This is a genomic window from Streptomyces sp. NPDC060184, assembly GCF_042728795.1.
Taxonomy (GTDB): domain Bacteria; phylum Actinomycetota; class Actinomycetes; order Streptomycetales; family Streptomycetaceae; genus Streptomyces.
Genome location: NZ_JBHWYX010000013.1, coordinates 1 through 112,628 on the forward strand (window position 1 = coordinate 1; position 112,628 = coordinate 112,628).

107 protein-coding genes and 2 pseudogenes (1 of these 109 running past the window's edge) are annotated in these 112,628 nt (G+C 72.1%); 69 read left to right on the plus strand and 40 right to left on the minus strand.

Going from position 1 to position 112,628, the window contains the following annotated elements:
- Positions 1-41: 41 nt before the first annotated feature.
- Entirely contained in the window at positions 42-260 is a 219-nt protein-coding gene (locus ACFWEE_RS11145; RefSeq protein WP_386888322.1) for a zinc ribbon domain-containing protein, read from the plus strand.
- A gap of 60 nt (positions 261-320) precedes the next feature.
- Here the strand turns inward: ACFWEE_RS11145 and ACFWEE_RS11150 are convergent, their stop codons facing one another.
- The 4 genes from ACFWEE_RS11150 to ACFWEE_RS11165 all read right to left on the minus strand — a co-directional run bounded on the left by ACFWEE_RS11150 (position 321) and on the right by ACFWEE_RS11165 (position 5,625).
- Positions 321-980 (minus strand): O-methyltransferase, encoded by a 660-nt coding sequence (locus tag ACFWEE_RS11150; protein WP_386888323.1) that lies wholly within the window; start codon positions 978-980, stop codon positions 321-323.
- Positions 981-1,068: 88 nt separating this feature from the next.
- Entirely contained in the window at positions 1,069-1,866 is a 798-nt protein-coding gene (locus ACFWEE_RS11155) for an HAD family hydrolase (protein ID WP_386888461.1), read from the minus strand.
- A gap of 26 nt (positions 1,867-1,892) precedes the next feature.
- Entirely contained in the window at positions 1,893-4,451 is a 2,559-nt protein-coding gene (locus ACFWEE_RS11160; protein WP_386888324.1) for a phosphoribosyltransferase, read from the minus strand.
- A gap of 10 nt (positions 4,452-4,461) precedes the next feature.
- Complete coding sequence (locus ACFWEE_RS11165; RefSeq protein WP_386888325.1) at positions 4,462-5,625, minus strand: HpcH/HpaI aldolase/citrate lyase family protein; 1,164 nt, start codon at positions 5,623-5,625, stop codon at positions 4,462-4,464.
- A 219-nt stretch (positions 5,626-5,844) separates the two neighbouring features.
- Here ACFWEE_RS11165 and ACFWEE_RS11170 point away from each other — a divergent pair, with 219 nt between their 5' ends.
- Positions 5,845-6,843: a TerD family protein gene (locus tag ACFWEE_RS11170; protein WP_386888326.1), complete on the plus strand. Its 999-nt coding sequence runs from the start codon at positions 5,845-5,847 to the stop codon at positions 6,841-6,843.
- 4 nt (positions 6,844-6,847) lie between these two features.
- Here ACFWEE_RS11170 and ACFWEE_RS11175 read toward each other — a convergent pair whose 3' ends face one another.
- The 6 genes from ACFWEE_RS11175 to ACFWEE_RS11200 form a co-directional block, all read right to left on the minus strand.
- Positions 6,848-7,582 (minus strand): Tellurium resistance, encoded by a 735-nt coding sequence (locus ACFWEE_RS11175; protein ID WP_386888327.1) that lies wholly within the window; start codon positions 7,580-7,582, stop codon positions 6,848-6,850.
- Between the two features lie 204 nt (positions 7,583-7,786).
- Positions 7,787-8,929 carry a DUF475 domain-containing protein gene (locus ACFWEE_RS11180; RefSeq protein WP_386888328.1) on the minus strand — a complete coding sequence of 381 codons (1,143 nt, stop codon included), beginning with the start codon at positions 8,927-8,929 and terminating at the stop codon, positions 7,787-7,789.
- A 68-nt stretch (positions 8,930-8,997) separates the two neighbouring features.
- Positions 8,998-9,573, minus strand: coding sequence for a TerD family protein (locus ACFWEE_RS11185; protein WP_327175561.1), 576 nt, complete (start codon positions 9,571-9,573; stop codon positions 8,998-9,000).
- A 235-nt stretch (positions 9,574-9,808) separates the two neighbouring features.
- Complete coding sequence (locus ACFWEE_RS11190; protein ID WP_386888329.1) at positions 9,809-10,384, minus strand: TerD family protein; 576 nt, start codon at positions 10,382-10,384, stop codon at positions 9,809-9,811.
- Positions 10,385-10,629: 245 nt separating this feature from the next.
- On the minus strand, positions 10,630-11,088 hold the full coding sequence (locus ACFWEE_RS11195) for a peroxiredoxin (protein ID WP_327175563.1): 459 nt from the start codon (positions 11,086-11,088) through the stop codon (positions 10,630-10,632).
- Positions 11,089-11,243: 155 nt separating this feature from the next.
- On the minus strand, positions 11,244-11,681 hold the full coding sequence (locus ACFWEE_RS11200; protein ID WP_386888330.1) for a DUF3052 domain-containing protein: 438 nt from the start codon (positions 11,679-11,681) through the stop codon (positions 11,244-11,246).
- A gap of 513 nt (positions 11,682-12,194) precedes the next feature.
- Between ACFWEE_RS11200 and aceE the strand changes: the two genes are divergently transcribed.
- On the plus strand, positions 12,195-14,927 hold the full coding sequence (gene aceE, locus ACFWEE_RS11205) for a pyruvate dehydrogenase (acetyl-transferring), homodimeric type (RefSeq protein WP_386888331.1): 2,733 nt from the start codon (positions 12,195-12,197) through the stop codon (positions 14,925-14,927).
- 167 nt (positions 14,928-15,094) lie between these two features.
- Here the strand turns inward: aceE and ACFWEE_RS11210 are convergent, their stop codons facing one another.
- The 4 genes from ACFWEE_RS11210 to ACFWEE_RS11225 form a co-directional block, all read right to left on the minus strand.
- Positions 15,095-16,450 (minus strand): ABC transporter substrate-binding protein, encoded by a 1,356-nt coding sequence (locus ACFWEE_RS11210; RefSeq protein ID WP_386888332.1) that lies wholly within the window; start codon positions 16,448-16,450, stop codon positions 15,095-15,097.
- Positions 16,451-16,584: 134 nt separating this feature from the next.
- Positions 16,585-17,265 carry a GntR family transcriptional regulator gene (locus ACFWEE_RS11215; protein WP_386888333.1) on the minus strand — a complete coding sequence of 227 codons (681 nt, stop codon included), beginning with the start codon at positions 17,263-17,265 and terminating at the stop codon, positions 16,585-16,587.
- 322 nt (positions 17,266-17,587) lie between these two features.
- Positions 17,588-18,088: a peptidase inhibitor family I36 protein gene (locus ACFWEE_RS11220; RefSeq protein ID WP_386888334.1), complete on the minus strand. Its 501-nt coding sequence runs from the start codon at positions 18,086-18,088 to the stop codon at positions 17,588-17,590.
- Between the two features lie 197 nt (positions 18,089-18,285).
- Positions 18,286-19,896: an MFS transporter gene (locus ACFWEE_RS11225; RefSeq protein WP_386888335.1), complete on the minus strand. Its 1,611-nt coding sequence runs from the start codon at positions 19,894-19,896 to the stop codon at positions 18,286-18,288.
- Positions 19,897-20,110: 214 nt separating this feature from the next.
- Here ACFWEE_RS11225 and ACFWEE_RS11230 point away from each other — a divergent pair, with 214 nt between their 5' ends.
- The 3 genes from ACFWEE_RS11230 (at position 20,111) to ACFWEE_RS11240 (ending at position 23,397) form a co-directional block, all read left to right on the plus strand.
- Positions 20,111-20,806 (plus strand): TetR family transcriptional regulator, encoded by a 696-nt coding sequence (locus ACFWEE_RS11230; protein WP_386888462.1) that lies wholly within the window; start codon positions 20,111-20,113, stop codon positions 20,804-20,806.
- A gap of 343 nt (positions 20,807-21,149) precedes the next feature.
- Positions 21,150-22,361 carry an alpha/beta hydrolase gene (locus ACFWEE_RS11235; RefSeq protein ID WP_386888336.1) on the plus strand — a complete coding sequence of 404 codons (1,212 nt, stop codon included), beginning with the start codon at positions 21,150-21,152 and terminating at the stop codon, positions 22,359-22,361.
- Between the two features lie 85 nt (positions 22,362-22,446).
- Positions 22,447-23,397, plus strand: a complete 951-nt coding sequence (locus ACFWEE_RS11240) for a DUF4429 domain-containing protein (protein ID WP_386888337.1) — start codon at positions 22,447-22,449, stop codon at positions 23,395-23,397.
- On the opposite strand, the gene ACFWEE_RS11245 is transcribed toward ACFWEE_RS11240, so the two are convergent.
- A complete protein-coding gene (locus ACFWEE_RS11245; protein ID WP_386888338.1) occupies positions 23,360-23,950 on the minus strand; it encodes a GNAT family N-acetyltransferase in 591 nt (196 codons plus the stop codon). The genes ACFWEE_RS11240 and ACFWEE_RS11245 overlap by 38 nt on opposite strands.
- A 72-nt stretch (positions 23,951-24,022) precedes the next feature.
- Here ACFWEE_RS11245 and ACFWEE_RS11250 point away from each other — a divergent pair, with 72 nt between their 5' ends.
- The 7 genes from ACFWEE_RS11250 (at position 24,023) to ACFWEE_RS11280 (ending at position 31,213) form a co-directional block, all read left to right on the plus strand.
- Positions 24,023-24,619, plus strand: coding sequence for a TetR/AcrR family transcriptional regulator (locus ACFWEE_RS11250; protein WP_386888339.1), 597 nt, complete (start codon positions 24,023-24,025; stop codon positions 24,617-24,619).
- 129 nt (positions 24,620-24,748) lie between these two features.
- Positions 24,749-26,170 (plus strand): histidine kinase, encoded by a 1,422-nt coding sequence (locus ACFWEE_RS11255; RefSeq protein WP_386888340.1) that lies wholly within the window; start codon positions 24,749-24,751, stop codon positions 26,168-26,170.
- The gene (locus tag ACFWEE_RS11260; protein WP_386888341.1) at positions 26,167-26,847 is read left to right on the plus strand and encodes a response regulator; all 681 of its coding nucleotides are present in this window, start codon (positions 26,167-26,169) and stop codon (positions 26,845-26,847) included. The genes ACFWEE_RS11255 and ACFWEE_RS11260 overlap by 4 nt, the downstream gene beginning before the upstream one ends.
- 74 nt (positions 26,848-26,921) lie before the next feature.
- Positions 26,922-28,235 (plus strand): MFS transporter, encoded by a 1,314-nt coding sequence (locus tag ACFWEE_RS11265; protein WP_386888342.1) that lies wholly within the window; start codon positions 26,922-26,924, stop codon positions 28,233-28,235.
- Positions 28,235-28,774, plus strand: coding sequence for a chloramphenicol phosphotransferase CPT (gene cpt / locus ACFWEE_RS11270; RefSeq protein ID WP_386888343.1), 540 nt, complete (start codon positions 28,235-28,237; stop codon positions 28,772-28,774). The genes ACFWEE_RS11265 and cpt overlap by 1 nt, the downstream gene beginning before the upstream one ends.
- 172 nt (positions 28,775-28,946) lie before the next feature.
- The gene (locus ACFWEE_RS11275; RefSeq protein ID WP_386888344.1) at positions 28,947-30,005 is read left to right on the plus strand and encodes an alpha/beta hydrolase; all 1,059 of its coding nucleotides are present in this window, start codon (positions 28,947-28,949) and stop codon (positions 30,003-30,005) included.
- Positions 30,002-31,213 carry an acyltransferase gene (locus ACFWEE_RS11280; RefSeq protein ID WP_386888345.1) on the plus strand — a complete coding sequence of 404 codons (1,212 nt, stop codon included), beginning with the start codon at positions 30,002-30,004 and terminating at the stop codon, positions 31,211-31,213. Before ACFWEE_RS11275 ends, ACFWEE_RS11280 begins: the two co-directional genes overlap by 4 nt.
- A 66-nt stretch (positions 31,214-31,279) precedes the next feature.
- Here the strand turns inward: ACFWEE_RS11280 and ACFWEE_RS11285 are convergent, their stop codons facing one another.
- On the minus strand, positions 31,280-32,296 hold the full coding sequence (locus ACFWEE_RS11285) for an aldo/keto reductase (RefSeq protein WP_386888346.1): 1,017 nt from the start codon (positions 32,294-32,296) through the stop codon (positions 31,280-31,282).
- Positions 32,296-32,742 carry a MerR family transcriptional regulator gene (locus ACFWEE_RS11290; RefSeq protein ID WP_386888347.1) on the minus strand — a complete coding sequence of 149 codons (447 nt, stop codon included), beginning with the start codon at positions 32,740-32,742 and terminating at the stop codon, positions 32,296-32,298. The genes ACFWEE_RS11285 and ACFWEE_RS11290 overlap by 1 nt, the downstream gene beginning before the upstream one ends.
- A 204-nt stretch (positions 32,743-32,946) precedes the next feature.
- On the opposite strand from ACFWEE_RS11290, the gene ACFWEE_RS11295 reads away from it, so the two are divergent.
- From ACFWEE_RS11295 to ACFWEE_RS11305, 3 genes are all read left to right on the plus strand, one after another.
- Positions 32,947-33,825: a DUF4118 domain-containing protein gene (locus tag ACFWEE_RS11295; RefSeq protein WP_386888348.1), complete on the plus strand. Its 879-nt coding sequence runs from the start codon at positions 32,947-32,949 to the stop codon at positions 33,823-33,825.
- A 51-nt stretch (positions 33,826-33,876) separates the two neighbouring features.
- Entirely contained in the window at positions 33,877-34,692 is an 816-nt protein-coding gene (locus ACFWEE_RS11300) for a serine hydrolase domain-containing protein (protein WP_386888349.1), read from the plus strand.
- 310 nt (positions 34,693-35,002) lie between these two features.
- Positions 35,003-35,839 carry a class I SAM-dependent methyltransferase gene (locus tag ACFWEE_RS11305; protein WP_386888350.1) on the plus strand — a complete coding sequence of 279 codons (837 nt, stop codon included), beginning with the start codon at positions 35,003-35,005 and terminating at the stop codon, positions 35,837-35,839.
- Between the two features lie 67 nt (positions 35,840-35,906).
- Here the strand turns inward: ACFWEE_RS11305 and ACFWEE_RS11310 are convergent, their stop codons facing one another.
- From ACFWEE_RS11310 to ACFWEE_RS11320, 3 genes are all read right to left on the minus strand, one after another.
- The gene (locus ACFWEE_RS11310) at positions 35,907-36,575 is read right to left on the minus strand and encodes a gamma carbonic anhydrase family protein (RefSeq protein ID WP_386888351.1); all 669 of its coding nucleotides are present in this window, start codon (positions 36,573-36,575) and stop codon (positions 35,907-35,909) included.
- Between the two features lie 162 nt (positions 36,576-36,737).
- A complete protein-coding gene (locus ACFWEE_RS11315; protein WP_386888352.1) occupies positions 36,738-37,184 on the minus strand; it encodes a peptidase inhibitor family I36 protein in 447 nt (148 codons plus the stop codon).
- A 123-nt stretch (positions 37,185-37,307) separates the two neighbouring features.
- Entirely contained in the window at positions 37,308-37,514 is a 207-nt protein-coding gene (locus ACFWEE_RS11320) for a hypothetical protein (RefSeq protein WP_386888353.1), read from the minus strand.
- 204 nt (positions 37,515-37,718) lie between these two features.
- Between ACFWEE_RS11320 and ACFWEE_RS11325 the strand changes: the two genes are divergently transcribed.
- Positions 37,719-39,278 (plus strand): ArnT family glycosyltransferase, encoded by a 1,560-nt coding sequence (locus ACFWEE_RS11325; protein WP_386888354.1) that lies wholly within the window; start codon positions 37,719-37,721, stop codon positions 39,276-39,278.
- A gap of 57 nt (positions 39,279-39,335) precedes the next feature.
- Here the strand turns inward: ACFWEE_RS11325 and ACFWEE_RS11330 are convergent, their stop codons facing one another.
- Together ACFWEE_RS11330 and ACFWEE_RS11335 are read right to left on the minus strand one after the other, a co-directional pair.
- Positions 39,336-39,773: a DUF6892 domain-containing protein gene (locus ACFWEE_RS11330; protein ID WP_386888355.1), complete on the minus strand. Its 438-nt coding sequence runs from the start codon at positions 39,771-39,773 to the stop codon at positions 39,336-39,338.
- A gap of 266 nt (positions 39,774-40,039) precedes the next feature.
- Positions 40,040-40,612 (minus strand): TetR/AcrR family transcriptional regulator, encoded by a 573-nt coding sequence (locus tag ACFWEE_RS11335; RefSeq protein ID WP_386888356.1) that lies wholly within the window; start codon positions 40,610-40,612, stop codon positions 40,040-40,042.
- 224 nt (positions 40,613-40,836) lie between these two features.
- On the opposite strand from ACFWEE_RS11335, the gene ACFWEE_RS11340 reads away from it, so the two are divergent.
- Positions 40,837-41,784, plus strand: a complete 948-nt coding sequence (locus ACFWEE_RS11340; protein WP_386888357.1) for an SDR family oxidoreductase — start codon at positions 40,837-40,839, stop codon at positions 41,782-41,784.
- Positions 41,785-41,932: 148 nt separating this feature from the next.
- Here ACFWEE_RS11340 and ACFWEE_RS11345 read toward each other — a convergent pair whose 3' ends face one another.
- Positions 41,933-42,592: a pirin family protein gene (locus ACFWEE_RS11345; RefSeq protein ID WP_386888358.1), complete on the minus strand. Its 660-nt coding sequence runs from the start codon at positions 42,590-42,592 to the stop codon at positions 41,933-41,935.
- 108 nt (positions 42,593-42,700) lie between these two features.
- On the opposite strand from ACFWEE_RS11345, the gene ACFWEE_RS11350 reads away from it, so the two are divergent.
- From ACFWEE_RS11350 to fabF, 5 genes are all read left to right on the plus strand, one after another.
- Positions 42,701-43,900 (plus strand): PucR family transcriptional regulator, encoded by a 1,200-nt coding sequence (locus ACFWEE_RS11350; RefSeq protein WP_386888359.1) that lies wholly within the window; start codon positions 42,701-42,703, stop codon positions 43,898-43,900.
- A gap of 89 nt (positions 43,901-43,989) precedes the next feature.
- Positions 43,990-44,904, plus strand: coding sequence for an ACP S-malonyltransferase (locus ACFWEE_RS11355; RefSeq protein ID WP_386888360.1), 915 nt, complete (start codon positions 43,990-43,992; stop codon positions 44,902-44,904).
- 11 nt (positions 44,905-44,915) lie between these two features.
- On the plus strand, positions 44,916-45,917 hold the full coding sequence (locus ACFWEE_RS11360; protein WP_386888361.1) for a ketoacyl-ACP synthase III: 1,002 nt from the start codon (positions 44,916-44,918) through the stop codon (positions 45,915-45,917).
- A gap of 98 nt (positions 45,918-46,015) precedes the next feature.
- Positions 46,016-46,264, plus strand: coding sequence for an acyl carrier protein (locus ACFWEE_RS11365; RefSeq protein ID WP_266703904.1), 249 nt, complete (start codon positions 46,016-46,018; stop codon positions 46,262-46,264).
- 79 nt (positions 46,265-46,343) lie between these two features.
- Positions 46,344-47,606, plus strand: coding sequence for a beta-ketoacyl-ACP synthase II (fabF, locus tag ACFWEE_RS11370; protein WP_386888362.1), 1,263 nt, complete (start codon positions 46,344-46,346; stop codon positions 47,604-47,606).
- Positions 47,607-47,725: 119 nt separating this feature from the next.
- Here the strand turns inward: fabF and ACFWEE_RS11375 are convergent, their stop codons facing one another.
- Both ACFWEE_RS11375 and ACFWEE_RS11380 read right to left on the minus strand, forming a co-directional pair.
- Positions 47,726-48,376, minus strand: coding sequence for a hypothetical protein (locus ACFWEE_RS11375; protein WP_386888363.1), 651 nt, complete (start codon positions 48,374-48,376; stop codon positions 47,726-47,728).
- Positions 48,373-49,188 carry an alpha/beta fold hydrolase gene (locus ACFWEE_RS11380; RefSeq protein WP_386888364.1) on the minus strand — a complete coding sequence of 272 codons (816 nt, stop codon included), beginning with the start codon at positions 49,186-49,188 and terminating at the stop codon, positions 48,373-48,375. The genes ACFWEE_RS11375 and ACFWEE_RS11380 overlap by 4 nt, the downstream gene beginning before the upstream one ends.
- A gap of 628 nt (positions 49,189-49,816) precedes the next feature.
- On the opposite strand from ACFWEE_RS11380, the gene ACFWEE_RS11385 reads away from it, so the two are divergent.
- From ACFWEE_RS11385 to ACFWEE_RS11400, 4 genes are all read left to right on the plus strand, one after another.
- Complete coding sequence (locus ACFWEE_RS11385; RefSeq protein WP_386888365.1) at positions 49,817-50,320, plus strand: hypothetical protein; 504 nt, start codon at positions 49,817-49,819, stop codon at positions 50,318-50,320.
- 35 nt (positions 50,321-50,355) lie between these two features.
- A complete protein-coding gene (locus ACFWEE_RS11390; protein WP_386888366.1) occupies positions 50,356-52,533 on the plus strand; it encodes a S1 family peptidase in 2,178 nt (725 codons plus the stop codon).
- Between the two features lie 92 nt (positions 52,534-52,625).
- The gene (locus ACFWEE_RS11395; protein ID WP_386888367.1) at positions 52,626-53,360 is read left to right on the plus strand and encodes a DUF6193 family natural product biosynthesis protein; all 735 of its coding nucleotides are present in this window, start codon (positions 52,626-52,628) and stop codon (positions 53,358-53,360) included.
- A 166-nt stretch (positions 53,361-53,526) separates the two neighbouring features.
- On the plus strand, positions 53,527-57,552 hold the full coding sequence (locus tag ACFWEE_RS11400) for a polymorphic toxin-type HINT domain-containing protein (protein WP_386888368.1): 4,026 nt from the start codon (positions 53,527-53,529) through the stop codon (positions 57,550-57,552).
- Between the two features lie 117 nt (positions 57,553-57,669).
- Here the strand turns inward: ACFWEE_RS11400 and ACFWEE_RS11405 are convergent, their stop codons facing one another.
- The gene (locus ACFWEE_RS11405; protein ID WP_386888369.1) at positions 57,670-58,164 is read right to left on the minus strand and encodes a DUF3145 domain-containing protein; all 495 of its coding nucleotides are present in this window, start codon (positions 58,162-58,164) and stop codon (positions 57,670-57,672) included.
- A 379-nt stretch (positions 58,165-58,543) separates the two neighbouring features.
- Between ACFWEE_RS11405 and ACFWEE_RS11410 the strand changes: the two genes are divergently transcribed.
- The 5 genes from ACFWEE_RS11410 (at position 58,544) to ACFWEE_RS11430 (ending at position 64,050) form a co-directional block, all read left to right on the plus strand.
- Entirely contained in the window at positions 58,544-59,458 is a 915-nt protein-coding gene (locus ACFWEE_RS11410) for an SGNH/GDSL hydrolase family protein (protein WP_386888463.1), read from the plus strand.
- A 9-nt stretch (positions 59,459-59,467) separates the two neighbouring features.
- On the plus strand, positions 59,468-60,466 hold the full coding sequence (locus tag ACFWEE_RS11415) for an aldose epimerase family protein (RefSeq protein WP_386888370.1): 999 nt from the start codon (positions 59,468-59,470) through the stop codon (positions 60,464-60,466).
- 245 nt (positions 60,467-60,711) lie between these two features.
- On the plus strand, positions 60,712-61,122 hold the full coding sequence (locus ACFWEE_RS11420; RefSeq protein ID WP_327175604.1) for a helix-turn-helix transcriptional regulator: 411 nt from the start codon (positions 60,712-60,714) through the stop codon (positions 61,120-61,122).
- Positions 61,123-61,144: 22 nt separating this feature from the next.
- Positions 61,145-61,558 (plus strand): VOC family protein, encoded by a 414-nt coding sequence (locus tag ACFWEE_RS11425; protein WP_327175605.1) that lies wholly within the window; start codon positions 61,145-61,147, stop codon positions 61,556-61,558.
- A 92-nt stretch (positions 61,559-61,650) separates the two neighbouring features.
- Positions 61,651-64,050 carry an ATP-binding cassette domain-containing protein gene (locus ACFWEE_RS11430; RefSeq protein ID WP_386888371.1) on the plus strand — a complete coding sequence of 800 codons (2,400 nt, stop codon included), beginning with the start codon at positions 61,651-61,653 and terminating at the stop codon, positions 64,048-64,050.
- Between the two features lie 59 nt (positions 64,051-64,109).
- On the opposite strand, the gene ACFWEE_RS11435 is transcribed toward ACFWEE_RS11430, so the two are convergent.
- From ACFWEE_RS11435 to ACFWEE_RS11445, 3 genes are all read right to left on the minus strand, one after another.
- Complete coding sequence (locus ACFWEE_RS11435) at positions 64,110-64,907, minus strand: EI24 domain-containing protein (protein ID WP_386888372.1); 798 nt, start codon at positions 64,905-64,907, stop codon at positions 64,110-64,112.
- A gap of 88 nt (positions 64,908-64,995) precedes the next feature.
- Positions 64,996-65,424: an organic hydroperoxide resistance protein gene (locus ACFWEE_RS11440; protein WP_386888373.1), complete on the minus strand. Its 429-nt coding sequence runs from the start codon at positions 65,422-65,424 to the stop codon at positions 64,996-64,998.
- Positions 65,425-65,497: 73 nt separating this feature from the next.
- Positions 65,498-66,517 (minus strand): NADP-dependent oxidoreductase, encoded by a 1,020-nt coding sequence (locus ACFWEE_RS11445; RefSeq protein ID WP_386888374.1) that lies wholly within the window; start codon positions 66,515-66,517, stop codon positions 65,498-65,500.
- Between the two features lie 134 nt (positions 66,518-66,651).
- Between ACFWEE_RS11445 and ACFWEE_RS11450 the strand changes: the two genes are divergently transcribed.
- The 4 genes from ACFWEE_RS11450 to ACFWEE_RS11465 all read left to right on the plus strand — a co-directional run bounded on the left by ACFWEE_RS11450 (position 66,652) and on the right by ACFWEE_RS11465 (position 70,635).
- Positions 66,652-67,110 (plus strand): MarR family winged helix-turn-helix transcriptional regulator, encoded by a 459-nt coding sequence (locus ACFWEE_RS11450; protein WP_386888375.1) that lies wholly within the window; start codon positions 66,652-66,654, stop codon positions 67,108-67,110.
- A 54-nt stretch (positions 67,111-67,164) separates the two neighbouring features.
- A complete protein-coding gene (locus tag ACFWEE_RS11455; protein WP_386888376.1) occupies positions 67,165-67,743 on the plus strand; it encodes a hypothetical protein in 579 nt (192 codons plus the stop codon).
- A gap of 156 nt (positions 67,744-67,899) precedes the next feature.
- Entirely contained in the window at positions 67,900-68,937 is a 1,038-nt protein-coding gene (locus ACFWEE_RS11460) for a rod shape-determining protein (RefSeq protein ID WP_386888377.1), read from the plus strand.
- Positions 68,938-68,964: 27 nt separating this feature from the next.
- Positions 68,965-70,635, plus strand: a complete 1,671-nt coding sequence (locus ACFWEE_RS11465; RefSeq protein WP_386888378.1) for a GAF domain-containing sensor histidine kinase — start codon at positions 68,965-68,967, stop codon at positions 70,633-70,635.
- A gap of 22 nt (positions 70,636-70,657) precedes the next feature.
- Here the strand turns inward: ACFWEE_RS11465 and ACFWEE_RS11470 are convergent, their stop codons facing one another.
- Positions 70,658-71,089, minus strand: a complete 432-nt coding sequence (locus ACFWEE_RS11470) for an Lrp/AsnC family transcriptional regulator (protein ID WP_386888379.1) — start codon at positions 71,087-71,089, stop codon at positions 70,658-70,660.
- A gap of 170 nt (positions 71,090-71,259) precedes the next feature.
- Between ACFWEE_RS11470 and ACFWEE_RS11475 the strand changes: the two genes are divergently transcribed.
- From ACFWEE_RS11475 to ACFWEE_RS11485, 3 genes are all read left to right on the plus strand, one after another.
- Positions 71,260-72,480 carry a nitrate/nitrite transporter gene (locus tag ACFWEE_RS11475; RefSeq protein ID WP_386888380.1) on the plus strand — a complete coding sequence of 407 codons (1,221 nt, stop codon included), beginning with the start codon at positions 71,260-71,262 and terminating at the stop codon, positions 72,478-72,480.
- 101 nt (positions 72,481-72,581) lie between these two features.
- Complete coding sequence (locus ACFWEE_RS11480) at positions 72,582-74,123, plus strand: acyl-CoA synthetase (protein WP_386888381.1); 1,542 nt, start codon at positions 72,582-72,584, stop codon at positions 74,121-74,123.
- On the plus strand, positions 74,116-75,510 hold the full coding sequence (locus ACFWEE_RS11485; protein WP_386888382.1) for a carboxyl transferase domain-containing protein: 1,395 nt from the start codon (positions 74,116-74,118) through the stop codon (positions 75,508-75,510). Before ACFWEE_RS11480 ends, ACFWEE_RS11485 begins: the two co-directional genes overlap by 8 nt.
- Positions 75,511-75,565: 55 nt before the next feature.
- On the opposite strand, the gene ACFWEE_RS11490 is transcribed toward ACFWEE_RS11485, so the two are convergent.
- From ACFWEE_RS11490 to ACFWEE_RS11500, 3 genes are all read right to left on the minus strand, one after another.
- The gene (locus tag ACFWEE_RS11490) at positions 75,566-76,660 is read right to left on the minus strand and encodes an LLM class flavin-dependent oxidoreductase (RefSeq protein WP_386888383.1); all 1,095 of its coding nucleotides are present in this window, start codon (positions 76,658-76,660) and stop codon (positions 75,566-75,568) included.
- Between the two features lie 345 nt (positions 76,661-77,005).
- Complete coding sequence (locus ACFWEE_RS11495) at positions 77,006-78,331, minus strand: MFS transporter (protein ID WP_386888384.1); 1,326 nt, start codon at positions 78,329-78,331, stop codon at positions 77,006-77,008.
- A 140-nt stretch (positions 78,332-78,471) separates the two neighbouring features.
- Positions 78,472-79,083, minus strand: coding sequence for an alpha/beta hydrolase (locus tag ACFWEE_RS11500; protein ID WP_386888385.1), 612 nt, complete (start codon positions 79,081-79,083; stop codon positions 78,472-78,474).
- A gap of 168 nt (positions 79,084-79,251) precedes the next feature.
- Between ACFWEE_RS11500 and ACFWEE_RS11505 the strand changes: the two genes are divergently transcribed.
- Positions 79,252-79,818: a MarR family winged helix-turn-helix transcriptional regulator gene (locus ACFWEE_RS11505; RefSeq protein ID WP_386888386.1), complete on the plus strand. Its 567-nt coding sequence runs from the start codon at positions 79,252-79,254 to the stop codon at positions 79,816-79,818.
- Between the two features lie 23 nt (positions 79,819-79,841).
- On the opposite strand, the gene ACFWEE_RS11510 is transcribed toward ACFWEE_RS11505, so the two are convergent.
- Entirely contained in the window at positions 79,842-80,663 is an 822-nt protein-coding gene (locus ACFWEE_RS11510) for a PaaX family transcriptional regulator C-terminal domain-containing protein (protein ID WP_386888387.1), read from the minus strand.
- Between the two features lie 239 nt (positions 80,664-80,902).
- Here ACFWEE_RS11510 and ACFWEE_RS11515 point away from each other — a divergent pair, with 239 nt between their 5' ends.
- Both ACFWEE_RS11515 and ACFWEE_RS11520 read left to right on the plus strand, forming a co-directional pair.
- A complete protein-coding gene (locus ACFWEE_RS11515; RefSeq protein WP_386888388.1) occupies positions 80,903-82,351 on the plus strand; it encodes a carboxypeptidase regulatory-like domain-containing protein in 1,449 nt (482 codons plus the stop codon).
- A gap of 187 nt (positions 82,352-82,538) precedes the next feature.
- Positions 82,539-83,267 (plus strand): SDR family oxidoreductase, encoded by a 729-nt coding sequence (locus tag ACFWEE_RS11520; protein WP_386888389.1) that lies wholly within the window; start codon positions 82,539-82,541, stop codon positions 83,265-83,267.
- 47 nt (positions 83,268-83,314) lie between these two features.
- On the opposite strand, the gene ACFWEE_RS11525 is transcribed toward ACFWEE_RS11520, so the two are convergent.
- Complete coding sequence (locus ACFWEE_RS11525; protein WP_386888390.1) at positions 83,315-84,571, minus strand: M20 family metallopeptidase; 1,257 nt, start codon at positions 84,569-84,571, stop codon at positions 83,315-83,317.
- A 335-nt stretch (positions 84,572-84,906) separates the two neighbouring features.
- On the opposite strand from ACFWEE_RS11525, the gene ACFWEE_RS11530 reads away from it, so the two are divergent.
- From ACFWEE_RS11530 to ACFWEE_RS11630, 21 genes and pseudogenes are all read left to right on the plus strand, one after another.
- On the plus strand, positions 84,907-85,935 hold the full coding sequence (locus ACFWEE_RS11530; protein ID WP_386888391.1) for an aldo/keto reductase: 1,029 nt from the start codon (positions 84,907-84,909) through the stop codon (positions 85,933-85,935).
- A gap of 203 nt (positions 85,936-86,138) precedes the next feature.
- Positions 86,139-86,540 (plus strand): nuclear transport factor 2 family protein, encoded by a 402-nt coding sequence (locus ACFWEE_RS11535; protein WP_386888392.1) that lies wholly within the window; start codon positions 86,139-86,141, stop codon positions 86,538-86,540.
- A 161-nt stretch (positions 86,541-86,701) separates the two neighbouring features.
- Positions 86,702-87,544, plus strand: coding sequence for an alpha/beta fold hydrolase (locus ACFWEE_RS11540; RefSeq protein WP_386888393.1), 843 nt, complete (start codon positions 86,702-86,704; stop codon positions 87,542-87,544).
- A gap of 174 nt (positions 87,545-87,718) precedes the next feature.
- Entirely contained in the window at positions 87,719-88,693 is a 975-nt protein-coding gene (locus ACFWEE_RS11545; RefSeq protein WP_386888394.1) for a LysR family transcriptional regulator, read from the plus strand.
- A gap of 252 nt (positions 88,694-88,945) precedes the next feature.
- The gene (gene dmpI / locus ACFWEE_RS11550) at positions 88,946-89,143 is read left to right on the plus strand and encodes a 4-oxalocrotonate tautomerase DmpI (protein ID WP_386888395.1); all 198 of its coding nucleotides are present in this window, start codon (positions 88,946-88,948) and stop codon (positions 89,141-89,143) included.
- Between the two features lie 189 nt (positions 89,144-89,332).
- Positions 89,333-90,049 carry a LuxR C-terminal-related transcriptional regulator gene (locus ACFWEE_RS11555; RefSeq protein WP_386888396.1) on the plus strand — a complete coding sequence of 239 codons (717 nt, stop codon included), beginning with the start codon at positions 89,333-89,335 and terminating at the stop codon, positions 90,047-90,049.
- A gap of 51 nt (positions 90,050-90,100) precedes the next feature.
- Positions 90,101-90,826, plus strand: coding sequence for an HAD family hydrolase (locus ACFWEE_RS11560; RefSeq protein ID WP_386888397.1), 726 nt, complete (start codon positions 90,101-90,103; stop codon positions 90,824-90,826).
- Complete coding sequence (locus ACFWEE_RS11565) at positions 90,823-91,788, plus strand: DMT family transporter (RefSeq protein WP_386888398.1); 966 nt, start codon at positions 90,823-90,825, stop codon at positions 91,786-91,788. Before ACFWEE_RS11560 ends, ACFWEE_RS11565 begins: the two co-directional genes overlap by 4 nt.
- Before the next feature lie 383 nt (positions 91,789-92,171).
- On the plus strand, positions 92,172-93,515 hold the full coding sequence (locus tag ACFWEE_RS11570) for a class I adenylate-forming enzyme family protein (RefSeq protein WP_386888399.1): 1,344 nt from the start codon (positions 92,172-92,174) through the stop codon (positions 93,513-93,515).
- On the plus strand, positions 93,512-94,240 hold the full coding sequence (locus tag ACFWEE_RS11575) for an SDR family NAD(P)-dependent oxidoreductase (protein WP_386888400.1): 729 nt from the start codon (positions 93,512-93,514) through the stop codon (positions 94,238-94,240). The genes ACFWEE_RS11570 and ACFWEE_RS11575 overlap by 4 nt, the downstream gene beginning before the upstream one ends.
- The gene (locus ACFWEE_RS11580; protein WP_386888401.1) at positions 94,234-94,503 is read left to right on the plus strand and encodes a phosphopantetheine-binding protein; all 270 of its coding nucleotides are present in this window, start codon (positions 94,234-94,236) and stop codon (positions 94,501-94,503) included. The genes ACFWEE_RS11575 and ACFWEE_RS11580 overlap by 7 nt, the downstream gene beginning before the upstream one ends.
- Before the next feature lie 18 nt (positions 94,504-94,521).
- A complete protein-coding gene (locus tag ACFWEE_RS11585; protein ID WP_386888402.1) occupies positions 94,522-95,241 on the plus strand; it encodes an AfsA-related hotdog domain-containing protein in 720 nt (239 codons plus the stop codon).
- Positions 95,238-95,543 (plus strand): YciI family protein, encoded by a 306-nt coding sequence (locus tag ACFWEE_RS11590; protein ID WP_386888403.1) that lies wholly within the window; start codon positions 95,238-95,240, stop codon positions 95,541-95,543. Before ACFWEE_RS11585 ends, ACFWEE_RS11590 begins: the two co-directional genes overlap by 4 nt.
- 151 nt (positions 95,544-95,694) lie before the next feature.
- On the plus strand, positions 95,695-96,315 hold the full coding sequence (locus ACFWEE_RS11595) for a hypothetical protein (RefSeq protein WP_386888404.1): 621 nt from the start codon (positions 95,695-95,697) through the stop codon (positions 96,313-96,315).
- Positions 96,315-97,178, plus strand: coding sequence for a hypothetical protein (locus tag ACFWEE_RS11600; protein WP_386888405.1), 864 nt, complete (start codon positions 96,315-96,317; stop codon positions 97,176-97,178). The genes ACFWEE_RS11595 and ACFWEE_RS11600 overlap by 1 nt, the downstream gene beginning before the upstream one ends.
- A complete protein-coding gene (locus tag ACFWEE_RS11605) occupies positions 97,175-97,387 on the plus strand; it encodes a hypothetical protein (RefSeq protein ID WP_386888406.1) in 213 nt (70 codons plus the stop codon). The genes ACFWEE_RS11600 and ACFWEE_RS11605 overlap by 4 nt, the downstream gene beginning before the upstream one ends.
- 61 nt (positions 97,388-97,448) lie before the next feature.
- Positions 97,449-98,354: a UbiA family prenyltransferase gene (locus tag ACFWEE_RS11610; protein ID WP_386888407.1), complete on the plus strand. Its 906-nt coding sequence runs from the start codon at positions 97,449-97,451 to the stop codon at positions 98,352-98,354.
- Positions 98,355-98,601: 247 nt separating this feature from the next.
- The gene (locus ACFWEE_RS11615; RefSeq protein WP_386888408.1) at positions 98,602-99,672 is read left to right on the plus strand and encodes a sensor histidine kinase; all 1,071 of its coding nucleotides are present in this window, start codon (positions 98,602-98,604) and stop codon (positions 99,670-99,672) included.
- Positions 99,669-100,289, plus strand: a complete 621-nt coding sequence (locus ACFWEE_RS11620; protein WP_386888409.1) for a response regulator — start codon at positions 99,669-99,671, stop codon at positions 100,287-100,289. The genes ACFWEE_RS11615 and ACFWEE_RS11620 overlap by 4 nt, the downstream gene beginning before the upstream one ends.
- Before the next feature lie 399 nt (positions 100,290-100,688).
- A pseudogene (locus ACFWEE_RS11625) lies at positions 100,689-100,799 on the plus strand (IS481 family transposase); the annotation flags it as partial.
- 48 nt (positions 100,800-100,847) lie between these two features.
- Positions 100,848-101,063 (plus strand): DUF6243 family protein, encoded by a 216-nt coding sequence (locus ACFWEE_RS11630; protein WP_386888410.1) that lies wholly within the window; start codon positions 100,848-100,850, stop codon positions 101,061-101,063.
- A 112-nt stretch (positions 101,064-101,175) separates the two neighbouring features.
- On the opposite strand, the pseudogene ACFWEE_RS11635 reads toward ACFWEE_RS11630, so the two are convergent.
- Positions 101,176-101,349: pseudogene (locus ACFWEE_RS11635) on the minus strand (transcriptional regulator); the annotation flags it as partial.
- 437 nt (positions 101,350-101,786) lie between these two features.
- On the opposite strand from ACFWEE_RS11635, the gene ACFWEE_RS11640 reads away from it, so the two are divergent.
- The 6 genes from ACFWEE_RS11640 (at position 101,787) to ACFWEE_RS11665 (ending at position 107,735) form a co-directional block, all read left to right on the plus strand.
- Entirely contained in the window at positions 101,787-102,440 is a 654-nt protein-coding gene (locus ACFWEE_RS11640) for a GntR family transcriptional regulator (RefSeq protein ID WP_386888411.1), read from the plus strand.
- A gap of 45 nt (positions 102,441-102,485) precedes the next feature.
- Positions 102,486-103,241: a PIG-L deacetylase family protein gene (locus tag ACFWEE_RS11645; RefSeq protein ID WP_386888412.1), complete on the plus strand. Its 756-nt coding sequence runs from the start codon at positions 102,486-102,488 to the stop codon at positions 103,239-103,241.
- Complete coding sequence (locus tag ACFWEE_RS11650) at positions 103,241-103,936, plus strand: 4-carboxy-4-hydroxy-2-oxoadipate aldolase/oxaloacetate decarboxylase (RefSeq protein WP_386888413.1); 696 nt, start codon at positions 103,241-103,243, stop codon at positions 103,934-103,936. Before ACFWEE_RS11645 ends, ACFWEE_RS11650 begins: the two co-directional genes overlap by 1 nt.
- Positions 103,937-103,959: 23 nt before the next feature.
- Positions 103,960-105,042: a 4-oxalomesaconate tautomerase gene (locus ACFWEE_RS11655; RefSeq protein WP_386888464.1), complete on the plus strand. Its 1,083-nt coding sequence runs from the start codon at positions 103,960-103,962 to the stop codon at positions 105,040-105,042.
- The gene (locus tag ACFWEE_RS11660; protein ID WP_386888414.1) at positions 105,039-105,992 is read left to right on the plus strand and encodes a VOC family protein; all 954 of its coding nucleotides are present in this window, start codon (positions 105,039-105,041) and stop codon (positions 105,990-105,992) included. Before ACFWEE_RS11655 ends, ACFWEE_RS11660 begins: the two co-directional genes overlap by 4 nt.
- A gap of 426 nt (positions 105,993-106,418) precedes the next feature.
- Positions 106,419-107,735, plus strand: a complete 1,317-nt coding sequence (locus ACFWEE_RS11665) for an MFS transporter (protein WP_386888415.1) — start codon at positions 106,419-106,421, stop codon at positions 107,733-107,735.
- Between the two features lie 241 nt (positions 107,736-107,976).
- Here the strand turns inward: ACFWEE_RS11665 and ACFWEE_RS11670 are convergent, their stop codons facing one another.
- The 4 genes from ACFWEE_RS11670 to ACFWEE_RS11685 all read right to left on the minus strand — a co-directional run.
- Entirely contained in the window at positions 107,977-109,107 is a 1,131-nt protein-coding gene (locus ACFWEE_RS11670; RefSeq protein WP_386888416.1) for a hypothetical protein, read from the minus strand.
- A gap of 236 nt (positions 109,108-109,343) precedes the next feature.
- Entirely contained in the window at positions 109,344-109,676 is a 333-nt protein-coding gene (locus ACFWEE_RS11675; RefSeq protein ID WP_386888417.1) for a hypothetical protein, read from the minus strand.
- Positions 109,667-110,716: a hypothetical protein gene (locus ACFWEE_RS11680; RefSeq protein WP_386888418.1), complete on the minus strand. Its 1,050-nt coding sequence runs from the start codon at positions 110,714-110,716 to the stop codon at positions 109,667-109,669. The genes ACFWEE_RS11675 and ACFWEE_RS11680 overlap by 10 nt, the downstream gene beginning before the upstream one ends.
- Positions 110,717-110,736: 20 nt before the next feature.
- Positions 110,737-112,628, minus strand: partial view of a glycoside hydrolase domain-containing protein gene (locus ACFWEE_RS11685; RefSeq protein ID WP_386888419.1) — the 3' portion only. The gene runs 385 nt beyond the window's last position; only the last 1,892 of its 2,277 coding nucleotides appear in the window; its start codon lies beyond the right edge, outside the window; the stop codon is at positions 110,737-110,739.

Below are 112,628 nucleotides of genomic sequence, written 5' to 3' on the forward strand. Positions count from 1 at the left end.
GTCCGGCCCCGTGCCGGACCGGCGGCCCCTACTCTTGGTCCATGCCTCGTTACGAGTACCGCTGCCGCACCTGCGGAGACACCTTCGAGCTCAGCCGTCCGATGGCCGAGTCCTCCGATCCCGCCACGTGCCCCGTCGGCCACGACGACACCGTCAAGCTGCTCTCCGCCGTCGCCGTGGGCGGCTCCTCCTCCGGATCCGCGCCCGCACCGGCGGGCGGCGGCGGGGGCGGCTGCTGCGGCGGGGGCTGCTGCGGCTGAGGCCGAATGGGCCCTGCGGGACCGGGGCGGCCGACAAGGCCGCTGCGGTCCCGCACCCGTTCACCGCTTGCGCGACAGCGTGAGGCCGTCCGCGACGGTGAGCAGCACGCTGTCCATCCGGTCGTCGGCGAGGACGTGGTCGTTGAACTCCCTGATGGCCGCCGCTGCCCCGGTGGCGTGCGGGTCCACGACCCCGCCGTGGAAGAGGGTGTTGTCGGTGGCGATCATGCCGCCGGGCCGCATCCGGGGCACCAGCTCCTCCCAGTACCCGAGGTAGCCGCCCTTGTCCGCGTCGAGGTAGGCGAAGTCGATGTGCGGCTCCCGCGGCAGGGCGCGCAGGGTGTTGAGCGCGGGCGCGATGCGCAGGTCGATGCGGTCCGCGACCCCCGCCTTCTCCCAGGCGGCCCGGCCGTACGCCGTCCACTCCTCCGAGACGTCGCAGGCGATCAGCCGCCCGTCCGGCGCCAGTGCCCGCGCCATCGACAGGGCCCCGAACCCGGTGAAGGTGCCGACCTCCACCACGAGCCGGGCGTCGGTCAGCCGGACCAGGAAGGCGAGCAGCGGGCCCTGTTCGCGGGCCGACTGCATGCCCGCGCGGTCCGGGAGTTCGGCGTACGTGGTCGCGACGAGCTCCTGCTGGACGGGGTCGAGCGGCGGGTTGTGCGCGAGCACGTACGCGTACAGCTCGTCCGTCATGCGGGTTTCGTTGCCCTTGGTCATCGTGCGCGCCTCCTGGGGGTGGGTGCGGCGTCGTGCCGGTCGGGCCCAGCCTGCCCAATGGGCTCCTGATTGCCCAAGACCCTTCTCGTCAGCCGCGCGTCGCCGCCAGGAACCTGCGCAGGATCTCCTCCCCGGCGAGGACGCCCTGCTCCTGGAGGGCGACGACGCCGCCGGTGTGCCAGCCGGTGTCGGCGAGTTCGCCGTGGCCGGGGCGCCAGGCGCGGTCGGTGCTGAGCAGCAGGTCGGCGTCGAGGAGGGAGTCGCCCGCGGAGAGGGTGAGTCCGGCCCCGGCGCGGCGGGCGACCTCGCGGACGGCCGCGCTCTTGGTGAGCGGCCGGGGTACGGCGTAGATCTTGCGGCCCTGGAGGGAGACGGTCCAGCCGCGCGGGTCGGCCCAGTCGACGAGCTCCTTCACCCAGCCGTCGGGGAGCCGGGAGCGTTCGACGACGAGGTAGGCGAAGAGGTCCTCGGCGACCCGGTCCTTCAGCAGCCAGGCCGGGTCGGAGACCTCGGCCAGATGGGCACGGACCTCGGCGAGCGGGGCGCACTCGGCGGCGATGCGGTCCAGGACTCCCGCGTGCCAGCCGGGGTCGGACTCGCCGTCCACGAGGATGTGCCCGCCGTTGGCGACGACGGCGTAGGCCGGTGCCGGGCCGGGGAGGCTGATGCGGTGGTACTGCTCGCGGGTGCGGGTCGTGGTCGGCACGAAGACCGTGGTGCGGCCCAGCTCCTCCAGCAGGGCGGCGGCCGTCTCGGTGACGTAGGAGAGCGGCTTGCTGTCGTACGTCTCCACGCAGAGCAGCCGGGGTGCGTCGGCGTCCGGCATGGCGAGCTGGAGGGCGTTGGTGGAGTAGATGAGAGTGCGGTCGAGGTCGCTGGCGACCAGCGCCACGGGGTTCGTCCCCGGTGCGGTCACTGTTCCGTCACCGCCTTGCCGTCGGCACCGGTCGCGCCCCGGGTGTACTTCGGGTGGATCAGTCCGACACAGCTGTACGGGAGTCCGTCGACCTCCTCGACGGGCACCCCGCGCTGCTCCGCGAGGAGCCGTACGTGGTCGAGGTCGGCGCCGGCACCGCGGTCGGCGAGGATCTTCCAGGGGACGCGGCGGAGCAGGACGCGGGTGGTCTCGCCGACGCCGGGCTTGACGAGGTTGACGTCGTGGATGCCGTACTCCTCGCTGATGCGCTCGACGGCGGCCCAGCCCTCCCAGGTGGGGGCGCGGTCGGCGGCGAGCAGGGCCTTGGCCTCCTCGTCCACCTCATCGGCGACCTCGTCGAAGCGGGCGGCGACGGTCTCCAGGAAGCCGAGCGAGACGTCCGAACCGGCCAGTTCCCGGTAGAACTTGGCGCCGTGGAAGTCGTCCGGGCCGACCAGGTCGGCGCGGAGCACGGTACGGGAGATCAGCCCGGACACGGTGGAGTTGAGGCAGGCGGAGGGGATGAGGAAGTCCTCGCGGGTGCCGTAGGTGCGGACGCAGCCGCCGGGGTCGGCGAGGACCGCGATCTCGGGGTTGAACCCTTCGAACTCCGCCAGCGCGGCGGTCAGTTCGCGGGTGATGGCGCCCTTGCCGGTCCAGCCGTCGACGAACACGACGTCGGCGGGGTCGTGGTGGGCGGCCAGCCAGCGCAGGGCGTTGGCGTCGATGCCCCGGCCGCGCACGATGGAGACCGCGTAGTGCGGCAGGTCGAGTCCGTGGCGGTGCTGGGCCCAGCGGCGCATCAGGACGCCGACGGGCGTTCCGGCGCGGGCGAGCGAGACCAGCACGGGCCGGGGGCCGCGTTCTTCGAGGACCGTCTCGGTGACGGTGCCGACGGCGCGGGCGATGCGGGCGGCAGAGGTCTCCAGGGCGGACTGGAAGAGTGCCTGGTAGGCGGGGCTGGGCTGGTACTCCACGGGGAGCGATTCGGCGTAGTGCGCGCCACCGCTCTGTATCGCCTCCTCGCGTTCCTCCGTGGGGGCCTCCAGCTCGGTGTCCGAGAGGTCCTGGAGCAGCCAGCCGACGTCCTCGGCTGCGTACGAGGAGAATGCGGGGCCTCTGAGGGGCTCGGGCAGCATCGTGAATTCCTGCCGTTCGGGGGTGTACGAGGGAATGACCGCGAGGAGGACCCGGCCGGTGTGGGCGGCGAGGCGGGCCAGCAGACCTTCGGGGGCATGGAGTTCGGGGGTGTCGGCGTGCGAGTCGACCACCACGACGACGGCGTCGAAGCCGGCTCCGGCGACGTTGTACGTGTAGCGGTCGCCGGGGCCGTCCGCCGGGGTGTCGTGGGCCGGGAAGACCAGCCGGCTGCGTATCGCGTAGCCGGGGTCGTCGACGGCGAGGACGGGTGAGCGGGTGGTGGTGGAGTAGCGGATCTCGGTGCCGGACAGGCGTTCGTCGGTGAGCCGTTCCAGGGCGGTGCCGAGGCGCAGCGGGGCGTACATGAGTTCTTCGAAGCCGAGCACGAGGACGCGGCGAGCGGGGCGGGGGCCGGGGGTGTTCTCCGGCGGCGTACCCGTACCGGGCAGGTCGTGGAGGGCCGCCGCGAGCCGGGCGGCCATGCCGGGGAGGGCGTGTTCCAGGGTGGCGCGGTGGGCGGGGGTGAAGCCGTGCCGGCCGCCGTCCGGCAGCCCCTCGGGCCAGCCGAGGTCGACCCGGACGGCCCGGACGGCGGCCCCGTCGGCCTCGTCGGCCCCAGCGGCCCCTGCTGCCGCCTCCGCCTCCTCCGCCTCCTCCGTCTCCTCGGCCTTCGCCGCCTGAGCCGCCTCCTGCTCGACGACGAGGGCCGCGCCCCGTTCCAGTACCCCTTCGGGCAGGACGACCGTGCCGGTGCCGCGGGCGATCAGGTCGACGCGGGCGCCGATCTCGGCGGCGAACCGGGTGAGGCGGCCCCGGTCCTCGGCCGACCGCATGTCGGCCAGGGCCACGATGACGTACCGCTCACGGGGGTAGAGGTCGTGCAGCGCGCGGATGGTGTTGAGGACGGTGTTGCCGGTGGAGAACTCGTCGTCCACGAGAACCAGTGTCCCGGGGCGGGCGAGCAGCGCCGGGTCCTCGGGGAGCAGCAGGTGGGAGGTGGCGTGCGAGTGGGATTCCTCGAAGCCGCCGGCGCGGACCACGCCGGGGACCGGGCGGCGGGTGGAGTGGAGGTAGGGCGCCGAGCCGATGCCGTCGGCGACGGAGTGGCCGAGTCCGGTGGCGGTCTCGGCGTATCCGAGGACGACCGCGCGGTCGGCCTCGGGCCCGAGCAGGTCGCGTACCCGGCGGCCGAGGTCGACTCCGGCGCCGTGGACGACGGAGGGGAGCTGGGGCACGTGCTTGCCGAGGACGTGGGAGACCAGCAGGTGGGCCCGCCGGGGGTTGCGCCGCAGGGCGAGCCCCAGCATGTCCCTGATCTCCTGGTCACCGGCGAGATCGACTCCCAGCCGCTCGGCCACCCAGCTGCCGGACCACACCACGTCCACCGTCTCTTTCTCCGTCGCGCGCCCGCTCATCGGTACGCGCTCATTTCGCTCCGGCCGCGGCCAGCAGGTCCACGAAGCCGATGTCCTCGCGCGCGACGCCGAAGACCTCGGCGCGCAGGAGGGTCCGTTCGGCCCACGCCCGGTGCGGTTTCACTTCGTTCATCTTGTTCGTATACGCGGAGCGCAGCACTCCGCCACCGCCGCGCTCGGGGCGCAGGATGTCCTGGGCGTCGCTGAATTCCTCGTGGCTGACGACGGACAGCGCGTGCACGGGGTCCACGTGCGAGGGGTGGATGCAGGTCTTGCCGAGGAGGCCGTTGGCCCGGTCGAGTTCGATCTCACGGAGCAGTCCGTCCAGGTCGTGCTCGATGAGCGCGGTGCGCAGTTTCTCCGCCCGGCCCTCCTGGAAGGGGCTGCGGCGCAGCTGCGGCTTGAACATGCGTTCCTGGTTGCGGAAGTACTCCCAGACGGGGCCGGTGATCGTGAATCCGGTGCCGTCGGCGCGGCCGAGGACGTTGACGACGTCGGCGATGACGGCGCTGACGATCTGCACGTCGTAGGCGGTCATGTCGGAGGATCTCCGCAGCCCGTAGGCGGAGCAGAAGTCGGTGACGCCGAGCCGCAGCGCGAGAATGTGCTCGCGGTGGGTCGCGACGACACGCGCGATTCCCTGGAGCGTTTCGGTACGGGTTTCCAGATGGAGGAGTTCCGGCGATTCGAGCACCGGCATGGCGAACAGCCGATGTCCGCAGGCGGATTCCGCCCGGTTCAGGGCCGCCAGGAAAAGCTCTCCGCGCTGTTCGGTGAATTTCGGCAGGACGAAGCCGGAGAGCAGCCGGACCGTGGGGCCGAGGCGGTCGACCAGGTCGGTGATCTGCTCGGGCTCACGCACCCGGATGAAGAGGAGCGGAATCTCCGCTTCCCGTTCGGCGAGGTCCGCGAACTGCTTGACCAGGTTCTTCTCGGCGCCTTCCACCTCGGCGTCGGCGATCGAGTCCTCCAGGCAGAGAACCATGGAGACGACGCCGCGCGCGGCCTGTTTGACGACGTCGTCCGCGAGCCGGGGGCGGGTGGCCGGGGCGTAGAGCGTGGCGCCCAGTGCAGCCGCGAGCACGCGGGCCGGAGCGTTCGCGTCGAATTCGCATGGTTCCTGGAAGAACAGTCCCTGCCGGGCAGCAGGCGAGATGTGCCCGAAATGACGCATGATTTTCCCCCGTACCGCCTGATCGATCGAACAACGCATGGCCGGTAATAGTACGTATGGACGGGTGTCCGCAGTTCCCCGCATATGTGAACTTCGGGTAACTCGCCCGTGTCGGAGGGCCCCGGCACGGTAAGGTGCTGCAGCTCAGCTCTACCGCCGGATACCGGTTCACGGCCCCCGCGTTGTCCGCGTGAGCCGCCAGCAGGCAGGATGACGGGCATGACGCAAGGGATGCTGAAGGGTTCGAACGTCCCCCTCGATGCCACGGCCGTAAGGGCCGTGCTGCGCTGGACTCCTGGGACGGGCGTCCCGGACGTGGACGCCTCCGCCCTGCTGCTCGGTTCCACGGGCCAGGTGCGTTCCGACGAGGACTTCGTCTTCTACAACCAGCCCCGGCATCCCTCCGGCCATGTGCGCCGACTGCCGAAGCGCAGCGTCGGGGACGGGCTGACGGACACCGTCGAGGCGGATCTGGGGGCGCTGGACTCCTCGGTGGACCAGGTGGTGATCGCCGCCTCCTCGGACGGGGCGAGCTTCGGGAGCGTCCACGACCTGCGGATATCGCTGTTCGACGCGGCGGACCCGGACGGCGGCCCGATGGCCGTGTTCGAGATCCGGCCGGAGACCGGCGAGGAGACCGCCATCATCTGCGGCGAGCTCTACCGGCGCGGCGACGGGTGGAAGTTCCGGGCGGTCGGGCAGGGCTATCCGACCGGGCTGATCGGGCTCGCGACGGCCTTCGGCATCTCGGTGGACGACGGGGAGCAGCCCGAGCAGGCGCTCCAGCCGTCCGCGGAAGGGCTGCCCGAGGGGCTGCCCGAGCAGTCCGGGCCCGGGGCCGACGCGGAGTGGGAGGGCGTCCGGGCGCCCGCACCCGAACGCCCCGAACCGGCTCACGCCTCGGACCTCACCGTCCCCCAGCCGCAGTCCGGGTACGGCTACCCGCAGCCGCCCACCGCGCCGCCGGTGCCGGGGGGCGGGTACGGCTACCCGCAGCCCGCCACCACCGCACCGGCCTACGGCTACCCCCAGCCCGCCACCGCCGCTCCCGCGTACGGCTACCCGCAGCCCGCCACCGCCCCGCCGGCCTACGGCTACCCGCAGCCCGAGACCAGCGCGCCCGCGTACGGGTATCCGCAGCCCGCCGCGTCCGCCGCGCCCGCACCGGACCCGCATTTCGTCCTGCCTCCGCAGGGTCCGCAGTTCGTCCGGTCCTGAGCGCTCAGGCACGCGACTTGTAGCCGCGGCCCCACTGCATGCCGAAGCCGTAGAGCCGGTCGAGCTCGGACTGGAACCCGTAGACGAACTTGACCTCTCGGCGCACGATCAGCTCCTCCTTGACGTTCTCCACGGTGAACACGGCGCAGGAGCGGGCCTCGGGCGCGCGCTCGTCCAGCTCGATCTCGATCCGCGGGCCGTTGCCCGGGTAGAGCGTCACCATGGCGTGCGTGCGGTCGAACGCCGGCGTCTGGTCGTAGATGTAGACGAAGAAGAGCAGTCGTTTGATCTTGTCGCGGTGGTCCATGTTGACGTAGACCGTCTCCCCCGAGGGGGCACCGAAGCGGTCGTCGCCGCTGAGCCGGATGTACGGCGGTTCGTTCAGGTCCCCGATGAGGTTGCCGAGGGGCTGCACCACGCCCTTGGTGCCGTCCGTGAGCTCGTACATGCATCCGAGGTCGAGGTCGACGTTGACCATGCCCTGGGTGTGGGCCTGCACGACCTCGGGCTGGAAGAGTTTCAGCGGGTTCCGGAACAGGCTGCCCTGCCCGGAGCGGCCCTCGATGTCGGAGCTCCGCATCCGCCAGGAGAGATTGACCCGGAGGTTCCCGGTGAGCGCTCCCTGTTTGGTCAGCGAGACCGTGGCGTTCCGCCGTGAGAGCTGAATCGAGTTCGACGCCGCGTTGCCCGACTCGAACTGTGCCGTACGTGCCGGCCACAGGCCGTCGAAGAAGCCCATCCCCCCACCCCACCCATCTGTCTGCGCGCCCTCGCGGGACCGGGGTTCCGGTCCGCTCTCGCGCGTCCCGCACGCCAGTGCGGGGCGGCCGGCGGACCGGCCCGGGTCTTTCCGGAGCCGTACCGCGCGGACCGCCCCGCAGAGAGCGTTCCCTCTTTGCTCACCGGGTCACACACCCGGCAGCGGAGACTTCTGGCCAGAACTTCAGCGGACTCCGCCGTCGCCCGCGTCGACCAGCGTGCCACCGTCGCCCGCCGCGGCGAGCGCCTTGTTCCGCCGGACCGAGGACCAGAACGACCAGGCGATCAGCACCACGCCGACCAGGCCGGTGATGATCTCGTTGATCTCGTACTGGATGGTCACGAGGAGGATGACGGAGAGGGCGCCGATGGCGTAGTGGGCGCCGTGCTCCAGGTAGACGTAGTCGTCCAGGGTGCCCTGGCGGACCAGGTAGACCGTGAGCGAACGGACGTACATGGCGCCGATGCCGAGGCCGAGGGCCATCAGCACGATCTCGTTGGTGATGGCGAAGGCGCCGATCACACCGTCGAACGAGAAGGACGCGTCCAGGACCTCGAGGTAGAGGAACATGAAGAAGGCGGCCTTGCCGGCCAGCACGACCGGCGCGACGGCCTTGCCGCTCTTCTTGGCCTCTTCCTCGGCCTCGTGCTCGCGCTCCTCCTCCTCTTCGAGCTTGTTCTCGAAGAAGCCCGAGAGCCCGCCGACGACGAGGTACGTGATCAGACCGGCCACGCCGGCGAGCAGCACCGTGGACGTCTTGTCCGCGTGCGCACCGCCGTGCTGGTGGGCGTGGGTCGCGAAGGTCAGGGCGGAGACGAGCAGGACGATCAGTGCGACGCAGACCGACAGCATGTCGACCTTGCCGAGCTTGGCGAGCGGGCGCTCGATCCACCGGAGCCACTGGATGTCCCGGTCCTCGAAGATGAAGTCGAGGAAGATCATGAGCAGGAACATGCCGCCGAACGCCGCGATCGACGGGTGCGCGTCGGTGACCAGCTGCTGGTAGCGGTCCGGGTCGTTGAACGAGAGGTCGATGGCCTCGATGGGACCGAGCTTGGCGCTGATCGCCACGATCACGACGGGGAAGACCAGCCGCATACCGAAGACCGCGATGAGCACGCCGATCGTGAGGAAGATCTTCTGCCAGAAGGCGTTCATCTTCTTCAGGATTCCGGCGTTGATCACCGCGTTGTCGAAGGACAGCGAAATCTCCAGGACCGTCAGGATCGCGACGACGCCGAGAGCCTGCCACCCCCCGTAGAACACCGCTGCGACCAGGCCGAGCGCGGTAATCGCGAACGACCAGCCGAAGGTTTTCAGAAGCACTGGCTACCCCATCGTGTAAGTAACGGGTCTCCCCCGTAGTACGGGGCTCCCCCGCGCCGAGCGCGGCTTTACGAAACGTTGACCCCGAAGTCTAGAGCGATGCCCCGCAGACCTGACGCGTACCCCTGTCCCACCGCTCGGAACTTCCATTCGCCGTTGTAGCGGTAGAGCTCACCGAAGATCATCGCCGTCTCGGACGAGGCGTCCTCGCTGAGGTCGTAACGGGCGAGCTCCTGGCCGTCGGCCTGGTTCACGACCCGGATGAAGGCATTGCTGACCTGGCCGAAAGCCTGCCCACGGTTGTCCGCCTCGTGAATCGAGACGGGAAAGACGATCTTGTCGCAGTGTGCGGGCACCTGGTCGAGGTGGACGATGACCGACTCGTCGTCACCGTCACCCGCGCCGGTGAGGTTGTCCCCGGTGTGTTCGACCGAGCCGTCGGGGCTGGTGAGGTTGTTGTAGAAGACGAACCAGTCGTCCCCGAGCACCCGGCCGGACTGGCACAGCAGCGCGCTGGCGTCCAGGTCGAAGTCGGCGCCGGTGGTGGACCGCGCGTCCCAGCCGAGGCCGACGAGCACCTGGGTGAGGTTGGGTGCGGCCTTGGAGAGGGAGACATTGCCTCCCTTGGCGAGTGTGACGCCCATGATGTGTCCTCCCCGATCGGTGATGCCTGTGCGGATTCTGTCCGGTTCGCGCGGTACGAACCGTCCGGTGCGGGCCGTGCCCGTGCCGCCCGTACGGTGGGCGAAGCACGCCCGGCGCCGCACGAGAGGTGCGGCGCCGGGCGCTCTGCTGCTGGTCCGGGCCCCCGGGGTGGTGTCCGCCGGACACCACCCCGGGTCTGACGTCGGCGTCGGACGTGGACGTCAGACGTTGACGTCAGACGTTGACGCCGAAGTCCTGCGCGATGCCCCGCAGGCCGGAGGCGTACCCCTGGCCGATGGCGCGGAACTTCCACTCGCCGGCGTTGCGGTAGAGCTCGCCGAAGACCATGGCGGTCTCGGTGGACGCGTCCTCGCTGAGGTCGTAGCGGGCCAGCTCGGAGTTGTCGGCCTGGTTGACCACGCGGATGTACGCGTTGCGGACCTGGCCGAAGCTCTGCTGGCGGGTCTCGGCCTCGTAGATCGAGACCGGGAAGACGATCTTGTCGACATCGGCCGGAACGGCGGCGAGGTTGACCTTGATGACCTCGTCGTCGCCCTCGCCCTCACCGGTGAGGTTGTCACCGGTGTGCTCGACGGAACCGTCGGGGCTCTTGAGGTTGTTGAAGAAGACGAAATTGCCGTCGCTTCCGACCTTGCCCTCGGCGTTCGCCAGCAGCGCGCTGGCGTCGAGGTCGAAGTCGCCGCCGGTGGTCGTCCGGGCGTCCCAGCCCAGGCCGACGATGACAGCGGTCAGGTTGGGCGCGGCCTTGGTCAGCGAGACGTTGCCGCCCTTGCTGAGGCTGACTCCCACGAGTCCTCCCATAGGTATGTAGGGGCCGGCAGACACCAGCGTCCCCGTCTTGCGTGTACCGGATCAACGAATGGATCCTAGTGACCGGTTCCCGGCCAAAGCAGGCTTTTGGGCGGGTGGGGCGGGAGTTCTCCGCGAGCGGAAGCCCGGCCGGACGACCGCCGGGCGGTGATCCGGCGGTGTCCCGGCGACGGCCGGCCGGCGGCGGGGCGCCCTGACGCCCGCGCCGCCGCCCGGAAGGGGGCTCAGAGGGCTTCGAGCGCCGTGACGTACTCCTTGAGGTCCCGCGCGTCGGGCAGACCGTTGACGACGCTCCAGCGCACCACGCCCTCCTTGTCGATGATGAAGGTGCCGCGCACCGCGCAGCCCTTGTCCTCGTCGAAGACGCCGTACGCGCGCGAGACCTCGCCGTGCGGCCAGAAGTCGGAGAGCAGCGGGTACTCCAGGCCCTCCTGCTCGGCGAAGACCCGCAGGGTGTGGATGGAGTCGTTGGAGACGGCGAGGAGCTGGGTGTCGGCGTTCTCGAAGCGGGGCAGCTCGTCGCGGAGCGCGCAGAGCTCGCCGGTGCAGACGCCGGTGAAGGCGAACGGGTAGAAGAGCAGCACGACGTTCTTCTCGCCGCGGAACTCGGACAGCGTGACCGTCCGGCCGTGGTTGTCCTTGAGCTCGAACGCGGGGGCCTGGGAGCCGACCTCGATCGCCATGGGGGTGTGTCCCTTCGCTTGCGTCGCCGCCCCCGGGCCGGTCCGCCGGGGGCCTTCGCCCAGCCTACGCAGCGCCCGGCGGGGGACGTGCGAAGGCCCCCGGCGGCGCGATGCCGTCGGGGGCCCTCGGTGCTACGGGGTGGTGCGGGAGGAGCTCAGCGCTTGGCCTTGGCGGCCTTGGGCGTGACCAGACGGCTGCCCGTCCAGTCCTTGCCCGCGCTGATGCTCTTGGTCTGGGAGAGACCGGCGGTCTGAGCGGCATCGCTGATGTCGCTGGGTTCGACGTATCCGTCACGGCCGGTCTTCGGCGTCATCAGCCAGACCGTACCGCCGTCCTCGATCAGGCCGATGGCATCCACCAGCGCGTCCGTAAGGTCGCCGTCCTCGTCACGGAACCACAGCACGACGACGTCTGCGACGTCGTCGTAGTCCTCGTCGACGAGTTCCCCACCGATGGTGGCCTCAATACCCTCACGGAGCTCCAGCTCGACGTCGTCGTCGTAGCCGATCTCCTGGACCACCTGACCGGGTTCGAACCCCAGCCGTTCAGCCAGGTTGGTCCGCTCCTCCGCGTGGTCCGCGGTCGCGCTCACGGGTTGCCTCCTGATCATGTTTCGGAAAATGCTTCAGCCACGCGCGTACGCGCGGCGCTGGCCGTAGTCCACACGGGCTCGGCGAATCGCGCAAGTACCCGGCGCCCCAGACCGCCTAAACGGTGACGTTCCCTGCCACGTCGCCGCAACTTCCGGCCGGTCCGCGCCGGGGTGCCGAAGGCACCGGTCCGTATACGTCCTTCCTCAGCTTATGCCGTTTCGCTCCGGCATTCGCCGCCGTACAGCGTTTGGGAACACTTGGACGGCTTGGGCGTATGGTTGCGATTTGGCCCGGCGCCCTTGTTCCGCCTTACGGCTACTGCCCCGGACGGGTGTCCGGTAACCCGCTGGTTACCGTGCGGTAGAGGTGACGTACGGGTCCCGGCGGTACACGATGGAAGGTGGCGATTCCGCGGACGTCGGAGCCGCCGCGAGGTTGCGCGCCCCGACGGATCGGCCTCGCAGCAGACCTGCAGCAGACCCCGTAGCAGCACCGAACAGCGAAGGAACAGTGTGGCTTCCGGATCCGATCGCAACCCGATCATCATTGGCGGCCTTCCCAGCCAGGTCCCGGATTTCGATCCCGAGGAGACCCAGGAATGGCTGGACTCGCTCGACGCGGCCGTGGACGAGCGCGGCCATGAGCGGGCCCGCTATCTGATGCTCCGCCTCATCGAACGGGCGCGCGAGAAGCGTGTGGCCGTCCCGGAGATGCGCAGTACCGACTACGTCAACACGATCGCCACGAAGGACGAACCCTTCTTCCCCGGCGACGAGGAGATCGAGCGCAAGGTCCTCAACGCGACCCGCTGGAACGCGGCCGTGATGGTCTCGCGGGCCCAGCGCCCCGGGATCGGTGTCGGTGGTCACATCGCCACGTTCGCCTCCTCCGCCTCGCTCTACGACGTGGGCTTCAACCACTTCTTCCGGGGCAAGGACGAGGGCGACGGCGGCGACCAGATCTTCTTCCAGGGGCACGCCTCGCCGGGCATCTACGCCCGCGCGTTCCTGCTGGACCGGCTGAGCGAGGCGCAGCTCGACGCGTTCCGCCAGGAGAAGTCGAAGGCGCCGAACGGGCTCTCCAGCTACCCGCACCCCCGGCTCATGCCGGACTTCTGGGAGTTCCCGACGGTGTCGATGGGGCTCGGCCCGCTCGGCGCGATCTACCAGGCGCGGATGAACCGCTACCTGGAGGCGCGCGGCATCGCCGACACCTCGAAGTCGCACGTCTGGGCGTATCTCGGCGACGGCGAGATGGACGAGCCGGAGTCGCTCGGCCAGCTCTCCATCGCCGCCCGCGAGGGCCTGGACAACCTCACCTTCGTCGTCAACTGCAACCTCCAGCGGCTCGACGGCCCGGTGCGCGGCAACGGCAAGATCATCCAGGAGCTGGAGTCGCAGTTCCGGGGCGCCGGCTGGAACGTGATCAAGCTGGTCTGGGACCGGACCTGGGACCCGCTGCTCGCGCAGGACCGCACGGGCATCCTGGTCAACAAGCTGAACACCACGCCGGACGGCCAGTTCCAGACGTACGCCACCGAGACGGGCGCGTACATCCGCGAGCACTTCTTCGGCGGCGACCAGCGGCTGCGGGACATGGTCAAGGACATGTCCGACGAGCAGATCCTGCACCTCGGGCGCGGCGGGCACGACCACCGGAAGGTCTACGCGGCGTACGCGGCGGCCAAGGCGCACCGGGGCCAGCCGACGGTGATCCTGGCGCAGACGGTCAAGGGATGGACGCTGGGGCCGAACTTCGAGGGCCGCAACGCGACCCACCAGATGAAGAAGCTCACCACCGAGGACCTGAAGCGGTTCCGCGACCGGCTGCACATCCCGATCACGGACAAGCAGCTGGACGAGGGGTACCCGCCCTACTACCACCCGGGCCGGGACTCCGAGGAGATCCAGTACATGCACGACCGGCGGGAGTCCCTGGGCGGTTACGTGCCGACCCGGGTGGTCCGCGCGAAGCCGCTGCCGCTGCCGGAGGAGAAGACCTACGCGGCTGCGAAGAAGGGTTCGGGTCAGCAGTCGATCGCCACCACGATGGCGTTCGTCCGCATCCTGAAGGACCTCATGCGGGACAAGGAGATCGGCAAGCGTTTCGTGCTGATCGCGCCCGACGAGTACCGCACCTTCGGCATGGACGCGTTCTTCCCGAGCGCGAAGATCTACAACCCGCTGGGGCAGCAGTACGAAGCGGTGGACCGTGAACTCCTGCTCGCCTACAAGGAGTCGCCGACCGGGCAGATGCTGCACGACGGCATCTCCGAGGCGGGCTGCACGGCCTCGCTGATCGCGGCGGGCTCGTCCTACGCCACGCACGGCGAACCGCTGATCCCGGTCTACGTCTTCTATTCGATGTTCGGGTTCCAGCGCACCGGCGACCAGTTCTGGCAGATGGCCGACCAGCTCGCGCGCGGTTTCGTGCTGGGCGCGACCGCCGGGCGTACGACCCTGACCGGCGAGGGGTTGCAGCACGCGGACGGCCACTCGCAGCTGCTCGCCTCGACCAACCCGGCGTGCGTGGCCTACGACCCGGCGTACGGGTTCGAGATCGCGCACATCGTCAAGGACGGGCTGCGCCGGATGTACGGCGAGAACAGTGAGGACGTCTTCTACTACCTCACCGTCTACAACGAGCCGATCCAGCACCCGGCCGAGCCCGCCGACGTGGACGTGGAGGGCATCCTGGCGGGTGTCCACCGCTTCCGGCGCGGTGAGCGGGGGCAGATCCCGGCGCAGATCCTGGCGTCCGGCGTGGCGGTCCCGTGGGCGCTGGAGGCGCAGCGCGTCCTCGCCGAGGAGTGGAACGTCCGGGCCGACGTCTGGTCGGCGACCAGCTGGAACGAGCTGCGCCGCGAGGCCGTGGAGACGGAGCGGTACAACCTGCTCCACCCGGAGGAGGAGCAGCGCGTCCCGTACGTGACGCGGAAGCTCTCCGGGTCCGAGGGACCGTTCGTGGCGGTTTCGGACTGGATGCGATCGGTTCCGGACCAGATCTCCCGCTGGGTGCCGGGCGCGTACCAGTCGCTGGGCGCGGACGGTTTCGGTTTCGCGGACACCCGCGGCGCGGCCCGCCGGTTCTTCCACATCGACGCGCAGTCGATCGTGCTGGCGGTCCTCACGGAGCTGGCCAAGGAGGGGCGGATCGACCGTTCGGCGCTGAAGACGGCGGTCGACCGGTACGAGCTGCTGGACGTGGCGGCGGCCGACCCGGGCGCGGCGGGCGGCGACGCCTGAGGCGGCTGCGGACACACCTGTGCCGGCCGGTCCCGGGGATGCCCGGGGCCGGCCGGCGGTGTTCGCGGGGTCAGGCCCGCGGGTCTCTGCCGTGGTGAGTGGACCGGACGGCGGGCCGCTCCGGCGGCGGACCGCTGATGCGGCAGGCTGCTCGGGCGGTGGGCCGCTCAGGCGGTGGGCTGCTGTTCCTTCCACTCCGCCTGGGCGTCGTTCAGCTCACCGGCCATCTTGTCGAGGAACGCCTTGGCGGAGGTCCGGCCGAGCAGGACCTTCTGCAGTTCGGGCTCGTTGTCGGCCTTGCTGATGCCGTTCCAGTCCGGCAGGTAGTACGGCAGCTGCACGGTGACGGTCGAGCCGTCGGTGAGGGCCTTGGCCGCGAGGGCGGTGGGCTCGGAGCGGTTGACCCAGGGGTCCTTGGCGGCCTCGGTGTTGGCCGGGATCAGGCCCGCCTGCTCGTTGAACTTCGAGTTGGCCGCGTGGGAGGCGGCGTACTCGATGAACTTCCACGCGGCGGCCTTGTGCTCGGAGCTCTTGAAGAGGCCGAGTCCGTCGACGGGGTTGGAGACCTGGACCCGCTTGCCGCCCGCGCCGATCGGCTGCGGGATGCCCCGGAACTTGTCCGTGCCGAGGGCCGTCACATGGTCCTGGTACGAGCCGAGGTTGTGGTTGACCATGCCGATGGTGCCGGAGTCGTACTGGGCGACCATCTTGATGAAGTCGTTGTTGAGGTCGGCGGAGGGCGTGACCTTCTTGTAGAGGGCCGCGTACTTCTCCAGGGCGGCGACGTTCCGGGGGTCGTTGAGGGTGGTCTTCTCGCCCTTGGCGTCCCAGAAGGACGTGATGCCGGACTGCCCGTACATGGCGTCCATGGCCTGGGCGATGGAGCCGGCGCCGCCGCGGATGGTGTAGCCGAAACGATTCTTCTTGGGGTCGCTCAGTTTGCCGGCCGCCTTGTAGAAGTCGTCCCAGGTGACCGGCGCGGCCAGGCCCGCCTTCTTGAAGAGGTCGGTGCGGTAGTAGAGCACCCCGTTGTTGGCGGAGATCGGCACGTTGTAGGTGTGCTTCTCGGAGCCGCCCGCCGCCTTCATCGCTTCGACCATGCCCGGGTTGAGCCGGCCGTCCAGCGAGGAGTCGGCGCTCCGGTCCTCCAGGGGCTCCAGCGAGCCCTGGGCGGCGAGCCCGGCGAGCATCGCCGCGCCGACCCCGCCGACGTCCGGCAGTCCGCCGCCCTGGATGGCGTTGTCGTACTTGGTCTGGATCTCGGTGGCCGCCACCCCGACGTACTGGACCTCGATGCCCGGGTTCTCCTTCTCGAAGTCGGCGATGATCGCCTTCCATATGTCGGTGCGCACACCGCCGTTGTTGTCCCAGAAGACGATCTTTCCCTTGCCGTCGCCCTCGGCACCTCCGCCCCCGGCGAACCCGCTGCCGTCGTCACCGCAGCCGGTGACGGTCAGGGCGAGGACCGCCGTGAGGGACATCGCCGCCGCCGCGCGCGCCCGGTGCGTCTTCGAGATCTTCATCGTCGGCTCCACTCTCTCGGTACTTCAGTAGCGGTGTGGCTGTGGCGCGTGTGTCGGAAGGAGCGCCGTCCGCCCGCAGGACAGGCCAGACTTCCGGCACGCGGTCCAGGCATGCGGGTAAGGCGGGAAGGGGGTCAGCCCGCGGTCAGCGGGCTCGGGACGGGGTGCGCCTCGGCGGGTTCGTCGCCCGGGAAGGCGCGGCGGACGAAGGACGCGATGTGGTCGTGGAGGGCGGCGGCGGCCCCGGCCGCGTCGGCCGCCAGCGCGAGCCGCAGGATCTCCCGGTGCTCGGCCGCCTCGCGCTCCCAGGACGGATCGGCCGCCCAGGCCACGGTGGAGACGAGCGCCGCCTGGTCGCGGACCTCGTCGAGCATCCGGCCCAGCAGCGGGTTGCCGCAGGAGAGGTAGAGGGCGCGGTGGAAGTCCCGGTTGGCCAGCGACCGTTCGGCCTTGTCGGGCGCCGAGTCGGCGCGTTCCAGAGCGTCTTGGGCCGCGTCGAGGGAGGCCCGGCAGGCGATCGTGCGGCGCAGCGCCTCCGGTTCGAGGAGCAGCCGTACGTCGTAGACCTCGCGTGCCATCCCGGCGTCCACGAGCCGGACGGTGGCACCCTTGTACTGGCTCATGACGACGAGCCCGGTGCCGGCGAGCGTCTTCAGGGCCTCGCGCACCGGCGTCTTCGACACCCCGAACTGCGCGGCGAGTTCGGTCTCGACAAGCGCCTGTCCCGGCCGCAGCTGGGCCGTCAGGATCGCGTGTTTGATCGCTTCCAGCACGAACTGCGTTCTGGACGGGATCGGGGTGGGCGCAAACGTCATGAAGGGCTCTCGCATCTCGCGTATCGCGTCTCATATATGACGTACGAAGTACGACGCGATGAAGCTAGATGTACCCCGAAGATTTCGTCAACGCATCTGACAGAACAACTTCGCAGAGCTACCGGGCACATGGGTGGATCTCCGGGACCTCGGGCGGAGTCCTCTCCCCCGGTGACCGTGCGTCACGCCGGGGCTCCGGAGGGCGGCAGCGTACGCCCCGCCCTCCGGCCGGTCCGCCCGGTCGGCCGCCCCGGTCGCTCCGGTCCGCCCGGTCAGCCGGACGGCCCGGCCCGCGGTCGGCCGGTCGCCCCGGTCCGCGCGGTCAGTTCTCCCAGATCTTGAACGCCCTTACCTGGTAGGGGGAGCGGGGGACCCAGGTGCCCGGTCCCGGGTAGGTCTCGAACTCCCCTGTCTCACCGCACTCGGCCGACTGGTACAGGGTGACGTTGCGGCCGGTGCGGTTGGCGAAGGACTGCGCGTCGCTTCCGGCCGACAGCGGGACGCAGCTCTCGATGTCGACGGCGGACAGGTCCCGGTTCGTCCGGCCACCGGTGAAGTCCGGCTTCTTCCAGAGACAGAGCTGGCCGGCCGCGCACTCACCGAGCCGGACCCCCGAGGCCCGGCCGGGCGCAGCCGCGGCGGCCCCGGGGGCTTCGGTGCCCGTGGTGGCCTCGGTCGCGGCGGCGGCCCCGGCGGCGCTGGTGGTCGTCACGGTGGTGTACGTGCCCCCGGACGCGGTGGGTGTGGCGGCCGGAGCGACGGCCGAGGCGGCGGGAACGAGAGCGGTGGCGGCCAGGACGGCCGCGATGACGGTCTTGCGCATGGTGGATCAACCCCGTGGTCGTGCGGTTCTCTTGGCCTGACCTTGACCTGCCGCAACCTGCCCGGGGAAGGGGTTCTGAGCGGGACCACCCGGATAGGTGGTGTCCGCCCCCGATGCGCCGGGCACTTCGCGCGAGAGCCCCGCCGGTGCGGACCGGCGGGGCTCTGCGGGCGCGGTCGCGCCGGGGGCGGGAGGGGTCAGATGTGGCCGACTCCGGCTCCGGCCTCGGCGTTCTCGCCGCGCTTGGTGAAGAGGGCGACCACCGCCGCGAGCACGGCGACGGTACCGGCCACCATGAACGCGGTGCTCATGCCTGACACGAAGGTGTCATGCGCGACCGAGGTGATCTTGGCCGCGATCTCCGCCGGGGTGTTCGGCGCGATGGGCGGCATGCCGACCTCGATGGCCGAGGAGGCCTGCGAAAGCTGCTCGCCGGAGGCCTTCGGGAGACCGGCGTCCGCCCAGTTGCCCGGCAGCAGGGAGTCGACCCGGGCCGCCATCACGGCGCCGAGCACGGCCGTGCCGAGGCTGCCGCCGACCTGCATGCCCGCCTGCTGGAGCCCACCGGCGACACCGGACAGCTCCATCGGGGCGTTGCCGACGATGACCTCGGTGGCGCCGACCATGACCGGGGCGAGCCCGAGGCCGAGCAGTCCGAACCAGATCGACATGGTCACGGTGCCCGTACCGATGGTCAGCTGCGACATGCCGAAGCAGGCGACGGCGGTGCACACCATGCCGCCGACCAGCGGGACGCGGGGACCGAACTTCGTGATCAGGACGCCGGCGAGCGGCGAGGCGACGATCATCATGCCGGTCAGCGGAAGCAGGTGGAGGCCGCTGTCGACCGGGCTCATCCCGTGCACGTTCTGGAGGTAGAACGTGACGAAGAACAGGCCGCCCATGAAGGCGAAGGCCATCAGCACCATCAGGATCGCGCCCGCCGACAGCGGGATCGACCTGAACATCGCGAGCGGGATCAGCGGCTCGCGGACGCGCGTCTGGACGAGCGCGAAGGCCACGAAGAGGACGACCGCCGCGACCAGGAAGCCGATCGTCTTGACGTCGCCCCAGCCCCATTCGGCGCCCTTGATGAGCGCCCAGATGAGACAGAACATCGCCAGCGAGAGCAGGACGATGCCGCCGATGTCGAAGGAGCGCGGCGCGTTCTCGGCTCGGTGGTCCTTGAGGATGACGAGGCCGAGCAGCAGCGCGATCACACCGACCGGGACGTTGATGAAGAACACGGACTGCCAGCTGACGTGCTCGACGAGCACGCCGCCGAGGATCGGGCCGCCCGCGGTGGAGGCGCCGATGACCATGCCCCAGATGCCGATGGCCATGTTGAGCTTCTCGGCGGGGAAGGTGGCGCGCAGCAGGCCGAGCGCGGCGGGCATCAGCAGGGCGCCGAACAGACCCTGGAGGACCCGGAAGACGATCACGAAGGTGACGCTGGAGGAGAGGCCGATGGCCCCGGAGGCGGCGGCGAAGCCGACGACGCCGATGAGGAAGGTCTGACGGTGGCCGAAGCGGTCACCGAGCTTGCCCGCGGTGATCAGCGAGACCGCGAGCGCCAGCATGTAGCCGTTCGTGATCCACTGGACGTCCGCGAGTGAGGCGTTGAGGTCCTTCTGGATGGCGGGGTTGGCGATGGCGACGATCGTGCCGTCGAGCGCGACCATCATCACGCCGATGGCCACGGCGAACAGCGTCAGCCAGGGATGGCCCCGAAGTCCCTTGGTGGGCACGGGAACTGATATGTCTGCGGGCTCCCGCGACGCCTTCTCGACGGAGGTCTGACTAGTCATGCCCGGCAGAATAGTGACAGCGACTGACAGTTGACCAACCAATTCACCGACCGGTAACTGTCAGGTGGCTCACAACGGAGCCGGTTCGGACGGAGCGACGGGAGAGGGACGGCACGTGACAGAAGGTCCGGCGAGGCGCCGACGGGTCGGGGCGGGACGCGAGAACGCGCAGCCCACGGCGGCGGCGCGCGAACAGCGCACCAGGGTGCCGGGGTTGCTCCGGCGCCCGGAGTGCGCGGTCGGGTTGCGCGAGCGCAAGAAGCAGCGCACCCGGGACGCGCTGCTCCACGCCGCGCTCGAACTCTTCACCACCCAGGGGTACGAACGGACCACCGTGGACGGGATCGTGGAGGCGGTCGACGTCTCCCAGCGCACGTTCTTCCGGTACTTCGCGAGCAAGGAAGACGTCGTCTTCGCCACCCAGGACCTGGTGGAGGCGCGTTTCCTCGCGGAGTTGCGGCAGCGCCCGGCCCAGGAGCCGCCGCTCGAAGCGATGCGGCAGGCCACGTTCCGCGCCTGGGACGCGCTGGAGCGCTCCGATCCGTCGTCGGCCACGGTGGAATTGCACGTCCGTACCTTCCGGATGATCGAGTCGCAGCCGACGTTGCTGGCCACGCACATGCGCCGGTGCATCGCCGCCGAGGAGGAGGTCGCCTCGGTGATCGCCGGACGGGAGGGCCTGGACCTGGACGCCGACCCGCGCCCCCGGATGGCGGTCGCCGCGTTCTCCGGGACGATGCGGGTCACCGGACAGCTGTGGGGCCGCTCCGGCGACGGCACGCTGGCCTCGCTGCGCGCCTTGGCCGAACGCCACCTGGACCTGCTCGGTCCGACGCTCGCCTCCGACTGGCGCCCGCCCGGACCGGGGGACGGCGGCGTGCCCGGCGCTCCCCGGCAGACGGCAGCGTGAGGACGCCTTCCGACGCGGATCTCCGCACCGGAGGGCCGGAAGGCCGGAGCCGGGACGCCGGAGCCGGGACGCCGGAGCCGGGACGCCGGAAGGCCGGAACGCCGGAACGCCGGAACGCCGGAACGCCGCCGGGCAGGACCTCATCCCGCGCACCTGATCCGGCTCACCACCCGCGCGCACGCCCCGGGCTCACCACCCGGGCGCACGCCCCCCGCGCCCGGTCCACGCTGCGCGCCCCCGGTGACTACAGAACGTAAGAAAATCGGTCTACAAACCCCTCCGCCGGGTGAGGTACGTCACCCGGGCTCCGCTGCCCGGCACCCGTCTCCTAGGGTGTCCCGCAGTGAATCCCTCCTTCGACACCTCCCCCACTCTGACCGCGTGGCGCGCACTGCTCGCCATAGCCGTCGTGTTCGTGATGCTGGCGACCACCGGGTGGACCGCCGTACGCCATCAGCCCTCCGACGAGCCACGCGAGCGGGCGTTGGCCGCCTGGGCGCACGCCCGGGCGAGAGGCCGGCCCGTCCCGGCGCTGGACGCGCCGGTCTCGGTGATCGCCCGGTTCTTCGCCTCGCTGTCCGCCGCGGACCGGCTCGCGCTCGCCGATCGCAACCCCTTGGTGGTCGGCAACCTCAACGGAGTCCCGGTCGCTCTGCGTTACCACGCGAACCGGCACGCGCTGCGGGACGCCGAGGCGGTGGAGCAGCGCCGGACACACGATCCGGGACTCTCCCCCGACGGGCGCACCGAGGCGCGGCTGCGGCTGGAACGGTTCCGCGCGATGCTCTCCGGCGACCGGCAGATCCTCTCCTTCGACCCCTCGGGGCGGGGCCGGGCGGCCGAGGTCTTCGGCGACCTCGACCGGGCCCGGCGGGTCTCCGTCGTGGTCCCGGGCGTCGACACCCAGCTGCTCACGCTGGAGCGGGAGAACCGCCCGAACAGCGCGCCGGTCGGCATGGCGAAATCCCTGTACGCCGCCGAGCGGGACGCCCGGCCGGACGTGCCCACCGCGGTCGTCGCCTGGGCCGACTACACCGCTCCGGCCGGGATCGGCATGGACGCCGTCCTCGGCGGGCTCGCGACCCAGGGGGCGCTGCGGCTGAACGCCCTGGTGGCCGCCCTGCCGGGGAAGGCCACCGTCTCGCTGGTCTGCCACAGTTACGGCTCCGTGGTGTGCGGGGTCGCGGCGCACCGCCTGCCGACCCGGGTCACCGACATCGCCGTCGCCGGAAGTCCCGGCATGCGGTCCGCGAGCGCGGCGGCGCTGGGCACGCGGGCCCGGGTGTGGGCGATGCGCGACGCGGACGACTGGATCGCGGACGTGCCGAACCTGGAGGTCGGCGGGATGGGGCACGGCGCCGATCCGGTGGACCCGGAGTTCGGGGCGCGGATCGTCTCGGCGGGCGACGCGGTGGGCCACAGCGGCTACTTCGAGCCGGGTACGGAGAGTCTGCGCAACTTCGCGGCGATCGGAGTCGGCTCATATACGACGGTCGGCTGCGCATCGGCGGATCGCGCGTGTCTCCGTGGTATTTCCGGTGGAACAGATGTCTGACGCGCGTAGATCATGCGGAAGCTCGGTGAATCGGGGCTGACGCGAAGGGGCGACGTACGAGCGAGGGCCGCATACGATGAGGCACATGGGTGATGTGCTGGCCGGAATTCATGCCACCTGGGAGTTCGACACCGACTCCGTGCTCATCCGCTTCGAACGGGGCATCCGTACGCCGAAGCTCTTCCAGAGCCTGCGGGAGCGACGCATTCCGTATGCGGCGCTGTCGGCGGTCGGTCTGTCTCCGGGCAAGCGGGGCACGGTGGTTCTGCACGCCTCGCCGAGACCGGGGGCCGACCCGCTGATGGAGGTGGCGGCCGGGCAGCTGAAGGACGGCTGCGATCCGTACCGCCTGGTCCTGCCCGCCGACCGGGAGACGCTCGCGGAGTACTACCGGGACGAGGTGCGCGCGCTGCTCGGTCCCGGGGCCGGGGAGCCGGCGGACCGCTTCCTGGTCGCGGCGCCCCAGGGCCCGATGCAGTTCAAGGCGTACGACGGGCGGGCCAGCTTCGACGGGGAGCGGGTCTCCTTCCGCTGGTCGTGGACGGGTGCGTCCAGCGCCAAGTGGCGGGCGGGCGACCAGACGTTCCCGGTGGAGCGGGTGACCGGGGTGGAGTGGCGTTCCCCGGAGGCCTTCGAGGGGTACCTGCGACTGCTGACGCGTCCGGCCGACGCGGCGGCGGCCGTCCCGGCGCAGCCGTGCGTCACCTCCCCCGGCAGCGCCGGGATCGGCGAGGTGCCCGGCGGCTCGGCCCCGGAGCGGCCCACGCAGGCGGACCAGGACCCGGCGGCCGTCCTCTTCGGCCTGGGGTACGGCCCGGTGCACGAGTCGCTGCCGTTCGCGGCGGCGGTCCTGGAGTCGGCGCGCCGCAGGCCGTCCGTGCCCGTACCGACCTCGCTGGTGCCGGTCGGCGCGGTGCGGAGCGATCCGGCGGACATCGCGGAGCGCATCCGGCACCTGGGCGAGCTGCATCAGGCGGGGCTGGTGACGGACGTGGAGTTCAGCGCCAAGAAGGCGGAGCTGCTGGCGGAGTTGTAGCCCGGACACTCCCTCGGCGGGCCGGCTCGGCTTCCGGGACGGCGTCGAGGGCGAGGGTCCAGGTCTGGCCGACGAGGTCGTGGCCGAAGCCGTGGTGGGGCGCCTCCTCGGCGAGGATGAACCCGAAGGACTGGTAGATCCTGCGGGCGGACGCGAGGTTGTCGGTGGTCCACAGCGACACGCTCCGGTAGCCGGCCGCGCGGGCGAATCTCAGGGTTTCCGCCACGAGACGGGTGCCCATGCCGAGACCCCGGGCCGCCGGGGTCACGAGCAGGGTGCGGAGTTTGGCCGCTGCCGGCCGGTCGTCGGCGACGAGCATCACGCAGCCCGCGCGTTCACCGTCGACCTCGGCGATCCAGGCCGCCTCCGAGTCGTCCTGGCCTACCCGTGCCGCGTACTCGGCGACGATCTTGGCCACCAGGCCCTCGAACTCCGCGTTCCAGCCGAACTGCCGGTGGTACAGCTCGCCGTGAGCCATCACCATCCAGCCCAGATCACCGGGCCGGTCGGCGCGGCGCATCACGTACTCCCGTGCGCGGACTCCCTCGTGCACGACACACTCTCCGATACGACTGACGACTTTCCGTTACTGACACGATCGTGTCAGTTTCTTTAAGGTAGACCCATGCCTCCCCGAGCCACAAACCCGTCCGCTCGCGAAACCCAGCTGCTCGAAGCCGCCTACGTGTACGCGCTCGACCACGGCCTGACCGATCTCTCACTGCGCCCCCTGGCCGAGGCCATCGGATCCAGCACGCGCGTGCTGATGTTCCTCTTCGGCAACAAGGACGGGCTCGTACGGGCTTTGCTGGACCGGGCGCGGGTGGACGAACTGACCCTCCTGGCCAACCTCCGCAGGCCTGAGCACCCCGTCGGTCTCGTCGCCGCCGCGGACGCGGTGTGGGCGTGGCTCGCCGCCTCCGAGCACCGGCCGCTGCTGCGCCTGTGGGCCGAGGCGTACGCCCGCTCCCTCGTCGAGCCGGAGGGACCCTGGGCCGGGTTCGCCCGGCGCACCGTGGACGACTGGCTCGCCGTCCTCGCCGACTGCCAGCCGCAGGCGGAACGCGACACCGAAGAGGGTGCCGCCGATCGCACCCTGGCACTGGCCGTACTGCGCGGTGCGCTGCTCGATCTGCTCGCCACCGAGGACGGGATCAGGGTGACCGCGGCCGTCCACCGCCAGCTGGCCCTGCTGCGAGCCGCGGACCGCGGCGGCGCGTGATCGCCCGGGATACCCGGGCGGTCGGCCCCGGAGCCCGGCACCCCCTACCCCGGTACGACACGGCCCGCCGCACTCCGGCACCCCGGTATGACGCCCGCGGGGCGGTCGGCTGCCTACGCTGGCCCGGCCATGTCCCAGACCCCTGAAACTCCCCGATTCCCGGGATCTCCCGATTCCCCCCGTCCGCCCGGCGGGAAGCCGCCGGCCGGGGGTGCGTGGAGCGCGGCCCGGAAGCGGCTGCGCGCGCTCGTCGACCGGCTGTCGGCGCCCTCGCACCCGGTCACCCCGCTGCTGGCTGACGCGCAAAGGCTCTGGCAGCGGATGCTCCCGTACGCGGTCGTGCTCGCCCTGACCGCGGCGCTCCTGCCGGTCACCGTCAACGTGCTGGCCAACGACCGGGGTGTGCCGGGCGCGCTGGCCGCCACCCTCGCGGTGGCCCAGACGCTGCCCCTGCTGCTCCTCGCCCACCGGCCCCTCCAGGTCTGGTGGGTCACCTTCCTCGCCTCGGTCGCCGGGGCGCTGGCGCTGCTGGCCGAGCCCCCGGGCCCGTACACCGTCTGGCCGTGGCCGCCGACCGTCATCGTCGGTCAGCTCTTCGTGCTGCTCGCGCTGGGGCTGCGGGAGACCCGCCGGACCCTGGTGGCGGTGTGGCTGGCGACGAGCGCGTCGGGTCTGGTGCTCTACTCGTTGGCGCCGGACCGGGGGAACGCGAGCGCGCTGCTGCTCTCCGTCCTCGGCGCGGTGGCGCTGATGGCCGGAGCGGCCGTACGGGAACGGGGCGACGCGCAGCGGCGGCTGGCCGAGCAGGAGACCATCAGCGCCGAGGAGCGGGCCCGGCGCACCCTGCTGGAGGAACGCGCCCGGATCGCCCGGGAGTTGCACGACGTGGTCGCGCACCACATGTCCGTGATCACCGTGCAGGCGGACTCCGCCCCGTACCGGGTGGCCGGGCTCTCGGAGGAGACCCGGGAGGAGTTCGCCTCGATCGCGGCGAGCGCCCGGGAGTCACTGGCCGAGATGCGGCGGCTGCTCACGGTGCTGCGCGGCGACGGGACATCGGGCGAGCGGGCCCCGCAGCCCGGCCTGGACCGGTTGCAGCAACTGGTGGAGGCGACCGTACGCACGGGTCTGCCGGTGGAGTTGGCGCTCGCGGCGGATCCGGGCGAGCTGCCGCCGGCCGTGGACCTGTCCGCGTACCGGATCGCTCAGGAGGCGCTGGCCAACGTGGTGCGGCACGCGCCGGGCGCCCCGACCCGGGTGTCCGTACGGGCCGATGACGGCCATCTGACCGTGCTGGTGGTCAACTCGCCTCCGCCGGAACCCGTTTCCCCGCTGGAGACGTCCGGGACCGGGCACGGTCTGGTCGGGATGCGGGAGCGGGTACGGCTGACCGGCGGCACGCTGGACACCGGTCCGCTGCCGGACGGCGGGTTCCGGGTCGCGGCCCGGCTCCCGCTGGGGCCGGCCGCCCCCGGAGGCGTACCGCCCTCCCCGCCCGCGTCCCCTGCCGTACCCGCCGACCCGCCCACCGCCCCGGAGGATTCCCCGTGACCATCCGCGTGATCATCGTCGACGACCAGGCCATGGTGCGGGCCGGGTTCGCGGCCCTGCTGTCGGCGCAGAGCGACATCGACGTGGTGGGCGAGGCGCCGGACGGCCGCCAGGGCATCGAGGTCAGCCGCAACCAGCGGCCCGACGTGGTCCTGATGGACGTCCGGATGCCGGAGATGGACGGACTCGCCGCCGCCCGCGCCCTGTTGGACCCGCCGGTCGGGGTGGCGCACCGCCCGAAGGTGCTGATGCTCACCACGTTCGACGTGGACGACTACGTGTACGAGGCGCTGCGCGCCGGGGCGTCCGGGTTCCTCCTGAAGGACGCGCCCCCGGCCGATCTGATCGCGGCGGTACGGGTGGTGGCGGCGGGCGACGCGCTGCTCGCACCGTCCGTGACCCGGCGGCTGATCGCGGACTTCGCCGCCCAGCGCCCGTCCGGCGCCGCCCGCAGCGGCCAGGCACTCCGGCTGAACGGGCTGACGCCCCGGGAGACCGAGGTCTTGGAGCTGATCGCGCGCGGGCTCTCCAACCAGGAGATCGCGGGACGCCTGGTACTCGCCGAGCAGACGGTGAAGACCCACATCGGGCGGGTCCTCGCCAAGCTGGACCTGCGGGACCGCGCCCAGGCCGTGATCTTCGCGTACGAGTCGGGACTGGTCACACCGGGCAGTTGAGGCGGTTGGCGCCCGGGCAGCGCGGCGAACCCCAGGAGAACTCCGTTGCGTTGAGAGGGTAAGAAGCGCGAAGCTTGAGCAGCTCTTACCATCGACAGCCTCTCACCATCGACGAAGAGGGCCTGCTCATGCCCGCACTGCTGCCGAACACAGCACCCCAACGCGTACTCGCCGCCTGCAACTTCGTCTACACCCTCGGCAGCGGCCTCTATCTGACCGCGGGCGTCCTCTACTTCACCCAGGCGGTCCACCTCCCGGCCGGCCGGGTGGGCCTCGGCCTCGGCGTCGCGGGGATCGTCGCGCTGGCGGTGGGCGTCGCCGCGGGCCATCTCGCGGACCGGCGCGGTGCGCGCGGCGTCTACGCGACGACCCTCGCCGTCCAGGCGCTGGCCACGGCGGGCTTCCTGTGGGCGGACAGTTTCTGGTTGTTCGTCCTCGCGGTGGGGGTGGTCGCCGGAGGAAAGGCGGCGGGCCAGGCCGCCCGCAGCCCGCTCATCCGGCACTACGGCGGCGACCGGCCGCAGGCTTTCCGCGCGTACCTCCGCGCGGTGACCAACGTGGGCATCTCACTCGGCGCCCTGGCCGCGGGCTGGGTCGTCCACGTGGGTACGGTCCCGGCGTACCGGCTGCTGGTCGTCGGCAACGCGGTCGCCTTCGCCGCCTCGGCGGCGGTCCTGCTCCGTCTGCCTCCGGTCAAGCCCGTGGCCACCACCGGCGGACCTCGCTGGACGGCCCTTCGGGACGGCCCCTACCTCCTGCTCGCCGCTCTCGACGGGGTGATGGGGATCCAGTTCAAGGTGCTGACGGTGGCCATCCCGCTCTGGCTGGTCGCCGCCACGGCCGCGCCGCACCTGCTCGTCTCCGGCATCATGCTCGTCAACACCGTCATCGTTGTGGTGTTCCAGGTGAGGGCGGGCCGCGGCGTGGACTCCCCGGCGGCGGGCGGATCCGCCTACCGCCGGGCGGGGGCGGCCTTCCTGGTGTCCTGCTCGCTGATCTCCCTCGCCGCGGGCGTACCCGCGTGGGCCGCGGCGACGCTCCTGATGACCGCGATGGTGATCCACACGATCGGTGAACTGTGGCACGCGGCGGCCGGCTTCGAGGTGTCCTACTCCCTCGCCCCGCCCCACGCCACCGGCCAGTACCTCGGCGTGTTCGGCCTGGGCGCCGGAGTCGCCGAAGCCCTCGGGCCGGGCCTGCTCATCGCGCTGTGCATCGGCTGGGGGCGCCCCGGCTGGTACGTGGTGGGGGCGCTGTTCGTCCTGACGGGCATGGCCGCTCCGCCCGCCGTCCGCTGGGCGCAGAGCCGGAGCCCCGGCCGGGCCCCGGCCCCGGCCCCGCCGGAAAACGCTTCGGACAACGCGCCGATCCCCTCTACCGTGGCCTGATGGCGACTCAGGTGATCGTGTTGAACGGCGGCTCCAGCTCCGGCAAGTCCGGGATCGTCCGGTGTCTGCAGGCGGTGCTGGCGGAGCCGTGGCTCTCGGCCGCCATCGACACCCTGGTGGACTCGATGCCCGCGTCGATGCGGGCGTCCGAAGGCGGGATCGAGTTCACCGCGGACGGCGGAGTGAACGTGGGCGGGGAGTTCCGGCGGCTGGAGGCGGCCTGGATGGAGGGGGTCGCCGCGACGGCGCGCGCGGGCGCCCGGATGATCGTGGACGACGTCTTCCTCGGCGGCGCGGAGTCGCAGGCGCACTGGCAGAAGGCCCTGGTGGGGCTGGACGTGCTCTGGGTCGGGGTCCGGTGCGCGAGCGAGGTCGCCTCGGGACGGGAGATCGCGCGCGGCGACCGCGTCCGGGGCATGGCGGCGGCGCAGGCGGAGTCGGTCCACGAGGGCGTGGTGTACGACCTGGAGGTGGACACCACGCGTACGGAGTCGCTGGAGTGCGCCCGGACCATCGCCGCCCGCGCCGAACGGGGCTGAGCAGCCCCGCGCCCGGCGCCGGACCGCCCCCGGCACCACACCGGACCCCGTACACCCCCTACCCCGGTAGCACCTCGCACTCGGCTCTCCGGTGTGACGCCCGCCGGGGTGTCCCCTTCCTACCTTCTGCTCCGTCGCACCGTCCGGGGCGACGGAACGGAAGGAGGAGCGGATGCGCCGGTACGCGAGGACTCTGGTGGCGGTCGCGCTGGCGGCCACCGTGGCGGCGGGGACCGCCGGCTGGGCGTCGGGAAGTGCGCAGACGGCCGTCAGCGGGCCGCCGCCGGGCAGCGCGTCCTGGCGCGCCGACGAGGCGGCGGGGCACGCGCTGCCCGATCCGGCGAGCGCCACGCCAGCCCAAGTGGCTTCGTTCTTCGCCGCGTTGAACCCCGCACAGCGCCAAGCCCTGGTGGTGCGGCACCCGTCCGTCGTCGGCAACCTCGACGGCGTACCGCTGGAACTGCGCTACCGAGCCAACTCCCTCGCCCTGCGGGCGAGTACCGGTCCCCGGTACCGGTCGCTCGCCGAACAGGGGCGCCAGATCCTCGCGTTCGACCCGCGCGGTCGCGGTCTGGTGGCCGAGGTGTTCGGAGATCTGCGGACGGCCCGGCACGTGGCGGTCGTGGTGCCCGGGTCGGACATCGACGCGGGGACGTACGACCGGGACAGCGACCCGTACGGCGCTCCGGCCGGGATGGCCCGGTCGCTCAGGGACGCGACGGGGCCGGACACCGCCGTGATCGCCTGGGCCGGGTACACCACCCCGGTCGGGGTCGGGTGGGACGCGGCCACCGGGGATCTGGCCGCGATCGGCGCGGACCGGCTGGCCCGGTTCACGGACGGGCTGGCGGCGGACGGCTTTCCGGCGCCCGCCGTGTTCTGCCACAGCTACGGCTCGGTGGTCTGCGGGCTCGCCGCGCACCGGCTGCGCGTCGGCGACCTGGTGGTGCTCGGCTCCCCCGGGATGCGCGCCGACAACGTGGCCGCGCTCAACACCTCCGCCCGGGTCTGGGCGGCGAAGGACCCCACCGACTGGATCGACGACGTGCCGAACGTCGAGTTCGCGGGGGTCGGCCACGGCACCGATCCGACCGACCCGGGGTTCGGCGCCCGCCGGGTACCGGCCCGCCTGGCCGTGGGCCACACCGGCTACTTCGCCCCCGGCACCGACTCGCTGAGGACCTTCGCCGCCATCGTCGAGGGAACCGCGGGAGAGGGGCCGGTCCGATGAGTCCCGCCACGCTCGCCGCCCGGATCGAGTCCCGTACCCCCGCCCACCGCGACCGCGCGATCGACGGGATGCGCGCCCTCGCGCTGCTCGCCGTGCCGACCGGGCACTGGCTGCTCGGCGGGTTCACCCGCGACGGCGACGGCGCCCTGCACAACGCGAGCCCGCTCTCCACGTTCGGGGCGCTGGCCCCGGTGAGCTGGGTGCTCCAGATGCTCGGGGTGTTCTTCCTGGTCGGCGGGTACGTCTCCGCCCTCTCCTACCGGCGCCGCACGTCCACCGCCCGCGCCTGGCTGGGTGGGCGGCTCGCCCGGCTGGGCCGTCCCGTCCTCGGGGTGACCGCCGTGTGGGCGGTGCTCGCTCCGGTGGCGCATCTGCTCGGGGTGGAGTGGACCACCCTGCGGACCGGCGCGACGCTGGTGATCCAGCCACTCTGGTTCGTCGGGGTCTACCTGGTGGTCACCGCGCTGACCCCGGTCTGCGTACGGCTCGCGGAACGCCTCGGCGGGTGGGCCGCCGCGCCGCTCCTGGGGGCGGTCGCCGTGGTGGACTTCCTGCGGTACGGGCCGTACGCGGACGCCGTGCCGTCCTGGCTGGGCCTGCTCAACATCCTGCCGGGGTGGCTCTTCGCGTACCAGCTCGGCGCGAGCTGGGGCGTGGGCCGGATCGGGCGGCGCGGTGCGTCGTTCCTGCTGGCGGGCGGCACGGTGCTGTTCGCCGCATTGCTGCTGGTCTGGCACTACCCGGCGTCGATGGTGGGCGTACCGGGCGTGGCGCGCACCAACTCGCATCCGCCGTCGCTGCTGGTACTGGCGCTGGCCGCCGCGCAGAGCGGTGCGGCGATCCTGCTGCGTGACCGGATCGGCCGGCTGCTGCGCCGCCCCGCGCTCTGGGCGCCGGTGGTGGTCGTCAACCTGTCGGCGATGACGATCCTGTGCTGGCACCAGACCGCGCTGCTGGCCGCCGCCGTCCCGGCGTCCCTGGTGGGAGGTGGCGTACCGGGCCTGACCACGGCTCCCGACAGCGTCGGCTGGATCGTGGCGCGGGTGCTCTGGCTGCCGGTGTGCGCGGCCCTGCTGGTGCTGATCGCCCGCTTCACCCGCCGCTTCGAGGCCCCGTGGCGCCGGGGCACCCGCACCACCCGGGCGCGCAACGCCGTGGTCGGGTTGCTCGCGGCGGGGTTCGCGGTGTTCGCGCTGGGGCTGGCGTGAGGCTCGCGGGGCGGGCGCCCGTACCCCGCCTCCGCGCGGGGGGTACGGGCGCCCGTGACACACGGCCTACTTCTCCCGGGCCGTCGCCGTGTTGCTCATGTCGGGGTAGCGGTCGCCCGCCACCTTGCCGGCGATCGGCTCCAGCTCGGCCAGTTCCCCGGGGGTGAGGACGATCCGGGCCGCGCCGACGTTCTCCAGCAGCCGGGCGGGCTTGCGGGTGCCGGGGATCGGCACGACGGTGAGCCCGTGCACCTGGGCGCGCTGGTGCACCCAGGCCAGCGCCACCTGCGCGGGGGTCGCCCCGTGCGCCTCGGCGATCCGGCGGACCGGCTCCAGCAGGGCCGCGTTGTTCTTCGCGTTGTCGCCGGTGAAGCGGGGCTGGTACTGCCGGAAGTCGTCCTTGCCGAGGTCCTTCCCGGCGTCCGCGAACGCCCCGGTCAGGAAGCCGCGGCCGAGCGGCGAGTACGGCACCAGCGTGACGCCCAGTTCGGCGGCGGCCGGTACGGCGCTGTGCTCCAGGTCCCGGCTGAAGAGCGACCACTCCGACTGGAGCGCGGCGATCGGGTGCACGGCGTGCGCCTCGCGCAGCTCCGGCCCCGTCACCTCGCTCAGTCCGAGCTGCTTGACCTTGCCCTCCTTGATCAGTTCCGCCATCGTGCCGACCGACTCGGCGAAGGGGACCCGCGGGTCGCGGCGGTGCATGTAGTAGAGGTCGATCACGTCGGTGCCGAGGCGGCGCAGGCTCGCCTCCACCGCCTGCCTGATGTAGGCGGCGTCGTTGCGGACGCCCCGGTAGGCCGGGTCGTCGGTCCGCTCGATGGCGAACTTGGTGGCCAGCGTGATCCGGTCCCGGTTGGTCCCGACGAAGGAGGCGAGGAACTCCTCGTTGGCGCCGCGTCCGTAGATGTCGGCGGTGTCGAAGAGGGTGACCCCCGCGTCCAGAGCGGTGTGCAGGGTGTCGTGGGCGGCCATCTCGTCGGTCTCGCCGTAGAACTCGCTCATGCCCATGCAGCCGAGTCCCTGCACGCCGACCTGCGGTCCGTCCGCCCCGAGCTGCACGGTGGGAAGGGTGTTCTCCGTCATCAGACACACGGCCTTTCCGGCGCCCGTCGGGCGCTCGCATAGAAGTCGATCTTGTAGTCGAGGACGGTGAGCGTCTCGTGGAGCTCCGCGATCCGCGCCCGTACGTCGCGGCGGGTCGCCTCCAGCAGCGCCTGCCTCTGGTCGAAGGTATGCTCGCCCTCGCGCAGCAGTTCCGCGTACCGGACCATGTCGGCCACCGGCATCCCGGTCAGCCGGAGCTTGCCGACGAAGTCCAGCCATTCGAGGTCCTTGTCGGTGAACCTGCGCTGACCGGTCTGCGAGCGGTCGACGTGCGGCATCAGGCCGATCCGCTCGTACCAGCGCAGGGTGTGCGCGGTGAGTCCGGTGCGGGCCGCGACCTCGCTGATCGTGTACCGGACCGTCCGGCCCGGCGGGGAGGCCTGCTGGGGCACCGGTCGTACGGACGTGCTCTGCGTCACCGTCATGACCTCCACGTTAGAACGTTGGAGTGCACTCCAAGCAAGTGGAACCCGCGGGTGACACCCGGCGGGCCCCGGCCGTGCCGCCGCATCAATGCCGCGTCAGCGCTGTATCAGTGATCCGTCAAGTTCCCCACCGGCGGGCGCCGTTCCCGCCGTGCGGGTCCGAAGCTGGGACCACAGGTTCCTTCGAGTTCTGCGAGGCATGTCATGAGGTCCGGCCTGCGGGACGTGGTCGCCGTGTTGTCCGGGGTACTGGCCCCGCTGCTGCTGGCGCTGGTCCTCATCCCCGTCCGTACCGATATCACGAACACCAACGCGGCGCTGCTCCTCGTCGTCGTGGTCGGGGCCGTGGCGGCGCTCGGGAACCGCCTCGCGGGCGCGGTCGCCGCGCTGTCGTCCGCCGCGTGGTTCGACTTCTTCCACGCCGAGCCGTTCGAGAGCTTCGACATCGACGACGGGGCCGACATCGAGACGGCCGTGCTGCTCCTGGCGGTCGGGCTGGTCGTGTCGCAGCTCGCCGCGCGGGCCCTGGTCCTGCGCCGGTTCGCCTTCACCGAGGCCTCCCACCTGGACCGGCTGCACCGTACGACGGGGCTGGTCAGGACCGGCGCGTCCGCCGACGCCGTGATGGACCGCGTCCGGCACGAGCTGGTGGACGTCCTGGAGCTGAGCGAGTGCCGCTTCGAGTACGGCGCCGAGCCCCCCGCCGAACGCGATGTCGCGCACGGCCTCGCGCACGGGCTCACGCACGACTTCGCGCACGATTTCACGCACACCGAGCCCGTCGGGCAGCCGTCGGTCCTCGCCCCGGACGGAAGTGTGCGGGTACCGGGCTGGATCTGGGACGTGGACCGGCAGGGCTGGCCGGACGGCGAGATCGAACTCCGGGTCACGGTGCTCGACCGCTGCCTGGGGCGGTTCGTGCTGACTCCCCCGCCGGGCGCCCTGCCGCCGCCCCTGGAGGCCCGCCTCGTCGCCGTCGACCTGGCCGCCCAGGCCGCCGTGGCGCTGCCGGCCGCCACCGGAGCCCCCGCGCCCCTGGTGGCGCACGGGGACCCCCGACCGGCGGCAGCGTCGGAGCGGTGAGCCCCGGCCCCTGCTCCGGGACGCGGGTCCGCTGCCTCTACCCTCGTAACCATGCAGAGCCTGGCGTTGATCGAGAACTGGCCCGTCCCCACCGCGGCAGCCGCCGTCGTACGCGCGGACGGCACCGTCCTCGGTACGCACGGCGACACCGCGCACCGCTTCCCCCTCGCCTCCGTGACGAAGCCGCTGGCGGCGTACGCGGCGCTCGTCGCGTACGAGGAAGGCGCCGTGGAACTGGACGAACCGGCCGGTCCCGAGGGCTCGACCGTCCGCCACCTGCTCGCCCACACCAGCGGTCTCGCCTTCGACGAGCACCGGGTGACGGCACCGCCCGGTACCCGGCGGCTCTACTCCAACGCGGGCTTCGAGGTCCTCGGCGAGCACATCGCGAAGGCCTCCGGCATCCCCTTCGCCGACTACGCCCGCGAGGCCGTCCTCGAACCGCTGGGGATGGCGTCGACCACGCTCGACGGCTCGCCCGCCAAGGACGGCGTCTCGACCGTCGCCGACCTGGTCCGCTTCGTCGCCGAGGTGCAGGCACCCCGGCTGCTGGACCCGCGCACGGTGCTGGAGGCGCAGACCGTCGTGCACCCCGGGCTCAAGGGCGTACTCCCCGGGTACGGCCACCAGAACCCCAACGACTGGGGCCTCGGCTTCGAGATCCGCGACTCCAAGTCCCCGCACTGGACCGGCACCACCTCCTCCCCCGCGACCTTCGGCCACTTCGGCCAGTCCGGCACCTTCCTCTGGATCGACCCGGGCGCGGGCGTCGCCTGCGTCGCCCTGACCGACCGCGCCTTCGGCCCCTGGGCCGCCGAGGTGTGGACCCCGTTCACGGACGCGGTGCTGGCCGAGGCCGGCCGGTAGGGAGCCGCAGGGGCGGGCACGGGCCCGGACCGGCGGGACGCGCCCGGCCGGGTCACCCGACAGGCCCTCGGGTCCGGCGCGCCTCGGCCGTGCGGGCGACCGCCTGTGGAGGATTCGGTGGGGCGCCGCCCGCCCGGCGGGAATGGTCAGACCCGGCCTGGTCCTGCGGACGGGCCGCCCGCACCCCCGCCGCGTGGAAAGGCCCGGTCATGCCACACCTTGCCGTCGACCCGTTGTTCCCTCCCCCAGCCACCCGCCCGTCCCCGGAAGCCGCCGGTCACCGGGCGCCCGGCTCGACGCGGGTGACGGCGTGAACCCCGCGTCGGAGGGCGGCCGTTACGGCGAGGCGTTCTTCCGGCCCGAGCAGGCGGGCGAGGGCGAGCGCATCGACTTCGGGGCCCTCGCCTACGACGACGTCACCCTGGCGCGGCTGCGGGCGCTCGGCGTCGGCCCGGGGTGGCGCTGCCTCGACGTGGGGGCGGGCACGGGCACGGTCGCCCGCCGGCTGCTGGGCGAGGCCGGGGTGGAGAGCGTGCTCGCCGTCGACCGCGACGTACGGTTCCTCGGCGAGCGGCCGGTCCCCGGCCTCGACCTCCTGGAAGCCGACATCACCGCCCCGGGATTCGTCTCCGGCGCGTACGACCTCGTCCACGCGCGCTTCGTCCTGATGCACCTCGCCGGGCACGAGAGCCTGATCACCACGCTGGCCGGACTCGTCGCCCCGGGAGGCGTGCTGGTGCTCAGCGACGCGGTGGACCTGACGAGCGACCGTACGCCCGACACCCCGTACACCGCGGCGATGCGGGCGATGTGGCAGGGGCTGGGGGCGACGATCGGCACCGATGTCTCCTGGGTGCCGTCGTACCCGCAGCTGCTGCGCGGAGCGGGACTCGCACCCGTCGCCGCCGAGATCCACGTGCCGCCGCTCCAGCCGGAGAGTCCCATCAGCCGCTTCTGGGCGGACACCTGGGAGCGCAGCCGGCCCGCGATGCTCGCCACCGGGCTGGTGGACGACGCCGCCGTCGACGCGGCGATCCGCTACCTGGTCTCCGACGAGTGCGCCGCGCTGTCGGCCGGGATGCTCACCGCCTGGGGGTGGAAACCCGGGGAGAGGCCCGGTGCGGGCGCGGCGGGGAAGGGGCGCTGACTGCGGGCGGTGTCGATGAGGACGCGGACCGGCCGGCCGTCCTCACGAAGGAATCGCGGGACAGCCCTCAGTGATCGCGACTCGGTACGCCCCGAGAGCCGGAATCGAGGACCTCGTCGTCCGCGTGCGCGCCGAACTCGGCGACGCGCACCTCCGCGATCTGCTCGTACCGGCTGACCCGGTCGGTCCACTCCGCGTCGACACCGAACGCCACCTGCGCGAAGCCCACCCGCCGGACGGCCTCGGCCAGGCCCGGATCGCCGGGGGCCAGCAGCCGCACCGGCGCGTCGAGCGCCACGGTGTGCGGCGGCACGAAGTACGCGTCCGGCACCGCGGTGCGCGCATGGACGAGCGCGCCGACCGCCACGACCGAACCGGCCCCCAACCGTGCGCGCTGCAGGACCGTCGCCGAAGTCGCCACGTAGACGCACCTGCCGACCTCGCAGCCCAGCAGCGTGGCCTGCGGCCCCACGAAGACGTGGTCACCGACGAGCACCGGCTGGTCACCGGCGACCGCGGACCCGCGCAACACCGCGTTCTCGCAGATCACCGTCGCCTCCCCGACCTCGATCCGGGACCCCTCGGCATCGAGCACCGCGCCGTACATCACCCGTGCCCTCGGCCCCACGCGGACATCGCCGACGAGCGTGGCCGTCGGGGCGACGTAGGCGGTGGGATGGACCTGCGGTTCATGCCCGCGGTGACGGACGCGTATTCCCTGCGCTTCAGCGGTCATGAGCGGATTCTCGTCCGACCGACGGCGAGCACGCTGGCGGATTTCCGACGTCACGTTCGCCGGGGCTTCCTTGGGCAGCCGAAGGTCGCCCGCGTGTACGGCAGTTACCAGTCCGAGTGACCACGTACCACGAACCGCAGGACCCTTTGCTCACGGACCAAGTCAGTAGAAGACGCGGTACGGCGCCTCGCACACACCGGGCCTGAACGACGACACCGAGTCGTTCGCCTCCGTCTCCACGCGGACGCCGCCCTCCGTCACGTACCCGATGTTGGCCGAGGAGGCTCCGGGGGCGATGGACCAGCAGTAGTTCTTCTCCGGGCTGGAACTGTTCCCGTAGTTGGAGTCGCCGTATACGGCGATCCACCCATCGGTCCGGTTCCAGAACGAACTGGCCCGGTCGTTGAAGTCGTGGACGTTGGGCTGCGGTTCGCTGGAGTAGACGAACAAGCCTTCGTACTCGACGTGTTGCCACATGCAGAACTCGTCGTCCGGACACTCGCTGTAGGAAGCCGTGGCACTGGACGCGCCGACGGTCTCCACCCCCAGGATGCCCACCACCGCGGCACAAGCCGCGAGCGCCCGAACACCACGTCGTCCGAGGTTCATCACTTCGGCCCCTCTTCCAGTCGCCGTCCGGCCCACGCACCTCGTGGGCCTCACCGACCGCTACGGCGAAAGCGCCGGAAGGGTTCACGCCGCGTCAACACCGCAAGGTGTCCTGTCGGCGCGTCAGGGAGCGGTACCGGCCCGCAGGAGGGCCGAGACGGCGCCCGCCTCGCCCTGGACCGAGGCCAAGTGGAGCGGGGTGGTGCCGTACCGGTCGGGCGCCTCCGGATCGGCGCCGGCGCGCAGGAGCGCCTGGAGGCGCGCGGTGTCGCCGGTCAGGGCCGCGCCGACGAAATCCCTCGACAGCTTCTTGGAGCGCCTTCGGTTCATGGGTGCGGAGCGTAGCCCCGCAGCCGGTCGGCAACAGCGTCGAGTGAACCAACTTCCTTATGACATAGGACACTTCACGACACACGATGCGGTACGTAGAGTGCGAGCGCGGCCCGGGCCCCGTAGGGGCGGTGCGAAGCGTGGCGCCGCAGGGCGAGCCCCGGGTCCAGAACCGGGACCGGGGCGGGAAAACCGGGGGCGGACATGACGGACGAGGCGGACTCGGAGCAGCAGCCGGAGACAGGGCGGGCAGGGAGGACCTCGCAACCCTGCCGGCCCGTCGGCCCGCTGGACCACCGGGTGTTCGTCGTCGCGGGCGTGGTCTTCGCCGTACTGATGGCGTTCTCCACCCGCTACGGCTTCCACACCGACGAGTTGTACTTCCTCGACAGCGCCCGGCACCTCCAGGCGAGTTACGTGGACCAGCCGGTGCTGGCTCCGCTGCTGGCCCGGGTCTCGCTGTCGCTCTTCGGTGTCTCGGAGGCCGGTCTCCGGCTGTGGCCGGCACTGGCCGCGGCGGGCACCGTGGTCGTGGGCGGGCTGACCGCACGGGAGTTCGGCGGGGCTCGGCGGAGCCAGCTGCTCGCGGCGGTCGCCACCGGCACCATGCCGGTGCTGCTCGGCGGTGCGCATCTCGCCAACACCACGTCGTACGAGGTGCTGGCGTGGGCGGCGATCGCGTGCGTGGTCGTACGGATCGGCCGCACCGGCGACACGCGGTGGTGGCTCGCCGCAGGGGTACTGGTGGGCGTCGGCGCGGAGTTCAACCATCTCGCGGCCCTCTTCGGGATCGTCCTGCTGGCCTCCGTACTGATCGGCCCGGCTCGGCGGACCGTGGCCGACCGCCGGCTGCTCGCGGGCGTGGGGGTGGCCGTGCTGCTCGTCCTGCCCGATCTGTGGTGGCAGGCGCACCACGACTGGGCGATGTTGCCGATGACGCGGGCGCTGAACGCCGAGAACGGCGGACCGGGCAACATCCTCACCTGGATCGTGGGGCAGGTCGTCATCGCGGGCCCGGTGATGCTGGCGGTGTGGGTGGCGGGGCTGCGGTTCCTGTGGGGGTCCGGCCGGCCGCTGTGGCGGTCCCTGGTGATCGCGTACGCCGTGCTGTTCGTCCTGTTCGCCGTGACCACCGGCGCGCAGATCTACTATCTGGGCGGGCTGTACGTGTGTCTGCTGGCGGCCGGAGCGGTCGGGCGCGACGGGTGGCTGCACGCGCGCCCGGACCGGCTGCGGAGCCTGCGGACGGGTACGGCCGTCTCCGCGGCGTTCCTCGCCGTGGTCGTGCTGCCGGTGCTGCCGCCCTCGCAGACGGGCTGGACGTACGCCATCAGCACCAACTCGGGTGAATCCGTGGGCTGGCCCCAACTCGTGTCCACCGTGCGGAAGGTGTGGACCGGCCTGCCTGCGGAGCAACGCGCGAACGCGGTGATCTACACGGCGGACTACGGCGAGGCCGGTGCCATCAACGAGCTCGGGCGCGGCACCGGGCTGCCCACCGCCGTGAGCGCCCACAACACCGACTGGTGGTGGGGTCCCGGCAACCCGCGCGCCACGACCGTGGTGGCCGTCGCGCCGGGCCCCGACGACGCCCCCGGATACACCGCGTATCTGCGCCGGTACTTCCGCGACGTCCAAGTGGCGGCCGGCCTCTCCAACCCCTACGGCGTGCACAACACCGAATGGGGCGGCCACGTCTACGTCTGCACCGGCCCCCGCCGCCCCTGGGGCGCGTTGTGGCCGGAACTGCGGCACTACGGCTGAGGCGGTCCGGGGGCCGTCCTGCGGCCGGTGACGCGATCCGAACGGGGCACTCCCGGCTCAGTGACGCGCGGCGATCCCCCGCGCGGCCAGGACGTCCAGCGATCCCGGGACCATGTGCTCCAGCGCACGGCCCCCGGTGACGAGCTTCAGGTTGGGCAGCAGGTCCAGATCGTCGAGGGAGTGCACGTCGAAGATGTCGTCCTCGCCGTCCCAGACCGGGGCGCACTCCATGTAGACCTGGTGGCCGCCGTCCAGGGTCAGCTCCTCCACGGTGGCGAGGAGGTGCGCCGGTATCTCCAACTCCTCGAAGAAGGCGCGGCCTTCGGCGAGGACGGTGAACTCCAGACCGTTCTCCTCGACGTAGTCGTGAAGGTCCTCGATGCCGCGCGCCCGCAGGTGCTCCGCCATGCTGAACGCCGGGAGGAGGGTCTCGTCCCAGTACATGAGCTTCTCGACGACGAGGAGCTTGAAGTTGAAGTCCTTGAAGGCAGTCATGATCCACGTATATCAACGGGCACTGACAGCCCCGGACATCGCGACTCGCTCCGGTACGGAGTACGTCGCCGCCCCGGCAGGCGGACGCAGGCGGACGGACTCCTGACCGGGCGACAGGCTCCCCGCACCGTCCGCGAGGCACGCGGACCCGCCGTCCGTGAGGCACGCGGACCCGCCGTCCGCGAGGCACGCGAATCCGCCACCCGTGAGGTACGCGCGCCTGCCGCCCGAGAAGCACCGGCCCCGCTGTCCGGGAAACACACGCCCTACTCCCCCGCCGCCACCGCCTTGAGCTCGGCCAGCGACTCCCGCAGGAAGTGCAGCAAGGGGCGTTCCTCGTCCTCGGCGCCGCCCACCCAGCGTTCGAAGCCGACCTTGAAGACGGCGATGCCCGCTTCCGCGGTGAGGCCGGCGGCGGGTTCCGGGACGCCGCGTTCGCGGAGCGTCCTGGTCAGCGCGGCGGCCAGCGTGGCGAGCTTGATGAGTTCGCGTTCGTGGAGATCGGCGCTGGCCATGATGACGGCCTGGCGCTGCCGGGCGAACGCCCGGCGGTCCTCGAAGTACCCGGCGACGGCCTCCAGCGCCGAGGCCATCGCGTCGATCGGCGCGGCCGTCCGCGGGGTGGCGGCGAGAGCTGCCACGAAGGTCTGCTCCAGCACCTGCGCGCCGCCGAAGAGGACCTCGCGCTTGTCCGCGTAATGGCGGAAGAAGGTCCGCTCGGTGAGCCCGGCGCGGGCGGCGATCTGCGCGGCGGTGGTCTGCTCGAAGCCGTACTCGCCGTACAGCTCCAGAGCCGCCTGCCCCAGACGTTCGCGCGCGTTCGGTTGCCATCGACCCATGGCGCGATCCTACGTGATGACAGTGCCTGACATCAGGTGTACGTTGGAGCACGTAACGACAGTGACTGACATCGCCCTCCTCGGGCGTCACGCGCCCCGCGACCGGTGCCCTCGACGCACCGGGCCCCGGTGGCCCCGGACTCCGGTGGCCCCGCGCCCCCGGTGGCCCCGGACTCCCGGCGCGTGCAACGACGAGGCGGCCGACCCCCTCTGGAGGTTCTTCCATGCGTGTATTCGTCACCGGCGCGTCCGGCTGGATCGGCTCGGCGGTCGTTCCGGAGCTCATCGCCGCAGGTCACCAGGTGGTCGGGCTCGCCCGTTCGGACGCCTCCGCCGCCGCGCTCACCAAGGCGGGCGCCGAGGTGCGGCACGGCTCGCTCGACGACCTGGAGGTGCTGCGCGAGGCGACGGCCGAGTCGGACGGGGTGATCCACCTCGCCTTCAAGCACGACCTCGCTTTCAGCGGGGGCTTCGACGCCGCCACCGAGGCGGACCGCCGCGCCATCGACACCCTCGGCGAAGCCCTCGCAGGTTCCGGCCGCCCGCTGGTGATCGCCGCCGGGATCCTCGGCCTCGCCCCGGGGCGGGTCGCCACCGAGGAGGACGGGCAGCCCACCGGCCGGGCGGGCGGGGCGGGCACGGAAGCCGCGGCAAGCGGTCCGGCCGGGCGGCTGGCCAACTCCCACGCGGCGCTCGCCTTCGCGGACCGGAACGTCCGGGCCTCGGTCGTACGGCTGCCCCCGACCGTGCACGGGGACGGGGACCACGGCTTCCTCGCGGCGGTGGTCGCCATCGCCCGCGAGAAGAGCGTCTCCGGCTACGTCGCCGACGGCGCCGCCCGCTGGCCCGCCGTCCACCGGGACGACGCCGCGCGCCTCTTCCGCCTCGCGCTGGAGAACGCCCCGGCCGGTTCGACCCTGCACGCCATCGGCGACCAGGGGGTGCCGATCCGGGCGGTCGCGGAGGTGATCGGGGAACACCTCGGAGTGCCGGTGGCCTCCGTCGCCCCGGCCGACGCAGCGGCCCACTTCACCTGGCTCGCCGACCTCCTCGCCCTCGACAGCCCCGCCTCCGCCGACCGCACCCGCGCCCTGCTGGGGTGGCGGCCGACCGGACCGGGCCTCCTCGACGACCTCGGCGAGGGGCACTACTTCGCGGCGCCGACCGCCTGAACAAAACGGCCCGCCGGCCTTCGGGCCACGCAAGGCCGGCGGGCCACCGCAGGCCGGCGGGCCACCGAAGACCGTGGACCGACAGGCCGCCAAGGGCCTGCGGGCCACCACAAGCCGGCGGGCTGCCGAAGCCGGTCGGGCCGCCCTCTCAGCCCGCCAGCTCCCACACCAGCACCTGCGCCCCCGCGCCCGCCGCCCGCAGCTCCATCCCCTCGGCGTCCGTGATCCGGGCCGAGTCGCCAGCCGCGAGGCGGTCGCCGCCGAGGGCGACCTCACCGCTCACCACGTGGACGTACGCGCGCACCGCGTCCGGGACCGCCGCGCGCTCGCCCGCCGCGAGCCGGCGGACGTGCAGCATCGCCCCGGCGGCGGGCAGGGCGTACGGGGTGGAGTCCGCGATGCCGGGGACCACGGTGTACGCGGGCTCGCCGCCGGCCTCCAGCGGGGCCAGCCACATCTGAAGGAAGGTCAGGGGCGCTTCGCCGTCGTTGCGTTCGACGTGCCGGACCCCGGCCGCCGCACTGAGGTGCTGTACGTCACCGGCGCGCACCACCCGGGTGTGACCGGCCGAGTCGCGGTGGGTGAGCTCGCCCTCCACCACCCACGTGACGATCTCGGTGTGGCTGTGCGGATGCTCGTCGAAGCCCGCGCCGGGGGCCAGCCGCTCCTCGTTGCAGGCGAGGATCGCGCCGAAGCGGAGGTTGTCGGGGTCGTAGAAGGAACCGAAGGAGAAGGCGTGCCGGGACTCGATCCCGGCCGCCCGGTCCCCGCCCTCGTACCTGCTCTGCGCACGGTGTACGGACATCACGCCCCCACCGTAAGGGGTGTCCCCGGAACGGCCGGAACCCGCGCTCGCACCTCTGACCGCCCGCCCCGCCCCTCCGCCCCTCTGCCCGGATAAGGCAGTCTTGTCTCCGTGCCCCGACCCGATCCCGCGCAGCGCGCCGCCCAAGACGCCCATCTGCATGCCGCGACCCTGAAACGGCTGGAGCAGTCCTCCGGCCGGCTGTCGGCGAACGCCATCGCCCGCATGGACGAGACGCTGCCCTGGTACCGGGCCATGCCCCCGGAGAACCGGTCGTGGATCGGCCTCGTCGCACAGGCGGGCATCGCCGCGTTCACCGAGTGGTTCCGGCATCCGGAGACCCCGCAGGCGATCTCCACCGACGTGTTCGGCACCGCCCCGCGCGAGCTGACCCGGGCGATCACGCTGCGGCAGACCGTCGAGATGGTCCGTACGACGATCGAGGTCATGGAAGCGGCGATCGAGGAGGTCGCCGCTCCGGGCGACGAGTCGGTCCTGCGGGAGGCCCTGCTCGTCTACGCCCGGGAGATCGCCTTCGCGACCGCCCAGGTCTACGCGCAGGCCGCCGAGGCACGGGGCGCGTGGGACGCCCGGCTGGAATCGCTCGTGGTCAACGCGGTGCTGTCCGGCGAGGCGGACGAGGGGGCGGTCTCCCGGGCCGCGGCGCTCGGCTGGAACTCCCCCGAGCACGTCTGCGTGATCCTCGGCACTGCCCCGGACGGGGACAGCGAGCTGACGGTCGAGGCGATCCGGCGGGCCGCGCGCGGCTCCAAGGTGCAGGTACTGACCGGTGTGCTGGGCCACCGCCTGGTGGTCATCGCGGGCGGCAGCGACAACCCGCTCCAGGTCGCGCGGGGTCTGATCGGCCCGTACGCGGCCGGGCCCGTCGTCGCCGGGCCGGTGGTCCCGGACCTGCTGGCGGCGACCCGGTCCGCGCAGGCGGCGGCGGCCGGACTCAAGGCGTGCGTCGCCTGGCAGGACGCGCCCCGCCCGGTGCTCGCCGACGATCTCCTGCCGGAGCGCGCGATGGCCGGAGACCCTGCCGCGCGGGACCAATTGGTGGAGGAGATCTACAGCCCTCTGGAGGAGGCCGGGTCGGCACTCCTGGAGACACTGAGTGTCTACCTGGAGCAGGCGAGCAGCCTGGAGGGGGCCGCCCGGATGCTGTTCGTGCACCCCAACACCGTGCGCTACCGGCTACGACGTGTGACGGACGTCACCGGCTGGTCGCCGTCCGATGTGCGCTCAGCCTTCACGCTCCGGATCGCGCTGATCCTGGGGCGCTTGGCCGCCAGGGATGGCCAGTCCTAGACTTTTGTCGGACTTCAACAATTCCCCTGACGGTTCTTCGTCCCTGTCCCCACGGGCGTACGGGACCGTCCGCAAGAGAGAGTGTGAGGGTGCTCGTACTCGTCGCTCCCGGCCAAGGCGCTCAGACGCCCGGCTTCCTGACTCCCTGGCTCGATCTGCCCGGTGCCACCGACCGCATCGCGGCCTGGTCCGACGCCATCGGGCTCGACCTTGCCCACTACGGCACGAAGGCCGACGCCGACGACATCCGTGACACGGCGGTGGCCCAGCCCCTGCTGGTGGCCGCGGGTCTCCTCTCCGCGTCCGCGCTGAACGCCTCGCCCGCCGTCGTGGCCGGGCACAGCGTCGGCGAGATCACCGCCGCCGCCTTCGCCGGTGTGCTCGGCGACGAGGCCGCGCTGCGCCTTGTCCGTGCCCGCGGGCTCGCGATGGCCGAGGCCGCCGCGGTCACCGAGACCGGCATGGCCGCGCTGCTCGGCGGCGACCCGGCGGTCACCGTCCCGCACCTGGAGAGCCTCGGGCTGACCCCGGCCAACGTGAACGGTGGCGGCCAGATCGTCGCCGCCGGTACGGCCGCGCAGATCGCCGAGCTGACCGGCAACAAGCCGGAGGGCGTGCGCCGCGTGGTGCCGCTCAAGGTCGCCGGGGCGTTCCACACGCACCACATGGCTCCGGCCGTGGAGCGGCTGCGCGAAGCGGCCCAGGGCCTGGAGGTCGCGGACCCCACCGTGACGTACGTGTCGAACAAGGACGGCAAGGCCGTCGCCACCGGCGCGGAGGTGGTCGAGCGCCTGGTCGGGCAGGTCGCGAACCCGGTCCGCTGGGACCTGTGCATGGAGACGTTCCAGGAGCTCGGTGTGACCGCGCTCATCGAGGTGTGCCCCGGCGGCACCCTCACCGGGCTCGCCAAGCGCGCGCTGCCCGGCGTGCAGACCCTCGCGCTCAAGACCCCCGACGACCTCGACGCGGCCCGCGCGCTCATCTCCGAGCACGCGTCCGCCTAAGGAGCACGAGCATGTCGAAGATCAAGCCCAGCCAGGGCGCCCCGTACGCACGCATCATGGGGGTCGGCGGCTACCGCCCCACCCGTGTGGTGCCGAACGAGGTGATCCTCGAAACGATCGACTCGTCCGACGAGTGGATCCGCTCCCGCTCCGGCATCGCCACCCGGCACTGGGCCTCCGACGAGGAGACCGTGTCCGCGATGTCCGTGGAGGCCGCCGGAAAGGCCATCGCCGACGCGGGGATCACCCCGGAGCAGATCGGCGGTGTGATCGTCTCCACCGTCTCGCACTTCAAGCAGACCCCGGCCGTCGCCACCGAGATCGCGCACAAGATCGGCGCGGGCAAGCCCGCCGCCTTCGACATCTCGGCCGGCTGCGCGGGCTTCGGTTACGGCCTGACGCTCGCCAAGGGCATGGTCGTCGACGGTTCCGCGGAGTACGTCCTCGTCATCGGCGTGGAGCGGCTCAGCGACCTCACCGACCTGTCGGACCGGGCCACCGCCTTCCTGTTCGGCGACGGTGCGGGCGCGGTGGTCGTCGGCCCGTCGAAGGTACCGGCCATGGGCCCGACCGTCTGGGGCTCCGAGGGCGACAAGTCGGACACGATCAAGCAGACCGTGCCGTGGGACCAGTTCCACGCCGAGCGCCCGGAGAAGTTCCCGGCCATCACGCAGGAGGGCCAGGCGGTCTTCCGCTGGGCCGTCTTCGAGATGGCGAAGGTGGCTCAGCAGGCGCTGGACGCCGCCGGGGTCTCCCCGGAAGACCTGGACGTCTTCATTCCGCACCAGGCCAACATGCGGATCATCGACTCGATGGTGAAGACCCTCAAACTGCCGGAGAACGTCACCGTCGCCCGTGACGTGGAGACGACCGGCAACACCTCCGCCGCCTCGATCCCGCTCGCGATGGAGCGGCTCCTGGCGACCGGGCAGGCGAAGAGCGGCGACACCGCGCTCGTCATCGGCTTCGGGGCGGGTCTCGTCTTCGCCGCGACGGTCGTTACTCTCCCCTAAGGCTTTTCGCCCGGTCCGAACGAGAACCTCCAGCACCACCGGAGTTCTCGGTCCGGAGTCAACAACCCCAGCAAGACAACCACTGAAGGAGCGCCGACATGGCCGCCACCCAGGAAGAGATCGTCACCGGTCTCGCCGAGATCGTCAACGAGATCGCCGGTATCCCGGTCGAGGACGTCCAGCTGGACAAGTCCTTCACCGACGACCTGGACGTCGACTCGCTGTCCATGGTCGAGGTCGTCGTCGCCGCCGAAGAGCGCTTCGACGTCAAGATCCCGGACGAGGACGTCAAGAACCTCAAGACGGTCGGCGACGCTGCCGACTACATCCTGAAGAACCAGGCCTGATCCCAGGCCGGTTCGTGTGTCGCCACCCGGCGGTGGCGCCGCTGATTCACGACCCTCTACACGTGGAGAAGATTTTCCAGTGAACTCGACCAATCGCACCGTGGTCGTCACCGGTATCGGCGCAACCACTCCGCTGGGTGGCGACTCCGCATCGACCTGGGAAGGGTTGATGGCCGGCCGCTCCGGCGTCAAGCCTCTCGAGGGCGAGCGCTTCGCCGAACTGCCCGTCCGGATCGCCGCGCTGGCCGCGGTGGACCCGGGCGAGGTACTGCCCCGCCCGCTCGCCCGCAAGCTGGACCGGTCGGCGCAGTTCGCGCTGATCGCGGCCCGCGAGGCGTGGGCGGACGCCGGCTTCACCGGCAAGGCCGGTGAGGACGACAAGATCCAGCCCGAGCGGCTGGGCACGGTCATCGCCTCCGGTATCGGTGGGGTGATCACGCTGCTCGACCAGTACGACGTGCTGAAGGAGAAGGGCGTACGCCGCGTCTCCCCGCACACCGTCCCCATGCTCATGCCGAACGGCCCGTCGGCCAACGTCGGCCTCGAAGTCAACGCCCAGGCCGGTGTCCACACCCCGGTCTCCGCGTGCGCTTCGGGTGCCGAGGCCATCGGGTACGCCGTCGAGATGATCCGTACCGGCCGTGCCGACGTGGTCGTCGCCGGTGGTACCGAGGCGGCCATCCACCCGCTGCCCATCGCGGCCTTCGCCAACATGATGGCGATGTCCAAGAACAACGACGAGCCCCAGAAGGCCTCGCGTCCGTACGACACCGGCCGGGACGGCTTCGTCCTCGGCGAGGGCGCGGGCGTCGTGATCCTGGAGTCCGCCGAGCACGCCGCCGCGCGCGGCGCCAAGGTCTACTGCGAGGTGCTGGGCCAGGGTCTGTCGGCCGACGCCCACCACATCGCGCAGCCCGAGCCGACCGGCCGGGGCATCGCCGCCGCGATGCGCAACCTGCTGGAGACCACGGACCTCAAGCCGTCCGAGGTCGTCCACCTCAACGCGCACGCCACGTCCACGCCGCAGGGCGACGTGGCCGAACTGAAGGCGCTGAGCGCGGTACTGGGCGACGACCTCGACCACGTCGCGATCTCCGCGACCAAGTCGATGACGGGTCACCTGCTCGGTGGCGCCGGCGGCATCGAGACCGTGGCCACGGTCCTCGCGCTGCACCACCGGATGGCCCCGCCGACCATCAACATCGAGAACCTCGACGACGACGTGACGGCGAACATCGTCCGCGACAAGCCGCAGCCGCTGCCGGAGGGTTCGATCGCCGCGATCAACAACTCCTTCGGCTTCGGGGGCCACAACGTGGTCCTGGCCTTCCGCAGCGTCTGATCGTTTCTGCCCGGTCCGTACGGCTCCGCCCGTACGACTCGGCCCGGTCCGTACGGTGATGCCCGCCCCCGGTTCTCCCGGGAGGCGGGCTTCGTCGTGTCCGGGGCCCGGCGGTGGGCTCACACCCGCCCGGGTTCGACGATCACCTCGCTGCCGACCGGCACGAACCCGGCGGCGAGGAAGCCGCGCAGGGAACGGGCGTTGCCGGGGGCGACGGCCGCGAAGACGGGGCTGCCGGGCGGTACGAGGGTGAGGGCGTCGGCCAGCAGGCTCCGGCCGCGTCCCCGGGCGGGCGCCGGAACGGACGTGTCCGGCGCGTGCAGCTCGATGCTGAGCTCCGTGCGGCCGGCGAGCCCCTCGGCGAGGGTGACCAGGCCGCGCCCGTCCCCGTACACCGTCACGTTCCGGCGGAGCCGGCGGGCGTGCCGCACGCGGGGGTGGGCGTCGTACCCGTCGAGGCGGGCGAGGCGGGGCGGGCCGCCGGTGCCGGGTGCGGTGAGGGTCGCGTCGGTGACGCCGACCGTGCCCCGGGGTCCCGCCAGCAGCCGCAGGAAGTCCGGCGCGAGCGAGGCGCCGAAGCCGTCCGGCCCGGCGGCCACTATCTCGTCGGCGGGCAGGGCGGTGGCGACGACCGCGTGGCCGGTGAACGCGACGGAGCACTCCAGCCCGCCCGGCAGCGGCGGAACCACGGTCACCGCGCCGTCGACCGGCGGGAAGTGCCCCTCGGCGGCGGCCAGGAAGAGGCCGAGCAGCGGGTGCGGACCGGTCATCGGGCGTCCACCACCTGCGTGGCGAGGAAGTCGAGCAGGACGGCGTTGAACCGCTCGGGCTGTTCGGCGCCCGGCAGATGGCCCGCGCCCTCGATCACTTCGAGCCGCGCGTGCGGGGCGTGGCGGCGAAGCTCCTCGGCGTCGGCGAGCGGGGTGTACACGTCGTCGGCGCCGACGACGACGAGTACGGGGACGTCGGCGGCGGCCAGCACGGGCCGCAGGTCGGGGCGTTCGGCACGGCCCCGGAGCGCGGCGGCGGCGCCGCGCCGGTCGGTGGACCGCATCATCGTCAGCACCCGGTCGGCGACCTCGGGCAGGGCGGTGACGTTGTACGCCGCGAGCATCTTGTCGATGACCTCGGCGGCGTACCCGTCCATGCCCTCGGCGAGCAGCCGGTCGGCGAGCCGGTTGCGGTACACCTTGCCGTCCTCGGTCTCCGGCGGCGCCGAGGTGTCGGAGAGAACCAGGGCGCGTACCCGCTCCGGGTGGAGCCGGCGGAACTCCAGGGCGATCTGGCCGCCCATCGAGACACCGCCGACGACCGCGTCCGCGAGGTCCAAGTGGTCGAGGAGGGCGGCGAGGTCGTCGGCGAAGTCGGAGAGGTACACCGTCCCCTCGGTCACCCCGCTCGCGCCGTAGCCGCGCAGGTCCGGGGTGATCACCCGGTGTCCGGCCGCCGCCAGCGCCCGGGTCTGCGGGGCCCAGAGGGTGCGGTCGAAGGGGTGTCCGTGGATCAGGACGACGGGTGTTCCGCCCCGGGGGCCGGTGTCGTCGTGGTGGAGGGTGGCGCCGCGCACGTCGAGGAAGGTCATGCGGGGTGAGCATAAGCGCTGTCCAAGACGGATCGGTGCGCGGTGCCGGATGCGCCGCATCGCGATGGCGGGTATCAGCAATTGAACGGGTACGTGTCCCCGTTGTCCGGCCGAATCCGTGGGCGAGGCGAAATCCACCGATCCATCGGGCGCCGGAGACACCCACCGCGACTTCTCGGCGAGCGGGTTCCCCTGCATTTCCTGTGGAATCCCGACCCGGGACACGGGCGCGTACGAGAAATTCCCGGGCGAGCAGCCCTCTGGGTAATGGATTTCAAGTACCCCCCGAATACCGCTCGGACGGTCTGCTCTGCGCCATCCGCCGGCCGCAAAAAAATCCCCTACCAGCAACTTTCTCTTGGCGCCGATCCGCCGGCACAGACGCTGCCGCATCGGATTCTTCTCCCATTTCACCCCGGGCAAAAGCCCCAGCACCGCACTGATTGATTATCTGACCACATACATGGACATTGAACTCTTGGTCAGAAAATCACGGGAAAAAGCCTGGAGGCAAACGGGTTTGACGGCGGATCTATTTGTGGTTACCTTGCGCAAGTTCTTTGGTGATTCAGTGCTTGAGAGGCGCGGCTTTCCGTTCGAGAATGCCGCACTTGAAAGGAGGGGTGCGGTGAAATTCCGTGCTCGCAAACTCTTCTTTACCGGACTCGCCGTCGCCTTGGGAGTGGCCGTAGGAATTCCGCTGGCCGCCGCCGACGGGTCGCCGGCCTCGGCTGCCGACGCGCCGCCCGTCGCGGTGGAGCGGTTCGACTACCCCGACGCGGCCGGCATCCTCACGTCCCAGGGCATCCAGCTGAAGAAGGGTGACGGACACGTCCTGCTCGAAACCTGCGACGGCTCGGCCGACCAGATCAGGGTCTACACGGTCGCGGACAGCACCGTGGGCCGCAAGGGCGACTACTGCTTCCGGGCCACGGCCACGTCCGGCTACCTGACGCTGGAGCTGCCCCGGGTCTTCGCCCTGGAGACCGGGGACCACCCGATCAGCGCCGATCTCACGGCGAGCGGCACCACGACCACCGTGGCGGTCGACGAGGGCGGCTTCGAGAGCGTCGGCGAAGGCACCCCGAGCGGCGCCCGCTCCGTGCTCGTCGAAATCCGCGTCACCGGCTGATCCGGCCCCCATCAAGCATCGAGGAATCGCTCATCATGACTTTCCTGCGCTCTACCGCCAGGGCGGCGTTGGTGGCGGCTGTCGCCGCCGGCGCCCTGTCCGCGGTCCCCGCCGAAGCGGCCGTGGGCTCGCCCGTGGCCGCCGGCTCCTACGCCTTCACCGCCAAGGTCTCCGTCGGCTCCGAGGACACGGCCCGCGGGTGCAGCGGCGCCCTCGTCGCCAGCGACTGGATCCTCACGGCCGCGAGCTGCTTCGCCGCCGATCCGGTGGTTCCCGTCGTCCCCGCGGGCAAGCCGGCCCTGCCGTCCACCGCGACCGTCGGCGGGCAGACCAGGGCCGTGGTGCAACTCGTCCCGCGCACCGGCCGGGACCTGGTGCTGGCCCGTATCGCGCGGCCCGTCACCGGGGTGACCCCCGTGACCGTCGCGTCCACCGCCGTCAGTGCCGGGCAGCAGCTGCGCGCGGTCGGCTACGGCCGGACCACCACCGAATGGGTGCCCGACGCCCCGCACACCACCTCCTTCAGCGTGGACGCCGTCGGCACCGACGACCTCACGATCACCGGCCTGGACGGCTCGCTGTGCCAGGGCGACACCGGCGGCCCCCTGCTGCGCGAGACGAGCGGCACCGCCGAACTGGTCGGCGTCGGCAGCCGGTCCTGGCAGGGCGGTTGTCTGGGAGAGCCGGCGACGGAGACCCGCACGGGCGCGATCGCCTCGCGCTCCGACGACTTGGCCGCCTGGGTGGCCGGCACCGTCGGACCGGCTCCGGTCACCGACTTCAACTGCGACGGCGCCGAGGACATCGCGGTGTCCGACCCGGCCGCAGCGGTGGGCGGCGACGCCGGCGCCGGTGTGGTGAGGGTCGTGTACGGCGGGGGCAAGGGCACCCTGGAGATCAACCAGGACCTCGACTGGGTGTCGGGCGGATCCGAGCCCGGTGACTGGTTCGGCGAGGCCATCGACACCGTCGACTACAACGAGGACGGCTGCACCGACCTGGTCGTCGGCACCCCCTCCGAGGACCTCGGGGACGCGCCCGACAGCGGCATGGTCGATGTCCTGCTCGGCGCGCCGGGCGGCATCGGCACGGGTGCGTCGAAGGACATCCACTTCGAGCAGGGTGCCGGCTCCGGCGCCTTCGCGACGACCAGCTCGGAGACCGGCGACCGCATGGGCCATGCCGTCGCGGCAGGCACCACCGCGGCCGGTGAGCCCTACCTGGTGATCGGTGTTCCCGGCGAGTCCATCGGCACCCTCACCAAGGCGGGCATGGCCTTCTACGTGCGCGGCACCACCAGTGTGGTCATCCACCAGGACAGGGAAGGCGTTCCCGGCGGCGCCGAGGTGAACGACGGCTTCGGCTCCACGGTCGCGGCGGACTCCAACCACATCGCGATCGGTGCCCCCGACGAGAACATCGGCGGCGACGACACCGCGGGCAACCTGGCGGTCTTCGACCACAAGCTGAGCGCCGAGGGCATCCCGACACCGTTGTTCGGCCTCGACCAGGACGCGGACACGGTCTCCGGCGGCGCCGAGGCCGGTGACCTGTTCGGCGCGGCCCTGGCCATCGTCGACTACCGGCCCTCGGGTTCCGCCACGGCCAACGAGTCGATCCTGGCGGTCGGTTCGCCCGGCGAGGCGCTGACCGTCGACGGCGTCTCCAAGGCCGGCGCGGGCCGGGTCGTCACCTTCCGCGTCACCGCCGCGGGTACGTACACCGAGCTCGCCGACATCCACCAGGGCACCGGTGACGACGACGTCGTCGGTACGTCCGAGGCCGGCGACCACATGGGCGCGGCCCTGGCCGCCGTCAACACCGCCCCGCGCGCGGTGAGCACCACCGCGACGATGAAGCTCGCGGTGGGTACGCCGGACGAGGCCATCGGTACGGCGGCCAAGGCGGGAGCGGTCCACACGTTCTCGCTGCTGGGCTCGGCCGGCGCCAACGACCGCTGGATCGAGGCCGGCGACGGAGACGGTGTCCCCGGGGCGGCAGGCGCCAACCAGCGCCTGGGCACCAGCATCCACTACACCGGCACCCGGCTCTACATCGGCCAGCCCTACGGTCCGTCCGCCTACGGCGCGCTCCACGCGCTGCCGCTGTCGAACGTGACGTCGGGCGGATCGGTCGCGGCGGTCACCACGTACCAGCCGGGCTCGGGCGGTCTTCCTGCCGCCGGTGTCCGCTTCGGATACGCGGCGCGCTGACCGGCGTCCGGTCGTACCGCCCCTTCCGGGCGGTACGACCGGGCCCGCGGGGGAAAGCGGGCACGTAAGGGTTGTCGTGCGAAACTGTCCGGATGAATTCCGATTTCTATCCGGATGTGATCGAGGCGGGCGGTCTGGCCACCGCGCTCGAACAATGTGCCGCGCAATTTCACATCCCACTCACCGTCATTTCGAATCCCGGGGGAAATTCCGGATCGATCGCCGTCGCCTCCACCGCGCCCGGCCGGCTCCCGCTGGAGGTATTCGCCAGGACCGAGAGCCGCGCGTTCCAGGTCATGGGCAGGTCCGGGGGTGTCGACATCGTCACGGGGGTGACCGCGGATCTCCGGGAGGTCGCGGAGGCCGGCGCCGCCTGGGGGGCGGGCACGGCCGTGCCGCGGATGCGGGAGGCGTTTCCCTTCCTCCAGTTCGACCCGGTCGCCGAGGCGCACGAAGCCGGACCCGCCGCGGCCGTCGCCGCACAGTGGGGGATCCTGCGCGAGAAGGCACGGGACACACCCGAATTCCCGCAGTTCGCAGCGGTGTTGGAGGCCGCGTACGCGGAGCCGCGGCTGCGGGCGCTCTTCCCCTACACCAGCCACTGGACGGTCGCCTTCAGCTCCAGCACCGGGCGCCCCCACCGGTGCGAGGTGGCGATCGCCCCCCAGTACGGCGGCGGGCCCTACCTCGTCCTGCGGTACCCGAACACCGGCGTGCACGGGCGGGCCGCCACCGCGGAGCAGGCGGTGGCGCTGGCCGTGGCGCACCTCCCGGACTCCGTCGGTCCTGCCACCACGCGATCCGCGCCCTCACCCGGACGCGAGTGACGGTCCCGAAAAAAAGGGGCAGTCCGGCGATTTTCCGCACGAAATTCTCCGTATTTTCTTCGCCTCCCATTCGTCCTATGATCTCCGGCATACATTCAGGAGTTCATGAGAGGGAGCGGCCCGGAACGGCCGATTTCCCGGAAGCGAAAGAGAAATCATGAAAAGAATGCGACCCGGAATTTCCGGGCTGCGCAGACGGATCGCGGGCTCGCTGGCCCTCGCCGTCCTGGCCGGGATGCTCTCCGCGTACCCGGCGGTCGCGGAGGACGCGACCGACGACACGGTCGTCCCGCTCTCCCGTTCCCTCCGTCAGCAGGCGGTCGATGTCTGGGCGTCCGGGGGCACCGAGGTGCGGTCGGCCGCCGAGCCGGCCCTGGTGGGCAGCGCCGACGACGTGCTCGCGTTCCTCGAGACCTACGACGACCGGCAGGTGCAGGACTACCGCGTCGAGGCCGCCCAACTCGCGAGCATGGGCGGGGAGAACCTCCTCGACGCGGTCCGCACCGCGCTGGCCGGCGACGAGCCGGGCCTCTCCCAGTTCCTGGAATCGGGCTGGCAGGAGCCGCTCGAACAGGACCAGCGCGTCATGGTCGCCCGTGCGATCGACGCCGGCGGACCCGAAGTGCAGGAGCGCGGCCGAGCCGCCCTCGCCGGGACGGCCGACGACCTGGAGACCTTCCTCACGACCGGCCTGACGGAGGCCCAGCAGCAGGACCAGCGGATCGAGCTGGCCCGGATCATCGCCACCGGCGCCACCAACGTGCGGGCCGCCGGGCGTCTCGCGCTGAGCGGCACCACCGACGACATCGCGGAGTTCCTGGACGTCGGCCAGTTCGTCGCCCGCAACCGGGACGAGGAGTACGCGAGCGTCGCGGAACTCGCCGACCAGGCCGAGAAGGCGGGCAAGCTCGCCGCCACGGAGACCGCGAAGGCCGAGGACGCCTCCGCGGAGGCCGTCGAAGCGGCGGCACAGGCCAAGAAGGCCGCCCAGGAGGCAGCCGCGGAGGCCCAGGCCACGCAGGAGGACTCCGCGTCCGCGGCACGCGCCGCCAACCGGGCGGCGAGCGCCGCGTCCGGAGCGGCGAAGGCCGCGCAGCGGGCCATCTCCGCGGCCAACGCGGCCGAGAACTCCGCCCGGACCGCCGCGTCGGCCGCGTCCCAGGCGGCGGCAGCGGCCGTCAACGCGGCCAACGCCGCTTCCGCGGCACGCAACGCCGCCGCAGCCGCCTCGACCGACGCGCAGCACGCGGACACGGCGAGGAAGGCGGCCGACAAGGCCGACGAAGCGGCCAAGGGCGCCGACCGGGCGGCGGACGCGGCGGACCACGCCGCGACGGCCGCCCTCGCCGCGGGCAGCGCCGCCAAGTCCGCCGTGAGCGCGGGGGCCAACGCCGCCGCCGCCGCGGACGCGGCGGTCCTGGCGAGCCAGTACGCCGGATCGGGCAGCGCGGCGGCGGCCAACGCCCGTGCCGCCGCCGCCTCGGCGCACCGCCAGGCAGCGGAGGCGTCGCGGGCGGCCGGACAGGCCGAGTCCCTCGCCGGCAAGGCCGCCAAGGCGGCCGGCCAGGCCCGGGACGCGGCGCGCTCCGCCGCCGAACACGCCAGGAACGCGGCCAAGGCCGCGAGGGAGGCGGCGGACAGCGCGGTCGACGCGGCCACCGCCGCCGCGAAGTCCACGGCCCACGCCCAGGCGGCGACGGATGCGGCGGAAACCGCGCAGCAGGCGTCCGACCAGGCGACGGCCGTCTACACGCTGGCCCGCGAGGTCGAGGCGGAGGAGCTTCTCGGCCGCACCAACGCCGGTATCGAAAGCGCCCGCGACCTCAAGGCCCAGGAGACGGCGGACCAGGAGCTGCGCGAGCAGGCCGCCGAGGAGGCGGCCGAGAACCGGGCCACCGCCGAGGAGCTGGCGCAGCAGGCCCAGAGCGGTGCCTCCGACGAGGAGATCGCCGCGCAGGGCCGCCGGCTCGCGCTGCTCGACACGAAGAACGGCATGCCCTGGTTGCGCCAGGCCGCGCAGGAGGCGCTGGGCAGCGACACCGCCGGAGTGGTCGCGTACGTGCGCACCGGCCGGGCCCAGGCCCAGGAGCAGGACGACCGCACGGAGGTGGAGCGCCTCGCGGAGGAGAGCTCCGTCGAGGAGGTCCGCGACGCCGCCGAGACGGCGCTGGACGGTGACGCTGCCGCGGTCCGCGCGTTCCTGGACGAGGGCCAGTACGAGGCGGGCCGCGAGGCCTTCCGCGTGGCGGTCGCGCAGGCCGCCGACGCGGGCGGTCCCAACGTCCAGGACAAGGCCCGCCAGGCCCTGAGCACCGGTACGACCGACGGCTACCGCACCTTCCTCACCAAGACCCTCGCCGAGGCCCAGGTCGAGGACGACCGCGTCACCGCGGCCCAGCTGGTGGAGAGCGGCGGCCCGGAGGTGAGCTCCGCGGCGCGCGTCGCCCTGGAGGGGCCCGCCGAGGTGCTGCACCAGTTCGTCGTGTCCGGGCAGTACACCGCCCAGCGCAAGGATCTGCTGGCGCTGACCCACCAGTTGCAGGTGCAGCAGCTCGTGTCCGAGGCCGCCCAGTCCGCGGCGGAGGCGCAGCACGACGCCTTGACCGCGCAGGCGACCGCCGCGGTGGCACGCAACGCCGCCCAGGAGGCCAAGGACTACGCGGACCAGGCGAAGCACTCGGCCGACCTGGCGTCGGACTATTCGACCGCCGCGAACGAATACGCCGAGGACGCCGAGGCGTCGGCGAAGCAGGCCGCGGAGTCGGCGCGAACGGCCCGTGCCGCGGCCGACCGGGCCGAGTCGGCCGCCCGCAACGCCGCCGCGTCGGCGAGCGACGCGACCGTTTCGGCCGAGCTCGCCCAGGCGTCCGCGGGGTCGGCGTGGGCCGCCCGCGCCCAGGCGCAGGCCTCGGCCGACCGGGCCGGCGAGAGCGCCGACCAGGCGCTCGCCGCGGCGAACGAGGCGTTCGTCGTCACCATCAAGAAGTACCGCGAGGAGGAGGAGACACGGCGCCGCGCGGCGGTCGCCGCCAAGAAGGCGGCGGAGGCCGGCGGGAAGACGCCCGAGGAGCTGTACCGCTGCGGGATCCTCGGCTGCCAGGCCGTCGAGAACCCCGGCCGCTGGTGCCAGCACCACGAGGTCTACTGCGACGTGCTCTCCAGGGCTCCGGCCCTGCTGGCCAGCATGAAGCAGATCAACGAGATCGTGCTCGCCATCACCGGCCTCACCCAGCTGCAGAACTGCGCCCAGAAGGGCGATCTCGAAGCGTGCTGGGAACTCGGCCGCGACGTGACGATGAACTCCAAGTTCCGTGCGCTGAGCCTCTCGTGGAAGGCGCTCAGGATGCTGCAACGCGGTTGCAGCATGTGCTTCCTGCCCGGCACCCGGGTGCTCATGGCGGACGGCGGGAGCCGTCCGATCGAGAAGGTCGAGGCCGGTGACCTGGTCCTGGCCACCGACCCGGCCACCGGTTCCACCGAGGCCCGTCGGGTCACCCGGCAGATCGTCACCCCGGACGACGACAAGTACCTGGCCGCGCTCTCCATCCGGGGGCCGACCGGCGAGCGCGCCGACCTCTCGGCCACCTACGAGCACCCCTTCTGGAGCCCCGGTCTGGGGTCCTGGGTGGCCGCGAGCGACCTGCGGGCCGGCGACACCCTCCGTACGGACACCGGCGCCACCGCCACGGTGCTCGCCAACCGGCCGTACGTCCGGAAGACCGTCACCTACAGCCTCACCGTCCAGGGGCTGCACTCCTTCTACGTCCTGGCCGGACGGACCCCCGTCCTCGTCCACAACTCCGAGTGCAAGGTCCTGGTCCTCGGTGTGACCGAGCACGTCAGCGACGAGACCACGCGTCTGGGCGGCTACAACTTCATGGACCCCGAGCTGAAGCGGGTCGAGGCGTACATGCCCGACGGCACGCCCTACGCCGCCTGGATGGGCGAGGTCGAGGGCGTGATGCGGAGCAACGGAAAGATCGCGGTGAGCCTCAAGGGCTTCGATCCGCCCGGCGGTACCTACCAGGAGAAGTTCGATCTGGCCGTGAAGAACGGTCAGGGGACGAACTGGAAGTCGACCGAGTGGGAGATGGCCACCCTCGTGAAGCACAACGCGCGGGGCAATCTCGACTGGGACAACGTGACCTTCTACGGCGACGCGGGCGAGGAGGTGAAGAACATCCATCCCTGAGTGACGCGCCGGGGGACGGCGCTCCCTTCTGACACGGTGCGACGCCCGGACCCGGTGAGGTCCGGGCGTCGCCCGCCTTCCGGGCCGGCGCAGGGGCGCCCCGGCGGCCCTCCGGTCTCAGACCACCTGGTGCAGCCAGCGGACCGGAGCGCCCTCGCCCGCGTGCCGGAAGGACTCCAGCTCGTCGTCCCAGGGTTTGCCGAGGAGCCCGGCGACCTCCGCCTCCAGGTCCGACTCCCCGCGCAGGGAGCGCGTCAGGGCGGCCCGCAGCCGGTCCTCGGGGACGAGGATGTCACCGTTCATCCCGGTGACGGCGTGGAAGATGCCGAGCGTGGGGGTGGAGCTGTAGCGCTCGCCCTCGGCCGCCGCGCACGGCTCGGCGGTCACCTCGAAGCGGAGGAGGTCCCAGCCGCGCAGGGCGGAGGCGAGTTCCGAGGCGGTGCCGGCGCGGCCCCGCCAGGAGAACTCGGACCGCCAGGTGCCGGGCGCGGCCGGCTGTCTGATCCAGTCCAACTGGACCCGCAACCCCAGCACGCCGGCGACCGCCCATTCGATGTGCGGACAGAGCGCGCGCGGTGCGGAGTGTACGTACAGGACTCCACGTGTCGTCACCGGAACCTCCCGTGTGGGACGAGGTACGCCTTCCCCAGCGGCCTCGCGCCCGTACCGCCTGTTCCCGGCCGGCTCCCGAGGTTGTCATCAGTAAACAGCATCGGGAGATAATCTCCAGAAAACGGACAGTATGTGACGTGAGGTAACTTACCGGACCTCCCGTGCGGGCGCGCGGGTGGGCGGGCGTCACTGTTCTCCGGGAAGAAGCTACCGTGCGCCGGGGCCGGACGTGTGACGTACGGTCGGTCCCGAGCCCCTCATTCGCCCGCTTTCACCCGGCGGAGCGCGCCCGGCGCACGCCTGCGCGTACCAGGTGTGCCAGGGGCCATGACCAGGGGCATAGGCCAGCGAAGACGGAGGGTTGAGGATGCCGGAGCGCATGCGGTCGGGGCACCGTTCACGTACCACCGTCACCGGTTTGGCGGCATGGGCGTGCGCCGGCGCACTCGCGCTGGCCGGCTGTTCCGGCGGCGCGGACGGGGGCGCGAAGAGCGCGCCGAAGGGTGCCGGTCACGCCTCCGCCGCCGCGCCCGCCGGTCCGGTGTGGAACCGCCACCCGGGCTCGGTCGCGGCGGTCGGCGACTCGATGACCCGGGGGTTCGACGCCTGTTCGGTGCTGGCCGACTGCCCCGAGGTCTCCTGGGCCACCGGGACGGACGGAGCGGTACGCAGCCTCGCCGCCCGGCTCCTCGGCCCCTCCGAGGTGGCGGCGCACAGCTGGAACCACGCCGTGTCGGGTGCCCGGATCGCCCAGTTGCCGGAGCAGATGGCCGAGGCGGCGCGGGAGCGGCCGGAGCTGGTGACGGTGATGATCGGCGCCAACGACGCCTGCCGGGGCTCGGTGGCGTCCATGACGCCCGTCGAGGACTTCCGGTTCTCCTTCGATCTGTCGCTGCGCCAACTGCGGGCGGCCGTCCCGAAGGCGCAGGTGTACGTGGCGAGCGTGCCGGACCTGTGGCGGCTCTGGTCGACCGGGCGCCGCAGCCCGCTGGGCAAGCAGGTCTGGAAGCTCGGGATCTGCAAGTCGATGCTGGCCGACGCCGACGACCTGGGCGCCGCCGCCACCGCCCGGCGGGCCGCCGTGCGCGCGCGGGTGGTGGAGTACAACCAGGTGCTGCGCGAGGTGTGCGCCGGGGACGACCTCTGCCGGTACGACGGCGACGCGGTCTACGACTTCCCGTTCACCGGCGCCCAGCTCAGCCCGTGGGACTGGTTCCACCCGGGGCGCGACGGTCAGGCCCGGCTGGCGGAGATCGCCTACCGCAATGTCACGGCACCCGCCCCACCAGCGTAAAGTCCGATCATGAGCACGGTGACGACGATCAGCAGCGCCCCCTTCGGCACCCTCCCGGACGGTACGTCCGTGGAGCGCTGGACCCTGGAGCGCGACGGGACCCGGGTGCGTCTGCTGACCTACGGGGCGATCGTCCAGTCCGTCGAGGTGCCGGACCGGAACGGGACGGCCGGGGAGGTCGTCCTCGGGCTGCCGGACCTCGCCGGGTACACGACGTACGCCTCGCCCTTCTTCGGCGCGGTCTGCGGGCGGTACGCGAACCGCATCGGCGGCGCCTCCTTCACGCTCGACGGCCGCACCCACCGCCTCGCCCCCAACGAGGGCCCCAACCAGCTGCACGGCGGGGCGCGCGGCTTCGACAAGCGGGTCTGGGACGCCCGCGAGGCGGACGGCGGCGTGGAGCTGAGCCTCGTCGCCGAGGACGGCGAGGAGGGCTTCCCCGGACGGCTCGCGGTCTCGGTGACGTACACGCTGGAGCCCGGCGGGACGCTGCGGATCGGTTACCGGGCGACGACCGACGCGCCGACCGTCGTGAACCTCACCAACCACACCTACTGGAACCTGGCGGGCGCGGGCACCGGGAGCGCGCTCGGGCACGAGCTGCGGATCGCGGCCGGCCGGATCACGCCGGTGGACGCCGCCTCGCTGCCGACCGGCGAGCTCGCCCCCGTGGACGGCACCCGGTTCGACTTCCGCCGGGCGAAGCCGGTGGGCCCGGGGTACGACCACAACTACGTGCTGGACGCCCCGGGCGAGCTGGCCGAGACCTCCGCCGAGCTGTACGACGCGGGCTCCGGGCGGGCGCTGACGGTACGTACGACGGAGCCGGGCATCCAGCTCTACACCGCCGACCACCTCGGCGACGGCCCGTTCGTGCCGTCCGCCGGGATCGCTCTGGAGACCCAGCACTTCCCGGACTCGCCGAACCGGCCGGACTTCCCGAGCACGGTGCTGCGGCCGGGCGAGCAGTACGTCTCGACGACGGAGTACGACTTCTCGGTGCGCTGATCCCGGCCGCGCTCCCGGTCCCGGCCGTGCGACGGTCCCCGGCCGGGAAGACCGGGAGCGCGGGGCGGCAAGGGAGGAGCCCCCCGGCGGTGTCAGGTCCGCCGGGGGGCTCCTCCGTGCGTGGACCGTCCCGAGCCCCGTTCCTACCCCGGATCTCCGCGATCATCCCCCGGGGATCCTTTCCGGCCACCCGGATCTCGCGAAGATCCCGGCGCGTCAGGTGGGCGCTGTGCGAAGGTGGCCGGATGACGTCGTTGGAAGACCTCCGCAGACTGCGCCGGGCCCGCGACCGGATGGACCGCGAGTACGCCGAGCCGCTGGACGTCCCCGCGCTGGCCCGTACCGCCCTGATGTCGGCGGGCCACTTCTCCCGCAGCTTCAAGGCGGCCTACGGGGAGACCCCGTACAACTACCTCATGACCCGCCGGATCGAGCGGGCGAAAGCGCTGCTGCGGCGGGGCGACCTGTCGGTCACGGAGGTCTGCTTCGAGGTCGGCTGTACCTCGCTGGGGTCGTTCAGCTCGCGCTTCACCGAGCTGGTCGGCGAGAGTCCGAGCGCCTACCGGGCCCGCTCCCACGAGGCGGGCGCGGCCGTCCCGGCCTGCGTCGCGAAGATCCACACGCGACCGGTCAGGAATGGAGAAGCGAAACGATGACGCCGCCCGTAGCGTGAAACGCATGGACATCAACCTTTCCCAGTGCTTCATCGCCGTCGACGACCACGACAAGGCGCTCCCCTTCTACCGCGACGTGCTCGGGCTCGAAGTCCGCAACGACGTCGGCTTCGAGGGGATGCGCTGGGTGACCGTCGGCTCCCCCGCGCAGCCCGACGTGAACATCGTGCTGGAGCCGCCGCTGGCGGACCCGGGCGCCTCGGCCGCCGACCGGCAGGCCGTGGCGGAGCTGCTCGCGAAGGGGCTGCTGCGCGGGGTCATCTTCTCGACCGACGACGTCGACGCCACCTTCGAGCGCATCCGCGAGGCGGGCGGCGAGGTCCTCCAGGAGCCGCTCGACCAGCCGTACGGCGTCCGCGACTGCGCCTTCCGCGACCCGTCCGGCAACATGCTGCGCTTCACCCAGAACAAGAAGTGAGCCACCGACCCGCCGCACGTCCGTACCCGTAGTCCGCCGTACCAGCAGTCCGCCGTACCAGCAGTCCGCCGTACCCGCAGGAGGAGACACGCATGAGCAGGGCCCAGAGCACGGATCGCCGGTCGGCCGAGGAGCGCGGCGCGGACAGCCACGATCTGATCCGGGTGCACGGCGCGCGGGTGAACAACCTCAAGGACGTGAGCGTCGAACTCCCGAAGCGCCGGCTGACCGTGTTCACCGGCGTGTCCGGCTCGGGCAAGAGCTCCCTGGTGTTCGGCACCGTCGCCGCCGAGTCGCAGCGGCTGATCAACGAGACGTACAGCGCCTTCGTGCAGGGCTTCATGCCCACGCAGGCACGGCCCGAGGTGGACGTGCTCGAAGGGCTGACCACCGCGATCCTCGTCGACCAGCAGCGCCTCGGCGGCGACCCCCGCTCCACGGTGGGCACGGTCACCGACACGCACGCGATGCTCCGCATCCTCTTCAGCCGCCTCGGCACGCCGCACATCGGCCCGCCCAGCGCGTACGCGTTCAACGTCCCCTCGGTCCGGGCGAGCGGGGCGATCACCGTCGAACGCGGCAACAAGAAGGCCGTGAAGGCCACCTTCAACCGGACCGGCGGGATGTGCCCGCGCTGCGAGGGCCGGGGCGCCGTCTCCGACATCGACCTCACTCAGCTCTACGACGACTCCAAGTCGCTGTCCGAGGGCGCGTTCACCATCCCCGGCTGGAAGTCCGACAGCTTCTGGACCGTGCGGGTCTACGCCGAGTCCGGTCTCCTCGACCCGGACAAGCCGATCCGCGACTTCACCGAGAAGGAGATGCAGGACTTCCTGTACCGGGAGCCCACCAAGGTGAAGGTCGAAGGCGTCAACCTCACCTACGAGGGGCTGATCCCCAAGATCCAGAAGTCCTTCCTCTCCAAGGACAAGGAGGCGCTCCAGCCGCACGTGCGGGCGTTCGTGGAGCGCGCGGTCACCTTCGCCACCTGCCCCGAGTGCGAGGGCACCCGGCTGAGCGAGGGGGCGCGGTCCTCGAAGATCGCGAAGGTCTCCATCGCCGACGCCTGCGCGATGCAGATCAGCGATCTCGCCGCGTGGGTGGGCGGTCTCGACGAGCCCTCGGTGGCACCGCTGCTCACCGCGCTGGGGCGGACCCTCGACTCGTTCGTGGAGATCGGCCTCGGCTACCTCTCGCTCGACCGCCCGTCCGGCACGCTCTCCGGCGGCGAGGCGCAGCGGGTGAAGATGATCCGCCATCTCGGCTCCTCGCTGACCGATGTCACGTACGTCTTCGACGAACCGACCGTCGGGCTGCACCCGCACGACATCCAGCGCATGAACGGCCTGCTGCTGCGGCTGCGCGACAAGGGCAACACGGTGCTGGTGGTGGAGCACAAGCCGGAGACGATCTCCGTCGCCGACCATGTGGTGGACCTGGGGCCGGGCGCCGGTTCGGCGGGCGGCACGGTCTGCTTCGAGGGGACGGTGGAGGGGCTGCGCAAGAGCGACACGGTCACCGGCCGCCACTTCGGCGACCGGGCGAAGCTGAAGGCCGAGGTGCGCGAGCCCAGCGGGGCCCTGGAGATCCGGGGTGCCTCCACGCACAACCTGCGGGACGTGGACGTGGACCTCCCGCTCGGGGTGCTGACGGTCGTGACCGGGGTCGCCGGTTCCGGCAAGAGCTCGCTGGTGCACGGGGCGCTGCCCCGCCAGGCGGGGGCACAGGGCGTGATCTCGGTGGACCAGAGCCCGATCCGGGGTTCGCGGCGGAGCAATCCGGCGACGTACACGGGGCTGCTGGACCCGGTCCGCAAGGCGTTCGCGAAGGCCAACGGGGTGAAGCCGGCGCTCTTCAGCGCCAACTCCGAGGGCGCGTGCCCCGGTTGCAACGGCATCGGGGTCGTCTACACCGATCTGGCGATGATGGCGGAGGTCGCCTCGGTCTGCGAGGTGTGCGAGGGCCGGCGCTACCAGGCGTCGGTGCTCGAATACCGGCTCGGCGGGCGGGACATCAGCGAGGTGCTGGCCATGTCGGCCGCCGAGGCACGGGAGTTCTTCGCCGAGGGCGAGGCGGCGACCCCGGCGGCGGAGCGGATTCTCGGCCGGCTGGTGGACGTCGGTCTCGGGTACCTCACGCTGGGGCAGCCGTTGACCACGCTCTCCGGCGGTGAGCGCCAACGCCTCAAGCTGGCCACGCACATGGGCGAGAAGGGCGGGATCTATCTGCTCGACGAGCCGACCAGCGGTCTGCACCTCGCCGACGTCGAGCAGTTGCTCGGCCTGCTCGACCGGCTGGTGGACTCCGGCAAGTCGGTGATCGTGGTCGAGCACCACCAGGCGGTGATGGCGCACGCCGACTGGATCGTCGACCTCGGCCCGGGGGCCGGTCACGACGGCGGGCAGGTCGTCTTCGAGGGCACCCCGGCCGATCTGGTGGCCGCCCGCTCCACCCTCACGGGCGAGCACCTCGCGGCGTACGTCGGGGGCTGAGGCGGCCCCCGCGCCCTGACGGCGCCCCCGGGCCCGGCGGCGCCCCCGGCCTCCTCGGGTCAGTCGTCCTCGGCCTTCACCAGCGAGGTGACCGGCGTGGGCGGGGCGTCGGGGGCGTCCTCCGCCCCGACGAGGTCGCGGACGAGCAGGGTCGCGCCGGCCACCGCGCCCGGCATCAGGAATATGGCGACGACCGGGACGAGGAAGGCGAGCGTCAGCGGCACGCCGAAGCCGAGGACCAGCATCCGCCGGCCGCGCAGCAGGGCGAGGCGGGAACGCAGGTCGCGGCCCCGGCGCTGGAGGGCCACGGAAGTGAGCTCCTCGGTGAGGAAGTAGCCGGAGACGCAGAACCCGAGGGCGGGGACGACGGTCTGTCCGGCCACCGGGATGAACCCGAGGGCGAAGAGGGCGATGCCGTAGAGGGAGACCCGCACCAGGATGCGGACGGAGTCGCGGGCGGAGATCCAGAGTTCGCGCCAGAGCGGGAGCCCGGACTCGGGGACCTCGCCGCCTTCGCTGCGGTCGACCTCCTCGGAGAGCGACTCGTAGAACGGCTGGCCGACCAGGAGGGTGACGGCGGTGAAGGTGATGACCGCCAGGAACAGGCCGAAGGCGAAGACCAGGACGGTCAGCGTGTTGCGCAGCAGTCCGAGCCAGGGCGAGGACCAGTCGTCGGCGAACGGGGTGGACCAGTCGACGAAGTCGTCGGCGCCGTAGGCGAGTCCGACGAGCGCGCCCGCGTACAGGACGAGGGTGATCAGCCCCGGCAGCAGCCCGAAGCCGAACCAGCGGCCGTGCCGGGCGACCCAGCGCTGACCCTTCAGCAAGTAGCCGAATCCGGCCGCGAGATCACTCATGGCGCCAGGGTACGTGCGCACCCCCCGGACGACGCCATGGGGTGTCCGGGGGGTGCGGGTGCGGTGCTTGCCGTGGCCGGCCGCGGTATCAGGCGACGATCAGGTCGACCTTGATGTTGCCGCGCGTGGCGTTGGAGTACGGGCAGACCTGGTGGGCCTGCTCGACGAGTTCGCGCGCGGTCTCCGTGTCGACGTCCGGGAGGGAGACGGTGAGCGCGACCTCCAGGCCGAAGCCGCCGGTGTCCGCCTGGCCGATGCCGACCGACGCGGTCACGGTGGACCCGGCGATGCTGATCTTCCTCTGCCGGGCGACGACGCCGAGGGCACTCTGGAAGCAGGCGCTGTAACCGGCGGCGAAGAGCTGCTCGGGGTTGGTGCCGTTGCCGCTGCCGCCCATCGCCTTCGGCGGGTTGACGACGACGTCGAGGTTGCCGTCGTCGGAGTACACCCGTCCGTCACGGCCGTTCTCGGCGGTGGCGACGGCGGTGTAGGCGACGGATATGTTCGGGATGCTCATGCGGTGTTCCTCCTGCTGCTGGTGACCGGAAGGCGGCCGGAAGCCGTGCGGTCGCGGTCGTCGGGGGAGACGGTCAGACGAGGGAGACGATCATCTTGCCGGTGTTCTCGCCGCGCATCAGGCCGTCGAAGGCGTCGAAGCCGTTCTCGATGCCCTCGACGGTGGTCTCGCGGTACTTCAGCTCGCCCGAGGCCAGCCAGCCGGCGGCCTCCTCGACGAACTTCGGCCGGAGCGCGGCGTGGTCGCCGACGAGCAGTCCCTGCAGGCGCAGCCGCTTGCCGATGACGAGCGCGAGGTTGCGCGGGGCCGGGGTCGGCTCGGTGCTGTTGTACTGGGCGATCATGCCGCAGATGGTGGCGCGGCCGTGCACGTTGAACGACGAGATGGCCGCTTCCAGGTGCTCGCCGCCGACGTTGTCGAAGTAGACGTCGATGCCGTCCGGGGCCGCCTCGCGGAGCTGGTCGCGGACCGGGCCGTTCTTGTAGTTGAACGCCGCGTCGAAGCCGTACTCCTCGACGAGGAGCTTGACCTTCTCGTCGGAGCCGGCCGAACCGATCACGCGGGAGGCCCCCTTGATCCGGGCCATCTGGCCGACCTGGCTGCCCACGGCTCCGGCGGCGCCGGAGACGAAGACCGCGTCGCCCTCCTTGAAGGAGGCGACCTCGAAGAGTCCGGCGTAGGCGGTGAGGCCGGGCATGCCGAGCACGCCGAGGTAGGCGGAGAGCGGGGCGACGTCGGGGTCGACCTTCGCCACGCGCTTCGCGGGGAGATCGGCGTACTCGCGCCAGCCGAGGCCGTGCAGGACGTGGTCGCCGACGGCGATGCCCTCGGCGTTCGAGGCGACGACCTCGCCCACCGCGCCGCCGTCCATCGGCTGGTCGAGCTCGAAGGGCGCGACGTACGACTTGACGTCGTTCATCCGGCCGCGCATGTACGGGTCGACCGAGAAGCAGAGGTTGCGGACGAGGACGTGACCCTCGGCCGGAGCGGCCACCGGCGCCTCACGCAGCGCGAAGTCCTCGGGCTTCGGCCAGCCGTTCGGGCGGGCGACGAGGTGCCATGCGCGGTTGGACGTGGGAAGGGCTGCAGACATGGGCTCGGGTTCTCCTCGGTGTCGGTGTGGGGTCCGTACCCGGTGGGGCGTACGGCGTGGAAAAGCTTCACCACATGAAACAACCATGCTCTTGAATATTTCACCTTGTCAAGTAACTGGGTATCCTGTGTGTCATGACCACCCCGCGCACAGATCCTCTGACCCTCGAAGTCGTCGAGCTGATCGGCACTGTCGTGGCGCGCTACTACGAGGAGTACGACCGGGCCGCCGCTTCCTTCTCGCTCACCGGCGCCCAGGCCCGGGTCCTGCGTCTGCTGTCCATCGAGCCGATGCCCATGCGCCGGATCGCCCAGAAGCTGAAGTGCGAGCCCTCGAACGTGACCGGCATCGTGGACCGGCTGGAGGCCCGTGACCTGGTCGAACGCCGCCCGGACCCGCACGACCGGCGGGTGAAGCTCGCCGCCCCGACGGAGCGGGGACGGCTGACCGCGCTCCGGCTCCGCGACACGCTGGACTTCGCCCGCGAGCCGCTGGCCGGACTGTCGGACGCGGAGCGCGCGGTGCTGCGGGACCTGCTGCGCCGGATGCTCGGGGCCGGACCGGACGGGGACCTCGGGGACCGAGGCGTCTGAAGCGGCACCGAGCGGGCCGAGCCCCCGGGACGGCGGGCGGGCAGGATGGGCTCCATGACCGCCGCCGCTCCCTTCGGGCCGCTCCAGTTCCAGCTCGTCCTGCTCCGCCGGATGGCCGACCACCAGCCGGACCTGGCCGAGGAGGCCCGGCACCGGCTGGGCGCGACCCTCGCCGAGGCGCGCGAGGCGAACCGGCACTGGCAGGCCATGGTGCGCGGGCCGGGCGGGCGCGGCGTCCTGCGGCGGTACCGCTCCGTGCTCGGCGCACCCGAACATTCCGTCCGGCGGACCGTCGGCGACCTGGAGTGCGACGCGCTGACGTGGACGCTGCCGCTCTGGCCCGACCTGCGCTTCGAGGTGATGGCCGCACCCGGCGGAGCGGTCTGGAACGCCTGGCTGGTCCGCGCTCCCGGCGCCCCCGGCCCCGAGCTCCGCAGCGCGGCCGACCTCACCCCCTGGTCCTCCACGGTGGACGAGGTGGCGCGGGCCTTCGCGCCGGTCCGCCCGATGGAGGGCAGTGCGCCGACCCGCTGGGCGCTGGCCTTCACGGACCCGGCGACCGGCGCCGGTCACGTCGCCGAGTTCACGTGGGGCCTCTTCCAGCGGCTGCTGCCCGGTCCGCGGACAGCCTGAGCCCTTCCGGTCCACCGCCCCACGGCCGCCCCGGGCCCGACCGTTCCCGCGGGCCCGTCCGGCGTACCTCAGCGCGCGCCCGGCCCCCGCTCCGCCCACGATGCGAAGGAGAGCCGGCTGCCGCCGGGACCCCACCAGCTCTCGGGAGAACCTGCCGTGACCGTCAGCCTTGACCAGTTGCGCCGTTGCCACATCGCCGTCGACCTGGGGGCCGCGAGCACCCGCGTGTACGTGAAGGGGCTCGGGCTCGTCGTCGACGAACCGAGCGTCGCGGCCGTCAACACCCGTACCGGATCGCTCATCGCGGTGGGCGCGCTCGCCGAGCAGATGACCGGCCGCACCCCCGGCTACATCCGGGTGGCCCGGCCCGTCTCGGGCGGCACCGTGGTGGACATCGAGATGGCCCAGCGCATGCTGCGCCACCTGATCGGCGAGAAGCTCCGCCGCCAGCTGCGCCGCAAGCCCCGCCTGCGGGCCGCCGCCTGCACCCCGCACGACAGCGACCCGCTGGCCCAGCGCGCCACCGTGGAGACCCTGGTCGGGCTCGGCGCCCGACGGGTGGAGCTGGTGGACACCCTGATCGCGGCGGCCGTCGGCTGCGGGCTCCCGGTCGAGCAGCCGACCGCGACCATGATCATGGTGTGCGGGGCGGCCACCACCCAGATCGCGGTGCTCTCGCTGGGCTCGATCGTCACCGCCGTACGCATCCCCATCGGCGGCAACACCATCGACAACGCGGTGATCCAGCACCTGCGCCAGCACCACGAGCTGATGCTGCCGAGCCAGTCCGTACGCCCCCTCCAACTGGCCCTCAGCGGCAACGGGCTGACCTCGCAGGGGCCCGACGTGACCGAGATCCACGGCCGCGACGTGGCGACCGGACTGGCCCGTTCCGTACAGGTGGACACGGCCGCCGTGCGGCAGGCGATCCACACCCCGCTCACCGCGGTGGTGGACGGGCTCGGCAGGGTCCTGCGGGACTGCCCGCCCGATCTGGTGGCCGACCTCGCCGACCGGGGCATCATGATGGTCGGCGGCAGCGCCCTGCTGCCCGGCTTCGACCAGTTGCTGCGGACCGCCACCGGGATGCCGGTGACCATCGCCGAGCGGCCCGAGGCCTGCTCGATCCTCGGCCTCGGCGCGATGCTGGACGGCACGATCGCCCCGATGGCCCTCAACCCGCTCGCCGGCTGACCTCCCCGCACGGCCGGGGCGAGGCGGATGGCGCGGGAGCACGGCGGCGGACCCGACGGGCCCGAGGACGCCCACGGCGCGGCGGACGGTTCCGGCACCTCCGAGGGCGACGCCTACGCCCCCCGGCTGCCGGAGCTGCTGGAGGCGGTGTTCAGCGTCGGCACCGATCTGGGGCTGGGCACCACGCTCCAGCAGATCGTGGACACCGCCTCGCTGCTGACCGACGCCCGCTACGGCGCCCTCGGGGTGCTGGACCCCGAGTCCGGCCGGATCACCGAGCTGTACACGGCGGGCCTCGGCGACGAGGAGCGCCGGCGCATCGGCGCACTGCCGGACGGCCGCAGGGGGGTGCTGGGCGCGCTGATCCACGAACCCCGGCCGCTGCGCTCCGACGACGTGACCCGCGACCCCCGCTCGGTGGGCGTACCGCCCGGACACCCGGCCATGCACACTTTTCTCGGCACGCCCGTCCGGGTCGACACCGAGGTGTTCGGCAACCTCTATCTCACGGAGAAGAGCGGCGGACGGCCGTTCACCGACGCCGACGACGCCCTGCTGCGGATCCTCGGTGCCCAGGCGGGCATCGCGATCAGCAACGCGCGGCTCTACGAGTCGGCCCTCCAGCGGGAACGCTGGCTCCAGGGGGCGGCGGCCGTCACCACCGCGCTGCTGACCGGGACGAGCCGGGCCGAGGCGCTCCAGACCGTCGCCGAGGGGGCCCGGGTGCTCGCGGAGGCGGCAGCCGGGGTGATCCTCCAGTCCCGCGAGGACGGCGGCATGGAGATCGTCACGGTGTCGACCCTGGAGGACCCGGAGGGCATCCTGGGCGCCTCGATCGCGCCCGGCTCCCCCGTACTCGTCCATCTGCTGGGCGGGGAGCCGGTGTTCATGGACGACGCGGCGACCGACCCGCTGATGACGACCTCGGTGCGCCACCGGTTCGGGCCCAGCATGATGCTGCCGCTGGAGAGCGACGGCCGGCTGATCGGGACCCTCGCGCTGCCCCGGCTGCGGGGCGGCCGGCCGTACACCTCGGCGGACCGGCAGCTGGCGACCCAGTTCGCCTCGCAGGCGGCAGTGGCCCTGGTGCTGGCCGACGCCCAGCACGACCGGGAGCAGCTGGCGGTCTACGAGGACCGCGACAGGATCGCCCGTGACCTGCACGATCTCGTGGTCCAGCGGCTCTTCGCGACGGAGATGACGCTGGAGTCGGCCCGCCGCAGGGCCGTCGCGGCGACGAAGGCCCCGGGGTGGTCGGGGGACCCGGACGACGCGGTGGAGGCGGACGGTCTGCTGGTGCGTGCGGTGGACGAGCTCGACTCCACGATCCAGGAGGTCCGGACCACGATCTTCGCCCTCCAGCAGCCGCCCGCCGACGCCCCGACGACGTTCCGGGGCCGGGTGCTGCGGGAGACGGCGGGTGCGTCGGCCCTGCTCGGTTTCCAGCCGTCGGTGCACTTCGCGGGGCCGGTGGACGCGCTGGTGGGCGAGCCGGCTGCCGGGAAGCTGCTGGGGGCCCTGCGGGGTGCGCTGGCCGCCGCCCACCGCCGGGCGGGCGTCTCGGCGATCGAGGTCGAGGTGGACGCGACGGTCCGGCTGCCGGACGGGCGGCGGGCGGTGCGGCTGCTGGTCGCGGACGACGGGCAGGGCGAGGACGGTGAGCGCCTGCCGCCGGTCACCTGGCAGGCGCCGATCTGAGTGCCCGTCCGCGCGGACCCGGTCAGTGGCTGGGGGCCGCCCGCAGGGCGATCCGGGTGGTGGAGTGGGCCACGCCCGCGTCCCGCTTGAGGCGACGCAGCAGGGTGTCGAGGGCGCCGGGGTCGGCGGCGGTGGCGCGTACGAGGTAGTCGTGGCCGCCGGTGAGGTGCACCACCTCGGTGATGCCCGGCAGCATCAGCACCGAGCGTTCGAACTCCTCGTTGGTGGTGTCCAGGCGCAGCGAGACGTCGATGAAGACGACGAGTCCGGAGCGGGTGTCGGCGGCGGGGTCCACGATCACCGTGAAGCCTCGGATGACGCCGTCGCGGCGCATCCTGCGTACCCGGTCGCCCGCCGCGTTGGCGCTGAGCCCGACGCGTACGCCCAGGTCCCGGTACGAGATCCGGGCGTCCTCCTGGAGGATGGCGAGTATTTCTCTGTCCAGCCGGTCCATACCGCGATTGTCGCAGCATTCGGGCGAAACCGACTGCGGAGACGACCGTGCGGGCACGGCCGCGCACCGCGGGTGAGCGTCGCCCGCCCCTTCGGCGGTGCGCCGCCGGGGTGCCCCCGGTTGGAGCAGTCCGACGGGCTCCCGGTCGAAGGTCGGTCTTGACTGGCCCCGTGGAGACAGCAGCCCCCGAACAGCCCGCCGCACCGGCGGCGGCCAAGCCTTCCGCCGCCGCGTACCGCAATCTCGTCGTGGCCACGATCGGCTTCGCGCTGACCTTCTGGGCGTGGAACCTGGTCTCGCCGCTCTCCGGCGAGTTCAAGGACCGGCTCGGGCTCAGCTCGTTCCAGCAGTCCTTCCTGGTCGCCGTGCCGGTCATCGTCGGTTCGCTCGGCCGCATCCCGGTGGGCGCGCTGACCGACAAGTACGGGGCGAGGCTGATGTTCCCCGCGGTGTCGGCGCTGACCGTCGTACCCGTCCTGCTGCTGATCCCGGCGAAGGACTCGTACGGGGCGATGCTCGCGGTGGGCTTCCTGCTGGGACTGGGCGGCACCACGTTCGCCATCGGCATCCCGCTGGTCAACTCGTGGTTCCCGCCCTCCGACCGGGGGCTCGCGCTCGGCGTCTTCGGCATGGGCATGGGCGGGGTGGCGCTCTCCGGGTACTTCACCCCGCGCATCGCCAAGCACAGCGACAACCTGCCGTTCCTGGTGGTCGCGGGCGCGCTCGTGGTGTACGCGCTGCTGGCCGCCGTACTGATCACCGACCGCCCCGACCGCCCCGTGCCCGCCGACACGCTGGTCCACCGGCTCACCGGGGCGGGAAAGCTACGGGTGACCTGGGAGCTGTCGGCGCTGTACGCGATCGGCTTCGGCGGCATCGTGGCGTTCGGGGTCTACCTGCCGACCTACCTCAAGACCTGGTACGACATGTCCCCGACCGACGCGGGCACCAAGGCGGCCGGCTTCGCGCTGGTGACCGTCGTCTTCCGGCCGGTCGGCGGCTACCTGTCGGACCACCTGCACCCGGCGCTGGTCACCGCGGCGGCGCTGCTGCTGGCCGCGCTGATGGCCATCGTCCAGGCCTTCGACCCGGCGCTGAACCCGGTCGGCACCATCGCGCTGCTCGCCATGGCCGCCGGGCTCGGCACCGCGAGCGGCAGCGTCTTCGCGCTGGTCTCGCAGGTGACCCCGCAGCCGAAGGTGGGCAGCGTGACCGGCATCGTCGGAGCGATGGGCGGCCTCGGCGGGTTCGTGCCGCCGCTGGTGATGGGCGCGATCTACAGCGCCAAGGGCTCGTACTCGATCGGCTTCATGCTGCTCTCCGACCTCGCGCTGGCGGGCTGCGTGTACGCCTACGGGCGGATGCGGAACATCCAGCGGGACGCGGGCTGAGCCGGCGGCCGGGCGCCGCGGGGCTTGCGGGCGGCGCCGGGCCTCCGGGTGTTGCGGGGAACCCGGGTGCCGCCTCCTCACGAGCCCTTACGCTGGCGGGCGTGACGCAACTCTCCCCCGCGCCCCTCCCGTCCGAGCCCCTTCTCCCCGCGCTCCAGCACCCGTCGGCCGGCACGGACGGCCGGGAGGCGGTCCGGTTCGGCGAACTCTCCCTCTCCTACGCCCGGTTGTCCGCGCTCGCGGGCGCGCTCGCCCCCCGGATCGCCGGGGCGGGCGGCCGGGTCGCCGTCTGGGCGACGCCGTCCGCGGAGACCGTCGTCGGTGTGGTGGCCGCGCTCCTCGCGGGCGTGCCCGCCGTTCCCCTCAACCCGAAGACCGGCGCACGCGAACTCGCGCACATCGTCGGCGACAGCGCGCCGGCCGCCGTGCTCGCCGGCCCCGGGGACGTGCTGCCGGCGGCGCTCGCCGCACTCCCCCGGATCGACGTCCTCGTGGACGGGGACGCGGGAGCCGCTCCGGCGCCCGCGGCCGAGCCCGGTCCGGAGAGCGCCGCGCTCATCGTCTACACCTCCGGCACCACCGGTCCGCCCAAGGGCGCGGTCCTGCCCCGCCGGGCGGTCGCCGCCTCGCTCGACGCGCTGGAGGACGCCTGGGGCTGGACCGGCGACGACGTCCTCGTCCACGCGCTGCCGCTCTTCCACGTGCACGGGCTGGTGCTGGGGGTGCTCGGGCCGCTGAGGCGCGGCGGTTCGGTCCGCCATCTGGGGAAGTTCTCCGCCGAGGGCGTTGCCCGTGAACTCGGCTCCGGGGGAACGATGTTGTTCGGCGTGCCGACCATGTACCACCGCCTGGCCGAAGTGCTCGGGACCGGTGGGGGCGCCGGGGCGACCGCCGGTGCCGGGCTGGCCGGCGCGCTGGCGGGTGCCCGGCTGCTGGTCTCGGGGTCGGCCGCGCTGCCGGTCCACGACCACGAGCGCATCCACGCGGCGACCGGGCGGCGGGTGATCGAGCGGTACGGCATGACGGAGACCCTGATGAACACCGGCATCCGCGCGGACGGCGTTCCCCGGCCCGGAACGGTCGGCCCGCCGCTCGCCGGGGTGGAGCTCCGCCTGGTGGAGGAGGACGGCTCCCCGGCGGACGGCCCGGAGGCGATCGGCGAGATCCAGGTGCGCGGCCCGAACCTCTTCAGCGGATACCTCGACCGGCCGGACGCCACGGCGGCGGCGTTCACCGAGGACGGCTGGTTCCGTACCGGCGACATGGCCACGGTGGACCCCGACGGGTACGTGCGGATCGTCGGACGCAGGGCCACCGACCTGATCAAGAGCGGCGGTTACAAGATCGGGGCGGGCGAGATCGAGAACGCGCTCCTCGACCACCCGGGGGTGCGGGAGGCCGCGGTCACCGGCGAGCCGGACCCCGACCTCGGCGAGCGGATCGTCGCCTGGGTGGTCCCGGCCGACCCCGGATCACCGCCCGGCGCGGCCGAGTTGGCGGACCACGTGGCCAAGCTCCTCGCCCCGCACAAGCGCCCGCGCACGGTCCGCCTTCTCGACGCCCTGCCGCGCAACGACCTGGGCAAGATCATGAAGCGGGCGCTGACGGCCGACCCGGCGAGCGGGCCGGGCCACGATGGCTGAGCGGCCTGCGCGCCGGACCGCGCGCGAGATGATCGCCGTCGTCGCCGACACCTTCGACGAACGCCCGGCCGCCGGCGACGAGCACCATCCGGGTGCCGCGGGGACACCGGACGGCCCGCTCGGCTGGAGCGGTTACGGGGCGGCGCGGGCCGAGGCCGCGGAGCGGACCGGCGAGACGGAGTCGGTCGTACACGGCACGGCCCTGGTCGGCGGGCAGCCCTGCGTGCTGCTCGCCTTCGAATTCGGCTTCCTGGGCGGCTCGTTGGGGCACCGCACCGGGGACCGGCTGACGGCCGCGTACACCCTCGCCCGGGAACTGCGGCTGCCGCTGGTCTCCTTGGTCGCCACGGGCGGCAGCCGGATGCAGGAGGGCATGGTCGCGCTCACCCAGCTCCAGCGGGTGGCCCGCGCCTCGGCGGAGCTGCGGGCGGCCGGGCTGCCGCAGCTCGCGGTCCTGCGGGACCCTGCGACCGGCGGCGGCTGGGCCACCGTGGGGGCGGGCGCCGACGTGGTGCTGGCACTGCCGGGGGCGCAGGTCGGGTTCGCCGGTTCGCGGGTTCGCCCGCCGGACGCGGACCCGTACGCGTACACGGCCGAGGGCCAGTTGGCGGCCGGGCAGGTCGACACGGTGGTGGATCAGGCGGAGTTGGCAGGCACGCTGGGGCGGTGGCTGGCGGTGCTGAAGGGAGGTGCGGAGGCGGGTGCGCGGGCGTCCGGCATCCAGCCCGCTCCGGTACCGCGGGCGCTCTCCCGCACCCGGCTCCCCGCGACCGGCCGGGAGGCGGTGGCCCTGGCCCGCGCTCCCGAACGGCCGCGCGCACAGGCGTACTTGGACGCGTACTTCGCGTACCGGCTCACCCTGCACGGCGACCGGGCGGGCGGCACGGACCCCGGGACGCTCTGCGGGTTCGGTCTGCACGGGGACCGGCCGGTGGCGTACGTCGCCCAGTGCGGCACCGCCACCCGGCCGGCCGGTTACCGGACGGCGGCCCGGACCGTGCGGCTCGCGGACCGGCTCGGCATCCCCGTACTCACCCTGATCGACACCCCGGGCGCCGCCAACGACGCGGCGGCCGAACGGGCCGGGGCGGGCGCAGCGATCGCCGACGCCTTCGCGGCGGTCGCGGAGGCGCGGGTGCCGGTGACCACGCTGGTGATCGGCGAGGGCGGTTCGGGCGGCGCGCTCGCGCTGGCCGCCCCCGGCCGCACCCATGTCACGGCCGACAGCTACTTCTCGGTCATCGCACCGGAGTTGGCCGCGGCGATCCTCAAACGCCCGCCGTCCGCGGCCGACGAGACGGCCGACCAGCTCGGCCTGCGGCCCCAGGACCTGGTGGCCCTGGGGATCGCCCGGGGCATCGTGGGCGAGGCGCCGGAGAGTCCTTGAGGACCTCCGGCGGCGGGCCGGTGCTCGCTCAGGCAGCGGCGGGCCGGTGCCCGGCTCAGACGGCCGCGAGCGCGCGGAGCCGGGGGGCGACCTCCTCGCCGACCCGGAACGCCTCTTCGAGGTGGGGGTAGCCGGAGAGGACGAACTCGTCCACGCCGAGCCGCCGGTACTCGTCCAGCCGGGCGGCCACCTCGTCGTGCGAGCCGACCAGCGCGGTGCCGGCCCCTTCGCGGACCAGGCCGATGCCGGCCCAGAGGTTCGGGGCGATCTCCAGTTGCGATGCGTCGGCGCTGCCGCCGTGCAGGGCCGTCATCCGCGCCTGGCCCACGGAGTCCATCCGCGCGAACCGCTCCTGGCTCGCCCGGACCGCCTCCGGGTCGATGCCCGCGAGAATCCGGTCGGCCTCGGACCAGGCCTCCGCGGAGGTGTCCCGGCTGATGACGTGCAGCCGGATTCCGTACCGCAGCGCGGGGGCTGCCGCACGCAGCCGCGCGATGCGCCCGGCGAGGGCGGCGGGCGGTTCGCCCCAGAGCAGCTGGACGTCGGCCCGGCGGGCGGCGACCGCCTCGGCGGCGGGGGACGCCCCGCCGAAGTACAGGGGCACCCGGTGCTGGACGGCCGGGTCGGTGAGCTTGGCGCCCTCGATCCGCAGGTGTTCGCCGTGGTGGTCGACCGCCTTGCCGTCGAGGAGGTCCCGCACCACCGACATCACCTCGTCGGTCCGGGCGTACCGCTGGTCGTGCGGCAACGCGTCGCCGTACGCGAGCTGTTCGGCGGGATCGCCACCGGTGACCACGTTGAGGGAGAGCCGCCCACCGGCGAACCGGCGGAAGGCGTCGGCCTGTTGGGCGAGGAGCGTCGGGCTGGTGAACCCGGCGCGGAAGGCGACGAGGAACCCGATCCGCTCGGTGTGCTGGGTGAGCGCGGCGCTGAGGATCCACGGGTCGACGCACCCGAGGCCGACCGGCGTCAGCAACGAGTGGAACCCGGCGGTCTCGGCGGCGCGGGCGACCTGCGCGAGGTAGCCGACGTCCGCGCGGCGGCGGGTGGCGGAGCCGGTGCGGCCCTGCACGGCGGTGACGCCGCCGGGGTCGCGGCCGTCACCACCGGTGGGCAGGAACCAGTGCAGCAGGAGAGAGCTCTCGGACATGGCGGACCCCGATCGGCGGTGGTGGGAACGGGAGCGACGGCTGGTCGCACGGCAGGTGCGCGGTGGGCGGTGCGGGGAGCGATGCGTCGCGCGCAGGTACGACGCGTCAGCCGTGGGCGCGACGCTTCAGCGGTACGTACGACAACAGCGCTCGGCCCGACAGCGCCCGGCCGGGACGCGCGGCGGAACCACGGGGCGTCGCGAAACCGGGCAAGGGGCCATGGAGGCATGGTGATCCGCCCGCCGCCCGCCCGACAAGCACGTCCCGCATCCCGGACAACCCGGGGGCCGCATCCCGGGCGGGCCGGGCCGGTGGGGCAGGCCGGTGGGGCCGGGCCGGTGGGGTCAGGGCTGCGGGTTCCGGGCGTCGTAGCGGAGGAAGCCGCGCCACTTCAGCGCGAGCAGCAGCACCGCGGCCACACAGGCGAGGCCGCCGCCGGTGACGGCGACGCCCGGGGAGGCCAGGTCGGAGACGGAGCCTGCCAGGAAGTCGCCGAGGCGGGGGCCTCCGGCGACCACGACGATGAAGACGCCCTGGAGTCGCCCACGCATCCGGTCCGGCACGGCGGCCTGGAGCATGGTGCCGCGGAAGACCATCGAGAAGGTGTCGGCGCAGCCGGCCAGGGCCAGGAACACGATGCCGAGCCAGAGTTGGCGGGTGAGGCCGAAGGCGGCGATCGCCGCGCCCCAGCAGGCGACGGCGCAGACGACCGCGAGCCCGTGCCGTCTGACCCGGCCGAGCCAGCCCGAGCAGACCCCGCCGAGCAGGGCGCCGAACGCGGGGGCCGCGACGAGGAGTCCGGTGGTGCGCGCGTCGCCGTGGTACCAGACGATCGCGACGACCGGGAAGAGCGCCTTGGGGCTGGCGAGCACCATCGCGCAGAGGTCGCTGAAGAAGGTCATCCGCAGGTTGGGGCGGGTGCCGAGGAACCGCAGCCCTTCCAGCACGGAGGCCCGCTCGCGCGGCTGCTCCTCGGCGGGACCGGCGCCGGAACCGGCTTCAGCGGGTGCGGCCTTGCCGGGCGCGGCCTTGGGGCCCCGGTCCGGGAGCATGGAGGGCAGGCGCCACATGGCGTACAGGGAGGCGGTGAAGGTGACGGCGTCCACGGTGTACGCGGCGCGGTAGCCCCACCAGCCGACGATCACGCCGCCCAGCATGGGGCCGACCAGGGTGCCGGTCGTGCTGGTGAGGGAGGAGAGCGCGTTGGCCGCGGGCAGCTGCTCGGGCGGCAGCAGCCGGGGGATCATCGAACTGCGGGCCGGGGAGTTCAACGCGAAGCAGACGGCCTGGAGGGCGACGATCGCGTACAGCAGCCCGACCTGCTCCACCCCCGCGACGGCGGAGGCTAGGAGGGCGACCGAGAGCAGGAACGATCCTGTGGAGCTGCCGAGGCCGAGCTTGCGCCGGTCCATGGTGTCGGCGATGGCGCCGCCGTACAGGCCGAAGACCACCAGCGGTACGAGCGAGCAGAAGCCGATGAGCCCCACGGAGAAGGCGGACCCGGTGAGGTCGTACACCTGGAGCGACACCGCGAGCGAGGTCATCCCCTGCCCGATCCAGGACACGGTGTTGCCGAACCACAGCCGCCGGTAGTCGGGGGACGTGCGCAGCGGGGTCAGGTCGGCGAATATGCGTGTGCGGTGTACATCCGGTTTGCTCTTTTGGGTCACGCCGGATGGTAGCGACCCTCCCCCGGCCTGCCGGAACGCACCCCTGGAGGTGGGCCTCGTCCGCCGGTGGGCCGCCCGCGTGTGCCGGGGTCCTCGTCGGGCCGTGACGCGGCGGCATCGGCCCTGGTCCCGCGCCCCCGTCAGCCGGTGAGCCAGTCGGCGAGGACGTCCAGCGCCGCGGGGGCGATGCCGTGGCCGACCGGGTCGAGCCGAACGGTGGCGGCGGCCCCCGACTCACCGGTGACGTAACTCCAGGTCCGGTCGAGCAGTTCACGGGGGATCACCCGGTCGTGGGCGCCGTGGGCGACGAGGACCGGGACCCCGGTGAGCCGTGCCGGGCCGGTCGGCACCCCGGCGTCGAACGGCAGGGTGCCGTAGAGGATCGCCGCACCGGCGTACCGCGCGGGATCGTCCAGCAGCAGGCCGCCCGCGAACGCGGCTCCGCCGCTGAAGCCGACGAGGTGGACGGGGCGTCCCGGCGGGGCCGCCTCGTCCAGCCAGCTCCGGAACCAGTCCATGGTGGCGCGCAGCGACTCGGGTACCGGGCGTCCGATCCCCCGGTTCGCGAACCAGGCGAAGCCGCCGTTCTCGGCGATCGGCGCCCGCACCGCGGCGTAGGAAAGGGTGCCGGGGAGGGCGTCCGCCAGCCCGATGATGTCGCCCTCGTGGGAGCCCCGGCCGTGCAGCAGCACGACGAGCGGACTCTGCTCGTAGCCCCGGGTCACGACGACGGGGGTACCGAAGCCGGTCACGCGCTGCCTCCCGGGAGGGTGACGGGGGTGTGCGTGCGGGCCGTGACGCTCATGGATGTTCCCCTTCCAGGGCGGGCGGAGGTGCGACCGCCCGAATGGTTGACCGGTCAGACTTCTCGACCGTACAAGTTATCTGACCAGTCAGATATTTCCGCCTAGACTGGCGGCATGCCCTCCCCCCGCCCCACCGAGGAACCGGCCGAGAACCAGAAGCCCCACCCGGCCGGGGCCCCGCCGGAGGCCTCGCCCGGGGGTCCGGCCGCCCGTCCGGCGAACGCCTCGGGACCCCGCGTGATCGACGACCCGCTGATCACCACGTTCGGCCGCCTGCTGGAGGCGTCGAGCAGACTGGAGCAGCGGCTCGGCGCGGACATGCAGGCCGGGACCGGCCTGCCGCACGTCTGGTTCGAGGTGCTGATCCGCCTCGCCCGCTCGGACGGTGGGCGGCTGACCATGGGCGCACTGGCCACGGACATCGCCCTCACCACCGGCGGCGTCACCCGGCTGATCGACCGCATGCGGGCTTCGGGCTACGTCGAGCGCCGCCCGGACCCGGCCGACCGGCGGGTGGCGTACGCGGTCGTCACCGACAGCGGCCGGGACATCCTGGACCGGGCAGCCGCCGCCCACGCGCGGAACCTGCGCGAGGTGTTCGCGGGGTTCGACGAAGCGGCCCTGAAGTCCCTGGACGGCCTCCTCGACCGGCTCCGCGAGGCCGCCTCGCACACCCCCTGAGGCAAGCGCGCCCCCGCGCCCGGTCAGGCTTCGGCGATGAGCCGGTCCGCGAAGGCGTGGGCGGGTTCGCGGGAGAGGTCGAGGGACTCCAGGAACATCGCGCGGGCCCGCGCGCCGTGCCAGTCGTCGGGCAGGAGTTCGGGCGGCAGGTCGGGGTCGGCGAAGACGATCGGCCGGAAGTCGTGGATCAGGGTGACGCGCCCGGTGAGCGCCGCCCGTCCGCCGGCGTCCTCCGCGTGCCCGGTGGCGCCCTCGGCGCGGAGCGGGGCGAGCGCGGGCGCGTGCGCCGCGAGGAGCGCCTGGTAGGCGCGGTCGAGGGCGGCGAGGTCCCAGGCGCGGGCGGCGATGCTCCGGTCCTCCTCGGGCCCTGCGGTGTCGGAGCGGAAGACGTCCAGGCGTACGCGCGGCTGGTCGGCGAAGGCCGCCCGCACCGGTTTTGTACGGTCGTGGGGGCTGAGCCAGAGGGCCGGGGAGAGCGCCCCGAATCCGTGGCGTGCCAGCTTCTTGCGCAACTGGTCCCGCAGGGCCCGTTCGGTCTCGGGCACCGAGTAGGCGACGAGGTGCCAGCGCCCGTCCCAGGGCGTGGGCGCCCGGCCGTAGATCCGGTCACGGCGCTCGGCGAGGAGGCCCCGGCCCTCCTCGGTGAGGGAGTAGACGGTCTCCCGGCCTTCGCGCCGTCCGGCGAGCCAGCCCTCTTTCCGCATCCGGGCGACGACGACGCGGACGGTGGTGTCGGGGATGCCGAAGCAGCCGAGGATCGCGACCAGCCCCCGGAGGCGGACCTCGCCGCCCCGGTGCCGCAGGTAGTCGCCGTACAGCTCGAAGATCAGCTGCCGTGGCTTCACGGGCGGCCCCCTTTCGTTCGACCCCGTAACACCCGTAACACCTGCACGAGGGTACGGGCGCCCCGCACCCGCCTCCGCCCAGGCTCACGCGTGCCACTTCATCGACGGTCGTCCTATTATTGACACACAAGGATCCCCGGTGCCGTCCGCGCGGCCTCGCCGCACGCGGAGCCGGACGCCCCGAAACACGGCGGCCGACGATCCGGACCCGGACCACCGACCCCCTGGACACCCACCGCATGCGCACCGCACCTCCGGCCGCACCCCCGGCCGCCTCCCCGGCGGACGCCGCGCCGCGCCCCCGCACGGTCCGGACCCTCGCCGAGACCCTGTGGTTCCCGTTGGCCCTCTTCCTCGGCTTCCTCTTCTGCTTCGCCCCGGCGCTGCACTCGCCCGCACCCCACCACGCGAAGATCGCCGTGGCCGGACCGGCCGCCGGTCCCGGCTCCGGTACGGGGATCGCCGCCGCCCTGCGCCAGGAGTACCCGGGCGGGTTCGAGGTCTCCCCGGTCGCCGGGGACGCGGGAGCGCGGCACGCGGTCACCCACCGCGAGGCGGTCGCGGCGCTGGTGACGGGCGACCGGCCCGTGCTGTACGTGACCAGGGCGGAGGGCGCCGTCCTCGCGCAGAAGATGACCGCGGTCTTCACCACGCTCGCCGCCGAGCAGGGGCACACCCTCGCCGTCCGGGACGTCGTGCCGACCCACGACGCGGACCCGATGGGCACCTCCGCCGTCTACATCGCCATCGCGTGGAGCGTCCCCGGCTACATCCTGGCGACCGCGCTGCTGCGCGCGGTGAGCTTCAACCGGCGGAAGAAGTTCCTGGTCGTCCTGGGGGTGGCCGCGCTCTTCAGCGTGATCGGCTCGGCCGTCGGCGCGGCGCTGGGATACCTCCCCGCGTCCCCGTCGTCCCTGGCGATCGCCTTCCTGCTGACGACCGCCGTCGCCACCGTCGCGTCCGGCCTCGCACCCTTCACCCGGCAGTTCTTCCCGCTGGTGGGCATGGGCCTGTTCATCGTGCTCTCCATCCCCACCAGCGGGGGCGCGGCGCCCGCCGCGCTGCTGCCGCCCGTCTTCCAGTACGTCCACGCCGTCATGCCCCTCGCCAACGCCGTGGACGCCCTGCGCGGAGTGCTCTACTTCGGCGGGGCCGGCACCCTGCGCCCCGTCCTCGTCCTCTGCGCCTGGATCGCGGCGGGGCTCGGCCTGATGGGGCTCGACGCCCTGCGGCACCGCCGCCGGGACGCCCGGGACGCCGCACCGGCCGGGACCTCGAAGGCGCCCTCGCGGAGCGCCGGGCCGCAGGAGCCCGAGGAGCCGCCGGCCGAGGACCCCGCGCTGAGCTTCCCCCTCCCGGTCGCGCTGCCGGTGCACCGCCACCACTTCGGGGAGCGGGAGCCGGACCTGATCGGCACGGTGCAAGGAGTCGGCGGCGGGCCCGTCCACCATGCCTCCGTCACCGTGCTCGACGGCCACGGGCGGCAGCTCGTCCGCACCACCACCGACGCGCTCGGCCGGTACGCCCTGGCCGGGCTGCCCGAGGGCCACCTGAACATCGTCGCGTCCTCCCCCGGACGGGCAACCGGCGTCCGGCGCACGCACCTGCGCCCCGGCGCGGTGGCCCGCTCCGACTTCGCGCTGCGGGGTACGGACCGGGGCGACGGGTCCGAGGGGCGGGAGGCATAGGGGCCTTCGTGGGGTACGGGGACCGGGGCGACGGGGTCCGCGGAGCGGGAGGCACAGGGCCCCTCGTCCGGACCGTGCCGGGCCCGCGCGCCCGACCGCCGGATGCACCCGGACGCCACGCTCGGACCATGCCGACCGATGCCCCCTATGTCATATTTCGGATACGTCTCCGAGCGAAGGGCATCCCATGAGGTTCGCGGTCATCGGCGGTACCGGGCTGATCGGTTCGCAGGTCGTCAACGACCTGAACGCCGCAGGTCACGAGGGTGTCCCGCACTCCTTGTCCACCGGAGTCGACGTCATCAGCGGGCGCGGGCTCACGGAGGCGGTGGCGGGGGCCGACGCCATCGTCAACCTGACGAACTCACCCACCTTCGACGAGGCGTCCCCGGCCTTCTTCCAGAAGTCGATGGACAACCTCCTGGCGGCGGGCGCCGAGGCCGGTGTCGGCCACTTCGTGATCCTCTCGATCGTGGGCGTGGACCAGGTCCCCGAGCTGGACTACTACCGGGCCAAGAAGCTCCAGGAGGACATCCTCGCGGCCGGGCCGATCCCGTACTCGATCGTCCGGGCGACCCAGTTCATGGAGTTCGTCGAGGCGGTGCTCTCCTGGACCACCGAGGGCGGCACCGTGCGGCTGCCCGCCACCCCGATCCAGCCGATCGCCGCCGCCGACGTGGCCCTGGCGGTGGCCGAGGTCGCCACGGGCTCTCCCCTGAACGGGGTGCGCGACATCGCCGGCCCGGACGTCTTCCCCCTGGACGAGCTGGGCCGGATCACCGTGGCCCACGCGGCGGACGGCCGTACCGTCGTGACCGACCCCACCGCCGGGATGTTCGCCGCGGTCAAGGGCGACGTCCTCACCGACCGGAGCGCCCGCCTCTCTTCCACCCGCTACGCCGACTGGCTCGCCTGAGCCGGCCGCCTCCCGGGCACGGGCGTGCGCACGGGTGGCGCGGCGGCTCAGACGCCGAGCCAGGCCAGGGCGGCGACGGTCAGGGCGCTGACGCCGGTGTCCAGGGTGGGCTGGAGGACGGGGGCGAAGAAGGGGCTGTGGTTGACGGGGACGTCGCGTGCGACGGTGCCGTTCCGGACGGCCTCGGCGTACAGCTCCGGGTCGGTGCCGCCGATGCCCCAGTAGGTGAAGGGCACTCCGTACGCGTCCGGGATGAGGCTCAGGTCCTCACTGGCCGTCTGGAGTTCGACGGTGTGCGCGTCCTCGCCGAAATGGGCGGCGAACGCCTCGGCGACCCGCTCGGTCACGGCCTCGTCGTTGACGGTGGGCGGGAAGGCGGCGATCTTCTCGATCAGCGGCTGTGCCGGAGATCCGGACGCCTGGCACTCGGCCCGCACGATCCGCTCGATCGCGCTCAGCACGTGGGCGCGCGAAGCCTCGTCGTAGGTACGGACGTTGAGCTGGATGACCGCGCTGTCCGGGATGACGTTGGGGCCGGTACCGGCGTGGATACTGCCGACGGTGACGACGGCGGGGGTGGTGGCCGCCAACTCCCGGGAGACGACGGTCTGCAGGCGCACCACGATCATCGCGGCCATCACCACCGGGTCCACCGACGCCTGCGGCATCGAGCCGTGCGCGCCCCGGCCGTACACGGTCACGCGCAGGCTGTCGGCGGCCGACAGGAACGGCCCCGGGCGCGTCCCCACGTAACCCGCCGGATGGGCCAGTACGTGCTGGGCGAGGACCACGTCGGGGCGGGGCACCCGCGAGGTCAGGCCGTCGGCGATCATGGCGTCCGCCCCGTCGCCCTTCTCCTCGGAGGGCTGGAAGAGCGCCACGAAGGTGCCCCGCCAGGCGTCCCGGGACTCCGCCAGCAGCCGCGCGCCGCCCAGCAGCGCGGTCATGTGCAGATCGTGCCCGCAGGCGTGCATCACGGGCTGCTCGGAGCCGTCCTCGCCGGTCACGGTCGCGGTGGAGGCATAGGGGAGGCCGGTCCGCTCCTGGACCGGGAGGGCGTCCATGTCGGCGCGGGCCATCACGACGGGCCCCGCGCCGTTGGCCAGCACGCCGACGACCCCGGTCCCGCCGATCCCCTCGACGACCTCGTACCCGGCCTCGCGCAGCGCCCCGGCCATCCTGGCGGCCGTGCGGTGCTCCTGGAGCCCGAGCTCGGGGTGGGCGTGCAGGTCCTTGTACAGGTCCTCCAGGCCGGACCGGATGCCGTCCAGGCCGGCCAGTACGGTGCGGGCGCCGTCGCTCATGGTTCCTCCTCGCGCGGGTGACGCTCTCCCCGCGCTCCGGGGGGCGGGCCGGGAGCAGCGCCGATCAGCGGGGCCAGTTTAGGACGTGTCGGGAAAGGAGCGCCGTCCGCCCGGGGGGCGGGTCGGGCGGGACTCCCACACTGGTCGGGCGAGATTCCCACACCACGCTTCGCAGGCTGCCTCGCAGGTCACGGCCGGGTTCCCTCCCCGTGGCGGCGAGCCCCACCTACCCATCCGGGGTAGCCGAAGGTGGCGTTGTCCGGCCCTTCGCGCGGCCCTAGATTCGATCACGCCTGAAACCGCATCAGCCGGACGAACCGGGAAGAGGAACATCCATGACCAAGGCCGGAGAAGCGCCCGGGACTCCCAGCACGCCCGCGCCGGAGCTGCGCAGGCTCGGCGCGCACGGCCCGCTGTCACCGTCGATCGGGCTGGGTTGCATGGGGATGAGCGGCGAGTACTACGGCCCGAAGGACGACGCCGCCTCGGAACGCCTCATCGGGCACGCCCTCGACCTCGGCGTGACGCTGCTCGACACCGCCGACATGTACGGTCTCGGCCACAACGAGGAACTCGTGGGCAAGGCGATCCGCGGCCGTCGCGACGAGGTCCTGCTGGCCACCAAGTTCGGTATCCGCAAGGCCGACGGACGGCGCTGGAACGACAGCAGCCCCGCCTACGCCCGGGCCGCCTGCGAGGCGTCGCTCCGCCGGCTCGGGGTGGACGTCATCGATCTCTACTACGTGCACCGGCTCGACGACGTCACCCCGGTCGAGGAGACCGTCGCCGCCCTCGGCGACTTGGTCGCCGAGGGCAAGATCCGCTACGTCGGGGTCAGCGAGGTGAGCGCCGCCAACCTCCGGAAGGCGCACGCCGTCCACCCGATCGCGGCCGTGCAGAGCGAGTTCTCGCTGTGGACCCGGGACGTCGTCGAGGGCGGCGTGCTGGCGGCGGCGCGGGAACTGGAGATCTCCCTCGTGGCGTACTCCCCGCTCGGCCGCGGCTTCCTCACCGGGACGGTGCGCGACCTCGCCGGACTGACGGCAGACGATTTCCGCCTGGGCAATCCCCGGTTCGCCGACGGGGCGCTGGAGGCGAACCTCCCGCTGCTGGACCGGCTCGCCACGATCGCCCGCGACCACGGAGCCACGCCGGGCCAGATCGCCCTGGCGTGGGTCCTCGCCCAGGGCGAGGACATCGTCGCCATCCCGGGCACGCGGCGCGTCTCGTACCTGGAGGAGAACACCGAAGCCGCCGCGGTCCGTCTCACGCCCGAGGAAGTCGCGCTGCTGGACTCCGCGTTCGGCGCCGCGCACATCACGGGCGAGCGGTATCCGGCGGCGATCATGCCGTCGACCCGCTGACGGCGTCCCGTACCGACGACTCCTCCACGGTCGGACAGCCCGGAGGCTGCCCCGGCTTCCTACCGGCCCCTGCCCGCCCACGCGGGCAAGGACGGCCATTCGCCCCCTGCCTGCCACGCGGGCAAGGACGGCCACGTCAGCACCCTTCTCACGACCGGTCCCGCTGCTCGCCGGACAACGCTCACACCACCAGGAGAAATGACATGACGACGCCCGACGCCCGTTTCATCGCCGACGACTTCTGGAAGCGCCTCCAGACCGGCGACCGCCAGGGAGTGCTGGACCTGCTCGCCGACGAGGTGGACTGGTTCGTCCCCGGAGACAGCGCCCTGGTGCCGTGGGCCGGGCAGCGCACGACCAAGGCGGAGGTCGAGGCGTTCCTCGGTCTGCTCGGCGGCGCGATGTCGCCCCAGGAGAACCAGGTCCACCAGATCATCGTGGACGGTCCGGACGCCATCATCACCGGCTTCTTCCGGCACGCCGTCAGGGCGACCGGCAACCTGTTCAACTCGCCGTACGCCCTGCACATCCGGGTGCAGGACGGCAAGGTCGTCCGCTACCACATCTACGAGGACACCCAGGCGCTCGTCGTCGCCCTCGCCTGACGCCGCGACATCGGCCGCGTCCGCCCGCCAACGCAGGGGCATCGGTCCGCGACCGGCCGGTCGAACGCCAGGCAGTCCGCACGTCACCCCACCGCGCCCCCGCGGGAACCGGCCCCGGTTTCCGCGGGGGCGCGGTGCCGACCCAGGCAGGAATCGTCGCGATGCTTCCCACCGTCCCGCTCCGCACCTCCCTCGCCGTTCCCTCCGGCGCGGTGCTCACCACGCTCCGACTCGCCGACCACACCACCGCCGTGCTCGACCGGCCGGCGGCGCACGGTGCCCGCTCCGTCCGGCCGCCGCTGATCCTGATCCACGCCCTCGGGCTGGACCACCGCAGTTGGTACCCCGTCCTGGAGCAACTGCCGGACGACCGGCGGGTCATCGCCTACGACCTGCGTGGACACGGCCTCGGCCGCGGCGCCACTCCCCCGGGCTCACTCCACGCCTTCGCCGACGACCTGGCCGCGCTCATGGGGCACCTGGACATCGAAAGCGCCCAGGTGGCCGGGGTGTCCATGGGCGGGGCCATCGCCCAGACCCTGGCCGTCGACCATCCGCGCCTGGTACGCCGCCTGGACCTGATCGCCGCCGCCGCCGACCCTCAGGCCGCCTATGCCGAACGGGCCGCCTCGGCCTCCCTGCACGGCATGGCCCCCCAGGTACGCCCCACGCTGGAACGGTGGTTCAGCCCGGAATTCCTCGCCCGCGACGCCGACGAGGTGCGCTACGCGCGCGAATCGGTCCTGCGCGCCCTGGTCGCGGACTGGGTGGGCGGCTGGCACGCGTTGACGAAGCTGGACACCCGGCCGCACCTCCCTTTCATCGGCGTCCCCGTCCGCCTGGTCGCGGGCGGTGACGACCCGACGACTCCGCCCGCCCTCATGCGCGGCATCGCCGCCGATCTGCGCGACGCGCGTCTGACCGTCGTCCCCGACGTCCGCCACCTGGTGAGTCTGGAGGCCCCGAAGGCAGTGGCGACGCTCCTCTCCGCGGACGACGCGTAGCAACCAGCGAAGAACCAGCGGCGGAGGACGAGCGGCGGAACTGCCGCGGGCCACCGCCGGCCACCGGCCCGGACGTGGCCGAGAGCCGCAGAGAGCGACCGGCAGCCCCCGGTAGAGTGACCGGGCGACATCGGGGACGAGCGCCGGGGCGGCGGTGAGGAGCGGCGATTTCCTGTGGAGCTACGCCAGTTGCGCTACTTCCTCACGGTCGCCGAGGAGTTGCACTTCGGCCGGGCGGCCGAGCGGCTGCACATCGTCCAGTCGGCGGTGAGCCAACAGGTGCGGCGGCTGGAGCGCGAGCTCGGTTGCGACCTGTTCGACCGTTCGGCCCGCCAGGTGAGACTCTCGCCCGGCGGGCTCGTGCTGCTGGCCCACGCCCGCGAGATGCTGCTGATCGAGGAGAAGGCCAGGGCCGCCGTGGCCGCCGTAGAGACCGAGGGCGCCGTGCTGCGGCTCGGCACCAGTTCGGGGATGGGCCACCGTCTCGACCTCCTCCTCGACGCGTTGGCACGGGATACGGCCGGTGTGCGCACCGAGTTGGTCTCCCTGCCCGTTCAGGCCCGCGTCCAGGCCGTCTGCACCGGGCGGCTGGACGCCGCGTTCGTACGAGCCGCCCTGCCCGTCCAGGGGCTCACCACCGTGCCGGTGTGGCGGGACGAGGTCCTGGTGGCGCTGCCGGCGGCTCACCCCGCGGCCGAGGACGGGGCGCTCGACCTGATCCGGCTGGCCGCGCTCCCGTTGCGTCTCACCAGTCGGCGCAGCCATCCGGCGCTGGTCGACCTGGTCACCGCCGCCTGCCATGTGTCGGGTTTCGAGCCGGTCACCGCGGCCACGCCCGGCTCGCTGCACGACACGCTCGCCGCTATCGGCAGCGGGGGGCCGTCCTGGACCGTCGTCTACGCCTCCCAGGCACGCCAGTTGCACACCCCGCGCGTCACGTTCCGCTCCCTGTCCGGCTCCGGGCTGTGGATGGAGACCTCCGTCCTCGCCCGCGAGGACGACACCGCGGCGGCCGTGCGGCGGCTCCTGAGCCTGTGCGTCGAACTGACCGTCACGGACGGCACGGCGAGCACGGACGGTGCGGGCGGTACGAGCGGTGCCGGGAGCAGGGGCGGTACGGACCGTACGGGGCGCGTGGACGGCTGCTGACCCGGCCGGGGACCGCGGACCGTACGAGGCGTGCGGACGCTGCTGACCCGGCCCGGGGCACCTCGGGCCGTACCGGGCGTCCGGCGTGGGCCGTCCCACCGCCGCCTGCCCCGTCGTACGGCGTCCCATCACGAAAACTGATCGCTGCCTTCGCCGAACGCCTCTTGGACGTCATGCGCTCCTCGGCTGGAATCGAAGAGCCCCGTACGGGGCCTCGAAAGTACCGTCGTCCTTCATCCAGGGAGCCTCGTCATGCCCATCGTCACCGTCCAGCAGGGACCGCAGTCGACCGAGCGGAAGCGCGAACTCGTCACTCTCATCACCGATGCGTTCGTCAAGGCGTACGGGATGCCGCCCGAGGCCGTCCAGGTGTGGATACACGAAGTCGCCCCGGAGAGCTGGGGAAAGGCGGGCCGGCTGACCGCCGACGCCAATGTTTCCCCGTCCTGAACAAAGACTTTCCGTGAGCGGAATTCTGCGGGCTTCCGGCAGGGCCTGTCCTGCGCTTTACTTTCTTTTGAGTTTCTTGGTGTGTCCTACACCTGGGCCCGTCTACCACCTTGGAGGTAGACGCATCAATTCCCCCGACGACGCGGGCTAATTTGCAGTCGACAGGAGAAAACGACGAGAGGTTGGCCCATGCATAGCAGTGCCGGCACCGCACAGGCACTCCCCGCTCTCGATGTGACCCTGGCCCTCCGCAACGACCTGCAGCGGTTCGGCGTCCAGCACATGGCGTCCGGACTCGGTGAAGTGGGCCGGGTCAGCTGCACTCCGGATCCGGGCGCCACCCTGCACGCCGCCTTCCGGACGCCCGCCGCCGACGGCTCCGTGCTGGTGCTCGCCCTGGCCGATCTCGGTGCCGAACTCGGTCTGCTGCGCAGCGTCGTCGAGGGCGGCCACCGCGTCCTGCTGCTGGTGGACGGCTCGGCTCCGGAGTTCCCGCGCGAACTGCCCAGTCTGCGCGGCCTGGGCTACGCCGACACCTCCAGCCTCACGGCCGACACCCTGCGCGCGGCCCTGACCGCGTGCGCCGCCGACGACCCGCCCGTTCCCTTCTGGCTGTTCGAGCGGATCGTGCTCGCCTGGCGGGAGGAGCCGGTCCCGTCGCGGGCCGCCCGGCCCCGCATCACCCCACGCGAGCAGCAGACCCTCACCCTGCTGGTCGAGGGGTTGAGCAACCGTCAGATCGGCAGACGGCTGGGGATCTCGGAGCACGGCGCCAAGCGTCTGGTGGCCAGCCTCCTGTCCAAGCTGGACTGTTCGAACCGTACGTCCGCGGTGGCGCTGGCGCTGCGTGACGGACTCTGCCGCCCCCAGTCGCCCACTCCCCCGCTGGACCTCAGCGTCGGCTGAACCGCCCGCCCGCCCGCCTGCCCGCCCGCCTGCCCGAAGGAGATCCACCTCATGAACGAGTCCGCACGCGCGGCCTTCTTCGACGTCGACGAGACACTGATCACCGCCAAGAGCATGTTCGACTTCCTGCACAGCTGGATCGTGGACCGGGGAGGTGAGGAGGAGGAATACGCCGCCGTGATGCGGCAGGTGCACGCCATGGCGGCGAGCGGCACCGACCGGACCGAGATCAACCGGTTCTACTACCGCAGGTTCGCCGGGGTTTCGCAGCGGGAGCTGACGGCCGCGGCCCGCGCCTGGTACGACGCCTACCGGCTCCGGCCCGACGGGTTCGTCCGCGCCACGGTCTCCGCCCTGCGGGCCCACGTCGCGGCCGGCGACACCGTCGTCCTGGTCTCGGGATCCTTCCGCGGCTGCCTCGAACCCCTCACGGGGGATCTTCCGGCCCACCGCATCCTGTGCTCCGAGCCCCTGGTCGACGGTGACGGCCTGCTGACCGGGGAGGTCGAACGCCCCATGATCGGTACGGCCAAGGGGCAGGCGCTCGGCGAGACCGTGCGGGAGCTCGGCTTCGCCTTCGAGGACTGCCACGCCTACGGCGACCACGCCTCCGACCTGACGATGCTCACGCAGGTCGGACATCCGCACGCGGTCGGAGCCGACCCGGTGCTGGACGAGTACGCCGTAAGGCTGGGCTGGGACCGGCTGCCGGCGGCCCCCGCGGCACTCGCCGAGCTGGACGGGCTGTACGAACGCCAACCGGCGGTGGCCTCGTGAACCGGCGCGTGATCCAGTCCCTGCTGGTTCTCACCGCCCTGTTCTGGGGCGCGACGTTCAACCTGGTCGGCTACACCGTCGACCATCTGTCACCCGCCCTCTCGGCCGCGCTGCGCTACTCGCTCGCCTCGGTGTTCACCCTGGTCATCCTGGGCTTCCGGGCCCGTGAGGCACTCGACACCCTGAAGCGCGCGTGGAAGCCGCTCCTCGCCATGGCGGGCATCGGCGTGGTCGTCTTCAACCTGTTCCTCTTCCTGGGGCTGCGCCACACGACCCCCACCAACGGCGCGCTCATCCAGGCCACCAATCCGCTCCTGACGGCGCTCATCGCCTGGGCCTTCCTGCACGAGCGCATCGGCCGGGGACACCGCATCGGCACCTCCGTCAGTTTCGCCGGAGTCGCCGTACTGATCCTCTCCGGCTCCGTGCAGCGGCTCCAGGCCCCCAACGTCGGCGACCTGCTCTGCCTCGGCGCGACGTTCTGCCTGGCCGCCTACTCGGTCATCGGCGGTCGCTTCCTCAAGGGCGTCAAGCCCGTCCTCACCACGGGTCTGACCACCCTGATGGGCTGTGCCGGACTCTGGCTGACGGTGCTGGCGGTCGGGCCGCGCCCCGACGCGCACACCTTCACCTCCCAGCCGGCGGGCGTGTGGTGGGCGCTCGCCTTCGTCGGCATCCTGTCGACGGTGCTGGCCTACATCTTCTGGAACTACGGGGTCAGTCACCTCGGCGTGCCCGACACGGCGGTCTTCTTCCACCTCGTCCCGGTCTTCACGGTCCTGGCCTCGCTGGCGATGGGCCAGCCCGTCACCCTGGTGCAGGTCGGCGCGGGCGCCGTCGTGCTGGTGGGCGTCTTCATCTCCTCCCGCCACCCCGCCCCGGCCCCGGCCGCCGCCGCCCCCGCCGCTGCCGCCCCCGCACCCGGGCCGGTCGCCGCGCTGCCCGAAGAGGCCGCGCGCTGACGGCCGCCCCCGCGCACCGCCCTCTCCTTCCGCGTGGCCCGTCCCCGGGGCCGTACGTACGACAGCCCCCACCGCGGCGCGGGGGCCCGCGCCGGGCCCCGGCGCCGGGCCCCGCGCGGTACCGGGGGCCGTCGGCCTCCACCGAAATCCGGATCACCGCTCCCTCCCGGAGCCGTGGTCCGGATTTCCTGTTTCCGGTGGTCGCCCTTTCCGTAACGCCCCCGTGAACGCTGGGGCGGCCGGCGGACGGACCGAGAAACAAAGGGAACAGTAGCCGCCCGGGTATGGACGCTCCACCGCTCCAAAGAGCCGTTGCGGCACATTCGCGCCGGATTCTAGGGTCAGTATCACGAATCCCGGACTTCCTACGACCGGAGCTTCCCGTGCTTGATTCTGTGATACGGACGATGGAGCAGTACGGACCGTCCGAAGCAATCGTCTTCCACGACACCGTGCACACCTATGACGACCTTCTCGGCCTGGTGGCGGAATGGCGTGAATTCCTCGACGCGCACGACGTGGTCCCGGGCGAGGTGGTCACCCTGGAGGGCCGCTATTCGCCCGATGCCTGTGCCGGGCTGCTCGCCCTGATCGAGCGGGGCGCCATCATCGTCCCGCTGACCGATCTCCCTGCCGCCAAGCGCACCGAGTTCCTGGAGGTCGCGCAGGTCGAGGTCTCCCTCTTCCCGGCCGACCAGGGGCCGCGCAGGGCCCATCGCACCGGCGTCCGCGCCGGTCATGAGCTGTACGACGGGCTGCGCGACGCCGCCCGTCCCGGACTGGTCCTCTTCAGCTCGGGCACCACCGGCCGCAGCAAGGCGTCCGTGCTCGACTTCACCAAGGTGCTGAGCAGGTACGCCGATGGTGGCCGGCCCCGCCGCATCCTCTCCTTCCTGAGCCTGGACCACATCGGCGGCGTCAACACGCTTCTGCACACGCTGTGCCACGGCGGCACGGTGGTGACCGTTCCGGAGCGGACGCCCGACGCGGTGTTCTCGGCCATCGCCCAGCACCGGGTGGACGTGCTGCCGACCACGCCCACCTTCCTCAACATGGTGCTCATATCCGGTGCGGCGGAACGCTTCGACACCTCCGCCCTGGGCCTGATCACGTACGGCACCGAACCGATGCCCCTGCGCACTCTGCGCAGGCTGGCGCAGACGCTGCCGGGCGTCAGGATGAAACAGACCTACGGACTCTCGGAGTTGGGAATCCTGCCCACCAAGTCGCGCGGGGACGAGACGCTCTGGGTGAAGCTCGGCGGCGCCGGATTCGACTACCGGATCGTCGACGACATCCTGTGGATCAAGTCCGACATGGCGATGCTGGGCTATCTCAACGCGGAAGCCCCCTTCGACGAGGAGGGGTACTTCAACACCCAGGACGTCGTCGAGCAGGACGGGGAGTGGGTACGCATCCTCGGCCGGCGCTCGGAGATCATCAACGTCGGCGGGGAGAAGGTCTACCCCAGCGAGGTCGAGAGCGTCCTGCTGGAGCTGCCCGAGGTCGCCGAGGTCACCGTCAGCGGACGGCCCAGCCCCGTCACCGGCATGGTGGTGCGCGCGGTCCTCCAGCCGGCCGTCCCCTGCGACGAGGCCGAACTCGCCCGCAGGGCCCGCGCGCACTGCGCCGAGCGGCTGGAGGCGTTCAAGGTCCCGGCGCTCATCGAGGTCTCCGCGCGGCAGCAGCACTCCGAGCGCTTCAAGAAGATGCGGAGCCCCGCGTGAGTCCGGTCGCCGTCGTCAGCGGCGGCAGCCGCGGGCTGGGGCGGCTGGTGGCGGAACGGCTGCTGTCCGATGGCTGGCAGGTCGCCACCTTCAGCCGCTCGCCCTCGGACTTCACCGAGGAGCGGCAGAAGACCTCGCCGGACGCGTTCCTCTGGGAGGCCGTCGACCTGGCCGACCACGCGGCCCTGCGCCGCTTCGTGGCCCGGGTCCGCACCACGTTCGGGCGAGTGGACCTGCTGGTGAACAACGCCGCGCTCCTCGACGGCCAGGAGCTCTTCCTGACCAGCCGGCCGGAGCGCATCGAGGCGTCGATCGCCGGCAACCTCACCGGGCCCATCATCCTCACCCAGGCCTGCGCCAAGGTGATGAGCGCGCAGCGCGGCGGTCACATCCTGACCGTCTCGTCGATCAACGCCGTGCGCGGGTACCGGGGGGTGGCCGTCTACTCGGCCACCAAGGCGGCGCTGGACGGGTTCACCCGCAGCCTGGCCCGTGAGCTCGGCCCGCTGAACATCCGCGTCAACTCCCTGGCGCCGGGCTACTTCGAGTCCGCGCTCACCTCGGACGTCACCGACCTGAACCGGGAACGGATCAAGAAGCGGACCCCCCTGGGCCGTCTCGCCGATCCGCAGGAGATCGCCGACGCGATCGCTTTCCTGGTCTCCTCCCGCTCCTCGTTCATCACGGGCCAGACCCTCATCGTCGACGGAGGCATCACATGCTAGACCGCCAGGACGTACACACCATCGTGCTCTCCACCCTGACCGAGCTGCTCGCCGAATCGGGAAGCACCCAGCGGCCCGAGGAGTCCCACGCGCTCGCCGACACGGGACTGGGCTCCCTCCTGCTCGCGCGCCTCCTCATCATGCTCGAACTGGAGACCGGCGTGGACCCGTTCGCGGAGGACCTGCTCATCTCCGACGTCCGCACCGTCGGCGACCTCGTCGACGCGTACCACGCCGCCATGACGGTATCCATAGCCATCTGAGTCCCGGAGGAACCGACCGTGTCATCCGCTCCGGCCGTCGTCGTCGGCGACCGCTTCGAGGAATTCCTGACCAACCGCGGTGCCCTCGCGGCCTCCGCCGTCCTGGCCGACCTGGAGGCCGGCCACCTGGACGCCGCCACCGTACTGGTGCCCGGACAGGGCCTGACCAGGGACCAGCGCGTACGGCTGTCAGCGCTGAGCGGCAACGACGTTCCGCTGCCCGTCGACCGGCACCTCACGCACAAGCGCGTCGACAAGAACGTGCTCGTCGGCCCCGTGGAGCCGACGGACGACGGGCACTACCGTGCACCGCTGCTGCTCGACGAGCGGGTGGAGGTGCTGGAGGACCACCTGACGGGCCAGCACATTCCGGCCGTCACCCTGCTGGAGGCCGCGCGTCAGGCCTGGACCGTCGTGGCCGAGCAGCACCTGCTGGTCGGCGAGGAGCCCACCCGCTTCGTCATCGGCGCGATCCGCTCGGCCTTCCACAGCTTCGTCTTCCCGCTCCCCGCCACCATCGAGTACCGGCCCCTGGCCGACCTCGAAGGGCCCGCCGGACGCTCATTGGAGGCGCTCCTGGTGATCCTCCAGAACGGCCGGGCCGCCGCCGAGTTCGAGGTACGGCTGCACATCGTGCCCGAACCGCTGGCCCGGCGGCAGGAGTCCATGGCGGCTCGGCAGGCGGTCCGGGACACGCTCGCCGCCGTGGCGCCGCCGGTGGCCGCGGTGGCACGGTGACCGCCGGCCTCTGGGTGGTCCACTGCTCGGACGCTCCCGGATCCGCCGACGCCCGGGCCGCTCTGCGCCCCGCGCACTCCGCCTGGTGGCGCGAGGGACCGCTCCCGGCCTCGCTGTACGGGATGCTCAGCGACCCGTCGGACGGCACTGCCGCCGGAAGCCTCTTCGTGGTGGCGGCCGAGGACGCCGCTCAGGTGCGCGCCCATCTCGACGGGGACCCGTTCTGGACGGGCGGCGTGTGGAGCCGGGTGCGCGTCGACGCCTTCACGCCGTCCAGGCACTCCCCGGTCTCGCTGCTCTGACGTCTCCGGACGTCTCCGCGGCTCCCTTCCCCTCCCTCGTACGGCTCCGGCTCCCTGCCGTGCCACACGTCGTACCCGGCTCCCTGCCGTACGACTCCGACTCTCCGTCGCACCCGACCTTCCGTCGTACAACTCCGAGAAAGGCACCTCCATGCCCACTCCCCTGCTGCTCGTCACCGAAGCACCCGTGACGGCCGACCGCTTCGACAGCGCGGTCGCCACCTGGTCGCGGCATCTGGACCGACCGGCGGGCGCCCGTCTGTACCGCTCGCTGGAGAGTTCGGCGCTGCTCGAACTCCGGCCCCTGGACTCCCTCGCGGACCTGGAGACGCTCCGTCCGGCGTGGAACAAGCTCTGGACCGACCTGGCGCCGGAGCTGAGCGCGGACGTCCACCGCCAGGTGGTCGAGTTCGTCGAGGCGCCGAAGAACACCGACGAGGCACTCCCCACGACGCCGTTCGTCCAGCTCCGCCGGGTCGAGGTGCGCCCGCCGGTGCTCGACGAGTACCGGGCCTGGCGCGACCGCACGATCTTCGAGACCGTGCGCGCCGCCGACGAGTCGGAGGTGTTCCTCGCCTATCACTCGCTGCTCAGCACCGAGCCCGGGGTGCTGTTCGTGGCCGGCTTCTCCGTCGCCCCGGCCGTCCACAACGCCGTGTTCAAGACCCCCGCGTACGAGGCGATCCTCACCGAGGTGCGCGAGAAGTACATCATCGCCGAGGGCGGCGAGGGCGGCCTGCACACCACCACCTACTCCCTGGTCGAGGCGTGATGCACCGCTCCTACGAGTTGAGTCTGACCACCCAGGGTCCGACCTACCCGCCCAGCGAGGTCATGGACCCCAACGGTGACTTCGTCGTCATCGGCAGGGTCAACCGGGCCGCGGCGGACGGGACCACGTCCTCCGCGTGGGGGGCGGCGATCGTCTCGGCGGACAGCCCGCTGCCGCCGCACGGGGACAACGCGCCCCACCGCATCGTGCGCGAGCTGCCCGAGGACCCGAACGCCCTCACCCAGGCGGACCGGGACATGGTGCTGCACACGCTGCCGCTGCCCCTGCCGTGCAACAACTACCCCATGCTGTTCGCGCCGGACCAACTCCCGGACGCCCACCGGGTGGTACGCCCCAGCTACGCCTTCCACGAGGTGCCGATCCCGGACCTGCGCCCCGAGGACGGGCGTCGGGTCGCCGAGCCCGTCACGCTCGGGCAGTGGGTGCGGGCGACCGGCTCCCTGGACGTCACCGTGGTGGAGGGGGGACACGCGGCCGAGTTCGCCTTCGAGTTCGCCGGGCTCGTACCGGACAGCATGTACACCGTGATGTCGCTGCGCGAGGGCGACCTCTCCCCCGAGCCGCACGGCCCCTTCCGGCCGGGGCCGCTCGGTATCCCCAACGCCTTCTTCGCCGACGGCGCGGGCAAGGGGAGGTACCGGGCGGTGCTGCCCAACCCGTTCCCCGCCCCGGGGGCCCCGGGTCCGCGCCGGATCGTGAACGTGGTCCTGCTGTGGATGAGCTATCAGCAGAACTACGGTGGTGCGATAGGCCACTTCGGGCTGGGCGGCGACATTCACGCCCAGCTGAAGCTGCGCGAGTACAGCTTTCACGAGTTCGTCACCACCGCGGCCGACGGATGACGGGTGACCCGGGCCGGCTGCGCGACTCGCTCGCGCGTACCGGGGCCGACGCTCTGCTCGCGCTGGGCGTCGGCGCGTCCGACGCGGCGCAGCGGCCCGGCCCCGGGGCGTCCGCCGTCGGCCGGGCGTCCGTGGCCGCCGGGCCGGCCACCGAGATCCTGCCGGATCTGTGGTTCGTGCCGCTCGTCAGGGGGGTGCGTACCTCCTAAGTGGTAGGAGGGAGCGACCGAAGTCCGGGCGCATGTCCCGGACTTCGGTCACGATCTTTCCATGTCAACCACAACCGCGCCCGCCGTGATCGATGTCCGTACGTCCGGTTCACCTCTCCGCATACTGGGCCTCAGCCTCCGGGAGGCCCGCCCCGTAGTGCAGATGGTCTTCCTGATGCGGTTCGGCGCGGGCCTGCTGCTGGCGCAGCCCCACCTGCGCAACCTGCATGCGGGGGCCGCCGCGGGCGCGGTGTCATGGTTCTGCGTGACGGCGGGCGCCTACCTGCTGAACGGGATCATGGACCTGCCGGAGGACCGGGGCAACGGTTCCCGGCGCCCGCTGGCCTCCGGACTCCTGCGGGTCCGCACGGCCTGGCTCGTCACGGTGCTGCTCGACGCCGCCGGGCTGGTGCTGTGCTGGGACGACCCCGGCCGGCTCGGCTACGCGCTGGTGATGCTGATGGCCGGTGCGGTCTATTCGGTGCCCCCGTTCGCCGCGAAACGGCGCAGTCTCCCGGCCGGTGCGGTGGTCACCGTGATGGGCCTGGCGACGTTCGGGGCGGGCTGCCACGCCGCGGGCGGGGCGTGGGACCTGCGCCTGGGGCTGGTGGCGCTGTCCCTGTCGTTGTGGATGGGCTTGGTCGGAGCCACCGCCAAGGACCTCGGCGACCTCGCCGGGGACCGGGCCGCGGGCCGGCGGACGATGGCGGTGGTCCACGGCCTGTCGGCCGCGCGGCGGTTCACGGCCTTCTGCGCGCTCGCCATCGGATCGGCGTCCACCTTCGCCGCAGCGGAGTGGGATCACCCGCTGACGTACGGAGGTTCGGTCGTCCTCTGCGGCGCGATCGCGGTCGCCCTGCTCTGTCTCCGTTCCGCCGGATGGCCGGAACGGGCCCCGTATCGGGCATTCATGATCACTCAGTATCTGGCCACCCTCGTATTTGGTTGCGCCACTTTGGCCGGATAGCCCCGCTGTTGCGCCTCGCTGACCAGCCAACTCCTTGAAACATCAACTTACAGCCACTGCATCTGTCTGAAAATCGCCCTTCGTCGGCCGCGTCGACAGAGGGGTGCTGTTGATTGCGAATGTGTGTCCGTAGCATCATTTCCACTCCAGGGGGGCGGGGTTGTGACCCCGCCGACACGAGGAGTCATCCGACGTGCCGATCGACGGCGCTCGCACGCGGGGCCGTCGATATGTGTGGGGGCACACGTTGGATCTCACGTGCGAGCAGGAGCGCCAGGAATTCATCGACACCGCGGTGGCCGAGTACCGCGAAGAACTTCAGTTCGGGGACAGCCCGTTGCTGTTGCGACCCGACATCTGGCCCGAGTGCGAACGCCAGGCCCGTGACATCATGGGCGAACTCACCGACTTCCTCGCCGACGGCGTCGACTCGTTCGCCGCCGAGGGTGAGTTCACGTCGATCGTGGTCGGTTACCGCCGCGCGATGCAGCGCGTGCCGACCGCCGAGTCCGTGCGCGCCGCGCACCGGCTGTTCTCGGTCGCGCTCGGCGCCATCGACCGCGCCCTGTCCACCCGTCCTCCGCAGGAGGGACGGGCCCTCCTCATGCCGGCCGTGAACCTTCTGTACACGATCATCTCCCGTCGCATCGACGCGGCGCTGATCGGCTACGAGGCGGCGACCCTGCACACCGTGGGAGAGGCGAACGGGCAGCGCCGCATCGAACTGGCCCACGAGGTCCACGACCACCTGGGCGGCAGCCTCGCCCTGGCACTGCGGCGGCTGGACGTCTTCGAGGCGGAGACGGGCGCCCACCAGCGGCTCGGCGAGGTACGCCAGGCCTTGGCCGATTCCTTTCGCTTCACCCGCACGCTGGTGAGCGGGTTGCGGGTGATCAGCGAGGAGGGGCTGCTCAAGAGCATCCGCGGGTACGCGCGCAGCGAGGCCCCGCCCGGTACGGAGATCACCGTGGATCTGAACGGTGACGAGGAGTGGCTCCAGGAGCAGCAGCGGCAACAGATCTTCCTTGTGCTCCGGGAGTGCCTGCGCAACGCGTTCTCGCACGCCCGGGCTACGACCGTCATCGTCGAACTCAACGTCTCACCGCGCGAGTTCGAGGGCATCGTCTCCGACAACGGCTGTGGATTCGACGCACAGGACCACCCCTGGGGCTCCGGCGCCGGGCTGCGCACCATGCGCGAGCGGGTGGACGCGCTGGGCGGCCTCCTCCAGGTCAGGAGCAGGCCGGGCAACGGCACCACCATCGATCTGCGCATCCCACTGGAGGCCATGACCGAGCTGCAGAGCGTGGACACATGAGCGTCAGGATCCTCGCCGCGGACGATCACCGGCTGCTGCGCGAGGCGCTCTGCGACATGCTCCGGCAGGAGGCCGGTTTCACAGTGGTCGCCCAGGCCGGGGACGGTCCGAGTACCGTGAACGAGGCCGCGCGCACCCGGCCCGACGTGATCCTGCTGGACGCCGAGATGCCGGGCTGCGGGCCCGTCGCCACGGTCCGCGCACTCCGCGCCCAACGCCCGTGCTCGAAGATCATCGTGCTGACCATGCACGAGCCCAGAGGCCTGGTCTCCGACATGCTCACCGCCGGGGCCCACGCCTATCTGCACAAGTCCGTTTCCCGCACCGTGCTCGTCAGCACCATCCACCGACAGCTCCACACGGGCGGCACGGCCCCCTCGGCCGGATCGCCCCGCCCGGCCGCGGCGCCCGAGGAGTCGCCGCTCACCACGCGCGAGGACGAGGTCATGGCCCTGGTCGCCCAGGCGCTCAGCAACCGGCAGATCGGCAAGCGGCTGGGCATCACGGAGGGAACCGTCAAACGCCACCTCCGCAACGTCTTCGCCAAGCTCGGCGTCAACTCGCGCATCGAGGCCGTCAACGCGCTCTTCGGCATGCACCCGGGGCCGGCCGCCTGAGCGTCGAGCGGGTCGGCCTCCCGCCGGTGCACCAGGGCTGTCCCGCGAGCCTGCCGTACGGGAATGCCGTAACGTCTTGGCCATGTTCTTCCAGACACCGCTCTACGAGTGAGCGCGTGACAACCCTAAGGGTTGTCCCGCAATTCGTGGTGGATCAGTGCGCGGCGTCAGATGCGGTGCATCGCAAGGCGGAGGGGCGTCCGCATACTGGATGTATGCGGACGTTCCGACAACGCGGCGAGGTGCCGTAGCTGTCGTCGCGCACCCACCAGGAATTGCGTGACAACCCTTAGGTGTATTGATCACGAGCATTGTTAACGCTGGCAGGAATCTTGATCGTGGCGAAGACCTCCGGTGTGGTGGAGGCGTCCAGGCTCCACACCACGCACGGAGGTCTTCGTGTCCCACCGTAATGCCCGGCTGACCGTGCACGGCAGGCGGATCCTGGTCGAACGCGTCCAGGTTGGCCGGCCGGTCGCGCACGTCGCGGCCGAGATGGGGATATCCCGTCCCCCGTAGACCGATCCGCAGATCACTTCACATCAGCCGGGAGAACCCGTGAGCAAGAACATCAACAACCCCGTGGGCATGGGCGGCGGCCAGCGAAAGCGGCAGTCCCGCACCGAGCGGCAGAACAACGGCCCGCACCGCAACCTCGACCGCCAGGGCGCCGCCGACCAGAAGGCGGAGCTGGTACGCAAGATGCGCGAGAAGGCCGCCGCGGCCGAGGACGCGACCGCCGGGCAGACGGGCGACGCCGCCGCGCAGGGCTGACGCGGCGCCACCGGGGTGCGGCACCGCGCCGCACCCCGGCCCTCCTGGACCGCGGAGGCACCGTCGCCTCCGCGCAGGAGCACCCGCCGCCCAGGCGGGCAGCGTCACTGCCGCTCCGCCGGGGACTCCCGGTTCCGGGTCGGGTGGCGTGGAGACTGCCCAGCAGGGACAGCGCCCGGGCGCTCGGGCTTCCCGGTTCGGCGTGGTGGATCACCAGGTGCCGGCCCGGCGCGCCCCGGACGTCGAAGGACTGGTACATCAGGTCGAGCGGGCCGATGTCGGGGTGGCCCCCTTCGGCATCCCTGTCACCGCCATCGAGTCCGGCTCCTTCCGTACCGCCTGGGCGGGGCGCTCGATGGCGCGCGCTCCGCGCCCCCTCTCCGACTACTCCGAGCCCTCCGACCCCATCCGCGCCGCCCGTATGCGGGCCAGTGGCCGGCAGCTGGGCCGTGTTGTGAAAGTCCCGCCTGTCGGGCGGTGTCTGGCACGCACGCTTGCCGCGTTGTCGGGATGGCCCCGCCCCCTCGTCCTCGGCCCGGACACCACCTGGGCACCCCCGACCAGGAGACCCGAGGTCCTATCGAGCAGGTCCCGTCGAGCAGATCCCACCCGTCGGTGGCGGCCCGCGCCGCACGGGACCGCCTCCGACGGGATGCAGACAAAATCGTTGACAATTCTGTTCGCTGGATTTAGCTTCGACGAGCACTCACTCAGGGAGGGCACATGCCGGAGGAGGCCCGTCCAGGTTCCGGAGAGCAGGCGAAGCAGTACGCGCTGGGGCGGTTGCGGGAGTCGATCCTGCGAGGCGGGATGGCACCGGCTCAACGGCTGGTGGAGAACGAACTCGCCGAGCAGTACGGCGTCACCCGCGCCAGCATCAGGGCGGCCCTGCTCGACCTGGCCTCCGAGGGTCTGGTCGAGCGGATCCGCAACCGCGGTTCACGGGTGCGGGTGGTCACGATCGAGGAGGCCGTGGAGATCACCGAGTGCCGGATGGCGCTCGAAGGGCTGTGCGCCGCCAAGGCCGCCGAGGTCGCGACCGACGCACAGATCGACGAGCTGACCGACTTGGGCAAAGCCATGTCCGAGGCGGTGGCCGGCGGCGATCCGGTCTCCTACTCCGAGCTCAACCACGAGCTGCACACCCTGATCCGGGTCGTCTCCGGCCAGCGGACGGCCGTCGCCCTCCTGGAGCGGCTCAACGCCCAACTGGTGCGTCACCGCTTCCAGTTGGCGTTGCGCCCAGGGCGTCCGCGGCAGTCCCTGAGTGAGCATCTGGCGGTGGTCGACGCGATCTCCGCCAGGGATCCGCGAGCGGCCGAAGGGGCCGTACGCGCCCACCTCAGCAGCGTGATCGACGCCTTGCGCGACGACTGACGCGCTCCTGGGGCGGGTGCGCACCTGTCACCAAGGAGATACAGCATGACCGACGCCACCGGCGCGCCTGCCGTCACCACTCGATCGACACTGGTCGTCACCGCCCACGCCGGGGACTTCGTGTGGCGCGCCGGCGGTGCCATCGCGCTCGCCGCCGCGCGCGGCGAGAAGGTCACCATCGCCTGCCTGACCTTCGGCGAGCGCGGAGAGTCCGCCAAGGCCTGGCGGGAGGGGAAGAAGCTCGACGAGATCAAGGCGCTCCGCCGTGACGAGGCCGAGCGCGCCGCAGCGGCGCTCGGTGCCGAGGTCCGCTTCTTCGACGCCGGGGACTACCCGCTGGTGGCCACCGCCGGACTGACCGACCGGCTCGTCGCGGTCTACCGCGAGACGCAGCCGGACGTCGTGCTCACGCACCCGGTCGAGGATCCGTACAACGGCGACCACCCGGCCGCCAACCGCATGGCCCTGGAGGCCCGCGTCCTCGCCCAGGCCATCGGCTACCCCGGCGAGGGGGAGATCATCGGCGCCCCGCCCGTCTTCTACTTCGAGCCGCACCAGCCCGAGATGAGCGGCTTCAGGCCCGAGGTTCTGCTCGACATCACCGAGGTCTGGGACACCAAGCGCAAGGCCATGGAGTGCCTGGGTGCGCAGCAGCACCTGTGGGACTACTACACCGACCTCGCCGTACGCCGCGGAGTTCAGCTCAAGCGGAACGCGGGCCCGAACCTGGGACTGGCCCACAGGACCATGGCCGAGGCCTTCATGCGCCCCTACCCGCAGATCGCGAAGGAGCTCGCCTGATGCCCGGCGTGATCGTCACCGGCCCGCCCAGGGCCGAGGCGGCGGACGTCGAGGCGCTCGCCGGATACGGGACGGCGACCGTCGGAGAGGCGATGGGCCGCACCGGTTTCCTCGGCACCCACCTGCGCCCGGTGCAGCGGGACGTACGCGTGGCGGGCACCGCCGTCACGGTGCTGTGCTGGCCCGGCGACAACCTCATGATCCACGCGGCGGTCGAGCAGTGCGGCGAGGGCGACATCCTCGTCGTCACCACCACCTCGCCCTGCACGGACGGCCTGTTCGGCGAGTTGTTCGCGACGGCCCTGAAGCGGCGCGGCGTGCGCGGCGTGGTCATGAACACCGGCATCCGGGACACCGCCGAGCTGCGCGCGATGGGCTTCCCCGCCTGGTCGGCCGCCGTCAGTCCGCAGGGCACGGTCAAGGCGACCGGCGGCAGCGTCAACGTACCGATCGTGATCGGCGGCCAGGTGGTGCGCCCCGGCGACGTGATCGTCGCCGACGACGACGGCGTGGTGGTCGTCGCACGCGAACGCGCCCGGCGGACCGCCGAGGCGTCCGAGGCGCGCGAGCGGAAGGAGGCCGCGGCACGAGCCGCCTTCCAAGAGGGGCAACTCGGTCTGGATCGGTACGGGTTGCGGGAAACGCTCCATCGGCTCGGCGTCGAGTACCGCACCCACGAGGAGCACTCCTCGTGACCGGGGCCGAGGGCATCCGCTGCATGCTGATGCGGGGCGGCACCTCCAAGGGCGCCTACTTCCTGGCCGGCGACCTGCCCGCGGACCCCGCCGCCAGGGACGAGCTGCTGCTGCGGATCATGGGCAGCCCGGACCCGCGCCAGATCGACGGTCTCGGCGGCGCCCATCCGCTCACGAGCAAGGTGGCCGTGGTCTCGGCCTCCGCCGGACCCGAGGCCGACGTCGACTATCTCTTCCTCCAAGTGGGCGTCACAGAGGCTCATGTGTCGGATCGTCAGAACTGTGGCAACCTGCTCGCCGGAGTCGGCCCGTTCGCCGTCGAGCGCGGGCTGGTCGCCCCGGGCGACGACCGGACCTCCGTCCGCATCCGCATGCTGAACTCCGGCGACCTCGCCACGGCGACGTTCCCGACACCCGGCGGCCGGGTGGAGTACGGGGGCGACACGGAGATATCCGGGGTGCCCGGGAGCGCGGCTGCCGTCGTCATCGAATTCCCGCCGGGCGCTGGGGCGTTGCTGCCCACGGGGAACGTACGCGACACCGTGGCGGGCACCGAGGTCACCTGCGTGGACAACGGCATGCCGACCGTCCTCGTACCCGCCGGAGCCCTCGGCGTCACCGGGTACGAGGACCCCGCGGAGCTGGAGGCGGACGAGAGGCTCGCCGGACGCCTCCGGGACATCCGGCTGGCGGCGGGTGAGGCGATGGGGCTCGGCGACGTCTCCGGTGCCACCGTGCCCAAGCTGACGCTGCTGGCCCCGCCGCTCCACGGGGGCGCGGTCACCACCCGTACCTTCATCCCGGTCCGCTGCCACACCGCGATCGGCGTCCTCGGCGCCGCGAGCGTGGCGGCGGGACTGCTCGTCGGGGGAAGTGTCGCGCAGGGCATCGCGGACCCCCCGGCGCGAGGCGGACGGCTCCGCATCGAGCATCCCAGCGGATTCACAGACATCGAGAGCAGTCTGGACCGCGCTTCGGACAACCGGCCCCGGGCCCACCGCACCGCGGTGGTCCGTACGGCACGCAAGATCTTCGACGGCACCGTCTTCCCCAGGTCGACCGGGACGGCGCCGCCGAACGCACCCCTGACAGGAGATCGGGCATGACTCCGCCGCTCGGCGACATCGCACACATCGGCCACGTCCAGCTGTTCACCCCGGACCTGGACGCCTCGGTCGCCTTCTTCACCGACTTCCTCGGTCTCACCGTGAACGGGCAGGACGGCGACACCGTTCATCTCCGGACCTTCGACGACTACGAGCACCACAGCCTCGTCCTCACCGCCCGCGAGCAGCCGGGCCTCGGCCGGCTCGCCCTGCGCACCTCCAGCGAGGAGGCACTCCGACGCCGCGTCGAGGCCGTCGAGGCGGCGGGCGGTACCGGCCACTGGGCCGAGGACGAGCCCGGCATCGGCAGGCTCTACGTCACCACCGACCCGGACGGTCACGAGCACGCCCTGTACTGGGAGAGCGAGCACTACCAGGCCCCCGAGGCGCTCAGGCCCGCCCTCAAGAACCAGCCGCAGGCGAAACCGAACCGGGGCGTCGGCGTGCGCCGTCTCGATCACATCAACTTCCTCGCGGCCGACGTCCTGGCCAACGCAGAGTTCCAGGAACACGTTCTCGGCGCCCGGCCGACCGAGCAGATCCAGCTCGACTCGGGGAGGATCGGGGCCCGTTGGCTGACCTTCACCGACAAGTCGTACGACGTCGTCTACACGTCCGACTGGACGGGCAGCGAGGGCCGGCTGCACCACATCGCCTTCGCCACCGACACCCGCGAGGACATCCTGCGCGCCGCCGATCTCGCCATCGACACGGGTGTCTTCATCGAGACCGGCCCGCACAAGCACGCCATCCAGCAGACGTTCTTCCTCTACGTCTACGAGCCCGGCGGCAACCGGATCGAGCTCTGCAACCCGCTCACCCGGCTCGTCCTCGCCCCCGACTGGCCGCTCGTCACCTGGACCGAGGAGGAGCGGAAGAAGGGCCAGGCCTGGGGCCTGAAGACCATCGAGTCCTTCCACACCCACGGCACGCCCCCCGTCCAGGCCTGACCGACCCGCGCGTCCGGCCGCGCGCCCGGCCCGCGCGCTCGGCCCCCGTCATACGTCCCCGCGCGCCCGGCCCGAGGCCCCGTGCGTCCGGCCCCGCGCATCCGGCCCCGGGATGCCGCGCCGCAGAGACCGCACGGAGTCCGTGCGCGTCCTGTGCGGCACCCGGGGCCCAATCGTTGCCGTAATTGTTAACAAAAGTGTTGACGTGTCGTCGGCGGCTTCCTACTGTCTAGCAACACCGCACGACCGGCCCCACCGCGTGTCCGGCCACACCGGGCCGCTGACTCCCCCCGAAGTCCGCGGCCCCAGGGGCGCTCCGCCACCCCGCTCCCTCACCGGCCCGCGCGAGCCGCACCGGCCTCATCCCTTGCAGCCAGGGCCCACGGCCCCGTACCGCCCTGGCATCCCGCACGAGAGGAACCAACGATGTCCTCCTCCGCCCCCTCCCGGATCGCCCAGGCGACCGGGACCACGGCCGCCCGCAGAAGCCGCAACGCCGTCATCGCCCTGTGCTGGGGGCTCGTCCTCCTCGACGGCATCGACACGTTCATCTACGGATCCGTGCTCCCGAAGATGCTCGGCGGCCACAGCCTCGGGCTCACGCCCGACGCCGCCGGCACGATCGGCAGCTACGCCAACTTCGGCATGCTGCTCGGCACGATCCTGTCGGGCATGGCGTCGAACTGGATCGGCCGCCGCGTCACCGTCTTCACCAGCGTGGTGATCTTCACCCTCGCCACCCTGGGCACCGGCTGGTCGAACTCCGTGGGCCAGTTCGGCGTCTTCCGCTTCGTGTGCGGGTTCGGCCTGGGCGCCCTGCTGCCGATCGCGATCTCGTACGGCATGGAGTTCACCTCCAAGGGCCGCCGCGCCCTCGCCACCGGCGTCATCATGACCGCCCACCAGACCGGCGGGGCCGTGGCCCCGCTGATCGCGCTCTGGCTGGTCGACGACCACGGCTGGCGCTCGGCCTTCTTCGTCTCCGCGATACCGGCCGTGATCCTCCTGCCGCTCGCCTTCAAGCTGCTGCCCGAGTCGCCGACCAACCTCCTCACCCGCGGGCGCCGCGCCGACGCCGAACTGCTCGCCGCCGACTTCGGCACCGAACTGCCCGAGCCCAAGGCGAACGGCACGGACAAGCTGGACGCCCTGAAGAACCTCTTCCGCGGCGGCCAGTGGTCCACCACGCTCTGCTTCTGGCTGACGTCCTTCGCCGGCCTGCTCCTCGTCTACGGCGTCGGCCAGTGGCTGCCCAAGATCATGGTCGACCTCGGCTACGACACCGGGGACTCCCTGCTCTTCTCGACGTTCCTCAACGTCGGCGGCATCTGCGGCATGCTCGTCGCCGGCCGCACCGCCGACCGGATCGGCCCCCGCAAGGTCGTCGTCGCCTGGTTCGTCCTGACCGCGGTCTTCGTCTACCTCATGGGCGTCCAGATGTCGGTCGGCGTCCTGTACGCGGTGGTCTTCTTCGCCGGGCTGCTGCTCTTCTCGGGCCAGACCATGGTCTACGCGACCGTGGGCACCCACCACAACGACGAGGACCGCCCCACCGCCCTCGGCTGGGTCTCCGGCATGGGCCGCTTCGGCGCCATCTTCGGCCCGTGGATCGGCGGCGCGCTGATCTCGGCCGGCAACGCCGACATCGGCTTCGCGATGTACGCCTGCGCCGCGCTGTTCGGCGCCGTGATGATGTCCCTGGCCGCCCTCACCATCAAGGCGCGCACGTCCTCCCACGCCTGACCGCCCCGAGACGGACATGGGCCCTCCGGCGCGAACCCCCGGCGCCGGAGGGCCCTTTGTCATCCGCCGCGGCCAGGCGGGGACGGGCGCGGCGCTGCGGTGAACACCGCGCTCGGCGAACCGGGCGGACGAGGGGCCCACTGAATGACCACGCAACGCGGCGAGGTGCCGCAGCCGTCGTCGCGCACCCACCGGGAAGTGCGGGACAACCCTCAGGCCCGGCGCGGTCCCGGAACGGGCTCTACTTGAAGGGAAGCGCCTTGCCCAGAACGTCGCGCACGGCGCCTTGGGCTTCCGGGCTCGCCGAGAGGATCATGCTGGCCCCCACCAGTACGCACATCCAGCGAGCCGAACTCTCCACAGCGGGAGGGATTCCAGGAACCAGCGGCAGCGCGAAGGAAAGCCCGATGACCACCGCCCCGGGAAGCAGACGAGGGGCCATCGTGCGCAGTCGACTCGTCCTCGAAGGAAGGTCAGGGGCATTGACCAGCAGAGCCGCTCTGTCTTCGCGCACGAGGGCGTCGATTCCGCTGACCAGAGACTCGACGACCCTTTCCACATCTTCCACGCAGTTGGCTGTGACCAGGACGCTCTTGTGGGAGCGAACCGCTTCGGCGACCCGCGACGCCTCGTCCCGCAGCTGACGCCGCAACCCGGTGTCGACGGGGTCGACCCGATCCCTGAGGGCCAGGCCGACGGCAGCCGCGACCGCGAAGTTCTCCAACAGCTCGCACCACCGGCGCACCCGCCCACTCTGGTGCCACAGGTGGCGTTCGCCGTGGATCCGGTCCGCCACGCGAACTCCCAGAATCGCCAACGCATCGTAGGCGTGGGCCTGTTCGCGGACGGAGTTGCGCCATTTCCGGTAGAACCAGAAGACAGCCGGAAGCGATCCGAACACCAACACCCCCACGCTGGACTGCGCAACGGCGGGCGAGACAGCGCTTTGGGATCTGTCGCTGACTGCCGTCCACCACATGAACGCGGTGAATATCGTCATCAAGGGACCTACGAGCCGCGCGATCAGCAGACGGTGAAGGAGAGTTCGCCACATCCCCACCGTGAAGAACGTCAGAATCAGAGCCACGAAGCCCGTACTGAGCCGCGGGCCGCCAAAGATGATCATCCCCGCCAACGGCACCCAGACAACACCCGCCAACGGCGAGTGGACGAACAGGTCCGCGAAGCCCGCCCACCCCTGATCGCGCCGAAAGGCTGCGACCTCAAGCCGCTGCCTCAGATCGGATCCGCCCAGCGGGAGGCGTTCCAACGCCTCGACGACCTGGCTCTGATCACGGGCACGAACGTGGTGCTCCCTGCGGCCGAAGAGTGCGTACGCCACCCGGCCCCAACTGGACGACAGCGTCGCCATTCCTCCCCCTCAACCAAGCAAATCCCTCAACACCAATCCTTCGCACAGGCTATCGACGACCGTTCGGTCGCTGATCATTCCCACTGGGGGCCGAGGCATCACAGGGTCGAGGGACGGGTCCCGCAGGGCCCCAACGGCCTCCGGGCCACGGCCGGCGGATCCGCTGGAACGGGGGGCTCGCAGGACCGGTCCTGCAACCCCGGTCCTGCAAGCCCCCCCGTCCCGGACGGCCCGGGTCAGGCCGACGCCTTCCTCCGGGCCCGCACGACGGTCTCGACCACGAGCGTCAGGACCGCCAGCACCAGACAGGACACGAACCCGAGCAGCCCGGACGCGAGGACGAAGACCGGGCGCAGGTCCGTGCACTCCAGGGCCGAGGAGCAGCCGAGGGTGTGCGGGTCCGTCCGTGGGCCCATCGCGTCCTGGCCGATGACGGCGCAGACCACGGAGACCGCGGTCGCGACGGCCAGCCCGATCCACCGCAGGCGCCGGGTTCCCCACCAGGACGCGATCCACCCCAGGAGGATCACCACGGGCAGGACGAGTACGCAGGCGAGGACTACGCCCACGTGGAGTCCCTCCGTGACATCGTGGTCCGGCCGGTCTGCCGCTGGGTGACGTGGTTGCCCATGTCGATCAGGTTCACCGTCGGGTGTTTGACGGTCGGCAGGTCGCCCTTCACCGTGCGGGTCCTCACCTTCAGTTCGAGGTCGAGCCGGTCGCCGGCCTTGAGCTTCGCCCTCGTGGTCCACCGGGTCTCGAACAACGATGCGGTCCGGGTGTCCGAGAGGAGCCGCGCTCCCGCGTCGTACGTCTTGTCGTTGAGCCGGGCGCCGACGATGTGGACGTCCGCGACCACCTGGGGGTCCAGTGCGACCGAGAACGCCGCGGCCACCGGGGCCGTGCCCGGTCCGACGCTGCTCAGAGTGATCCGTGCGGGGTAGTAGTACCAGCGCGCGCCGTCGGCCCACTCGTGCCGGTCCCACACGCCGCTGACCTCCAGGCCCCACGGTGTGGCGACTTCGCCGAAGGCCTCCGGGCGACCGGGCCGGAGGTTCTTCCGACCCCCCGGCCTCGTGCCCTTGTGACTCACGGCCGCGGTGGGTTCCGCGGGTCCGGCGACGAGGTCGCGGGGGTACAGCACGGGGATCGCGGTCCCGACGACGACCACCGGGTTGCTGCCCGCGGGCAGCGCCTCGGCCAGGGTGATCGTGCAGGTGGTGACCAGGGTCTCGGGGTCGGTGGCGATGGCGCTCGTCGTGCGCAGCCGCCGGGTGCCGACGGTGGCCACCGCGCTGGGCAGCGGAGAGTAGATCCGGGGTTCGTAGCTGATGGCGACCTGGGTCCCGGCCGGCAGGTCCGTGTCCACGTGCCGCACCTGGACGGCGAGTTGTCTGGGGAACGCGGCCGGCGCGTGACCGACCTTCGCGAGGACGGCGACCGGGCTCGCGGCGACCGGCACCAGTTCCACGCCTGCGACCGCCGCAGCGTCGTCGCCCGCCGTGGCGGCCCACGCCGGGCCGGGACCGGCGAGGGTGACGGCGCCGACGCCGAGGGTCAGGCCGCCCAGTACCAGCACGTGCCGACGGGTGATGTTCGAGTCGTTCATGTCGAATTCTCGATTCCTCATCAGGAGCAGTACCGGACGATGGCGTCCCTGAAGGCGGTCGCCACACCGTTCAGCGCGGTGTCGGACATGAACCCCGGCGTCGGGGTGGTCAGGGAGCTGGTCGTCTTGTACCAGAAGGCGTCCCGGATGGCGGCCATCTCCAGGTCCGCGGTGTTGGCGGTCATGGCGCTGAGAGCGGCGGCCACCACCGTCGAGGGGGAACTGCCGAAGCGGATCGAGTAGTACGAGGCCCGCCGTGCCGCAGCCGCGGCGGACGACGCGTAGCCCGCCTTGAATCCCGTCGACAGCGGTTGGCCGGATCCCTGTCTGACGGGCATGCCCAGGACGTAGGCGTCCATGTCGGCGAGGAGGTCGTCGAGCGAGAAGTACGTGCTGTCGCCCTTTCCGGCGATCTGGTCGGCTGCGTAGAAGTACGCCTGGTCGTCGGGGAGCCCGCTCAGGTAGAACTGCGCCAGCACGCTGACGAGGTCGCCGCCCCAGGTCCCGAAGTCCGTCATGTTGGCCGAGGAGAGGTCCCCGGGAACGCCGTTGGTGATGACCGCGCCGCAGGACGCGCCGAAGTGCTCGGCGTCGATGTCCCACAGCAGGTCGGGGTCCCGGAGCGGGCCCGCGTAGGGCCGGCCGGGATAGGTGTTCGTGAAGTCGATGAAGCCCTGGTCGAGTTCGCCGAATACCGTGTCGGAACCGGTGAACACGTATTTCGACGTGCGGGCCCGGAGATACTGCGCGACCAGCTCCTGCGCGGAGCGCGAGGTGTTTCCCTGGTCGATCCACTGGCCCGCCCTGGCCTCCACCCAGATCATGTAGGTGTAGAAGGCGTCGTTGGGGTCGCGGGGCCGGGTGACGCTGTTGACGCCCGGGTCCATGCCGGAGGCGATGTCGTTGTCGATCTCGACGGACCCGCTGGTACCGGGAGCCAGGGTGAAGTCCTTGATCTGGTCGAAGGCCCAGTTGCCCGGGAGCGGGTAACCGAGATTCCCGCTGTAACCGGTGGACATGCCGCTGACGAAACTGCGCGTGGTGAGCCCCGCGGCCTCAAGGCGCAGGCATGTGTTGCGGCAGCCGTACACGCCGATCGCGTACTGGCTCCCCATCGCGCTGATGCCGTTGTTGATCCCCTGGAAGTGCGGAATGATCGCACTGCTGATGTCGTCGTCGGTCGCGTCGAAGTCGACCGAGAAATAGATCACGGTTCCGTACGGGATGCCGAATGCGGTCGCCGCCATGGCTGCGTCGTTTCCGGCCGCGGTCCCCTGAGGTCCACTGAAATAGCCGATCGCGTTTCCCTCTTCCTGCCATATCGGAAAGAGGGAGAGCCCGTTGTCGAAGATCAGCGCGATCTCCGAGTTCGTGAGGACCTTGTTGGTGCCGCCCGTGAGGTAACGGCCGACTATGGAATAGCCGTTGTCCTTCACCGTCTGGATCGTGGTCGCGTTCAGCGGATACATGCAGTCGAACGCGGTGCCCGGGCGGTCCGGATCCCCGGTCGACACCAGCAGCGACATCCATGTCGCGTAGTCGCCCGCACCGGAGGCCGGGAGCGAGCTGAACCGCTGGAACGCCTTCACCGTGGCCTCCAGCGACGCACCGTACGTCCCGCCGCCGTCGTCCCAGTGGGCGTCGTACCCGTTGAACGCCAGCGCGCTCTGGAACAGCCGCACCCACCCCGCCGAGCCCGAGTCCTTCGAGCCGTTGCCGACGTACGCCGACGCCTTGAGCGCCGCCTCGGTGGCCGGGCCGATCGACCCCGTCACCTGGGTGTCCGTCAGCCCCATCTGGTACTGGATGGCCAGCACGAGGGCCTGCTGGACGTTGCGGGAGAAGTGCCCGTCGCACGGCCCGACGAAGAACTGGCCACGCCCGTAGTACGCGTCGTTCAGCCACCGCTGAC

Coding starts and splice junctions, on each gene's coding strand:
- ACFWEE_RS11145 (WP_386888322.1), top strand. CDS start 42: ATGCCTCGTTACGAGTACCGCTGCCGCACCTGCGGAGACACCTTCGAG.
- ACFWEE_RS11150 (WP_386888323.1), bottom strand. CDS start 980: ATGACCAAGGGCAACGAAACCCGCATGACGGACGAGCTGTACGCGTAC.
- ACFWEE_RS11160 (WP_386888324.1), bottom strand. CDS start 4,451: ATGAGCGGGCGCGCGACGGAGAAAGAGACGGTGGACGTGGTGTGGTCC.
- ACFWEE_RS11165 (WP_386888325.1), bottom strand. CDS start 5,625: ATGCGTCATTTCGGGCACATCTCGCCTGCTGCCCGGCAGGGACTGTTC.
- ACFWEE_RS11170 (WP_386888326.1), top strand. CDS start 5,845: ATGACGCAAGGGATGCTGAAGGGTTCGAACGTCCCCCTCGATGCCACG.
- ACFWEE_RS11175 (WP_386888327.1), bottom strand. CDS start 7,582: ATGGGCTTCTTCGACGGCCTGTGGCCGGCACGTACGGCACAGTTCGAG.
- ACFWEE_RS11185 (WP_327175561.1), bottom strand. CDS start 9,573: ATGGGCGTCACACTCGCCAAGGGAGGCAATGTCTCCCTCTCCAAGGCC.
- ACFWEE_RS11195 (WP_327175563.1), bottom strand. CDS start 11,088: ATGGCGATCGAGGTCGGCTCCCAGGCCCCCGCGTTCGAGCTCAAGGAC.
- ACFWEE_RS11210 (WP_386888332.1), bottom strand. CDS start 16,450: ATGAAGATCTCGAAGACGCACCGGGCGCGCGCGGCGGCGGCGATGTCC.
- ACFWEE_RS11215 (WP_386888333.1), bottom strand. CDS start 17,265: ATGACGTTTGCGCCCACCCCGATCCCGTCCAGAACGCAGTTCGTGCTG.
- ACFWEE_RS11220 (WP_386888334.1), bottom strand. CDS start 18,088: ATGCGCAAGACCGTCATCGCGGCCGTCCTGGCCGCCACCGCTCTCGTT.
- ACFWEE_RS11225 (WP_386888335.1), bottom strand. CDS start 19,896: ATGACTAGTCAGACCTCCGTCGAGAAGGCGTCGCGGGAGCCCGCAGAC.
- ACFWEE_RS11240 (WP_386888337.1), top strand. CDS start 22,447: ATGGGTGATGTGCTGGCCGGAATTCATGCCACCTGGGAGTTCGACACC.
- ACFWEE_RS11250 (WP_386888339.1), top strand. CDS start 24,023: ATGCCTCCCCGAGCCACAAACCCGTCCGCTCGCGAAACCCAGCTGCTC.
- ACFWEE_RS11255 (WP_386888340.1), top strand. CDS start 24,749: ATGTCCCAGACCCCTGAAACTCCCCGATTCCCGGGATCTCCCGATTCC.
- cpt (WP_386888343.1), top strand. CDS start 28,235: ATGGCGACTCAGGTGATCGTGTTGAACGGCGGCTCCAGCTCCGGCAAG.
- ACFWEE_RS11275 (WP_386888344.1), top strand. CDS start 28,947: ATGCGCCGGTACGCGAGGACTCTGGTGGCGGTCGCGCTGGCGGCCACC.
- ACFWEE_RS11280 (WP_386888345.1), top strand. CDS start 30,002: ATGAGTCCCGCCACGCTCGCCGCCCGGATCGAGTCCCGTACCCCCGCC.
- ACFWEE_RS11285 (WP_386888346.1), bottom strand. CDS start 32,296: ATGACGGAGAACACCCTTCCCACCGTGCAGCTCGGGGCGGACGGACCG.
- ACFWEE_RS11290 (WP_386888347.1), bottom strand. CDS start 32,742: ATGACGGTGACGCAGAGCACGTCCGTACGACCGGTGCCCCAGCAGGCC.
- ACFWEE_RS11295 (WP_386888348.1), top strand. CDS start 32,947: ATGAGGTCCGGCCTGCGGGACGTGGTCGCCGTGTTGTCCGGGGTACTG.
- ACFWEE_RS11300 (WP_386888349.1), top strand. CDS start 33,877: ATGCAGAGCCTGGCGTTGATCGAGAACTGGCCCGTCCCCACCGCGGCA.
- ACFWEE_RS11310 (WP_386888351.1), bottom strand. CDS start 36,575: ATGACCGCTGAAGCGCAGGGAATACGCGTCCGTCACCGCGGGCATGAA.
- ACFWEE_RS11315 (WP_386888352.1), bottom strand. CDS start 37,184: ATGAACCTCGGACGACGTGGTGTTCGGGCGCTCGCGGCTTGTGCCGCG.
- ACFWEE_RS11320 (WP_386888353.1), bottom strand. CDS start 37,514: ATGAACCGAAGGCGCTCCAAGAAGCTGTCGAGGGATTTCGTCGGCGCG.
- ACFWEE_RS11325 (WP_386888354.1), top strand. CDS start 37,719: ATGACGGACGAGGCGGACTCGGAGCAGCAGCCGGAGACAGGGCGGGCA.
- ACFWEE_RS11330 (WP_386888355.1), bottom strand. CDS start 39,773: ATGACTGCCTTCAAGGACTTCAACTTCAAGCTCCTCGTCGTCGAGAAG.
- ACFWEE_RS11335 (WP_386888356.1), bottom strand. CDS start 40,612: ATGGGTCGATGGCAACCGAACGCGCGCGAACGTCTGGGGCAGGCGGCT.
- ACFWEE_RS11340 (WP_386888357.1), top strand. CDS start 40,837: ATGCGTGTATTCGTCACCGGCGCGTCCGGCTGGATCGGCTCGGCGGTC.
- ACFWEE_RS11360 (WP_386888361.1), top strand. CDS start 44,916: ATGTCGAAGATCAAGCCCAGCCAGGGCGCCCCGTACGCACGCATCATG.
- ACFWEE_RS11365 (WP_266703904.1), top strand. CDS start 46,016: ATGGCCGCCACCCAGGAAGAGATCGTCACCGGTCTCGCCGAGATCGTC.
- ACFWEE_RS11375 (WP_386888363.1), bottom strand. CDS start 48,376: ATGACCGGTCCGCACCCGCTGCTCGGCCTCTTCCTGGCCGCCGCCGAG.
- ACFWEE_RS11380 (WP_386888364.1), bottom strand. CDS start 49,188: ATGACCTTCCTCGACGTGCGCGGCGCCACCCTCCACCACGACGACACC.
- ACFWEE_RS11390 (WP_386888366.1), top strand. CDS start 50,356: ATGACTTTCCTGCGCTCTACCGCCAGGGCGGCGTTGGTGGCGGCTGTC.
- ACFWEE_RS11395 (WP_386888367.1), top strand. CDS start 52,626: ATGAATTCCGATTTCTATCCGGATGTGATCGAGGCGGGCGGTCTGGCC.
- ACFWEE_RS11400 (WP_386888368.1), top strand. CDS start 53,527: ATGCGACCCGGAATTTCCGGGCTGCGCAGACGGATCGCGGGCTCGCTG.
- ACFWEE_RS11410 (WP_386888463.1), top strand. CDS start 58,544: ATGCGGTCGGGGCACCGTTCACGTACCACCGTCACCGGTTTGGCGGCA.
- ACFWEE_RS11415 (WP_386888370.1), top strand. CDS start 59,468: ATGAGCACGGTGACGACGATCAGCAGCGCCCCCTTCGGCACCCTCCCG.
- ACFWEE_RS11420 (WP_327175604.1), top strand. CDS start 60,712: ATGACGTCGTTGGAAGACCTCCGCAGACTGCGCCGGGCCCGCGACCGG.
- ACFWEE_RS11425 (WP_327175605.1), top strand. CDS start 61,145: ATGGACATCAACCTTTCCCAGTGCTTCATCGCCGTCGACGACCACGAC.
- ACFWEE_RS11430 (WP_386888371.1), top strand. CDS start 61,651: ATGAGCAGGGCCCAGAGCACGGATCGCCGGTCGGCCGAGGAGCGCGGC.
- ACFWEE_RS11435 (WP_386888372.1), bottom strand. CDS start 64,907: ATGAGTGATCTCGCGGCCGGATTCGGCTACTTGCTGAAGGGTCAGCGC.
- ACFWEE_RS11440 (WP_386888373.1), bottom strand. CDS start 65,424: ATGAGCATCCCGAACATATCCGTCGCCTACACCGCCGTCGCCACCGCC.
- ACFWEE_RS11445 (WP_386888374.1), bottom strand. CDS start 66,517: ATGTCTGCAGCCCTTCCCACGTCCAACCGCGCATGGCACCTCGTCGCC.
- ACFWEE_RS11450 (WP_386888375.1), top strand. CDS start 66,652: ATGACCACCCCGCGCACAGATCCTCTGACCCTCGAAGTCGTCGAGCTG.
- ACFWEE_RS11455 (WP_386888376.1), top strand. CDS start 67,165: ATGACCGCCGCCGCTCCCTTCGGGCCGCTCCAGTTCCAGCTCGTCCTG.
- ACFWEE_RS11465 (WP_386888378.1), top strand. CDS start 68,965: ATGGCGCGGGAGCACGGCGGCGGACCCGACGGGCCCGAGGACGCCCAC.
- ACFWEE_RS11470 (WP_386888379.1), bottom strand. CDS start 71,089: ATGGACCGGCTGGACAGAGAAATACTCGCCATCCTCCAGGAGGACGCC.
- ACFWEE_RS11485 (WP_386888382.1), top strand. CDS start 74,116: ATGGCTGAGCGGCCTGCGCGCCGGACCGCGCGCGAGATGATCGCCGTC.
- ACFWEE_RS11490 (WP_386888383.1), bottom strand. CDS start 76,660: ATGTCCGAGAGCTCTCTCCTGCTGCACTGGTTCCTGCCCACCGGTGGT.
- ACFWEE_RS11505 (WP_386888386.1), top strand. CDS start 79,252: ATGCCCTCCCCCCGCCCCACCGAGGAACCGGCCGAGAACCAGAAGCCC.
- ACFWEE_RS11515 (WP_386888388.1), top strand. CDS start 80,903: ATGCGCACCGCACCTCCGGCCGCACCCCCGGCCGCCTCCCCGGCGGAC.
- ACFWEE_RS11520 (WP_386888389.1), top strand. CDS start 82,539: ATGAGGTTCGCGGTCATCGGCGGTACCGGGCTGATCGGTTCGCAGGTC.
- ACFWEE_RS11525 (WP_386888390.1), bottom strand. CDS start 84,571: ATGAGCGACGGCGCCCGCACCGTACTGGCCGGCCTGGACGGCATCCGG.
- ACFWEE_RS11530 (WP_386888391.1), top strand. CDS start 84,907: ATGACCAAGGCCGGAGAAGCGCCCGGGACTCCCAGCACGCCCGCGCCG.
- ACFWEE_RS11535 (WP_386888392.1), top strand. CDS start 86,139: ATGACGACGCCCGACGCCCGTTTCATCGCCGACGACTTCTGGAAGCGC.
- ACFWEE_RS11540 (WP_386888393.1), top strand. CDS start 86,702: ATGCTTCCCACCGTCCCGCTCCGCACCTCCCTCGCCGTTCCCTCCGGC.
- dmpI (WP_386888395.1), top strand. CDS start 88,946: ATGCCCATCGTCACCGTCCAGCAGGGACCGCAGTCGACCGAGCGGAAG.
- ACFWEE_RS11555 (WP_386888396.1), top strand. CDS start 89,333: ATGCATAGCAGTGCCGGCACCGCACAGGCACTCCCCGCTCTCGATGTG.
- ACFWEE_RS11560 (WP_386888397.1), top strand. CDS start 90,101: ATGAACGAGTCCGCACGCGCGGCCTTCTTCGACGTCGACGAGACACTG.
- ACFWEE_RS11580 (WP_386888401.1), top strand. CDS start 94,234: ATGCTAGACCGCCAGGACGTACACACCATCGTGCTCTCCACCCTGACC.
- ACFWEE_RS11595 (WP_386888404.1), top strand. CDS start 95,695: ATGCCCACTCCCCTGCTGCTCGTCACCGAAGCACCCGTGACGGCCGAC.
- ACFWEE_RS11600 (WP_386888405.1), top strand. CDS start 96,315: ATGCACCGCTCCTACGAGTTGAGTCTGACCACCCAGGGTCCGACCTAC.
- ACFWEE_RS11605 (WP_386888406.1), top strand. CDS start 97,175: ATGACGGGTGACCCGGGCCGGCTGCGCGACTCGCTCGCGCGTACCGGG.
- ACFWEE_RS11610 (WP_386888407.1), top strand. CDS start 97,449: ATGTCAACCACAACCGCGCCCGCCGTGATCGATGTCCGTACGTCCGGT.
- ACFWEE_RS11620 (WP_386888409.1), top strand. CDS start 99,669: ATGAGCGTCAGGATCCTCGCCGCGGACGATCACCGGCTGCTGCGCGAG.
- ACFWEE_RS11640 (WP_386888411.1), top strand. CDS start 101,787: ATGCCGGAGGAGGCCCGTCCAGGTTCCGGAGAGCAGGCGAAGCAGTAC.
- ACFWEE_RS11645 (WP_386888412.1), top strand. CDS start 102,486: ATGACCGACGCCACCGGCGCGCCTGCCGTCACCACTCGATCGACACTG.
- ACFWEE_RS11650 (WP_386888413.1), top strand. CDS start 103,241: ATGCCCGGCGTGATCGTCACCGGCCCGCCCAGGGCCGAGGCGGCGGAC.
- ACFWEE_RS11655 (WP_386888464.1), top strand. CDS start 103,960: ATGCTGATGCGGGGCGGCACCTCCAAGGGCGCCTACTTCCTGGCCGGC.
- ACFWEE_RS11660 (WP_386888414.1), top strand. CDS start 105,039: ATGACTCCGCCGCTCGGCGACATCGCACACATCGGCCACGTCCAGCTG.
- ACFWEE_RS11665 (WP_386888415.1), top strand. CDS start 106,419: ATGTCCTCCTCCGCCCCCTCCCGGATCGCCCAGGCGACCGGGACCACG.
- ACFWEE_RS11670 (WP_386888416.1), bottom strand. CDS start 109,107: ATGGCGACGCTGTCGTCCAGTTGGGGCCGGGTGGCGTACGCACTCTTC.
- ACFWEE_RS11680 (WP_386888418.1), bottom strand. CDS start 110,716: ATGAACGACTCGAACATCACCCGTCGGCACGTGCTGGTACTGGGCGGC.